Origin of the sequence: Streptomyces sp. NPDC056883 (assembly GCF_042788835.1) — a bacterium.
Classification (GTDB): domain Bacteria; phylum Actinomycetota; class Actinomycetes; order Streptomycetales; family Streptomycetaceae; genus Streptomyces; species Streptomyces stoeckheimensis.
The window spans coordinates 1-112,072 of the sequence record NZ_JBHUBS010000005.1; the positions used below are offsets into that span (position 1 = coordinate 1).

General features: G+C 72.4%; 103 protein-coding genes, 1 pseudogene and 1 riboswitch. Of the genes and pseudogenes, 45 read left to right on the plus strand and 59 right to left on the minus strand.

Translation table 11 applies throughout. The features are described 5' to 3' along the window. Positions 1-301: 301 nt before the first annotated feature. The 4 genes from ACFRU2_RS14600 to ACFRU2_RS14615 form a co-directional block, all read right to left on the minus strand. The gene (locus ACFRU2_RS14600) at positions 302-1,420 is read right to left on the minus strand and encodes a sensor domain-containing diguanylate cyclase (RefSeq protein WP_250746278.1); all 1,119 of its coding nucleotides are present in this window, start codon (positions 1,418-1,420) and stop codon (positions 302-304) included. Between the two features lie 122 nt (positions 1,421-1,542). Beyond that, a complete protein-coding gene (locus tag ACFRU2_RS14605) occupies positions 1,543-2,343 on the minus strand; it encodes an enoyl-CoA hydratase/isomerase family protein (protein ID WP_382971927.1) in 801 nt (266 codons plus the stop codon). Positions 2,344-2,593: 250 nt separating this feature from the next. Continuing rightward, a complete protein-coding gene (locus tag ACFRU2_RS14610) occupies positions 2,594-3,790 on the minus strand; it encodes an adenylate/guanylate cyclase domain-containing protein (RefSeq protein WP_382971928.1) in 1,197 nt (398 codons plus the stop codon). Positions 3,791-3,925: 135 nt separating this feature from the next. After that, on the minus strand, positions 3,926-4,804 hold the full coding sequence (locus ACFRU2_RS14615) for a biotin--[acetyl-CoA-carboxylase] ligase (RefSeq protein ID WP_382971930.1): 879 nt from the start codon (positions 4,802-4,804) through the stop codon (positions 3,926-3,928). A 131-nt stretch (positions 4,805-4,935) separates the two neighbouring features. Here ACFRU2_RS14615 and ACFRU2_RS14620 point away from each other — a divergent pair, with 131 nt between their 5' ends. The 4 genes from ACFRU2_RS14620 to ACFRU2_RS14635 all read left to right on the plus strand — a co-directional run bounded on the left by ACFRU2_RS14620 (position 4,936) and on the right by ACFRU2_RS14635 (position 7,637). Continuing rightward, positions 4,936-6,531, plus strand: a complete 1,596-nt coding sequence (locus ACFRU2_RS14620) for an acyl-CoA carboxylase subunit beta (protein ID WP_274549214.1) — start codon at positions 4,936-4,938, stop codon at positions 6,529-6,531. A 19-nt stretch (positions 6,532-6,550) separates the two neighbouring features. Further along, entirely contained in the window at positions 6,551-6,760 is a 210-nt protein-coding gene (locus tag ACFRU2_RS14625) for an acyl-CoA carboxylase epsilon subunit (RefSeq protein ID WP_382971932.1), read from the plus strand. Between the two features lie 94 nt (positions 6,761-6,854). Beyond that, positions 6,855-6,989, plus strand: a complete 135-nt coding sequence (mmpB, locus tag ACFRU2_RS14630; RefSeq protein WP_266880764.1) for a morphogenic membrane protein MmpB — start codon at positions 6,855-6,857, stop codon at positions 6,987-6,989. A gap of 39 nt (positions 6,990-7,028) precedes the next feature. Further along, a complete protein-coding gene (locus tag ACFRU2_RS14635; protein ID WP_382971934.1) occupies positions 7,029-7,637 on the plus strand; it encodes a Maf family protein in 609 nt (202 codons plus the stop codon). Here the strand turns inward: ACFRU2_RS14635 and ACFRU2_RS14640 are convergent. After that, positions 7,618-8,283, minus strand: coding sequence for a hypothetical protein (locus ACFRU2_RS14640; protein WP_382971936.1), 666 nt, complete (start codon positions 8,281-8,283; stop codon positions 7,618-7,620). The two genes, ACFRU2_RS14635 and ACFRU2_RS14640, sit on opposite strands and share 20 nt — an antisense overlap. 396 nt (positions 8,284-8,679) lie before the next feature. On the opposite strand from ACFRU2_RS14640, the gene ACFRU2_RS14645 reads away from it, so the two are divergent. Next, complete coding sequence (locus ACFRU2_RS14645) at positions 8,680-10,434, plus strand: acetyl/propionyl/methylcrotonyl-CoA carboxylase subunit alpha (protein ID WP_382971938.1); 1,755 nt, start codon at positions 8,680-8,682, stop codon at positions 10,432-10,434. Positions 10,435-10,670: 236 nt separating this feature from the next. Here ACFRU2_RS14645 and ACFRU2_RS14650 read toward each other — a convergent pair whose 3' ends face one another. Beyond that, positions 10,671-11,624, minus strand: a complete 954-nt coding sequence (locus ACFRU2_RS14650; protein WP_382971940.1) for a DeoR/GlpR family DNA-binding transcription regulator — start codon at positions 11,622-11,624, stop codon at positions 10,671-10,673. A gap of 175 nt (positions 11,625-11,799) precedes the next feature. Next, positions 11,800-13,239: an NAD(P)H-quinone dehydrogenase gene (locus ACFRU2_RS14655; protein ID WP_382971942.1), complete on the minus strand. Its 1,440-nt coding sequence runs from the start codon at positions 13,237-13,239 to the stop codon at positions 11,800-11,802. Positions 13,240-13,437: 198 nt separating this feature from the next. Here ACFRU2_RS14655 and ACFRU2_RS14660 point away from each other — a divergent pair, with 198 nt between their 5' ends. From ACFRU2_RS14660 to ACFRU2_RS14670, 3 genes are all read left to right on the plus strand, one after another. After that, on the plus strand, positions 13,438-13,875 hold the full coding sequence (locus tag ACFRU2_RS14660; protein WP_112449900.1) for a gamma-glutamylcyclotransferase: 438 nt from the start codon (positions 13,438-13,440) through the stop codon (positions 13,873-13,875). Between the two features lie 125 nt (positions 13,876-14,000). Beyond that, the gene (locus ACFRU2_RS14665; RefSeq protein WP_243333808.1) at positions 14,001-14,807 is read left to right on the plus strand and encodes a purine-nucleoside phosphorylase; all 807 of its coding nucleotides are present in this window, start codon (positions 14,001-14,003) and stop codon (positions 14,805-14,807) included. 39 nt (positions 14,808-14,846) lie between these two features. After that, positions 14,847-16,496, plus strand: a complete 1,650-nt coding sequence (locus ACFRU2_RS14670) for a phospho-sugar mutase (protein ID WP_382971945.1) — start codon at positions 14,847-14,849, stop codon at positions 16,494-16,496. A gap of 155 nt (positions 16,497-16,651) precedes the next feature. Here ACFRU2_RS14670 and ACFRU2_RS14675 read toward each other — a convergent pair whose 3' ends face one another. The 3 genes from ACFRU2_RS14675 to afsQ1 are packed head-to-tail and all read right to left on the minus strand — an operon-like array spanning position 16,652 to position 19,483. Further along, a complete protein-coding gene (locus ACFRU2_RS14675; RefSeq protein ID WP_382971946.1) occupies positions 16,652-17,341 on the minus strand; it encodes a hypothetical protein in 690 nt (229 codons plus the stop codon). Beyond that, the gene (locus tag ACFRU2_RS14680; RefSeq protein WP_382972539.1) at positions 17,325-18,908 is read right to left on the minus strand and encodes an ATP-binding protein; all 1,584 of its coding nucleotides are present in this window, start codon (positions 18,906-18,908) and stop codon (positions 17,325-17,327) included. Before ACFRU2_RS14680 ends, ACFRU2_RS14675 begins: the two co-directional genes overlap by 17 nt. Further along, positions 18,806-19,483 carry a two-component system response regulator AfsQ1 gene (gene afsQ1 / locus ACFRU2_RS14685; protein WP_250746240.1) on the minus strand — a complete coding sequence of 226 codons (678 nt, stop codon included), beginning with the start codon at positions 19,481-19,483 and terminating at the stop codon, positions 18,806-18,808. Before afsQ1 ends, ACFRU2_RS14680 begins: the two co-directional genes overlap by 103 nt. A 211-nt stretch (positions 19,484-19,694) precedes the next feature. On the opposite strand from afsQ1, the gene ACFRU2_RS14690 reads away from it, so the two are divergent. Continuing rightward, positions 19,695-20,414 (plus strand): SigE family RNA polymerase sigma factor, encoded by a 720-nt coding sequence (locus tag ACFRU2_RS14690; protein WP_382971948.1) that lies wholly within the window; start codon positions 19,695-19,697, stop codon positions 20,412-20,414. A gap of 290 nt (positions 20,415-20,704) precedes the next feature. Here the strand turns inward: ACFRU2_RS14690 and ACFRU2_RS14695 are convergent, their stop codons facing one another. Beyond that, a complete protein-coding gene (locus tag ACFRU2_RS14695; protein WP_382972541.1) occupies positions 20,705-21,403 on the minus strand; it encodes a uridine kinase in 699 nt (232 codons plus the stop codon). Positions 21,404-21,468: 65 nt separating this feature from the next. On the opposite strand from ACFRU2_RS14695, the gene ACFRU2_RS14700 reads away from it, so the two are divergent. Beyond that, positions 21,469-21,825 carry a hypothetical protein gene (locus tag ACFRU2_RS14700; protein WP_382971950.1) on the plus strand — a complete coding sequence of 119 codons (357 nt, stop codon included), beginning with the start codon at positions 21,469-21,471 and terminating at the stop codon, positions 21,823-21,825. Between the two features lie 117 nt (positions 21,826-21,942). On the opposite strand, the gene ACFRU2_RS14705 is transcribed toward ACFRU2_RS14700, so the two are convergent. The 3 genes from ACFRU2_RS14705 to deoC are packed head-to-tail and all read right to left on the minus strand — an operon-like array spanning position 21,943 to position 25,242. Beyond that, a complete protein-coding gene (locus ACFRU2_RS14705) occupies positions 21,943-22,845 on the minus strand; it encodes an aldehyde dehydrogenase family protein (RefSeq protein WP_382971952.1) in 903 nt (300 codons plus the stop codon). Further along, positions 22,838-24,274 (minus strand): aldehyde dehydrogenase family protein, encoded by a 1,437-nt coding sequence (locus tag ACFRU2_RS14710; RefSeq protein WP_250746198.1) that lies wholly within the window; start codon positions 24,272-24,274, stop codon positions 22,838-22,840. The genes ACFRU2_RS14705 and ACFRU2_RS14710 overlap by 8 nt, the downstream gene beginning before the upstream one ends. Before the next feature lie 5 nt (positions 24,275-24,279). Beyond that, complete coding sequence (gene deoC / locus ACFRU2_RS14715; protein WP_250746380.1) at positions 24,280-25,242, minus strand: deoxyribose-phosphate aldolase; 963 nt, start codon at positions 25,240-25,242, stop codon at positions 24,280-24,282. Positions 25,243-25,510: 268 nt separating this feature from the next. Here deoC and ACFRU2_RS14720 point away from each other — a divergent pair, with 268 nt between their 5' ends. From ACFRU2_RS14720 to ACFRU2_RS14745, 6 genes are all read left to right on the plus strand, one after another. Beyond that, on the plus strand, positions 25,511-26,188 hold the full coding sequence (locus ACFRU2_RS14720) for a hypothetical protein (RefSeq protein ID WP_382971954.1): 678 nt from the start codon (positions 25,511-25,513) through the stop codon (positions 26,186-26,188). A gap of 293 nt (positions 26,189-26,481) precedes the next feature. Beyond that, on the plus strand, positions 26,482-27,216 hold the full coding sequence (locus tag ACFRU2_RS14725) for a hypothetical protein (RefSeq protein ID WP_382971956.1): 735 nt from the start codon (positions 26,482-26,484) through the stop codon (positions 27,214-27,216). Between the two features lie 86 nt (positions 27,217-27,302). Further along, positions 27,303-27,953, plus strand: coding sequence for a class F sortase (locus ACFRU2_RS14730; RefSeq protein WP_382971958.1), 651 nt, complete (start codon positions 27,303-27,305; stop codon positions 27,951-27,953). 25 nt (positions 27,954-27,978) lie between these two features. Then, positions 27,979-28,596 (plus strand): PH domain-containing protein, encoded by a 618-nt coding sequence (locus ACFRU2_RS14735; protein ID WP_382971960.1) that lies wholly within the window; start codon positions 27,979-27,981, stop codon positions 28,594-28,596. A gap of 104 nt (positions 28,597-28,700) precedes the next feature. Then, on the plus strand, positions 28,701-29,216 hold the full coding sequence (locus ACFRU2_RS14740) for a VanZ family protein (protein ID WP_382972543.1): 516 nt from the start codon (positions 28,701-28,703) through the stop codon (positions 29,214-29,216). A gap of 51 nt (positions 29,217-29,267) precedes the next feature. Continuing rightward, positions 29,268-29,480 (plus strand): PspC domain-containing protein, encoded by a 213-nt coding sequence (locus ACFRU2_RS14745; protein WP_327304962.1) that lies wholly within the window; start codon positions 29,268-29,270, stop codon positions 29,478-29,480. 17 nt (positions 29,481-29,497) lie between these two features. Here ACFRU2_RS14745 and ACFRU2_RS14750 read toward each other — a convergent pair whose 3' ends face one another. From ACFRU2_RS14750 to ACFRU2_RS14760, 3 genes are all read right to left on the minus strand, one after another. Next, the gene (locus ACFRU2_RS14750; protein ID WP_382971962.1) at positions 29,498-30,316 is read right to left on the minus strand and encodes a sensor domain-containing protein; all 819 of its coding nucleotides are present in this window, start codon (positions 30,314-30,316) and stop codon (positions 29,498-29,500) included. Between the two features lie 166 nt (positions 30,317-30,482). Continuing rightward, positions 30,483-30,758: a hypothetical protein gene (locus ACFRU2_RS14755; protein WP_274549194.1), complete on the minus strand. Its 276-nt coding sequence runs from the start codon at positions 30,756-30,758 to the stop codon at positions 30,483-30,485. 139 nt (positions 30,759-30,897) lie between these two features. Beyond that, positions 30,898-32,046, minus strand: a complete 1,149-nt coding sequence (locus ACFRU2_RS14760; protein WP_250746172.1) for an adenosine deaminase — start codon at positions 32,044-32,046, stop codon at positions 30,898-30,900. Between the two features lie 114 nt (positions 32,047-32,160). Here ACFRU2_RS14760 and ACFRU2_RS14765 point away from each other — a divergent pair, with 114 nt between their 5' ends. Further along, positions 32,161-32,880 carry an alpha/beta hydrolase gene (locus ACFRU2_RS14765; protein WP_382971964.1) on the plus strand — a complete coding sequence of 240 codons (720 nt, stop codon included), beginning with the start codon at positions 32,161-32,163 and terminating at the stop codon, positions 32,878-32,880. Between the two features lie 386 nt (positions 32,881-33,266). Further along, a complete protein-coding gene (locus ACFRU2_RS14770) occupies positions 33,267-34,379 on the plus strand; it encodes a LuxR C-terminal-related transcriptional regulator (protein ID WP_382971966.1) in 1,113 nt (370 codons plus the stop codon). Here ACFRU2_RS14770 and ACFRU2_RS14775 read toward each other — a convergent pair. Next, entirely contained in the window at positions 34,315-35,256 is a 942-nt protein-coding gene (locus ACFRU2_RS14775; protein WP_382971967.1) for a LysR family transcriptional regulator, read from the minus strand. The genes ACFRU2_RS14770 and ACFRU2_RS14775 overlap by 65 nt on opposite strands. Positions 35,257-35,355: 99 nt before the next feature. On the opposite strand from ACFRU2_RS14775, the gene ACFRU2_RS14780 reads away from it, so the two are divergent. The 3 genes from ACFRU2_RS14780 to ACFRU2_RS14790 all read left to right on the plus strand — a co-directional run bounded on the left by ACFRU2_RS14780 (position 35,356) and on the right by ACFRU2_RS14790 (position 39,302). After that, positions 35,356-36,645 carry an MFS transporter gene (locus tag ACFRU2_RS14780; RefSeq protein ID WP_382971969.1) on the plus strand — a complete coding sequence of 430 codons (1,290 nt, stop codon included), beginning with the start codon at positions 35,356-35,358 and terminating at the stop codon, positions 36,643-36,645. Positions 36,646-36,695: 50 nt separating this feature from the next. Then, complete coding sequence (locus tag ACFRU2_RS14785) at positions 36,696-38,156, plus strand: DUF402 domain-containing protein (RefSeq protein ID WP_382971971.1); 1,461 nt, start codon at positions 36,696-36,698, stop codon at positions 38,154-38,156. Between the two features lie 135 nt (positions 38,157-38,291). Continuing rightward, on the plus strand, positions 38,292-39,302 hold the full coding sequence (locus ACFRU2_RS14790) for a sigma-70 family RNA polymerase sigma factor (protein WP_382971973.1): 1,011 nt from the start codon (positions 38,292-38,294) through the stop codon (positions 39,300-39,302). Here ACFRU2_RS14790 and ACFRU2_RS14795 read toward each other — a convergent pair. Further along, a complete protein-coding gene (locus tag ACFRU2_RS14795; RefSeq protein WP_382971975.1) occupies positions 39,189-39,524 on the minus strand; it encodes an STAS domain-containing protein in 336 nt (111 codons plus the stop codon). The genes ACFRU2_RS14790 and ACFRU2_RS14795 overlap by 114 nt on opposite strands. Before the next feature lie 56 nt (positions 39,525-39,580). On the opposite strand from ACFRU2_RS14795, the gene ACFRU2_RS14800 reads away from it, so the two are divergent. Beyond that, positions 39,581-40,156, plus strand: coding sequence for a ferredoxin (locus tag ACFRU2_RS14800; RefSeq protein WP_382971976.1), 576 nt, complete (start codon positions 39,581-39,583; stop codon positions 40,154-40,156). 118 nt (positions 40,157-40,274) lie between these two features. Here ACFRU2_RS14800 and ACFRU2_RS14805 read toward each other — a convergent pair whose 3' ends face one another. From ACFRU2_RS14805 to ACFRU2_RS14855, 11 genes and pseudogenes are all read right to left on the minus strand, one after another. Next, positions 40,275-41,552 carry a thymidine phosphorylase gene (locus ACFRU2_RS14805; protein ID WP_382971978.1) on the minus strand — a complete coding sequence of 426 codons (1,278 nt, stop codon included), beginning with the start codon at positions 41,550-41,552 and terminating at the stop codon, positions 40,275-40,277. Between the two features lie 101 nt (positions 41,553-41,653). Then, positions 41,654-42,046, minus strand: a complete 393-nt coding sequence (locus ACFRU2_RS14810) for a cytidine deaminase (RefSeq protein ID WP_243333749.1) — start codon at positions 42,044-42,046, stop codon at positions 41,654-41,656. Further along, positions 42,043-43,308, minus strand: a complete 1,266-nt coding sequence (locus ACFRU2_RS14815; protein ID WP_382971980.1) for an ABC transporter permease — start codon at positions 43,306-43,308, stop codon at positions 42,043-42,045. Before ACFRU2_RS14815 ends, ACFRU2_RS14810 begins: the two co-directional genes overlap by 4 nt. Next, the gene (locus tag ACFRU2_RS14820; protein WP_382971982.1) at positions 43,305-44,420 is read right to left on the minus strand and encodes an ABC transporter permease; all 1,116 of its coding nucleotides are present in this window, start codon (positions 44,418-44,420) and stop codon (positions 43,305-43,307) included. Before ACFRU2_RS14820 ends, ACFRU2_RS14815 begins: the two co-directional genes overlap by 4 nt. Next, positions 44,417-46,051 (minus strand): ABC transporter ATP-binding protein, encoded by a 1,635-nt coding sequence (locus ACFRU2_RS14825; protein ID WP_382972545.1) that lies wholly within the window; start codon positions 46,049-46,051, stop codon positions 44,417-44,419. Before ACFRU2_RS14825 ends, ACFRU2_RS14820 begins: the two co-directional genes overlap by 4 nt. A gap of 262 nt (positions 46,052-46,313) precedes the next feature. Continuing rightward, on the minus strand, positions 46,314-47,372 hold the full coding sequence (locus ACFRU2_RS14830) for a BMP family ABC transporter substrate-binding protein (RefSeq protein ID WP_351438277.1): 1,059 nt from the start codon (positions 47,370-47,372) through the stop codon (positions 46,314-46,316). A gap of 218 nt (positions 47,373-47,590) precedes the next feature. Beyond that, entirely contained in the window at positions 47,591-48,859 is a 1,269-nt protein-coding gene (locus ACFRU2_RS14835) for a M20 family metallopeptidase (protein ID WP_382972547.1), read from the minus strand. Positions 48,860-49,008: 149 nt separating this feature from the next. Then, positions 49,009-50,190 carry a hypothetical protein gene (locus ACFRU2_RS14840; RefSeq protein ID WP_382971984.1) on the minus strand — a complete coding sequence of 394 codons (1,182 nt, stop codon included), beginning with the start codon at positions 50,188-50,190 and terminating at the stop codon, positions 49,009-49,011. A 134-nt stretch (positions 50,191-50,324) separates the two neighbouring features. Beyond that, positions 50,325-51,233, minus strand: coding sequence for an N-acetylneuraminate synthase family protein (locus ACFRU2_RS14845; protein WP_382972549.1), 909 nt, complete (start codon positions 51,231-51,233; stop codon positions 50,325-50,327). Between the two features lie 450 nt (positions 51,234-51,683). Beyond that, a pseudogene (locus ACFRU2_RS14850) lies at positions 51,684-52,145 on the minus strand (cytidylyltransferase domain-containing protein); the annotation flags it as partial. A gap of 116 nt (positions 52,146-52,261) precedes the next feature. Further along, complete coding sequence (locus ACFRU2_RS14855) at positions 52,262-53,767, minus strand: DUF6716 putative glycosyltransferase (RefSeq protein WP_382971985.1); 1,506 nt, start codon at positions 53,765-53,767, stop codon at positions 52,262-52,264. Between the two features lie 176 nt (positions 53,768-53,943). Here ACFRU2_RS14855 and ACFRU2_RS14860 point away from each other — a divergent pair, with 176 nt between their 5' ends. Together ACFRU2_RS14860 and ACFRU2_RS14865 are read left to right on the plus strand one after the other, a co-directional pair. Then, entirely contained in the window at positions 53,944-54,918 is a 975-nt protein-coding gene (locus tag ACFRU2_RS14860; protein WP_382971987.1) for a glycosyltransferase family 2 protein, read from the plus strand. Then, positions 54,915-56,279, plus strand: a complete 1,365-nt coding sequence (locus ACFRU2_RS14865) for a polysialyltransferase family glycosyltransferase (protein ID WP_382971988.1) — start codon at positions 54,915-54,917, stop codon at positions 56,277-56,279. The genes ACFRU2_RS14860 and ACFRU2_RS14865 overlap by 4 nt, the downstream gene beginning before the upstream one ends. Positions 56,280-56,336: 57 nt before the next feature. Here ACFRU2_RS14865 and ACFRU2_RS14870 read toward each other — a convergent pair whose 3' ends face one another. The 3 genes from ACFRU2_RS14870 to ACFRU2_RS14880 all read right to left on the minus strand — a co-directional run bounded on the left by ACFRU2_RS14870 (position 56,337) and on the right by ACFRU2_RS14880 (position 60,207). Then, positions 56,337-57,770, minus strand: a complete 1,434-nt coding sequence (locus tag ACFRU2_RS14870) for a hypothetical protein (protein WP_382971990.1) — start codon at positions 57,768-57,770, stop codon at positions 56,337-56,339. Between the two features lie 112 nt (positions 57,771-57,882). Further along, entirely contained in the window at positions 57,883-58,554 is a 672-nt protein-coding gene (leuE, locus tag ACFRU2_RS14875; RefSeq protein ID WP_382971992.1) for a leucine efflux protein LeuE, read from the minus strand. Positions 58,555-58,623: 69 nt separating this feature from the next. Continuing rightward, complete coding sequence (locus tag ACFRU2_RS14880; RefSeq protein ID WP_382971994.1) at positions 58,624-60,207, minus strand: methylmalonyl-CoA mutase; 1,584 nt, start codon at positions 60,205-60,207, stop codon at positions 58,624-58,626. Between the two features lie 167 nt (positions 60,208-60,374). On the opposite strand from ACFRU2_RS14880, the gene ACFRU2_RS14885 reads away from it, so the two are divergent. Next, complete coding sequence (locus tag ACFRU2_RS14885; protein ID WP_382971996.1) at positions 60,375-61,253, plus strand: peptidoglycan-binding protein; 879 nt, start codon at positions 60,375-60,377, stop codon at positions 61,251-61,253. A 246-nt stretch (positions 61,254-61,499) separates the two neighbouring features. Here the strand turns inward: ACFRU2_RS14885 and ACFRU2_RS14890 are convergent, their stop codons facing one another. Together ACFRU2_RS14890 and ACFRU2_RS14895 are read right to left on the minus strand one after the other, a co-directional pair. After that, positions 61,500-62,555, minus strand: a complete 1,056-nt coding sequence (locus tag ACFRU2_RS14890) for a hypothetical protein (RefSeq protein ID WP_382971998.1) — start codon at positions 62,553-62,555, stop codon at positions 61,500-61,502. Further along, entirely contained in the window at positions 62,555-63,340 is a 786-nt protein-coding gene (locus ACFRU2_RS14895; RefSeq protein WP_382972551.1) for an RNA polymerase sigma factor, read from the minus strand. Before ACFRU2_RS14895 ends, ACFRU2_RS14890 begins: the two co-directional genes overlap by 1 nt. Positions 63,341-63,736: 396 nt before the next feature. On the opposite strand from ACFRU2_RS14895, the gene ACFRU2_RS14900 reads away from it, so the two are divergent. The 10 genes from ACFRU2_RS14900 to ACFRU2_RS14945 all read left to right on the plus strand — a co-directional run bounded on the left by ACFRU2_RS14900 (position 63,737) and on the right by ACFRU2_RS14945 (position 71,113). After that, positions 63,737-64,378, plus strand: a complete 642-nt coding sequence (locus ACFRU2_RS14900) for a 2-oxo-4-hydroxy-4-carboxy-5-ureidoimidazoline decarboxylase (protein ID WP_382972000.1) — start codon at positions 63,737-63,739, stop codon at positions 64,376-64,378. A 152-nt stretch (positions 64,379-64,530) separates the two neighbouring features. Then, complete coding sequence (gene sdhC / locus ACFRU2_RS14905; protein WP_266880720.1) at positions 64,531-64,911, plus strand: succinate dehydrogenase, cytochrome b556 subunit; 381 nt, start codon at positions 64,531-64,533, stop codon at positions 64,909-64,911. A 5-nt stretch (positions 64,912-64,916) separates the two neighbouring features. Then, positions 64,917-65,399: a succinate dehydrogenase hydrophobic membrane anchor subunit gene (locus ACFRU2_RS14910; RefSeq protein WP_254382517.1), complete on the plus strand. Its 483-nt coding sequence runs from the start codon at positions 64,917-64,919 to the stop codon at positions 65,397-65,399. A gap of 23 nt (positions 65,400-65,422) precedes the next feature. Next, positions 65,423-67,177, plus strand: a complete 1,755-nt coding sequence (sdhA, locus tag ACFRU2_RS14915; protein ID WP_266880719.1) for a succinate dehydrogenase flavoprotein subunit — start codon at positions 65,423-65,425, stop codon at positions 67,175-67,177. Continuing rightward, the gene (locus ACFRU2_RS14920; protein ID WP_250744036.1) at positions 67,177-67,944 is read left to right on the plus strand and encodes a succinate dehydrogenase iron-sulfur subunit; all 768 of its coding nucleotides are present in this window, start codon (positions 67,177-67,179) and stop codon (positions 67,942-67,944) included. Before sdhA ends, ACFRU2_RS14920 begins: the two co-directional genes overlap by 1 nt. A 109-nt stretch (positions 67,945-68,053) precedes the next feature. Continuing rightward, entirely contained in the window at positions 68,054-68,587 is a 534-nt protein-coding gene (locus ACFRU2_RS14925) for a hypothetical protein (RefSeq protein WP_382972003.1), read from the plus strand. Between the two features lie 58 nt (positions 68,588-68,645). Beyond that, positions 68,646-69,419: an alpha/beta fold hydrolase gene (locus ACFRU2_RS14930; RefSeq protein ID WP_382972005.1), complete on the plus strand. Its 774-nt coding sequence runs from the start codon at positions 68,646-68,648 to the stop codon at positions 69,417-69,419. 95 nt (positions 69,420-69,514) lie between these two features. Next, positions 69,515-69,919, plus strand: a complete 405-nt coding sequence (locus tag ACFRU2_RS14935; RefSeq protein ID WP_382972007.1) for a hypothetical protein — start codon at positions 69,515-69,517, stop codon at positions 69,917-69,919. Further along, a complete protein-coding gene (locus ACFRU2_RS14940; protein WP_382972009.1) occupies positions 69,895-70,344 on the plus strand; it encodes a thiol-disulfide oxidoreductase DCC family protein in 450 nt (149 codons plus the stop codon). Before ACFRU2_RS14935 ends, ACFRU2_RS14940 begins: the two co-directional genes overlap by 25 nt. Before the next feature lie 10 nt (positions 70,345-70,354). Further along, a complete protein-coding gene (locus ACFRU2_RS14945) occupies positions 70,355-71,113 on the plus strand; it encodes a TetR family transcriptional regulator (RefSeq protein WP_375956788.1) in 759 nt (252 codons plus the stop codon). Between the two features lie 84 nt (positions 71,114-71,197). Here the strand turns inward: ACFRU2_RS14945 and ACFRU2_RS14950 are convergent, their stop codons facing one another. The 3 genes from ACFRU2_RS14950 to ACFRU2_RS14960 all read right to left on the minus strand — a co-directional run bounded on the left by ACFRU2_RS14950 (position 71,198) and on the right by ACFRU2_RS14960 (position 74,647). Beyond that, entirely contained in the window at positions 71,198-72,754 is a 1,557-nt protein-coding gene (locus ACFRU2_RS14950) for an ABC transporter substrate-binding protein (RefSeq protein ID WP_382972553.1), read from the minus strand. Positions 72,755-72,887: 133 nt separating this feature from the next. Beyond that, the gene (locus tag ACFRU2_RS14955; protein ID WP_382972012.1) at positions 72,888-74,390 is read right to left on the minus strand and encodes a metallophosphoesterase; all 1,503 of its coding nucleotides are present in this window, start codon (positions 74,388-74,390) and stop codon (positions 72,888-72,890) included. After that, the gene (locus ACFRU2_RS14960) at positions 74,387-74,647 is read right to left on the minus strand and encodes an SCO4848 family membrane protein (protein ID WP_250744046.1); all 261 of its coding nucleotides are present in this window, start codon (positions 74,645-74,647) and stop codon (positions 74,387-74,389) included. Before ACFRU2_RS14960 ends, ACFRU2_RS14955 begins: the two co-directional genes overlap by 4 nt. Before the next feature lie 121 nt (positions 74,648-74,768). Here ACFRU2_RS14960 and ACFRU2_RS14965 point away from each other — a divergent pair, with 121 nt between their 5' ends. Continuing rightward, positions 74,769-76,019 (plus strand): D-alanyl-D-alanine carboxypeptidase family protein, encoded by a 1,251-nt coding sequence (locus ACFRU2_RS14965; protein WP_250744047.1) that lies wholly within the window; start codon positions 74,769-74,771, stop codon positions 76,017-76,019. Here the strand turns inward: ACFRU2_RS14965 and ACFRU2_RS14970 are convergent. The 4 genes from ACFRU2_RS14970 to glyA all read right to left on the minus strand — a co-directional run bounded on the left by ACFRU2_RS14970 (position 75,967) and on the right by glyA (position 80,674). Beyond that, on the minus strand, positions 75,967-76,911 hold the full coding sequence (locus ACFRU2_RS14970) for a YihY/virulence factor BrkB family protein (RefSeq protein ID WP_382972014.1): 945 nt from the start codon (positions 76,909-76,911) through the stop codon (positions 75,967-75,969). The two genes, ACFRU2_RS14965 and ACFRU2_RS14970, sit on opposite strands and share 53 nt — an antisense overlap. 145 nt (positions 76,912-77,056) lie before the next feature. Next, positions 77,057-77,680 (minus strand): 2'-5' RNA ligase family protein, encoded by a 624-nt coding sequence (locus ACFRU2_RS14975; RefSeq protein ID WP_382972016.1) that lies wholly within the window; start codon positions 77,678-77,680, stop codon positions 77,057-77,059. A gap of 128 nt (positions 77,681-77,808) precedes the next feature. Continuing rightward, on the minus strand, positions 77,809-78,822 hold the full coding sequence (gene trpS / locus ACFRU2_RS14980) for a tryptophan--tRNA ligase (RefSeq protein ID WP_382972018.1): 1,014 nt from the start codon (positions 78,820-78,822) through the stop codon (positions 77,809-77,811). 571 nt (positions 78,823-79,393) lie between these two features. Next, positions 79,394-80,674, minus strand: a complete 1,281-nt coding sequence (glyA, locus tag ACFRU2_RS14985) for a serine hydroxymethyltransferase (RefSeq protein WP_382972020.1) — start codon at positions 80,672-80,674, stop codon at positions 79,394-79,396. 35 nt (positions 80,675-80,709) lie between these two features. Beyond that, positions 80,710-80,800, minus strand: a riboswitch (ZMP/ZTP riboswitch). A gap of 109 nt (positions 80,801-80,909) precedes the next feature. On the opposite strand from glyA, the gene rocD reads away from it, so the two are divergent. Further along, positions 80,910-82,115, plus strand: a complete 1,206-nt coding sequence (gene rocD, locus ACFRU2_RS14990; protein ID WP_382972022.1) for an ornithine--oxo-acid transaminase — start codon at positions 80,910-80,912, stop codon at positions 82,113-82,115. A gap of 39 nt (positions 82,116-82,154) precedes the next feature. On the opposite strand, the gene ACFRU2_RS14995 is transcribed toward rocD, so the two are convergent. Together ACFRU2_RS14995 and ACFRU2_RS15000 are read right to left on the minus strand one after the other, a co-directional pair. After that, positions 82,155-83,342, minus strand: coding sequence for a glutathionylspermidine synthase family protein (locus ACFRU2_RS14995; protein WP_382972024.1), 1,188 nt, complete (start codon positions 83,340-83,342; stop codon positions 82,155-82,157). A gap of 6 nt (positions 83,343-83,348) precedes the next feature. Further along, the gene (locus ACFRU2_RS15000; RefSeq protein WP_382972026.1) at positions 83,349-83,684 is read right to left on the minus strand and encodes a hypothetical protein; all 336 of its coding nucleotides are present in this window, start codon (positions 83,682-83,684) and stop codon (positions 83,349-83,351) included. 116 nt (positions 83,685-83,800) lie between these two features. Between ACFRU2_RS15000 and ACFRU2_RS15005 the strand changes: the two genes are divergently transcribed. Further along, complete coding sequence (locus tag ACFRU2_RS15005; protein WP_382972555.1) at positions 83,801-84,640, plus strand: hypothetical protein; 840 nt, start codon at positions 83,801-83,803, stop codon at positions 84,638-84,640. Positions 84,641-84,877: 237 nt separating this feature from the next. Here the strand turns inward: ACFRU2_RS15005 and ACFRU2_RS15010 are convergent, their stop codons facing one another. After that, the gene (locus ACFRU2_RS15010; protein WP_382972028.1) at positions 84,878-86,296 is read right to left on the minus strand and encodes a PLP-dependent aminotransferase family protein; all 1,419 of its coding nucleotides are present in this window, start codon (positions 86,294-86,296) and stop codon (positions 84,878-84,880) included. 46 nt (positions 86,297-86,342) lie between these two features. Between ACFRU2_RS15010 and ACFRU2_RS15015 the strand changes: the two genes are divergently transcribed. After that, a complete protein-coding gene (locus ACFRU2_RS15015; protein ID WP_382972030.1) occupies positions 86,343-86,831 on the plus strand; it encodes a carboxymuconolactone decarboxylase family protein in 489 nt (162 codons plus the stop codon). A gap of 19 nt (positions 86,832-86,850) precedes the next feature. Here ACFRU2_RS15015 and ACFRU2_RS15020 read toward each other — a convergent pair whose 3' ends face one another. Then, complete coding sequence (locus ACFRU2_RS15020; protein ID WP_382972032.1) at positions 86,851-87,273, minus strand: hypothetical protein; 423 nt, start codon at positions 87,271-87,273, stop codon at positions 86,851-86,853. Between ACFRU2_RS15020 and ACFRU2_RS15025 the strand changes: the two genes are divergently transcribed. Continuing rightward, positions 87,260-87,610 carry a hypothetical protein gene (locus ACFRU2_RS15025; protein WP_382972034.1) on the plus strand — a complete coding sequence of 117 codons (351 nt, stop codon included), beginning with the start codon at positions 87,260-87,262 and terminating at the stop codon, positions 87,608-87,610. The genes ACFRU2_RS15020 and ACFRU2_RS15025 overlap by 14 nt on opposite strands. A gap of 416 nt (positions 87,611-88,026) precedes the next feature. Here the strand turns inward: ACFRU2_RS15025 and ACFRU2_RS15030 are convergent, their stop codons facing one another. From ACFRU2_RS15030 to ACFRU2_RS15050, 5 genes are all read right to left on the minus strand, one after another. Then, entirely contained in the window at positions 88,027-88,431 is a 405-nt protein-coding gene (locus ACFRU2_RS15030; RefSeq protein WP_382972036.1) for a hypothetical protein, read from the minus strand. Beyond that, the gene (locus tag ACFRU2_RS15035; RefSeq protein WP_382972038.1) at positions 88,421-90,130 is read right to left on the minus strand and encodes a hypothetical protein; all 1,710 of its coding nucleotides are present in this window, start codon (positions 90,128-90,130) and stop codon (positions 88,421-88,423) included. The genes ACFRU2_RS15030 and ACFRU2_RS15035 overlap by 11 nt, the downstream gene beginning before the upstream one ends. A gap of 136 nt (positions 90,131-90,266) precedes the next feature. Beyond that, positions 90,267-91,256 carry a malate dehydrogenase gene (locus ACFRU2_RS15040; protein WP_382972040.1) on the minus strand — a complete coding sequence of 330 codons (990 nt, stop codon included), beginning with the start codon at positions 91,254-91,256 and terminating at the stop codon, positions 90,267-90,269. 202 nt (positions 91,257-91,458) lie between these two features. Then, on the minus strand, positions 91,459-92,028 hold the full coding sequence (locus ACFRU2_RS15045) for a DUF3017 domain-containing protein (RefSeq protein WP_382972042.1): 570 nt from the start codon (positions 92,026-92,028) through the stop codon (positions 91,459-91,461). Then, positions 92,018-92,881, minus strand: coding sequence for a bifunctional methylenetetrahydrofolate dehydrogenase/methenyltetrahydrofolate cyclohydrolase (locus ACFRU2_RS15050; RefSeq protein WP_254382492.1), 864 nt, complete (start codon positions 92,879-92,881; stop codon positions 92,018-92,020). The genes ACFRU2_RS15045 and ACFRU2_RS15050 overlap by 11 nt, the downstream gene beginning before the upstream one ends. Before the next feature lie 324 nt (positions 92,882-93,205). Here ACFRU2_RS15050 and ACFRU2_RS15055 point away from each other — a divergent pair, with 324 nt between their 5' ends. Continuing rightward, positions 93,206-93,841 (plus strand): hypothetical protein, encoded by a 636-nt coding sequence (locus tag ACFRU2_RS15055; protein WP_382972045.1) that lies wholly within the window; start codon positions 93,206-93,208, stop codon positions 93,839-93,841. A gap of 134 nt (positions 93,842-93,975) precedes the next feature. Here ACFRU2_RS15055 and purH read toward each other — a convergent pair whose 3' ends face one another. Then, positions 93,976-95,556: a bifunctional phosphoribosylaminoimidazolecarboxamide formyltransferase/IMP cyclohydrolase gene (gene purH, locus ACFRU2_RS15060; RefSeq protein ID WP_382972047.1), complete on the minus strand. Its 1,581-nt coding sequence runs from the start codon at positions 95,554-95,556 to the stop codon at positions 93,976-93,978. Between the two features lie 32 nt (positions 95,557-95,588). Next, positions 95,589-96,212 carry a phosphoribosylglycinamide formyltransferase gene (gene purN, locus ACFRU2_RS15065; RefSeq protein WP_250744072.1) on the minus strand — a complete coding sequence of 208 codons (624 nt, stop codon included), beginning with the start codon at positions 96,210-96,212 and terminating at the stop codon, positions 95,589-95,591. Between the two features lie 262 nt (positions 96,213-96,474). On the opposite strand from purN, the gene ACFRU2_RS15070 reads away from it, so the two are divergent. Continuing rightward, positions 96,475-97,164: a hypothetical protein gene (locus ACFRU2_RS15070; RefSeq protein WP_382972050.1), complete on the plus strand. Its 690-nt coding sequence runs from the start codon at positions 96,475-96,477 to the stop codon at positions 97,162-97,164. A gap of 11 nt (positions 97,165-97,175) precedes the next feature. On the opposite strand, the gene ACFRU2_RS15075 is transcribed toward ACFRU2_RS15070, so the two are convergent. Further along, on the minus strand, positions 97,176-98,939 hold the full coding sequence (locus ACFRU2_RS15075; protein WP_382972052.1) for a DUF6350 family protein: 1,764 nt from the start codon (positions 98,937-98,939) through the stop codon (positions 97,176-97,178). Between the two features lie 119 nt (positions 98,940-99,058). On the opposite strand from ACFRU2_RS15075, the gene ACFRU2_RS15080 reads away from it, so the two are divergent. After that, complete coding sequence (locus ACFRU2_RS15080; RefSeq protein ID WP_382972054.1) at positions 99,059-101,089, plus strand: helix-turn-helix domain-containing protein; 2,031 nt, start codon at positions 99,059-99,061, stop codon at positions 101,087-101,089. 114 nt (positions 101,090-101,203) lie between these two features. Here the strand turns inward: ACFRU2_RS15080 and sucD are convergent, their stop codons facing one another. The 5 genes from sucD to ACFRU2_RS15105 all read right to left on the minus strand — a co-directional run bounded on the left by sucD (position 101,204) and on the right by ACFRU2_RS15105 (position 108,386). Continuing rightward, positions 101,204-102,094, minus strand: a complete 891-nt coding sequence (gene sucD, locus ACFRU2_RS15085) for a succinate--CoA ligase subunit alpha (RefSeq protein ID WP_274549144.1) — start codon at positions 102,092-102,094, stop codon at positions 101,204-101,206. 21 nt (positions 102,095-102,115) lie between these two features. Next, on the minus strand, positions 102,116-103,294 hold the full coding sequence (sucC, locus tag ACFRU2_RS15090; protein ID WP_250744077.1) for an ADP-forming succinate--CoA ligase subunit beta: 1,179 nt from the start codon (positions 103,292-103,294) through the stop codon (positions 102,116-102,118). Between the two features lie 307 nt (positions 103,295-103,601). Continuing rightward, a complete protein-coding gene (locus ACFRU2_RS15095) occupies positions 103,602-104,771 on the minus strand; it encodes a VWA domain-containing protein (RefSeq protein WP_382972056.1) in 1,170 nt (389 codons plus the stop codon). A 193-nt stretch (positions 104,772-104,964) separates the two neighbouring features. After that, positions 104,965-107,283, minus strand: coding sequence for a DUF5682 family protein (locus ACFRU2_RS15100; protein ID WP_382972058.1), 2,319 nt, complete (start codon positions 107,281-107,283; stop codon positions 104,965-104,967). After that, entirely contained in the window at positions 107,280-108,386 is a 1,107-nt protein-coding gene (locus ACFRU2_RS15105) for an AAA family ATPase (RefSeq protein ID WP_250744079.1), read from the minus strand. Before ACFRU2_RS15105 ends, ACFRU2_RS15100 begins: the two co-directional genes overlap by 4 nt. Positions 108,387-108,520: 134 nt before the next feature. Between ACFRU2_RS15105 and ACFRU2_RS15110 the strand changes: the two genes are divergently transcribed. Together ACFRU2_RS15110 and ACFRU2_RS15115 are read left to right on the plus strand one after the other, a co-directional pair. After that, positions 108,521-109,960, plus strand: coding sequence for an SWIM zinc finger family protein (locus tag ACFRU2_RS15110; RefSeq protein WP_382972060.1), 1,440 nt, complete (start codon positions 108,521-108,523; stop codon positions 109,958-109,960). Positions 109,961-110,177: 217 nt separating this feature from the next. Next, positions 110,178-111,812 (plus strand): DUF5691 domain-containing protein, encoded by a 1,635-nt coding sequence (locus tag ACFRU2_RS15115; protein ID WP_382972062.1) that lies wholly within the window; start codon positions 110,178-110,180, stop codon positions 111,810-111,812. Positions 111,813-112,072 lie beyond the last annotated feature (260 nt).

Consider the following 112,072-nt stretch of genomic DNA (forward strand, 5'->3'; position numbering starts at 1 on the left):
GGAGCCCCGAGGGGTCCGGGCGCAGCCCGGTACCCCTTCCCAGCCCGTCCGGCGCTTGAGGACCGGGGTCCGGGCAGCGCCCGGGGCACCCCATCCAGCCTCGCCGGCGTTTGAGGCGCGGGTCCGGGCAGCGCCCGGGGAACGGTGGAAGGGCGGGTAGGGGACTTCGCCCCGCAGGGCAACCCACCGCGGGCCGCAGCATCGGCCACCCCGCCCGGGGTCGGGACCGGACCCGCCAGGGGGTGGCAGGGCGCCAGCCGGGCGGGGCCGCACAGCGGGTCGGGGCGGCCCCGGGGCACCGCTACGCGCGCCCCCGGAAGCGGCGGCGTTCACCCGGCCCCCCGGGCTCCGCGTCGGCGAGGCGGACGACCGCAGTGTCCCGCCCCGCGACCACCGGCTTCGCCGACCGCGCCGCCTTCGCCTTGTACTGCGCCGCATCCGCCAGCCGGAACAACCGCCGGGAGGACTTCACCGGCCCGATCGGGTCCCCCGTGGAGGCGACGCCGCAGGCGACCCCCTCCCCCAGCTCGAGCTCCGCGGCCCGCAGGCACACCTCCTCGGTGACCCGCACCACCTCGTCCGCCGAAGGCCCCACGCTGACCAGGCAGAACTCATCCCCGCCCAGCCGCGCCACCAGCGCCCCCGGCAGCATCGCCCCGCACAGGCTGAGCACGGAGCCGAACCGTTCCAGCAGCCGGTCGCCCATCGCGTGGCCCAGGGTGTCGTTGACCTTCTTCAGGCCGTTCAGGTCGCAGACGACCAGACTCACCACCACCTCGGCACCACTGCGCCGGTGCTCCTCCAGCGCCTCGTCGAGCCGCATGTCCACGGCCCGCCGGTTGGCCAGCCCGGTCAGCGGGTCGGTGAAGGCGAGCCGGCGGGCCTCCTCCAGCCGGTCGCTCTGCGCCAGCCCGGCCGCGATCACCGCCGCGAGGACCTCTCCGAACTCCGCGTCGTCCTCGTCGAAGTCCGCCATGCCCTCGTCCCGGGCCACGTACAGCTCGCCCCAGGCCCGCCCGCTCAGCACGATCGGGGCCACCACGCACGTGCCGCGCCCGCGCCGCCGCAGGGCCTCGCCCCGGCGTCCCGGCCGGTCGCCGACCGCGCTGTCCACCCAGGCGTGGGGTCCGCCGCCGCCGACCCAGCGCTCGTGCAGGAACTCCGTGATCTCGGGGAAATCGTGCACGGGGTACGACTCGTCCTCGGGGAACTCCTCCTCCCCGTCCCTGCGCTCCCCCTCGTTCACGAGCACCCGCAGGCGCCCCCGCTCCCGCTCCCACGCGGAGATCGCGGCGAACGACCCGTCCATCGCCAGCCTCGCTCCGCGCGCGGCGGCCCGCACGCTGTCCCGCGGCGTGCACGCGGCAGCCATGGCCTGCGCGAGGCCCACAACGGCTCGAAGCCGCCCGTCAACACCCATCACCCCAGGTTAGGGAGTTTTGTCCGATTTAGTGACAATTGGCGCGACATTCGGTGGCACCAAGATCACACCGGGTCACCGCCCGGGGTCCGCCGGACCACCGGACACCCCGGTGGACGCCCTCACACCCCCGGCCACTCCGGCTTCCGCTTCTCGTTGAACGCCGCCACACCCTCGGCCCGGTCCCCCGAGAAGGCCACCGTCCGCCACGCCGCGTCCTCGATCTCCAGCCCGGCCGTCAGGTCCATGCCGTGCCCGAGCCGCAGCGCCCGCTTGGCGGCCCGCAGTCCGACCGGGGAGTTCGCCGCCATCGCCGCCGCCATCGCCAGGGCGGCCTCGCGGTCCGTCCCCGCCGGCACCACCGAGTCCACCAGGCCCAGGGTCAGGGCCTCCGCGGCCTCCACGCGCCGCGCGGTGAAGATCAGCTCCGCCGCCCGCGCCGCCCCCACGCGCCTCGGCAGCAGCTGCGTGCCGCCGCCGCCCGGGATCACCCCGACCGACACCTCGGGCAGCCCGACGACGGCCGTCCCGTCGGCCACGATGACATCGCACGCGAGGGCCAGCTCGAAGCCGCCGCCCAGCGCGAACCCGTGCACCGCCGCGATCACCGGCATCGGAAGCTCCAGGACTCCCCCGTACGCCCCCCGCGTGGTCGGCCGCTGCCGCAGCAGCTCCGCGTCCGAGAAGGAGTTCCGCTCCTTGAGGTCCGCGCCCACGCAGAACGCCCTCTCGGCGGTCGAGGAGAGCACGACGACCCGTACCGACGGGTCCGCACCCAGCGCCGCACACGCGGCGCCGATGCCCCGCGCCATCTCGGTCGACACGGCGTTCATCGCCTTGGGCCGGTCCAGGACCAGCTCGGCGACGTGCCCATCGCCCGCACGACGTACCGCGACGAACTCCCCGAAGCGCTGCTCGGACATCTCTGCGACCCCTCCACGTTAACGACCGTTATCAACGGACTCTAGCGCGCGGAGCAGCTCAGCAGGAGGCCTCCGGCCGACCAATCCCCGGCACCGGCCCGGCACGCCGGCACGCCGGAGCACGGAGCCGGAGTACGGAGCGGTAAGAGGCGGTCCGGCACGGCACAGGACGGCACGGCACGGCCGACCCTTCGGGGAAGAACCCGGCCGCCGGCCGCCGGCCACAGGCCGACGCCGGCCCGGGCGCACGTCAACCGGAGGTCTTGGGACTCCTGCGCGTCAGCGACCAGGGTTCCACCACGCCGAGGCCGCGGACCGGGCGCTGGAACATCGGCTGGAGCGCGAAGCGGTAGGTGCCGCCGCCCTCCTCGTTCTCGGCTTCCTTCTCCGAGACCGGCGCCGCTCCCGTGCGGCCCAGTTCCTCGGCCATCGCGCCGTCCACCAGGACCGCGTCCTTCGGCGCTATCGACGTCAGCCGCGAGGCCAGGTTCACCGTGGTCCCGAAGACGTCGCCCATCCGGGTGGTCACCGTCCCGAAGGCGATGCCCACGCGCAGCTCCGGCATCTGCGGATCGGCTTCCATGGTCTCGATCAGCCGCAGCGCGATTTCCGCCGCCGTGGCCGCGTCGTCGGCGCAGTACAGCACCTCGTCGCCCAGCGTCTTGATCAGCCGGCCGCCGTGCGCCGCCACCAGGTCCGCCGAGGTCGTCTCGAAGGACTCGACCAGCTCGCCGAGCTCCTCCTCCTCCAGCCGCCGCGTCAGGCGCGTGAAGCCCACCAGGTCGGCGAAGCCCACCGCGAGGCGCCGGTCGACCATCTCCTCGTCGTCCGCCACCTGCACGACCCGCCCGGTCGCGGCCGCGAGCTGGCGCCGCCACACGTAGACGAGGAACTCCTCCAGCTCCGGCAGCAACAGCTCGACCAGCGGGTACGTGACCTCCGTACGGGTCATCCCCGGCTCCGGCGGCTCCGTCAGCCCCTCCAGGAAGGAGTCGATCTGCCACTCCGCGAGCCGGGCCGTGGTCTGCCCGGTGGACCGCGCCACCTGGACCGCCATCGGCTCGCTCAGCAGCCCGGCCTCGACGAGGCCGGCGAGCCGGCGCAGCGCCAGTACGTCGGCCTCCGTCAGGGCCCTGGCCTGGCCGATGTCCGCGAAGCCCATGGCCCGCCAGAAGCGGGAGGCGAGCTCCATCGAGACCCCGGCACTGCGGGCCGCCTGGAAGGGCGTGTACCGGCGCTCGGCGCCCAGGATCAACTGCTCCAGGCGGATGGCCAGCGGGTCGGCCGTCGGCTGCGCCGTGTGGTCGACCTCGTGGTGGGGAGTGTGCTGCTCGCGCCCGATCGGGGTCGCGTGGACTCCGGAACCGCCCGAGCCGCCGGAGCCGCCCGCACCGCCCGTCGCCGTTGCGGGGGCGGGCGCGCTGGACTGAGGGTCGTCGACGGTCAAGGGCCGCCTCCTGTCCATTCCGTGCGCACTGCCGAACCGGGTGATCACCGCGAGGACCGGGATCGCCTAAACCATACGGCAGGTGTGCCGTAGCTCACTCCCCTACTCCGTCACCCGGGGCGGTCCCCCCGCGGGCTACCGCACGGAGCGCAGATGGACGACGTCCCCTGCCCCCACGGCCTCGTGCTTGTCCTCCGCCGTCCGTACGACGAGCCGTCCGTCGGCGTCCACCGCTTCGGCCGTCCCGGTGAGCGTGCGCCCGCCCGGCAGCTCGGCGCGCACGTGCTTGCCGAGGGTCGCGCAGCCCGCCGCGTACGTCTCCTGCAGACCGCTGGCCGCCGGGTCGCCGCCGGCCTCCCGCCAGTTCCCGTACCACTGCTCCAGGGAGCGCAGCACGGCCTTGAGCAGCGGGTCCCGGTCGGTGACGGTGGCCTTGGCCAGCGCCAGCGACCCCGCGGTGTCCACCGGCAGCTCGGCGTCGGTCAGCGTCACGTTGAGCCCGATCCCGAGGACGACCCCGTCGGCCACGCGCTCCGCGAGGATCCCGCCGGTCTTGCGCTCCTCCCCGTCCACGGTGACCAGCAGGTCGTTGGGCCACTTGAGGGAGGTGTCCACGCCCGCGGCGCGCGAGAGCCCGGTGGCGGTGGCCACCCCGGCCAGCAGCGTCAGCCAGCCCCACCGCTCCTGCGGCACCGCGGGCCCGGGCTTCAGGAGTACGGAGAAGAACAGTCCTGACCGCGCGGGCGCGACCCAGCTCCGGTCGAGCCGGCCCCGTCCGGCCGTCTGCTCCTCGGCGACGAGCACGGCCCCCTCGGGCAGCTTCGCGGCCCGTGCGGCGAGATCGCTGTTGGTGGACCCGGTGGACCCCACCACCTCCAGCGAGGTCCACAGCCCTTCGCCGGTCACGAGGGCCCGCTGCAGCGCGGCAACGTTCAAGGGCGGCCGGTCCAGACTCGACCAACGGCCCGCGGAAGCTCCGGTCGAAGCCCCGCCTGATGCATCTGATGGCGTCATGCAACCCAGATTAGGTGTGTCAAACGCCGCACCGCCGAGCGCCATGCCCGCCGATACGCTACGCACCAGTAGCTAGTAAAAACCAAGTAAGTCACCAGGCAGTTGACACCACGCAGGGAGCCGCGACCCCGATGTCACAACCGTCAGAGCCGATCGACATGCACACCACCGCGGGGAAGATCGCGGATCTGCAGCGCCGCGTCGAGGAAGCCACACACGCCGGGTCAGGGCGGGCGGTGGAAAAGCAGCACGCCAAGGGCAAGCTGACGGCGCGTGAGCGGGTGGCCCTGCTGCTGGACGAGGGGTCCTTCGTCGAGCTGGACGAGTTCGCCCGGCACCGGTCGACGAACTTCGGGCTGGAGAAGACCCGGCCGTACGGCGACGGCGTCGTCACCGGCTACGGGACCGTCGACGGGCGGCCCGTCGCCCTGTTCTCGCAGGACTTCACCGTCTTCGGCGGGGCCCTCGGCGAGGTCTACGGCCAGAAGATCATGAAGGTCATGGACTTCGCTCTGAAGACCGGCTGCCCGCTGATCGGCATCAACGACTCCGGCGGCGCCCGCATCCAGGAGGGCGTCAGCGCGCTGGGCATGTACGGCGAGATCTTCCGCCGCAACGTCCACGCCTCCGGCGTGATCCCGCAGATCAGCCTGGTCGTCGGCCCGTGCGCCGGCGGGGCCGTGTACTCCCCCGCCATCACCGACTTCACGGTCATGGTCGACCAGACCTCGCACATGTTCATCACCGGCCCGGACGTCATCAAGACCGTCACCGGCGAGGACGTCGGCTTCGAGGAGCTGGGCGGGGCGCGCACGCACAACAGCACGTCCGGCGTCGCGCACCACATGGCGGGTGACGAGAAGGACGCCATCGAGTACGTGAAGTCCCTGCTCTCCTACCTCCCGTCGAACAACCTCTCCGAGCCCCCGGCCTTCCCCGAGGAAGCCGACACCGAGGTCTCCGAGAGCGACCGCGAGCTCGACGTGCTGATCCCGGACAGCGCGAACCAGCCGTACGACATGCACAAGGTGATCGAGCACGTGCTCGACGACGCGGAGTTCCTGGAGACCCAGTCGCTCTTCGCGCCGAACATCCTCACCGGCTTCGGCCGCGTCGAGGGGCACCCGGTCGGGGTCGTCGCCAACCAGCCGATGCAGTTCGCCGGCTGCCTGGACATCGACGCCTCCGAGAAGGCGGCCCGGTTCGTCCGCACCTGCGACGCCTTCAACATCCCGGTGCTGACCTTCGTCGACGTTCCGGGCTTCCTGCCGGGCACCGACCAGGAGTACAACGGAATCATCCGGCGCGGCGCCAAGCTGATCTACGCCTACGCCGAGGCGACCGTCCCCCTGATCACCGTCATCACCCGCAAGGCCTTCGGCGGGGCCTACGACGTGATGGGCTCCAAGCACCTGGGCGCCGACCTCAACCTCGCGTGGCCGACGGCCCAGATCGCCGTCATGGGCGCGCAGGGCGCGGTCAACATCCTGCACCGGCGGGCGATCGCCGAAGCGGAGGAGGCCGGCACCGCCGAGGAGACCCGGGCGCGGCTCATCACCGAGTACGAGGACGCGCTGCTGAACCCGTACACGGCCGCCGAGCGCGGGTACATCGACGCGGTGACCATGCCGTCCGAGACCCGGGCGCACGTGGTGAAGGGGCTGCGGCAGCTGCGCACCAAGCGCGAGTCCCTGCCCCCGAAGAAGCACGGCAACATCCCGCTCTAGCCGTCACGAGGAGCTCACAGTGGTGATCAAGGTCGTCAAGGGGAACCCGACCCCGGAGGAGCTGGCCGCCGCACTGGCGGTGGTCCGAGCGCGCGCGGCGGCCCTCGCGTCGGAGCCGTCGGGCGCGGAGCGGGTGACCGACGCGTGGGCGGCGCCGGGCCGGGTGGCCCGGCGGACCCTGCCGCGCCCGGGGCCGGGCGCGTGGGGCCGTACGTACTGGCCCGCGTAAGCCGTAGGTGGAGATGAAGATGGCGTGAACTGCCCGTGGCGCCTGAGTACCCGTACTCAGGCGCCACAGGAGTGCTCGGGGCCAGGATCGGGGCATGCTCTGGTCAGACCCGAAGAACGAGCCGCCGAAGGACATGCGCGACGCCGAGGCGATGGTCCGGCGGATGACGGTCATCGTCGTCATCGCGATGGTCGTCGTGGTGTACGTACTGGGCGTGGGCGGTTTCTAGCACCGCGGCCACCCACGGGGCGCCCCTACGATGGCAGGCATGACTGCTGCCCCCGGCCACGCCCTCGTCCTCGCCTCCGCTTCGCCCGCCCGGCTGAACCTGCTGCGGCAGGCCGGGCTCTCCCCGCACGTGATCGTGAGCGGCTTCGACGAGGACGCCGTCACCGCGGACTCCCCCTCCGAGCTGGCGCTCGCGCTGGCCGAGGCGAAGGCGGCCGTCGTGGCGGCCCTGGACGAGGCCGCGGGCGCCCTGGTGATCGGCTGCGACTCCGTGCTGGAGCTGGACGGCGAGGCGCTGGGCAAGCCGGCGGACGCCGAGGAGGCCACGGCCCGCTGGAAGTCGATGCGCGGGCGCGCCGGGGTGCTGCGCACCGGGCACTGCGTGATCGACACGGCGAGCGGCCGTCAGGTTTCGGCCACGGCGTCGACGACGGTCCGCTTCGGCGAGCCGACGGACGCGGAGGTCGCGGCGTACGTGGCGAGCGGGGAACCGCTGCACGTGGCGGGGGCGTTCACCCTGGACGGGCTGTCGGCCCCGTTCATCGAGGGCATCGACGGGGATCACGGCAATGTGATCGGGATCTCCCTGCCGCTGCTGCGCTCGCTGCTGGCGGAACTGGGCGTGTCCATCACGGACTTGTGGGCTTGACGTCCCCGAGCTTCCCGAAGTCCCCGAAGTCCGCGAGCGGGTGGCCCGGCGGCGTGTCCCGGATCTCCGGTCCGTCGTCGAGGCCGTCGTCGAAGCCGCTGCCGGGCCTGCCGTCCGACCCGCCGCCGGGCCCGCCGAAGCCGTCCTCGGGCCCGCCGAAGCCGCCCAGGGGGCCGCTGGAGCCCCCCGCGGGGCCTCCGGCGCCCTCGGCGGCCCCGCCCGCGCCCTTGGCCGCGTAGAGCGTCAGGCTCAGCACCAGCAGGCAGAGGATCAGCATCATCACCGCGAAGGCGCCCCAGCCGACCAGGCCGACGACGAGGGCGCCGAGCAGTCCGTGGGTGACGGCGGCGCTGACGAGGAGCACGCGCGCGAAGGAGCCCGGGGCCCGGTCGCGGATCGCGGCGACGACGAGGAACACGGCGCAGGCGAGCAGGAACACGGCCATGCCGGCGCCGAGCGCATAGGTTGCCTTGGACATGACATCCGGATCGGCGCCCGCGATGGACATCGACTGGTTCTCGGTGGTCCGGCCCAGGACGAGGTGGACGAAGCCGAGCACCGCCGCCTCCACGACGAGTACGACCGCGGTCGCTCCGGCCACGGATCTCCGCAGCACCACGCCACCCACGCCACTCACACCAGCCACGACGCCCCCACCCCGCATGCACAAGCCCGTTCGACGCCTGGAGGCTACTAACGGGTAAACCTTCGGACAAGGGGCCGCGGCCGCTTCGTTACGGTCGGGCTGCCGTACGGCGACCCGCCGGTGCCGACGCCACGCCCGGGCAAGGAATGCATGGGCCGTTCGTAGGGATTCGACAAAGAATCACCCCGGGCCGCTGACCCGGGGAACAGAGACCCCGGACACACGGCAGGGTTACTGTGCAGTCGGGGATCCCCCTGACATGGGGCGCCACAAGGGTTTTATCGACTCGGAGTCGACTCGGATCACAGTCCGTGTGGGCAAGGTCACCACCGGAGAAGGGTCGAAAGGCCGTGTGGGCTGTCCCTAAACTCAGCTTGTTTCAAGGAGGGAGCCATCGTGCGCAAGGTGCTCATCGCCAACCGTGGCGAAATCGCTGTCCGCGTTGCTCGGGCCTGCCGGGATGCCGGGATCGCGAGCGTAGCCGTCTACGCCGATCCGGACCGGGACGCTCTGCATGTCCGCGCGGCCGACGAGGCTTTCGCGTTGGGCGGTGACACCCCGGCCGCGAGTTATCTGGACATTTCCAAGATCTTGCAGGCCGCAGCCGACTCCGGTGCGGACGCCATCCATCCCGGATACGGCTTCCTTTCCGAGAACGCGGAGTTCGCGCAGGCCGTCATCGACGCGGGGCTGATCTGGATCGGCCCGCCGCCGCAGGCCATCCGTGACCTGGGTGACAAGGTCGCCGCCCGGCACATCGCGCTGCGTGCCGGCGCGCCGCTGGTCGCCGGCACGCCGGACCCGGTCTCCGGGTCGGACGAGGTCGTGGCGTTCGCCAAGGAGCACGGCCTGCCCATCGCGATCAAGGCCGCTTTCGGTGGCGGCGGTCGTGGTCTGAAGGTCGCCCGGAACCTCGAAGAGGTCCCGGAGCTCTACGACTCCGCCGTGCGTGAGGCCGTCGCCGCCTTCGGCCGCGGCGAGTGCTTCGTGGAGCAGTACCTCGACAAGCCGCGGCACGTGGAGACCCAGTGCCTGGCCGACTCCCACGGCAACGTGGTCGTCGTCTCCACCCGTGACTGCTCGCTGCAGCGCCGCCACCAGAAGCTGGTGGAGGAGGCCCCGGCCCCGTTCCTGACGGAGGCCCAGAACGCCGAGCTGTATGCGGCGTCGAAGGCGATCTTGAAGGAAGCCGGCTACGTCGGCGCCGGCACGGTGGAGTTCCTGGTCTCCGCCGACGGCCTGATCTCCTTCCTGGAGGTCAACACCCGTCTGCAGGTCGAGCACCCGGTCACCGAAGAGGTCACCGGCATCGACCTGGTCCGCGAAATGTTCCGCATCGCGGACGGCGAGGAGCTCGGCTACGGGGACCCGGTCCTGCGCGGTCACTCCTTCGAGTTCCGCATCAACGGCGAGGACCCGGGCCGCGGCTTCCTGCCCGCCCCCGGCACCGTCACCAAGTTCGCCCCGCCGACCGGCCCCGGCGTCCGTCTCGACGCGGGCGTGGAGTCCGGCTCGGTCATCGGCCCGGCCTGGGACTCCCTCCTGGCCAAGCTCATCGTTACGGGTGCCACGCGCGAGCAGGCCCTGCAGCGGGCGGCGCGCGCGCTGGCCGAGTTCGAGGTCGAGGGCATGGCCACGGCCATCCCGTTCCACCGCGCGGTCGTCATCGACCCGGCCTTCACGGCCGACCCGTTCACGATCCACACCCGCTGGATCGAGACCGAGTTCGTCAACGAGATCCCGGCGTTCACGGTTCCCGCCGCGGAGGACTCCGAGGACGAGCCGGGCCGCGAGACCGTGGTCGTCGAGGTCGGCGGCAAGCGCCTGGAGGTCTCCCTCCCGTCCTCGCTGGGCATGACCCTGGCCCGCACCGCGGCCGCGGGCGGCGCGAAGCCCAAGCGCCGCGCGGCCAAGAAGTCCGGGCCCGCCGCTTCCGGCGACACCCTGGCCTCGCCCATGCAGGGCACCATCGTGAAGGTCGCGGTCGAGGAAGGCCAGCAGGTCAACGAAGGCGACCTGATCGTCGTCCTCGAAGCCATGAAGATGGAACAGCCGCTGAACGCGCACCGTTCGGGCACGATCGTGGGCCTGTCGGCAGAGGTCGGCGCGTCGCTCACCTCGGGCGCGGCGATCTGCGAAATCAAGGACTGACGTCCTGTACGGGTCCCGGGGCTCCCCCGGGACCCCGATCGCGGGGCGGTGCGCCGCTGCGCGGGGCAGGGTTCCCCTCCCCGCCCTTCGCCCGTTCCCTGGGGCTCCGCCCCGGACCCCGCTCCGCAAACGCCGGAGGGGCTGGATTTCGGCTGACGTCAGCCAATATCCAGCCCCTCCGGCGTTTGAGGAGCAGGGGTCCGGGGACTGGTCCCCGGCAACGACGCCGCAGGTACCTATCGGCGCCGCATGTCCGCGACCCGCGCCCGCTCACCCGCCTGCTGCTCGTGCAACGGCGGCCCCGCGCTGCGGAGCTGGGCCGTCGGCCCGCCCCGCCGCTGGACGGGGAGCGGGGACTCCCGGCGCGGACGCCTCCCGGCCATCGACTCGCCACCGCCGGAGGCGGAGCCGCCCCCGGCCACGGTGATCTGCACGCCCTGGTCCGCCAGCGCCTGCAGCTCCGTACCGGCCCGGTCGTCGTGCGCGGGCGGCTCGTCCGTCACCAGCCGGGTGATCACATCGGTCGGCACGGTCTGGAACATGGTGTCCGTCCCGAGCTTCGTGTGGTCGGCCAGGACCACCACCTCCGCCGCGGCCTGGACCAGCGCCCGGTCCACGCTCGCGGAGAGCATGTTGGAGGTGGACAGCCCGCGCTCGGCGGTGAGACCGCTGCCGGACAGGAAGGCCCGCGAGACCCGCAGCCCCTGGAGGGACTGCTCGGCACCGCTGCCGACCAGCGCGTAGTTGGACCCCCGCAGGGTTCCGCCCGTCATCACCACCTCCACCCGGTTCGCATGGGCCAGCGCCTGTGCGACGAGCAGCGAGTTGGTGACGACGGTGAGTCCGGGCACCCGGGCGAGCCGGCGGGCCAGCTCCTGGGTGGTGGTGCCGGCGCCGACGACCACGGCCTCGCCTTCTTCGACGAGTCCGGCCGCGACATCGGCGATGGCGGTCTTCTCCGCCGTCGCGAGATGGGACTTTTGCGGAAAGCCGGATTCCCGCGTGAAACCGCCCGGCAGTACCGCACCGCCGTGCCGGCGGTCGAGGAGTCCTTCTGCCTCCAGTGCCCGCACGTCCCGCCGTACGGTCACTTCGGAGGTCTGGACGACGCGGGCGAGCTCCCGGAGCGATACCGCTCCGTTGGCCCGCACCATTTCGAGGATCAATTGGCGACGTTCTGCAGCGAACACGAAACTGACAGTAACCCCAACGACCATCTGCTTTCAGCTCTTTGCGCCGGAATACCGAAGTTGTCCATACCGTAGGGCAACTAGTGGTATACGCGGTCGGCCCGCCGCGCACCTGCTCCGCGGCGGGCCGACCACCCACTCCAAAGCCCTTGCTCACAAGGGCCGTTATCGGTACTTACGCCTCGCCGGAGGACTTCCGCGTGTGCAGCTGGCGGGCGACCTCGGCGATCGAACCGGACAGCGAGGGGTACACGGTGAACGCGTTTGCGATCTGCTCGACCGTCAGGTTGTTGTCGACGGCGATCGAGATCGGGTGGATGAGTTCGCTCGCGCGCGGCGATACGACCACGCCGCCGACGACGATCCCGGTGCCGGGACGGCAGAACAGCTTCACGAAGCCGTCCCGGATGCCCTGCATCTTGGCGCGCGGGTTGCGCAGCAGCGGGAGCTTCACGACCCGGGCGTCGATCTTGCCGGCGTCCACGTCGGCCTGGGTGTAGCCGACGGTGGCGATCTCGGGGTCGGTGAAGACGTTCGAGGAGACCGTCTTCAGGTTGAGCGGGGCCACCGCGTCGCCGAGGAAGTGGTACATCGCGATGCGCCCCTGCATGGCGGCCACCGACGCGAGGGCGAAGATGCCGGTCACGTCGCCGGCCGCGTACACGCCGGGCGAGGAGGTGCGGGAGACCTTGTCGGTCCAGATGTGCCCCGACTCCTTGAGCTTGACCCCGGACTCCTCCAGGTTCATGTTGCTCGTGTTCGGGATCGCGCCGACCGCCATCAGGCAGTGCGTGCCGCTGATGACCCGGCCGTCGGAGAGGGTGACCTCGACCCGGTCGCCCACCCGCTTGGCGGACTCGGCGCGGGAGCGGCCGATGACGTTCATGCCGCGGCGCCGGAAGACGTCCTCCAGCACGGCGGCGGCGTCGGGGTCCTCGCCGGGGAGCACGCGGTCGCGGGAGGACACGAGGGTCACCCGGGAGCCGAGGGCCTGGTACGCACCGGCGAACTCGGCGCCGGTCACGCCGGAGCCGACCACGATGAGCTCCTCCGGGAGCTCTTCGAGGTCGTAGACCTGGGTCCAGTTCAGGATCCGCTCGCCGTCGGGCATCGCGTCGGGGATCTCGCGGGGGTGTCCGCCGGTCGCGATGAGCACGGCGTCGGCGGTGAGGATCGTCTCGGAGCCGTCGGCCGCGGTGACGATGACGTCCCGCGTGCCGTCGATGCCCTGCGGGCCGCCGAGCTTGGCGCGGCCCCGTACGACCCGGGCGCCGGCCCGGGTGACGGAGGCGGTGATGTCGTGGGACTGGGCGAGCGCCAGGCGCTTGACGCGCCGGTTCACCTTGCCGAGGTCCACGCCGACGACGCGCGCGGCCTGCTCGATGTGCGGGGTGTCGTCCGCGACGACGATGCCGAGCTCCTCGTACGACGAGTCGAAGGTCGTCATGACCTCGGCGGTCGCGATGAGAGTCTTGGAGGGCACGCAGTCGGTGAGCACCGACGCGCCGCCCAGACCGTCGCAGTCCACGACGGTCACCTCCGCGCCGAGCTGGGCCCCCACGAGGGCCGCCTCATACCCGCCGGGTCCGCCGCCGATGATCACGATCCGGGTCACGAAAACTCCGCCTCACGTCTACCCGGCCGGCTGCCGCCCCGGCCGGGGCTTCCGGGGGGTCTCCCCGGGGGATGCATTCCGTACGTCATTGTCCCGCACGCATCAAGGTGCTTCACGCCCGGTCCCACCATCCGGGACGCAGGCCCCGTACGCGGCCGGGAGCGCAGTCGGGGCCGCCCCTCCCGTACCCTCGACCTCATGTCGCTCTACGCCGCGTACGCCGGCAACCTCGACCCGCGGCTGATGACGCGCCGCGCTCCGCATTCGCCGCTGCGCGGCACGGGCTGGATCAACGACTGGCGGCTGACCTTCGGCGGCGAGCAGATGGGCTGGGAGGGCGCGCTGGCGACGATCGTCGAAGCGCCGCGCCACCAGGTCTTCGTCGCGCTGTACGACGTGGCCCCGCTGGACGAGGACTCCATGGACCGGTGGGAGGGCGTCGGGCTCGACATCTACCGCCGCATGCGGGTGCGCGTGCACACGCTGGACGGCGAGGAAGCGGCCTGGGTGTACGTGCTCAACGGCTACGAGGGCGGCCTGCCCTCGGCCCGCTACCTGGGCGAACTCGCCGACGCGGCCGAATCCGCGGGCGCCCCGCACGACTACGTGATGGAACTCCGCAAGCGCCCCTGCTGAACGGCGCCGCACGGGCCCCGTCCACCCCGCCCGGGACAATTGGTCGGAAACGACAAAGCAACGATCCGAATACCGTGAGCGGTGCCATCTACGCGCGTAGGCCGAGAGGGGCTACGCTCTTCCGCGTGAACGCATCTGTTACCGACCCCTTCGCCGCCGCCGACGCCGCCGCCGCCCGCCTGCGCGAGCTGACCGGCGCCGAGACCCACGACGTCGCCCTCGTGATGGGCTCCGGCTGGGCCCCCGCCGCGGAGGCGCTGGGCGCGCCCGAGGCCGAGTTCCCCGTCACCGAGCTGCCCGGCTTCCCGCCCCCCGCCGTCGAGGGCCACGGCGGCAAGATCCGCTCGTACAAGATCGGCGACAAGCGCGCGCTGCTCTTCCTCGGCCGGACCCACTACTACGAGGGCCGCGGCGTCGCCGCCGTCGCCCACGGCGTGCGCACGGCCGTCGCCGCCGGCTGCAAGACCATCGTCCTGACCAACGGCTGCGGTGGCCTGCGCGAGGGCATGAAGCCCGGCCAGCCGGTCCTGATCAGCGACCACCTCAACCTCACGGCCACCTCGCCGATCGTCGGCGCGAACTTCGTGGACCTCACCGACCTGTACTCGCCGCGCCTGCGCGCGATGTGCAAGGAGATCGACGAGACCCTCGAAGAGGGCGTCTACGTGCAGTTCCCCGGCCCGCACTACGAGACCCCGGCCGAGATCAACATGATCCGCGTCATGGGCGCCGACCTGGTCGGCATGTCCACCGTGCTGGAGGCCATCGCCGCCCGCGAGGCCGGCGCCGAGGTGCTCGGCATCTCGCTGGTCACCAACCTGGCGGCGGGCCTGTCCGGCGAGCCGCTGAACCACGAAGAGGTGCTCCAGGCCGGCCGCGACTCGGCCGCGCGCATGGGCAAGCTGCTGACGCAGGTCCTCGCCCGGATCTGAACGAGCGACCCGACCGACCGACGAGAGGTAGTGCAGGACGTGCAGGACGATCTGATCGCACGGGCGCAGGCCTGGCTGGCCGAGGACCCCGACCCGGAAACCGCCGACGAGCTCGCCAAGCTCATCGAAGCCGGTGACACCACGGAGCTCGCGGACCGCTTCTCCGGCATGCTGCAGTTCGGCACCGCCGGACTCCGCGGCGAGCTGGGCGCGGGCCCGATGCGGATGAACCGCAACGTGGTGATCCGGGCCGCGGCCGGCCTCGCGGCCTACCTCAAGGCCCAGGGCCACGCCGGCGGCCTGGTCGTCGTCGGCTACGACGCCCGCTACAAGTCGGCCGACTTCGCCCGCGACACCGCCGCGGTGATGACCGGTGCCGGGCTGCGCGCCGCCGTCCTGCCCCGTCCGCTGCCGACGCCCGTCCTCGCGTACGCCATAAGGCACCTGGGCGCCGTCGCCGGCGTCGAGGTGACCGCGAGCCACAACCCGCCCCGGGACAACGGCTACAAGGTCTACCTCGGCGACGGTTCGCAGATCGTCTCCCCGGCCGACGCCGAGATCGCCGCGCAGATCGACGCGATCGCCGCGCTGGCCGACGTACCGCGGGCCGACGGCGGCTGGCAGGACCTCGGCGACGAGGTCCTGGAGGCCTACCTGGCACGTACGGACGCCGTCCTGACCCCCGGCTCCCCCCGGGGCGTGCGGACCGTCTACACGGCCATGCACGGCGTCGGCAAGGACGTGGTCCTGGCCGCCTTCGCCCGCGCCGGCTTCCCCGCCCCGGTCCTGGTGGCCGAGCAGGCGGAGCCGGACCCGGCCTTTCCGACGGTCGCCTTCCCCAACCCGGAGGAGCCGGGCGCGATGGACCTGTCCTTCGCCAAGGCCGCCGAGGTCAACCCCGACATCGTCATCGCCAACGACCCGGACGCCGACCGCTGCGCCGTGGCCGTCCCGGACGCGGCCTCGGCCTCCGGCTGGCGGATGCTGCGCGGCGACGAGGTCGGCGCGCTGCTCGCCGCCCACCTGGTGCACAAGGGGGCGCAGGGCGTCTTCGCCGAGTCCATCGTCTCCTCCTCCCTCCTGGGGCGAATCGCGGAGGCCGCGGGCGTCGGCTACGAGGAGACCCTGACCGGCTTCAAGTGGATCTCCCGCGTCGAGGGCCTGCGCTACGGGTACGAGGAGGCGCTCGGCTACTGCGTGGACCCCGAGGGCGTCCGCGACAAGGACGGCGTCACGGCCGCCCTGCTCGTCGCGGAGCTGGCCTCGGAGCTCAAGGAGCAGGGCCGGACCCTGACCGACCTGCTGGACGACCTGGCCATGGAGCACGGCCTGCACGCCACCGACCAGCTGTCGGTCCGCGTGGAGGACCTGTCGGTCATCGCCTCGGCGATGGCGGCGCTGCGCGCGGAGCCCCCGGCCTCGCTGGCGGGCCTGCGGGTCACCTCGGCGGAGGACCTGAACCGGGGCACGGCGACGCTGCCGCCCACGGACGGGCTGCGCTACTACCTGGAGGGCGACTACAAGGCCCGGGTGATCGTCCGCCCGTCGGGTACGGAGCCCAAGCTGAAGTGCTACCTGGAGGTCGTGGTCCCGGTGGCGGAAGCCTCGGACCTGCTCCCGGCCCGCGCCCGCGGCCAGGAAGTCCTCGACGCGATCAAGAAGGACCTGGCGGCGGCGGCCGGAATCTGACCTTCGCGACGCGCACCTCGCACTATCCCCCAGACTCCGTCCGGGGGGACCCCCGGACGGGCTTCGGCCCGCTGCGCCGGACTCCGTCCGTCGACCCGGCAGGCAGCACGAAGGCCCCCCGAGCTCCGGCTCGGGGGGCCTTCGTCGTGACCGGGTCAGGAAGGGCGCGGCGCCGGGCTCGCCGACGGCAGCACCACGTCGCCCAGGGTCGGTACCGACTCCGGGCGGGAGCGGACGGCGTCCGTGCACTCCCAGGCCCTCGGCGGATCCGCGTCGGGACCGCCCAGGACCACCGGACCCGGCCCAGCCGACACCGCGTCGCTCTCCGCGAGCGTGCACACCAGCTGCGACAGGGCCACCGGAGGCAGGTCCTCGGGCTTGCGGCTCAGCCGTACCGTGCCCGCCGGGTCCCCCGGCCGCGGCGCCGAGGCCGTCAGCACGGCCGGCACCTCGGTCGTGAAACCGGCTTCCCGCTCCTCCGCCGACGGCTCCCGCTGGAGCGCCGCCAGCAGGGCCTGGGCGACGAACACGGCCGCGTCACGCGCGGGCTGCTTCTCCGGCACCGGCACCACTCGCTGGACGCCCACCAGCTGCGCCCCGCAGACCAGTTCCACCGTGGCCCGGATGCCCTGCACCCCGCCCGTTCCGGCGGCCGTGCCGGTCGGCGTCTTGCAGGAGACCCGCGAGGGCGCCGCGCCCACGTCCACCGGCACGGTGGTCGCCCGGATCCCGCAGCCCGACAGGACGCCCGCGGACAGCAGGCTCAGGGCCGCCACCACGGCGGTCGTCGCCGTACGCCTCGTACCGGCCTTGGTCCCGGCCCCCGTCCTACGCCTCGTCGTCACCGGCGATCACCTTCCCCACGTCCACCGGCAGCCGCAGCGTGAACAGCGCACCGCCCTCCGCCCCGTTCTCCGCGGTGATGTCGCCGCCGTGGATGTGCGCGTTCTCCATCGCGATGGACAGGCCGAGCCCGCTGCCGTCGGACTTCGGCCGCGACGCGCTCGCCTTGTAGAACCGGTCGAAGACGTGCGGCAGTACGGCCTCGGGGATGCCCGGCCCGTTGTCCCGTACGGCGATGACCAGCCAGTCGTCCTCCACCCGGATGGAGACCCGGACCGGCGAGCCGCCGTGCTTGAGCGCGTTGCCGATCAGGTTCGCCAGGATCACGTCGAGCCGCCGCGGGTCGAGCCGCGCCACGATCCCGCGCTCCGCGTCGAGTTCGACCGCGTCGAGCCACGCCCGCGTGTCGATGCACGCCGTCACCTGGTCGGCGACGTCCACGTCGTCCAGTACGAGGCGCGCCGTGCCCGCGTCGAAGCGGGTGACCTCCATGAGGTTCTCCACGAGGTCGTTCAGCCGCCTGGTCTCGCTCACGACCAGACCCACCGCCGGTGCGATCATCGGATCGAGGAACTCGACCTCGTCCTCCAGCACCTCGGCCACCGCCGTCAACGCCGTCAGCGGCGTGCGCAGTTCGTGGGACATGTCCGCGACGAAACGCCGGCTGGACTCCTCCCGCGCGCTCATGTCGGCGACCTTCTTCTCCAGCGCCTCCGCCGTCTTGTTGAAGGTGTGGGCCAGATCGGCGAGTTCGTCCGTCCCCGACACCTCCAGCCGGTGGTCCAGCTCCCCTTCGCCGAGCCGGCGCGCCGCGTCGCCGAGCCGCTGCACGGGCCGCAGCACCGTACGGGCCGCGGCCTGCGCGAGCAGCGCGGACCCGAGCAGCGCGAGTCCGGTGGCGATGGTCAGCGACCAGGCCAGGGCGTTGAGGTCGTCGCGCTCCTGGGCCAGGGACTTGTACATGTAGCCGGTCGGCCCGCCGCCCACGATCCGGGTGCCGCCGACCAGGTAGGGGTTCCCGTTCGGCTTCGTCCGCTGCCAGTACACGTGGTACGCGGCGTCGTTGGCCGAGGTGGTCTTCTGCCGGTCGTTCACGGCGTGCTGGAGCGACTTCGGTACGTCGGCCAGCGAGAAGGCGTCGGGACCGGCCGACCCGGCCACCTTGCGGCCGTCCTTCTCGTCCACCAGCAGCACGCTGTAGCCGGGGCTGCTGCCCGCCATCATCTCGGCGGTGTGCTGCAGCTCCTCCTGCGTCGGGTCGGCGGGCAGCGCCGCGGCCCGGTTCTGCATCTCCTGCCGGAAGTCGCCGAGGGCGGCGTCCTGGGTCCGGGTCAGGACGGCCTCGCGGTTGAGCCAGTACGCGATCCCGGACGCGGACACGGCGGCCGTCAGCGCGACCAGTGCGAACACGACGAGGAGCCGCAGCCGCAGGCTGGTCCAGCGCCGGCCCGCGAACAGGGCTCTGATCACTGCGGGGAGTCCAGTCGGTAGCCGACGCCCCGCACGGTACGGATCAGGGTGGGCGAGGAGGGCACTTCCTCGACCTTGGCGCGCAGCCGCTGCACGCAGGCGTCGACGAGGCGCGAGTCGCCGAGGTAGTCGTGCTCCCACACCAGCCTCAGCAGCTGCTGGCGGGAGAGCGCCTGGCCGGGGCGGCGGCTGAGCTCCAGGAGCAGCCGCAGCTCGGTCGGGGTGAGCTGGAGGTCCTCGCCGTTCTTGGTCACCGTCATGGCGTTGCGGTCGATGACCAGCGAGCCGAAGACGGCGGAGTCGGTGGCCTCGCGCTCGCCACGGCGCAGCACGGCCCGGATGCGGGCGTCGAGGACCCGCCCCTGGACGGGCTTGACGACGTAGTCGTCCGCTCCCGACTCCAGGCCGACGACCACGTCGATGTCGTCGTTGCGCGCGGTGAGCAGGATGATCGGCAGCTGGTCGGTGCGCCGGACACGCCGGCACACCTCGAAGCCGTCGATGCCGGGCAGCATGACGTCGAGCACGATCAGATCGGGCCGCTGCTCGCGCAGCAGTTTGAGGCCGTCCTCGCCCGTCGCCGCGGTGGCCACACGGTGGCCCTGGCGAGTCAGGGAGAGTTCGAGGGCCGTGCGGATGGCGTCGTCGTCCTCGATGAGCAACAGGAAAGGCACGGGCTCATTCTGTCCCATCGCCCCTCGGGACTTCGACCGCCCTGCACCTCGAATCCCCGGGAGGCTTCCGCGGTGCCTCCGCAGGGCTCCTGATCGGCTCCCACTCGGCTCCCTGTGACAGGCCTGTGACAGTCGAAGGACACCCCGGTTATGTCGGGCGGGCAGTCTTCTTGGCAACGGACCAGACAGACTCCACGACGGGGGGCGCGAGATGAACACGCTGCACAGCATCAACACCAGCGCGATTGTCACGCGGCTGCACGATGTGAACCGCCGCACGGCAATCCGTACGGCGACGGCCCCTTCCCGGCGGCCGGCGCACGTGGTGGCCATCGACGCGAAGACCTACGAGCGCCCCTCCGTCCCCGCCCAGCGCACGCCGGGCTCCACGGACGCCCCGGACTCCTCCAACGAGGCCGAGTTCACGGCGTACGTCCAGGAGCGGCGGGCCGCCCTCTACGCGACGGCCTTCCACCTGACCGGCGACCGCTACGAGGCCGAGGACCTGCTGCAGACCGCACTGTTCTCCACGTACCGCGCCTGGGACCGCATCAGCGACAAGGCCGCCGTCGGCGGATACCTGCGCCGCACGATGACGAACCTGCACATCAGCGCCTGGCGCCGGCGCAAGCTCAACGAGTACCCGACGGAAGAGCTGCCGGAGACGGCCTCGGACACGGACGCCATGGGCGGTACGGAGCTGCGCGCCGTGCTGTGGCAGGCGCTCACCCGCATCCCGGAGCCGCAGCGCACGATGCTGGTGCTCCGGTACTACGAGGGCCGCACGGACCCGGAGATCGCGGAGATCCTCGGCATCAGCGTCGGCACGGTGAAGTCGAGCATCTGGCGTTCGCTGCGCCGGATGCGCGAGGACGAGGCGCTGAGCTTCGGCCGCGACGAGGCGGAGTCCTTCGAGGACCTGGTCGCGTAGGACCGCGGCACACAAGACCAAAGGGCCAGGGGGCCCGTCCTGCGGGGGTGGGACGGGGGCCACGGGGGCAAAGGGCGGGATCGAGCGGACGGGGGTCCGCACGGTCCCGCCTTTTGGCGTCCGCACTCTCAGCCGGGCCCATCCAGCCGTCCGGCGTTTGAGGACCGGGGTCTGGGGCGGAGCCCCAGGATCTTTCCGGGTCCGGGCAGCGCCCGGGGAACGGCGGAAGGGCGGGTAGGGGACAAGCCCCGCAGGGCCCGGCGAGCACAGCCCTGCCAGGGCAGCGAAGGCTAGGCCCGGGCCACGGCCCGGTGCCGCCCCGCGGCAGCAGCGGCAAGCCGCCCGAGCGCCTCGTCACGACCACACGCATGCGCACCCAGCGCGGTATGCCGCGCCACGATTCCCCGCTCGGCCCGCATCAGCCGCCACCCACGCCGCAAAAGCATCGGCACCGACTTGCGCCCCTCGCGCAGGTCACGGGCCAGGCGCCGCCGGAAGGTGGTGCTGGGCCGCCCGCGCAGGCAGATCGCGTCCGCCAGCAGCCCCAGCTCCTGGCACCGCACGACGACGTCCGCCGCGAAGATCCCCTCGGCTATGAACAGCGGGGTCCGGGCGATGTCCAGCGCCTCCGTACCGGTCCGCGAGGAGGTGGCGATGTCGTAGACGGGGACCTCGGTCCGCCCGGCCGCACACAGCTCGGAGATCGCGGCCACGGCCGCCTCCGCGTCCCAGGACAGCGGCGAGTCCCAGTCGATGTCGGCGCTGCCCTCGACGAACGGGAGGGTCGGGTCGTCGCCGTCCTTGTAGAAGTCGTCCAGGCGCAGCACGGGCAGCCCGGACCGGGCCGCCAGCGAGGACTTGCCGGAACCCGAGGGCCCGGTCAGGAGGACGACACGCGTAGGCAAAGGAGAGGAACAGCTCACGGAACAACAGTGTGAACTATTAGCTCGCGCAGGGGACCCACCCAAAGGTCCGTTGGTATCCAGGATCACACCTCCACTACGCTGCGTGCGCACGCGATCACGACTCCGTACGAGCCCACAGGCGGGAACCCATGGCACGTCACGCAGCCCCCAAAGCCCCCCACTCCAAGGCGCTGCGCAGCGCAGGTCTGACCCTCTCGATGGCCGGCGCGGCCCTCGCGATGGCCGCCGGCGGCGCCCAGGCGGGCGAGCTCGATGTTCCGGCGGCCCTCGCAGGGGTCTCCGACCCGATCTCGAACCTCAAGGTCAATCCCCTGGCCCACACCGGCGTGGACCCGCTCGACAACGGCATCGCCACCCAGGTCGCGGATTTCCCCTCCGTCGGCACCGGCATGGTCACGGGCATCCTGACCCGGGGGCCGTCGGTCGGCGAGCTGCCCACGGCTGCGGCGTCGTCCCTCCTGGGCCCCCTGACGGGCGGCAAGTAGCTCCCGTACTGCACGTACGGCACGTACGGGCACGTGAAGAGGCCCCGGCAGCGCGGGGGACGCCGCCGGGGCCCGTCTTCGGGGGTGGGGCCGCCGGGCCCCTGGTGAGACGACCCGCTAGTACGAAGACCCGCCCGCGCCCAGCGACCCGGTCGGGTGCCAGACGGTCTTGGTCTCCAGGAACGCCGTCATGCGCGCCGTACCCGGGTCCGCGCTCCAGTCGTCCACAGGCTGTGGACGCAGGACGCGCTTGAGGTTGTCCGCGGCCGCGATCTCCAGCTCCTTGGCCAGCGCCTCGTCGGCTCCGGCCAGGTCGATCGCGTTGACGTCCTGGTGGGACGCCAGGTGCGGGCCCATCTCCGCGGCCTTGCCGGAGAGGATGTTGACCACGCCGCCGGGCAGGTCGGAGGTGGCCAGCACCTCACCGAGGGAGAGGGCGGGGAGCGGGGACTTCTCCGAGGCGATCACGACGACGGTGTTGCCCGTCGCGATCACCGGGGCGATCACGGAGACCAGGCCCAGGAAGGACGAGGCCTGCGGGGCGACGACGGTGACGACGCCCGTCGGCTCCGGGGTGGAGAGGTTGAAGAACGGGCCCGCGACCGGGTTGGCCCCGCCCACGATCTGGCCGATCTTGTCGGTCCAGCCCGCGTACCAGACCCAGCGGTCGATGGCCGCGTCGACGACGGCCGCGGCCTTCGTCTTGGACAGGCCCTCCGCCTCGCCCACCTCGCGGACGAACTGCTCGCGGCGGCCCTCCAGCATCTCGGCGACGCGGTAGAGGATCTGGCCGCGGTTGTACGCGGTCGCACCCGACCAGCCGCCGAAGGCCTTGCGGGCGGCGACGACCGCGTCCCGGGCGTCCTTGCGGGAGGACAGGGGGGCATTGGCCAGCCACTTGCCCTTGGAGTCGGACACCTCGTACACCCGGCCGCTCTCGGAGCGGGGGAACTTGCCCCCGACGTACAGCTTGTAGGTCTTGAAGACGCTCAGACGCGTCGCCGACGATGACTCAGACATCGAGGTAGCCCTCCAGGCCGTGACGGCCGCCTTCGCGCCCGAAGCCCGACTCCTTGTAGCCGCCGAAGGGCGAGGTCGGGTCGAACTTGTTGAACGTGTTGGCCCACACCACACCCGCGCGGAGCTTGTTGGCGACCGCGAGGATGCGGCTGCCCTTCTCCGTCCAGATGCCGGCGGACAGGCCGTACTGGCTGTTGTTGGCCTTGGCGACGGCCTCGTCGGGCGTACGGAAGGTCAGCACGGACAGCACCGGGCCGAAGATCTCGTCGCGGGCGACGGTGTGCGACTGGGAGACGTTCGTGAAGAGCGTCGGGGCGAACCAGTAGCCTGCGTTCGGCAGTTCGCACGGCGCCGACCAGCGCTCGGCGCCCTCCGCCTCGCCGGTGTCCGCGAGGGCGGTGATCCGGGCGAGCTGCTCGGCGGAGTTGATCGCGCCGATGTCGGTGTTCTTGTCGAGCGGGTCGCCCAGGCGCAGCGTGGTCAGCCGGCGCTTGAGCGAGTCGATCAGCTCGTCGTGGATCGACTCCTGGACCAGGAGGCGCGAGCCCGCGCAGCAGACCTGGCCCTGGTTGAAGAAGATGCCGCTGACGATGCCCTCGACGGCCTGGTCGATGGGGGCGTCGTCGAAGACGATGTTGGCGCCCTTGCCGCCCAGCTCCAGGGTGACCTTCTTGGAGGTGCCGGCGACCTGGCGCGCGATGGCCTTGCCGACGGCGGTGGAGCCGGTGAAGGCGACCTTGTTCACGTCCGGGTGCTCGACGAGGGCCGCGCCCGCGTCCCCGTACCCGGTGAGGATGTTGACGACGCCCTTGGGCAGGCCCGCCTGGCGGCAGATGTCCGCGAAGAAGAGCGCGGAGAGGGGGGTCGTCTGGGCCGGCTTGAGCACGACCGTGTTGCCCGTGGCGAGCGCCGGGGCGATCTTCCAGGCGAGCATCATCAGCGGGAAGTTCCACGGGATGACCTGGCCGGCCACGCCGAGGGGGCGCGGGTTCGCGCCGTAGCCCGCGTGGTCGAGCTTGTCGGCCCAGCCCGCGTAGTAGAAGAAGTGCGCGGCGACGAGCGGCAGGTCCGCGTCGCGGGTCTCCCGGATCGGCTTGCCGTTGTCGAGGGTCTCCAGGACGGCCAGCTCGCGGCTGCGCTCCTGGATGATCCGGGCGATGCGGAAGAGGTACTTGGCGCGCTCGGAGCCGGGCAGCGCGGACCACTTCTCGAAGGCCTTGCGGGCGGCCTTCACGGCGCGGTCGACGTCGGCGGCGCCGGCCTGGGCGATCTCGGCGAGGACCTCTTCGGAGGCCGGGGAGACGGTCTTGAAGACCTTGCCGTCCGCCGCGTCGGTGAACTCGCCGTCGATGAACAGCCCGTAGGAGGGTGCGATGTCGACGACGGAACGGGACTCGGGGGCGGGTGCGTACTCGAATGCGGATGCCATGGCGATCAGTCCACCGTCACGTAGTCGGGACCGGAGTACCGGCCGGTGCTCAGCTTCTGGCGCTGCATCAACAGGTCGTTGAGCAGGCTGGAGGCTCCGAAGCGGAACCAGTGGTTGGACAGCCAGTCCTCGCCCACGGTCTCGTTGACCAGGACCAGGAACTTGATCGCGTCCTTGGTGGTCCGGATCCCGCCGGCCGGCTTCACGCCGATCTGGATTCCAGTCTGCGCCTTGAAGTCGCGGACGGCTTCGAGCATGAGGAGCGTGTTCGCGGGCGTCGCGTTGACCCCGACCTTGCCGGTGGACGTCTTGATGAAGTCGGCCCCGGCCATCATGCCGATCCAGGAGGCGCGGCGGATGTTGTCGTACGTGGACAGCTCGCCGGTCTCGAAGATCACCTTGAGACGGGCCGCGCTGCCGTCGGGGCGGACGCAGGCCTCCTTCACGGAGCGGATCAGCTCGTAGGTGTCCAGGTAGCGGCCGGCGAGGAAGGCGCCACGGTCGATGACCATGTCGATCTCGTCGGCGCCGGCGGCCACGGCGTCGGCCGTGTCGGCGAGCTTGACGGGCAGCGCCGCGCGGCCGGCCGGGAAGGCGGTGGCGACGGAGGCGACCTTGACGTCGGCGCCGTTCAGGGCGGCCTTGGCGGTGGCCACCATGTCGGGGTACACGCAGACGGCGGCCGTCATGGGCGTGGTGCGGTCGGTCGGATCGGGGTTGGCTGCCTTGGCGGAGAGCGCCCGGACCTTGCCCGGGGTATCCGCGCCTTCCAGCGTCGTCAGGTCGATCATCGAGATGGCGAGGTCGATGGCGTACGCCTTGGCCGTCGTCTTGATCGAGCGGGTGCCGAGGGAGGCCGCGCGGGCCTCCAGGCCGACAGCGTCGACGCCGGGCAGCCCGTGCAGGAAGCGGCGCAGCGCACTGTCGGACGTCGTCACGTCAGCGAATGCGGTGAGGGTGGTGGGCATGGTCACCACATGAGCATATCTACGCGCGTAGCGACCTGTCACCCCCCTCTGTCGATTCGGGGGCATCCGCGAGGGAATCACCCCGTCCGTTCCGACACGCGTTCGGGTGTTACACGGCCGGGACGGGAGCCGGATCCTCCGGCCTCACAGGATTCGTAGTTTTGTCTTCAGCAGCCCGCCACACCTGACCCGGCCGAACCAGACCGAAACAGATTCGTCGCGGCATGCGGCTCTCCTCTGCCCACTTCCGACCACACACGGAGTCGTCATGCGTACCGCCCTCGCCCTCCGCACCTCGATCACCACCGCCGCCCTCGCGGGCGCGATGCTCTTGCCCGCCGGCAGCGCCTTCGCCGCCGCACCCACCACCGCACCGTCCGCCACCGCCTCCGGGGCCGGGACCTCGGAGGAGGTCACCGCCATCTGCGTCTCCGGGCCCAAGCGGGTGGTCCTCGGCGCGGGGACGACGGCCGAACTGTGGACGACGGTGGACGGCCCGAAGGTGGATCTGTACGCCTCCGGGGAAAAGGGCGTCTGGAAGGTCCTGGACCGCAAGAACCCCTCCTGGTTGAAGAACGTCCAGATCATCAACCCGAGCGGTGCCAAGCCGGTCCTGCGGTGGCAGATGCAGGGCGGCATCGAGGCCTCCACCACTTCCTTCCCCGCCCTCCAGCCCGGCTGCCTGCGCAACTACGAGCTCGTCGAGGACAAGGCCACCACGCCGAAGCCGAAGCCCACCACCAAGCCCACGGTGAAGCCGAAGCCCCAGACGGTCGTGGTCCCGAAGGGGCCGGTCGCCGCGGGTGCCGAGCTCGGTACGGGGAGCTCCGAAGCCGAGGGCGTGGGTGCCCCGGTCGCGGTCGCCGGCGCCGGGGTCCTCTCGGTGGGCCTCCTGCTCGGTGCGGCCTTCGCGGTCCGTTCCCGCAGGGCGCGCTCCCGCGGCTGATCGCGACCCCGGGAGTAGTTCCCGTTCCCGCCCCCTCCGGCGTGCCGCCCTCGTGGTGGCCCGCCGGAGGGTGTTTCGGCCCCGTCGCGCCCTCGTACGGATCGAAGGTGGGTGCGGCTGACGGACGACTGTTCGCTGTTACCCAGCCATGACAGGACGACCACGTTCCGGTCGATCAAGATCCGTAGATTTCTCATCAGCAGCCCCGCAGACCTGACCGGACGAAACCCCGACAGCGACACCGCGGCATGCGACTCTCCGCCCCTTCCCAGACAATGCTTCCAGGAGTCGTTATGCGTACCGCCCTCCGTACCTCGATCGTCACCGCCGCCCTCGCCGGAGCGCTCCTGGCGCCCGCCGCGTCGGCCATCGCCGCGCCCTCCGCGCAGGCCGTGACGGCCGTGACCTCGGCTTCGGTGCTGTCCGCGGACACTTCGGCGAACACGTCGCCGGACGACCGCTACGACGGCGACACCGTCCTGGTCGCCAAGGGCCGCATCGCCGTGCTCCGCAACGGAGCCGAGGGCCCCGAGGTCTGGATCCGCGCCGTCTCCCCCGACTGGAAGCCGGGCGACGGCTGGGCCGGCCGGGTGCTGGCCAAGCTCGACCCCACCCACAAGCGCGCCGTCATCGAAGGCATCGAGTACGACCTCCGGAAGGTCGAGGTCGGCCAGGACAAGAACCGCTACGGCCTCAACGTCCACGTGCTGGGCGAGGGCGCCTCCAACGGCTGGTACCTGCTGCCCAAGGCCACCCCCGCCACCAAGCCCACGGCGAAGCCCACCACCAAGCCCTCGGTGAAGCCCGCCGAGCAGCCCGCAGCGAAGCCGGCCGCCGTGCCCGCCGCCAAGCCGCAGACCGCCGTCGTCCCCAAGGGTCCCGTCGCCGCGGGTGCCGAATCCACCGAAGCCGTCGCGGACACCGACAACACCACCACCGCGGCCACCGGCGCCGCCCTCATCGCGATACTCGCCGGCCTCGGCACCACCTTCGCCGTCCGCGCCCGCAAGGCCCGCGCCCGCGGCTGAACCGCCCTGCCCCGAGCCATTCGTTCCCGCTTCCGGCGGGCCACCCCACGGTGGCCCGCCGCAGGCCGTTCCCCGGAGCCGTCCCCATGGATCACCGCCCGTCCCGCCGACGCCCGCTGCTCGCCGCCGCCCTGCTCGGCCCGCTGGCCCTGGCCGCCCTGACCGGGTGCGGCGGTGCCGCACCGGCCGCCACTCCGCCGCCGCACGTCGCCGAGACCTCCGCCGCTCCCGTGCCCGCCCCGGCCGCGCCGTCGGCTTCGGCCTCGGCGCCGCCCGCCGCGGCCCTGCCCGCCTCCGCGCCCGTCCGGGTACGGATCGCCTCGGCCGCCGTGGACGCCTCGCCCGTCCTGGAGCTCGGGCTGGCCTCCGACGGCTCGGTCCAGGTGCCCTCCGTAGCGGACGGGGACAAGATCGGCTGGTACACCAAGGGCGTCACCCCCGGTGAGACCGGCCCGGCGGTGCTGATCGGCCACTTCGACACCGCGCGCGGGCCGGCCGTCCTGCGCAACGTCTCGCGCGTCCACACCGGCGACGAGATCAGGGTGACCAGGGCGGACGGCACCGAAGCCGTCTTCCGGGTGCGCGAGCTGGAGCAGGTGGACAAGAAGAACTTCCCCACCGAGAAGGTCTACGGGGACACCGCGCGCCCCGAGCTGCGCGTGATCACCTGCGGCGGTGAAATCACCGACGGTCACCGGCCCGACAACATCATCCTGTACGCCGATCTCGTGGGGTGAGACGGCTTGAGGCAGAATCGGCCGCATGAGCAGCGATCAGCCCACCGAAGAGCCGGCGTACGACGACCGGGTCTACCGCTCCCCGATGGCCACCGTCACCGGGGTGGTGCTGCTCGCCCTGCTCGCGTGGCTCTGCGGCGACGCCGTGGTGCGGGGGCACGGGAACGTCCCGTGGATCGCGCTCGCCGTCGTCCTGTGCCTGGCTCCGCTCATCGTCGCGTTCACGGTCCGGCCGGCCGTCTTCGCCAACGCCGACCGGCTGCGCGTGCGCAACCCCTTCCGGATCATCGAGCTCCCCTGGGCCGCCGTCGACAGCGTGCGGGCCCGGTTCTCCGCCGAGGTGCTGGCGGAGGGGGCGACGTACCAGCTCTGGTCGATCCCGGTCTCCCTGCGGGAGCGCAACAAGGCCAACCGCCGCCAGACGCGCCGGCTCGGCCTGGGCAACGGGCAGAGCAAGACGCCGGACGAGGAAGTCCGCCGCGCCTCCGCCGACCAGACCATGGACGAACTGCGGTCGCTGCACGAGCGCGGCGCCTCGCGGACCGGCGCCCAGGGCTCGGTGAAGGTCTCCTGGTCGTACGAGATCATCGCGCCCGCCGTGATCGGCGCGCTCATCCTGATTGTGCTCCTCGCCACCGGCTGACCGGCGGTTTCACCGGAACCGCCGGGGACGGAACCCGCGTCTCCACTGGCGTGCACCGTCTCAAGGGCAAGCGTGTCAAGGGCAGCGGCAGCGCCGCCGTACATCTGTGGATCCGGCTTCTCGCCGGAGTCCTGCTGGGCGCCCACCTCCTCCTCGTCGGCTGGCTGATGCTGCGCCCGCTGGACGTGCCCTGGGCGGCTGCCGCCAATCTGACCCCGCTGGCCGGGATCAGGGCGGACCTCTCCTACGGGTCCCTGGAGGCCGCCCACCGGATCGGCGGCGGGCTGGCGCTGCTGGCCCCGCTCGGGGTGCTGCTGCCGCTGCTCAGCGGCCGGGTGGAGCTTGCGCCGCTGGCGACCTGGTCCTCGCTGGCCCGGACGGCCGCCGCGGGCGCGCTGGTCTCGGTCGGCATCGAGATGCTGCAGACGGCGGTCCCGGGGCAGGTGGTCGATGTGGATTCGGTGCTGCTGAACACCCTCGGCGTGGTGCTCGCGCACCTGGCCGTCGTTCCGGCCCTGAGGGCCCGGCTGCGGCGATCTCAGGGGGCGACCCCGAGAATTACCAGGGTCGGGCTCGGCCCTTGGACCGACGTTCTCTCCTCTGTTCAGCGGGAGTATTGAGGCATCGCGGGAAAACATCCCGCGGACCCGCACAACGACAGAGGAGAGACCATGAGCGCCCTTGCCCGCCCCCGTGACGGACGATGGATCGGCGGAGTCTGTGCCGGTCTGGCGCGTCGCTTCGGAATATCCGCGAACACGATGCGGATCATCTTCGTCGTCTCGTGCTTGCTGCCCGGCCCGCAGTTCCTCCTTTACCTGGCGCTGTGGGTGCTCCTGCCGAACGAGAAGTCGAGCACGACTTCCGCCGCCACCGGCTGGTAGCCGGCAGGACCCGGAATTCAGCGCGCGGCGCGGACCTTCTGAAGCTGCTTGTCAGCGACCTCGTGCGGGACCTGGGGGGTCTTGCTGCCGCCCGTGACGTTGAGTGCCATGAGGCGCACGACGGTGTCGCCCTGGCGTACGACGACCAGGTGGACCTGGGCGGTGACGCCTTCGGCGGCTGCGGTCGTCGTCCAGCTGACGCTCTCGTCGCCGCCCGTCTTGTAGTCGGCCGCCTTCACGTCGCGGTACGTGCCGCTCTGCTTCTCGACGGTGGCGGTGAAGCCGCCGGCGCAGGCGGCCACGGCGTCCTTCAGCCGGGCGATCAGCGTCTTGGCGTCGGACTCGGCGTAGGAGCTGACGGAGGCGGAGACGGCCAGGCCCAGCTGCTTCTGGGAGCCGATGCCCCGGTTGACGGTCTCGCGTGCCGCCGGGTCGGGCTTGTCGCCCATGATGTCGGCGAGCGGCTGGCAGGCCTTGCGGTCCGCCTGCGGCTGGCCGTCGGGGGCGTTCGGGTTCTTGCCGTTCGCGGAGATCTGGTACCCGGTCAGGTCGCCCTGTTGCAGGGCGGAGCGCTCCAGCCTGCTGGAGGCCGGCTTGGGGCCGGTCGTGCCGCCGGTGCCGCCCGTGTCACCGGATCCGCCGGTGCCCGCGGAGCCGGAGGACCCCTCCGGGCCGGACGCGCCGGCCGAGCCTGCCGACGCGGACTGCCCGGGCGCGCTCGCGGAGCCCTTCGGGTCCGGGCCCTTGCCGGAGGCGGGGGTGTTCGTACTACCGCAGCCCACCATCGCGGAGAGCAGGGCGGGGAGCAGCACGGCCGTGGCCGTTCGTGCCTTCATGCGCATGGTCGAAACCTCATACCCAGGGTTTTGGCGGGCAGTTGGCGGCGATCCTGGCACATGACGCGACGCGGCACACACCTGGTCGAAGAGGCGTGCGCCGCGTGGGCGTGCGTGCGAATCGCGTACGGGTCGCGTACGGATCCGGCAGGGGATCCGGAGTGGATCAGGCGCCGAGGCCGCTGGTCGGCAGACCGCCGAGCAGACCGGTCACCGTGCCGAGCGCGGCGGCCGGGTCGGTCGCCTCGGGGGCCTTCTGGCCCTCATCGGCGGTCACGTGCTGCTGGCTGGTCGCGCCCTGGACGGCGCCCGTGACGGTGCCCAGAGCGTCACCGAGACCGACGGCGGGGACGGCGGCGGCCGAGGCGGTACCGGCGGCGACGGCGGCAAAGGCGGCACCGAGAGCGGCAACACCGAGGGTCTTGGCAGCTGACTGCTTCATGAAGAATCGTCCTTGCGACGGGGAAATGAGCGGCTCCGCAAACTAGTCACTTCAAACCCCCTCCCGCAAACATCATTAAATACGAGAAAGCGCCCGGGAATTGCTCCTCCCGGGCGCTTTCAGTCCGTCACGCCATGGCCTAGGCCGAGACGGAACCGCTGGTGGAAGCGGTTTGACGGAACAGCCATTCCGACTTCAGCTCCGCATAACCGGGCTTGATCACGTCGTTGATCATGGCCAGGCGTTCATCGAAAGGAATGAACGCGGACTTCATCGCATTGACCGTGAACCACTGCATGTCGTCGAGCGAGTAGCCGAAGGTGTCGACCAGGTGCTCGAACTCGCGGCTCATGCTGGTACCGCTCATCAGCCGGTTGTCGGTATTGACGGTCAGCCTGAAGTGCAGTTTCCGCAGCAGGCCGATCGGGTGCTCGGCGTAGGAGACCGCCGCGCCCGTCTGCAGGTTCGACGTCGGGCACATCTCCAGCGGGATGCGCTTGTCCCGGACGTACGAGGCCAGGCGGCCCAGCGTCACGGAGCCGTCGGCGGCGACCTCGATGTCGTCGATGATCTTCACGCCGTGGCCGAGCCGGTCGGCGCCGCACCACTGCAGGGCCTGCCAGATCGACGGCAGGCCGAAGGCCTCGCCCGCGTGGATGGTGAAGTGGTTGTTCTCGCGCTTGAGGTACTCGAAGGCGTCGAGGTGGCGGGTGGGAGGGAACCCGGCCTCGGCGCCGGCGATGTCGAAGCCGACGACGCCCTTGTCGCGGTAGCGGTTGGCCAGTTCCGCGATCTCCAGCGCGCGGGCCGCGTGCCGCATGGCGGTCAGCAGCGCGCCGACGCGGATCCGGTGACCGTTGGCCTTCGCGCGGCGCTCGCCCTCGCGGAAGCCCTCGTTGACCGTCTCGACGACCTCTTCGAGGGTCAGGCCGGCTTCCAGGTGCTGCTCGGGCGCGTAGCGGATCTCCGCGTAGACGACGCCGTCCTCGGCGAGGTCCTCGGCACACTCGGCGGCCACCCGGAAGAGGGCCGCCTTCGTCTGCATGACCGCACAGGTGTGGGCGAACGTCTCCAGGTACCGCGGGAGGGAGCCGGAGTCGGCGGCTTCCCGGAACCAGATGCCGAGCTTGTCGGCGTCGCTCTCGGGAAGGTTCTCGTAGCCGACCTCGCGGGCCAGCTCGATGATGGTCCCGGGGCGCAGCCCACCGTCGAGGTGGTCGTGCAGGAGCACCTTCGGGGAGCGGCGGATCTGATCCGGGGTGGGCAGGTTGGGGGTCTCGCTCGTCATCTGGGCACTCTAGCTCCTACGCGCGTAGAGCGGTGAGGCGGTGGCCACCGCCGATATGTAACAGTGACCGCGCGGACGGGTGGCGTACACCTCTGCGTCTGAGACTGTTCCGTCATGGCACAGCATGCGCCGCCGGCGCGCGGGGCCCGCCTGAGGCGGGCGGCCGGCGCGACCGGCTCGGTCTCAACGGTCAGTGGTGTGGTGCTCCTTCTCCCCGGAGCGTCCAGATTCTCCCCCGGTCCGGTGCGTCCGCTGGCGCGGGCCCTGGCCCGTGCGGGCGCGGCGGACGGGCTGGTCACGCACCAGGTCATCCACGGCGCGGGAACCCGCGAAGGGGACGCCGAGTGGGCCGCGGACGAGGTGGTGCGGCTCTACGGGGACGTGCCGGTGTGCCTGGCCGGCTACGACGCGGGCGGCCGGGCGGCGCTCGCCGCGGCGGGCCACGAGGCCGTCAACTCCGTTCTGGCACTCGCCCCTTCGCTCCCCCACCCGTCGGACACGGACTCCCCCGAACCGGTGAAGCAGCTCTCGGGCCGCCGGGTCCTGATCGTGCACGGCACCAACGACGCCCGCAGCGACCCGGAGTTGTCCTACCGCCTGGCGACCCGGGCGAAGAAGGCGAACCGCACGACGTGCCGCTTCGAGGTGCACTCCGACGGGCACGGACTGCGCGAGCACCAGGACGAAGTCGTGGCGCTGTCCGTGGACTTCGTCCTGGGTTCCGTGTTCTCGGGGCCCTACTCGCGGCCCGTCACCGACGCGCTGGCGGCTCCCCCGCCGCTGGGCCTGCGGATGCCGCTGGCCTCCGGCTACGGGCGGTCCCTGCGCGGCTGAAGGCGGCCGTGTCTACAGGCCCGGAACGAGATCGACAGCCCGGCACGAGAGCGGCCGGAGCGCCGGGATGCGGTGGTGGTCGCGCGAGGCCGTCCGTGCCGGCCGCACCGTCCCCGCCCGGTCGGATGACACGGGCGGGCCCGGCGCGACCACCTTGAGGCACGCGCCCGCGCGAGGGCGCGGTGCCAGGACGGCGAAGCGCGGACTCAGGATGCCCGCGCCCTCCCCCGAGAACGCCGTGGTACCACTGTGCCGGTTAGGCCTATCCTCACGAAGATCGGAGGGCATCGTCTTGACGCCTTGCGGGAACACGAGGGGTTTACAAATCGGCACAGTCCGGGACGAATATGCATATGCCATCGGATGAAACGGACCAACTGAGTTCCGTGGCCCGGCGTCTTTACGCGTACGCGGCCGAACGGCACGCCTTCTCCGAGGCGGAGGCCGGCGAGGCGCTCGGTGAGTCCGTCGGCGCCGCCGTCACCGAACTCGCGGCGGCCCACCTGATCCAGCCCCGCTCCCGTCGGGTCGCCGCCACGGACGGCAGCTGCCCCGACGGGCCGGCGCGGACGTGCTGGAGCGCCGTGTCCCCGCAGGCCGCGGTGGCCCGGACGCTGGCCCCGCTGGCGGTGCGGGTGCGCCAGACCCACGACGAGATGGACCGGCTGCGCGGCCGGCTGGAAGAACTGCTCCCCGCGTACGAGGCGGGCACCGACCTGCGCGCCCGGGGCGGGGCGAACGCGCTGGAACTGGTCACCGACCCGGCCGCACTGCAGGACCTGATCGGGGAGCTCGTCGCCTCGGCCGAGTCCGAGGTGCTGACCTGCCACCCGGGCGGCGGCCGCAGCACGGCCACCCTGGAGGGGGCGGTGGTGCGGGACGAGGCGATGCTGGCCCGGGGCGTGCGGATGCGCACCCTCTACCAGCACACCGCCCGCTACTCCCGCCCGACGGCCGCCTACGTGGAACGGGTGACCGCGCTCGGCTCGCAGGTCCGTACCGTCGGCGACGGGCTGATGCGGATGATCCTCGTCGACCGGCACACCGGGCTGATGGAGGTGCAGGACGACATCAAGGCGGCGCTGGTGGTGCGCGAGCCCAACGTCGTCCAGTTCATGGCGCAGACCTTCGAGCGCACCTGGGCGGAGGCCGAGCCCTTCAACACCACCATCGGGCCGGACCAGGCCCGTTCCATCTCCGACGAGCTGCGCCAGACCATCGTGCGGCTGCTGGCGGAAGGGCTGGAGGACAAGGTCATCGCCCGGCGGCTGGGCATGTCGGAGCGGACCTGTCAGCGCCACATCGCCGAGATCATGCGGGCGGTGGGGGCCAAGTCCCGTTTCCAGGCCGGGTTCCTGCTGTCGGCGACGGCCGCGGCGACGGCCTCCGCGGCCACCACCGCCTCCGCGGAGGCCGCGGCCACCGGGACCCCGCTCACTCCCCGCCCGGCTGGAGCTCCGGAATCAGCCGCCCCCGACGGGACAGCAGAAACTTCTTGAACTCCGCCACCGGCGGCGTGTCCGGGTGCCCGTCGAGCCAGGCCACCCCGATCTCCCGGACGGCCCGCGGCGCGGTGACCGTCAGCTCGACGACCCCGGGCCGGGCCACCGCGGGCGGCGGCAGCAGCGCCACGCCGAGACCGGCGGCGACGAGCCCGCGCAGGGTCTCGGCCTCCTCCCCCTCGAAGGCGACCCGGGGCGTGAACCCGGCCTCCGCGCACAGGTCGTCGGTGATGCGGCGCAGCCCGTAGCCGGGCTCCAGGGTGACGAAGGTTTCCTCGGCGGCCTCCGCGAGGCGGATGCGCTTGCGCGTCGCGAGCCGGTGGTCGTCGGGGACCACCAGGCGCAGCCGCTGCTCGTCGAGCCGGCGGGCCACCAGGTCCGGGGCGTCGGGCAACGGCGAGGTCAGGCAGAGGTCGAGCTCGCCCGCGCGCAGCTTCTCCAGCATGGCCTCGCCGTAGTTCTGGACCAGGGAGAACCGTACGCCGGGGTGGTCGGCCCGGAAGGCCCGGATCAGGCCGGGCACGGTCTCGGGGCCCAGGGTGTGCAGGAAGCCGAAGGCGACCTTGCCGAAGGACGGGTCGGCGTCCTGCTGGACGGAGCCGGCGGCGCGGGCGATCTCGGCCAGCGAGCGTTCCGCCGAGGCGAGGAAGGTGCGGCCGGCGGTGGTGAGCGCGACCGTACGGCCCTTGCGCGCGAACAGCGTGACGCCCAGGTCCTGTTCGAGGCGGACCATGGCCCGCGACAGGGTGGACTGCGGGACGCCCAGCTCGTGCGCGGCACGGGTGACGTGCTCGTGCCGGGCGACGGCGACGAAGTACGCGAGGCGCGGGGCCAGCGCATGTGTCACGGCCATGTCTTCTTCGTAACGACTCATCGATAGACACCCATCTGACCTGCGCTGATGCATGGATGGATTGATTATCGCGAATCTGCGCATTGGACGCATGAAAAGGAGGAGCCTACGGTCGTACACATGCCTCCCGCTCATACCGGGGCACCCGTCATCCCGGGTGCCTCCACCGCACCATCCCCTTCGTCCGCCGCCTCCGCACCCGAGGCGCACGAGCCCGGCCGTCCCGGCTACCGCCGCCTCAGCCTGGCGCTCTTCGCCGCCGGCCTGGCCACCTTCGCCCTCCTCTACTCCACCCAGGCGCTGCTGCCCGCGATCTCCGACGGCTTCGGCGTGACGGCGGGTCAGGCCAGCTGGACGGTCTCCGCGGCCACCGGTGCGCTCGCCCTGTTCGTCCTGCCGCTCAGCGCGCTCTCGGAGCGGTTCGGCCGGACCCGGATGATGACCTGCTCGATGGTGATCGCGGTCGGCGTCGGCCTCCTCGTCCCCTTCGCGCCGAACCTGGAGTGGCTGATCGCGCTGCGCGCCGTCCAGGGCGCGGCGATCGCCGGCATCCCGGCCTCCGCGATGGCGTACCTGGCGGAAGAGGTGAAGCCGAAGGCGCTGGTCGCCGCGATCGGCCTGTTCGTGGCGGGCAACTCCATCGGCGGCATGAGCGGCCGCCTCGTCACGGGCTGGGCGGCCCAGGTCTGGGGCTGGCGCGGCGGGCTGCTGGCCGTCGGCCTGATGTCCCTGGCGTGCGCGGCGGCCTTCCTGGTGCTCCTCCCCCGGGCCCGGTTCTTCCGGCCGGCCTCGCTGAACCCGCGCGCGGTGGGACGTACCGTCTCCGGGCACCTGCGCGATCCGCTGCTGCTGCGGCTGTACGGGATCGGCGCGCTGTTCATGACCGTGTTCGGCGCCGTCTACACGGTCATCGGCTACCGCCTCGTCGACGAGCCGTTCTCGCTCGGCCAGGGCCTCATCGGCTCGATCTTCCTGATCTACCTGGTCGGTACGGTCTCCTCGGCGGCGGCCGGGCAGCTGGTGGCCCGGCTGGGCCGGCGCGGCGCGCTGTACCTGGCGGTGACCACGACGGCGGCGGGCCTGTTCCTGTCCCTCGCGGAATCGCTCACCGCGATCCTGCTCGGCCTGATCCTCATCACCGCGGGCTTCTTCGCGGGCCACGCGGTGGCCTCCGCGGCGGTGAGCCGCACGGCGAAGACGGGCCGCGCACAGGCCTCGGCGCTCTACCAGTCGGCGTACTACGTCGGCTCCAGCGCCGGCGGCACGCTGGGCGCCCTCGCCTACCACTCGGAGGGCTGGGCGGCCACGGTCACCCTCGCGCTGCTCGCGGTCGCCGGGGTCGTCACGATCACCCTGTACGGCTCCCACGCGGCCCGTACGGCCCGGATCGCGGCGCTGGCGGCACGCTGAGGGGCGGGCTCACCGGGGCCCTTCACCGACGGCTGGCATGATCGCCGATCATGTCCACAGTCATCAACGTTCACCTCATACTCGGCAGCACGGTCAGCATGATCATTCCGGCGCGCGTGGTGGAGTCGGGCGACGACGGCCTGCTGCTGTGGGTGGCCCCGCGCACCCCGCTCTGGCGCGCCACCATCCCGCCCGGCACCCACCTGCGGGACCTGCCGCCGGAGGGCTCCTACCCGCTGCGGGCCGACCGGTGGCGGCACGGGGGCGCACTGATCCTGCAGCCGGCCGGGGCGGGGCACGCGGTGTGGTGGAGCTTCACGCCGGAGCAGGAATTCCGCAGCTGGTACGTGAACCTCGAATCCCGGGTCCGCAGCATGGACGGCGCGGACGTCCACGTGACCGACCAGGAACTCGACATCACGGTGGCGCCGGACCGCGCGTGGGAGTGGAAGGACGAGGAGTCCTTCGCCGCGAAGACGGGCCACCCGGTGTACTGGACCGCGGCCGAGGCCGCCGCCATCCGCGCGGAGGGCGTCCGCGTCACCCACCTCATCGACACGGCCGCCTACCCCTTCGACGGCACCTGGTGCGACTTCCACCCCCCGACGTCGTGGCCCCTCCCGGAACGCCCGGAGCTGCCCCTCGGCACGGTCGACGCCCCCTCGGGGGTGCTCCTGCTGGGCAAGGGCGGCTGGATCGACCACCGGCCGGCCGGTGACCCGCCCCGCTCGGAGCGTGCCTCCGCGCTCGCGGCGACGGGCGGCGGCCACCTCCACGACGGCGGGGCCGCCGGGCCCGAGCCGTGGGGCTACGAGGCCGTGGCCGTCCCGGCCGCCGCCGACCGTCCGCTGCCGGTCCGGGCCCGCACCGCCCCCTCCCCCTTCGACGGCGAGCCGGTGATCTCGGTCCTGGAGATATCCCTCGGCCTCCCCTGGGACCACGCGGCGCACGGTCCCGGCCCGGTCCCCCTCGGCGACCTCCCGGTCGACCGCTGCGGCATGGTCCTGGGCGACGCCCTGGCGCTGGACCGCTTCGAGGGGCTGAGCGGCGAGTCCGTGGACGGGCTGGCCGACCTCATGTACTGGGGCCGGTACAAGGAGGAGGCCCGGGTGATGTTCGGCGGCGAGCCGGTCCACACGCATCCCGGAGGCTCCGGCCCCCACGGCTTCCTCGACCTCCCGCTGGCCGAGGCAGCGGCCCTGGCGGCGCGGATCGAGGACTGGGTCCGAACGGGGCCGGGCAACGGCCTGGTCGTGTCCGTGGACCCCCACACCGACTACCACCGCGCCCGGCGCGCAGGCTGGGGCCACCCGGTGCTGGCCGGGGACATCGAGGTCGGCGGCTGCCGGGTGCTCGGCCTCGGCTGGGACCCCGGGGACCACTCCGAGCGGCACCGGGGCGAGCGGGCGCACGGGCAGGTGTACCCGGTCACGTTGCAGGACCGGGCGGGCGAGGCCGTACTGCGGTGGACCGTCCCCGCGTACGAGGCTCCGCTCGAAGCCGAGCTCTGACATGCCGCAGCCCCCCGTGTACCGAGCGTAGGGAAACGGTCCGCCGCGCGGGTCCGGCCGCGTGCCGGGCTGCGGTTGTCAGAGGGCTCGGGTAGGTTCCGAAGGACCGGGAACTACCCAGGGGGATCAAGGGACATGACCGAAGCCACCGACCTCGCACCGGAGCTCGACGCGGCGCTCGACCGGTATCGGGTCGAGCTCACGGGGTACTGCTACCGCATGCTCGGGTCGGCCTTCGATGCCGAGGATGCGGTGCAGGACACGTACATCCGTGCCTGGCGGAGCTTCGAGAAGTTCGAGGGGCGGTCCTCCCTGCGGTCGTGGTTGTACCGGATCGCCACCAATGTGTGTCTGGACCTGCTGAACGCGGGGAACAAGCGGGCCCGGCCGATGGATCTCAGTGCTCCGCAGCACCAGGCGTCCGCCGTGCTCAACGAGCGGCCCGAGGTGACCTGGCTGGAGCCGGTGCCCGACGGGCGGGTGCTGCCGCAGACCGCGGACCCGGCGGAGATGGCGCTGGCCAAGGAGTCCGTACGGCTCGCGTTCGTCGCCGCGCTCCAGCACCTGCCGGCCAAGCAGCGGGCCGTGCTGATCCTGCGCGAGGTGCTGGCCTGGAAGGCCGACGAGGTGGCCACCCTGCTGGACACCACCGTCGCGTCGGTGAACAGCGCGCTGCAGCGGGCCCGCGCGACCCTCGCCGCGAGTCGGATCCGGGAGAGCGAGTCCGCGGACCCGCTGGACACCGACCAGGTCAAGCTGCTGGAGCAGTACCTCGCCGCCTTCGAGGCCTACGACATCTCCCGGCTGACCACCCTGCTCCACGAGGACGCCGTGCTGTCGATGCCGCCGTTCGACCTGTGGCTCCGGGGCCACGAGGACATCGCGGCCTGGCACCTCAACCAGGGCATCGGCTGCAAGGGCTCGCGGCTGCTCCCGACGACGGCCAACGGCATGCCGGCCTTCGGCCAGTACCGGCCGCGCGAGGACGGGCAGCCGGGCTGGACCCCGTGGGCGCTCCAGGTCCTGGAAGTCTCAGACGGGAAGATCGTCGGGCTCAACGCCTTCCTGGACACCGCCCGGTGGTTCCCGCTCTTCGGGCTCCCCGAGCAGCTCGACGAGTCCTACGAGGTGCAGCAGGGCGCGTAAGGCCGGTCCGGCCCCGGTGACCCGCAGGGGCCGGCCGGCGGCCGTCAGCCGGAGCCGGGCCAGGGCCTCGACGGCGGCGAGGCCCGGCGCGGTGACGGCCCCGGCCTCGCACACGACCGCGGTCGCCCCGCCGTCGTAGAGCCGGGCCAGCCGCGCGCACAGCAGTGCCGCGTCCTGTCGGTTCGGGGCGGGTCCGGGCAGTACGAGTCGTTCGCTCTTCACGAGGTGATGACCGTCGCGCCTTCCGGAACTCATCGGCGCCCGCGCAGAATGATCAGATGACCACTGGCTACTGGGATCCGGTGCCCACCGCCCGGCGCCTCGCCCCGCCCGAGGGCTCGCGCTTCGCCCATTTCGGATCGCCCATGTTCAAGGGGGTCTGGGCCGATCGGAACTGGCGCAACGTCCCCGGCCCGTTCTACGGCGCGGACACCGACAGCCTGATGCTGAGCCGGGACTGGGCACCGGCGCACATCGCCTACGACGGCGGCTACGAGTTCGTCTTCCGCCAGCCGGTGAACGAGGGGGAGACCGAGACCCTGCTCGACGGCGTCGGCTGGGAGCTCTACAACGGCTACGCCATGGACGGCGACGACCACTGGACGGTCGAGGGCGTACGCGACTGGTGGCGGGACCGGGGCCGGGTGCGCGAGTGGGCCGTGGAGACCGGCGCGGAGTGGGCCGCGTGGGACGAGACGGACGAGTACTCCGGCTTCTACCGCGCGCACGCGCAGGGACACCGGGACTTCGTCGCGCACATCGACGACGGCCTGGAGGCCTACCTGCGCGGCTACCTGTACTGGCTGGAGCACCGGCGCGAGCCGGAGCCCGGGGAGGCCCTGCCCGGGCTGTGACCCGTAGGTCCGCGAAAAGCCCGCGACAGGCCCGAGAGAAGGCCCGCGAAAAGCCCGAGAAAAGGCGCCGGCGCGGCTCCGGACGGGGAGCCGCGCCGACGGGATCGGGGGGTGTGGATCAGGCGATGCGGTCCAGCACGATCGGGGTCGCCGAGAAGGACGTGCCCGCCGCGGCGATGTCGAAGGAGCCGTCCAGCGCCGCCAGGGCGTAGTCGAACTTCTCCGGGGTGTCGGTGTGCAGGGTCATCAGCGGCTGGCCCGCCGTGACCGTGTCGCCCGGCTTCGCGTGCAGCTCGATGCCCGCGCCCGCCTGGACCGGGTCCTCCTTGCGCGCGCGGCCGGCGCCCAGGCGCCACGCGCCCACGCCCACCCCGTACGCGTCCAGCCGCGTCAGCACGCCCGAGGACGGGGCCGTGACCACGTGCTGGTCCCGCGCGACGGGCAGCGCCGCGTCCGGGTCGCCGCCCTGGGCCGCGATCATCCGGCGCCACACGTCCATCGCGGAGCCGTCGGCCAGGGCCTTCGCCGGGTCGGCGTCCTTGATGCCCGCGGCGTCCAGCATCTCCCGGGCCAGGGCGAGGGTCAGCTCGACCACGTCGGAGGGGCCGCCGCCCGCCAGGACCTCGACCGATTCGCGGATCTCCAGGGCGTTGCCGGCGGTGAGGCCGAGCGGGGTGGACATGTCGGTGAGCAGGGCGACCGTCTTGACCCCGCTGTCCGTGCCCAGGCCCACCATGGTGCGGGCCAGCTCGCGCGCGTCCTCGATGTTCTTCATGAAGGCGCCGGTGCCGACCTTCACGTCCAGGACGAGGGAGCCGGTGCCCTCGGCGATCTTCTTGGACATGATCGAGGAGGCGATCAGCGGGATCGCCTCGACGGTGCCGGTCACGTCGCGCAGCGCGTAGAGCTTCTTGTCGGCCGGGGCCAGGCCGTCGCCGGCGGCGCAGATGACGGCGCCGGTGGTGTCCAGGACGTGCAGCATCTCCTCGTTGGAGAGCAGGGCGCGCCATCCGGGGATGGATTCCAGCTTGTCCAGGGTGCCGCCGGTGTGGCCGAGGCCGCGGCCCGAGAGCTGCGGTACGGCCGCGCCGCAGGCGGCGACGAGCGGGGCCAGCGGCAGGGTGATCTTGTCGCCGACGCCGCCGGTGGAGTGCTTGTCCGCGGTCGGGCGGGAGAGGGAGTCGAAGTTCATCCGCTCACCGCTGGCGATCATCGCGGCGGTCCAGCGGGCGATCTCGGTGCGGTTCATGCCGTTGAGCAGGATGGCCATCGCCAGCGCCGACATCTGCTCGTCGGCGACCACTCCGCGCGTGTACGCGTCGATGACCCAGTCGATCTGCTCGGGGCTCAGTTCACCGCGGTCGCGCTTGGTGCGGATGACGGAGATGACGTCCATGGAAGTGCTTCCTTCTACGCGCATAGAGAGAGGAGAGGGGTTGGCGGGAGGGCCAAGGGAGACGGCCCCCCGCCCGGCAGGGCGGAGGGCCGTCGCCGCGGCTATCTCAGGTGGTCCGGCCCGAAGGCCTGCGGCAGCATCGCGGAGAGCGGCAGGACGCCTTCCGGCGTCTCCACCTGGAGCTCGGCGCCGCCGAACTCGAAGAGGAGCTGGCGGCAGCGACCGCAGGGGACGAGGATCTCGCCCTTGCCGTCCACGCACGTGAAGTGCGTGAGGCGGCCGCCGCCCGTGGCCTGGAGGGAGGAGACCAGCCCGCACTCGGCGCACAGGCCGAGCCCGTAGCTGGCGTTCTCCACGTTGCAGCCGACGACGGTGCGGCCGTCGTCGACCAGCGCCGCGACGCCGACCGGGAAGCCGGAGTACGGGGCGTACGCCCGGGACATGGCCTCCCGGGCGGCCTCGCGCAGGGCCTCCCAGTCGGGAGCGGCCGTCACTTGCCCTGGCCCTTGCGGTACGGCATGCCGTCCGCCTTCGGCATCCGCAGGCGCTGCGCGGACAGCGCGAGCACCAGCAGCGTGGTCAGGTACGGGGCGGCGTCCACGAACTGGCTGGGCACCTGGTCCGTCAGCGCGTACCAGAGGAACAGCAGCACGGCGAAGACCGCCGAGACGCCGGCCGGGACGTAGCGCTTCTTGTAGAGCTGCCAGGCGACGACCAGGACGAGCAGGATCGCGATCAGCAGCAGCATCGCGTGGACGTTCTCGGCGCCGCCGCGCAGCTTGAGGCTGTCGGTGAAGCCGAACAGGCCGGCGCCCAGCGCCATGCCGCCCGGCATCCAGTTGCCGAAGATCATCGCGGCGAGGCCGATGTAGCCGCGGCCGCCGGTCTGGCCCTCCTGGTAGATCGGGCTGGCCACGATCGACAGGAACGCGCCGCCCAGGCCCGCGAGGGCACCCGAGACGATCACGGCGATGTACTTGTACTTGTAGACGTTGACGCCGAGGGATTCGGCGGCGACGGGGTTCTCGCCGCAGGAGCGCAGGCGCAGGCCGAAGGTGGTGCGCCACAGTACCCACCAGGTGCCGGGGATCAGCAGCAGGGCGACGACGGTCAGCAGCGACAGGCCGGTGACCAGGCCGCCGACGAGGCCCGCGAGGTCCGAGATGAAGAACCAGTGCTTGCCCTGGAGGCTCGTCATCCAGTCCGACAGCCCCGGCACGGTGATCTCGTAGATGGGCTCGACGCGCGGGGACTGCTTGGAGGAGCCGCCCGGCGCCTCGGCGAACGTGAAGTTCGACAGGTACTGGGTGAAGCCCAGCGCCAGGATGTTGATGGCCACACCGGAGACGATGTGGTTCACGTTGAAGGTGACCGTGATGATCGCGTGCAGCAGGCCGCCGATGGCGCCGCCGATCAGGCCGGCGATCACGCCGGTCCAGGGGCCCCACTGGTAGCCGGCCCAGGCACCGAACCAGGTGCCGAGGATCATCATGCCTTCGAGGCCGATGTTGACGACGCCCGCGCGCTCGGCCCACAGGCCGCCGAGGCCGGCGAGGCCGATCGGCACGGCGAGGGAGAGCGCTCCGGAGACCTGGCCGATGGAGGTCAGGTCGTCCGCGCCGCTGATCACGCGGACCAGCGAGATCAGCGCGAGGCCGCCCGCGACGATCAGCATGATCCACGGGAGGGTGAGCTTGGTGCGTCCGCCCTGCTTCTTGGGTGCGGCGCTGGTCGCGGAAACGGTGCTGGTGCTCACGCCGAGACCTCCTTCTCGGTCGGAATGGCGTGGCCCGCGGCCAGCTCCTCGCCGACCTTCTGCTGCTGGCGTCGGATCCCGTAACGGCGGACGAGCTCGTAGGAGACGACGACCGCGATCACGATCAGGCCCTTCATGATCGTGCCGATCTCCTTCGCGTACCCGGCCGTGTCGAGCGAGGCCGAGGCCTTGTCGATGAAGGCCATCAGGAACGCGGCGAAGAAGATGCCGACGGGGCTGTTGCGGCCCAGCAGCGCGATGGTGATGCCGGTGAAGCCGACACCGACCGGGAAGGACAGGCTGTACGTGTGGCTCTCGCCCAGCAGCACCGGCATGCCGGCGAGACCGGCGACGGCGCCGGAGATGAGCATCGAGGTGATGATCATCTTCTTGGCGTCCACACCGGAGGCCTGCGCGGCGGACTCGCTGGCGCCGGTGGCGCGCAGGTCGAAGCCGAAGCGGGTGCGGTTCAGGACGAACCAGTAGACCGCGCCCAGTGCGAAGGCGATGAAGGTGAAGCCGTAGATCTCCAGGCCGTCACCGAGGGAGATCGCCGGGAACCAGCCCGACTTCGCGATCTCGCCGGTGGTCAGGTCGTTGGAGCCCGCCGGCTGGACGCCGAGGTTCTTCGGCAGGATCAGCCAGGCGATCAGGCTGGTGGCGATCGCGTTCAGCATGATCGTGGAGACGACCTCGCTGACTCCGCGCTTGGCCTTCAGGATGCCCGCGATGCCGGCCCAGAAGGCACCGACCAGCATGGCGACGATCACGATCAGCAGGATGTGCAGCGGGCCGGGCAGCGAGACCGCCGCGCCGACGACCGCCGACAGCATCGCCGCGAGCCGGTACTGGCCGTCGACGCCGATGTTGAAGAGGTTCATCCGGAAGCCGACGGCCACGGCCAGGGCCGCCAGGTAGTACGTACCGGCCTGGTTGACGATGAGGACCTGGACGTCCTCGTAGCCCGCGTTCTCCACCATGAGCCGCAGCGGTTCGATCGGGTCCACACCCGTCGCCGCCAGGACGATCATGGTCAGCAGGAAGGCGGTGACCAGCGCGAGCGCGGGCCCGGCGAAGCCGAGGAGCAGCCGGTCCTTGTCGAGTTTCTTCATCGGGCCTCGTCCTCCGGGGAGTCGGTACGGGCATCCGTGCCGGCGTCGGAGCGGTTGTCGGTGGCGTCCAGGTTCCCGGAAGCGGCGCCCGTCATGGCGGTGCCGAGCTCTTCCGGGGTCACGGTCGCGGGGTCTGCGTCCGCGACCAGGCGGCCGCGGTAGATGACGCGCAGGGTGTCGGACAGGCCGATGAGCTCGTCCAGGTCGGCGGAGATCAGCAGGACCGCCAGGCCTTCGCGGCGGGCCTCGCGGATCGCGTCCCAGATCTGCGCCTGCGCACCGACGTCCACACCGCGGGTGGGGTGGGCGGCGATGAGGAACTTCGGGTTGTGGCTCATCTCGCGGCCGACGATCAGCTTCTGCTGGTTGCCGCCGGAGAGCGAGGCCGCCGTGACCTCGATGCCGGGCGTGCGGACGTCGTACTCGCGCACGATCCGCTCGGTGTCCTTGCGGGCGGCCTTCGGGTCGATGATGCCGCGCTTGGAGTTGGGGGCTTCGGTGACGTGGCCGAGGATGCGGTTCTCCCAGAGGGGAGCTTCCAGCAGCAGACCGTGCCGGTGGCGGTCCTCGGGGATGTAGCCGATGCCGCCCTCGCGGCGCTTGCGCACCGGGGACTTGGTGATGTCCTTGCCGTCGAGGGTGATGACGCCCGCGTCGGGGGTCAGCATGCCCATCAGGGCCTCGATCAGCTCGGTCTGGCCGTTGCCCTCGACGCCCGCGATGCCGAGGATCTCGCCCTTGTGGATCGTGAGGCTGATCCCGTCGAGCAGCAGGCGTCCGGCGACCGGGGCCTCGCGCAGGTTGGCGTCCGGCAGGCCCGGCGTGCGCGCGGTGTCCTCCGTGACGACGGGCGCGCCGCCCTCGGCGACGGTCAGCCGCTCTACCCGGAGCATCGGGACGGTGGTCACCGTGGACTCGCGGGTCTCCGGGGAGGGCAGCTCGGAGCCGACCATCAGCTCGGCGAGCTGCTTGGTCGTGGCGGTCCGCGGGTCGGCGGTGCCGACCGTGGTGCCGCGCCGGATGACGGTGATGTCGTCGGCGACCTTCAGGACCTCGCCCAGCTTGTGCGAGATGAAGATGACGGTCAGGCCCTCGGACTTGAGCTCGCGCAGGTTGTCGAAGAGCGCGTCGACCTCCTGCGGCACCAGGACCGCGGTCGGCTCGTCGAGGATGAGGATCTTCGCGCCGCGGTAGAGGACCTTGAGGATCTCCACGCGCTGGCGGTCGGCGACGCCGAGGTCCTCGACCAGGGCGTCGGGACGCACGCCGAGGCCGTACGCGTCCGAGATCTCCTTGATCTTCTTACGGGCCTTCGCGCCGATGCCGTAGAGCTTCTCGCCGCCGAGGACCACGTTCTCCAGGACGGTGAGGTTGTCGGCCAGCATGAAGTGCTGGTGCACCATGCCGATACCGCGGGCGATGGCATCGCCGGGGCTGCTGAAGGAGACCTGCTCCCCGTCGATGGCGATGGTGCCCTCGTCCGGCTTCTGCATGCCGTAGAGGATCTTCATCAGCGTCGACTTGCCGGCGCCGTTCTCACCGATCAGGGCGTGGACCGTGCCCTTGCGGACGGTGATCGCGATGTCCTTGTTGGCGACGACGCCGGGGAAGCGCTTGGTGATGCCGTGCAGTTCTACGGCGGGGGGCGGGCTGGACGCGTTGATGACGCACTCTCCTTGGCGCGGAAGGAGCGAAGACAGGGAGGGGACAGGGCGGGGGGAGAAAGTATCGCGTCCACGATGCTTCTACGCGCGTAGCACTGTCGAAAGTGAAAACTTGCGGCCAACCGGCCACAAGATCACATCAAACCACGTGACACGGGCCGGGGCCCGGGAGCGATGAGACCGCTTCCCGGACCCCGGGTATCACGTGTACAGCGGGTCGGACCAGGCCTTACGGCGCGGTCTTGACCTCGATCTTCTTGGCGATGATGTCGGCCTTCGCCTTGTCGACCGCGGCGACGAGGTCGGTCATCTCCTTGTACTTCGGGTTGGAGTCGGCCAGGCCGACGCCGTCCTTATCCAGGCCGTAGCGGACCTCACCGGACTCCGGCTTGCCGTCCTGGACCGACTTGATCAGGTTGTAGACCGAGTCGGAGACGTCCTTGGTGACCGAGGTCAGGATGAAGTCCTTGTACTTCGCCAGACCGGCCTGGTTGTACTGGTCCGAGTCGACGCCGATGGACCACTTGCCCTTGGCGGACGCGGCCTCGATGGCACCGGAGCCGGCCAGACCGGCGGCCGAGTAGATCACGTCGGCGCCCTTGTCGAGCTGACCCTCGGCGGCGGCCTTGCCCAGGTCGGGCTTGGCGAAGCCGTCGAAGTTCGGCGGCTGCGTCAGGTACTGGACGAGCACCTTGGCGTTCGGGTTGGTGTCCTTGACGCCCTGCGCGAAGCCGGCCTCGAACTTCTTGATCAGCGGAACCTCGACACCGCCGATGAAGCCGACCGTGCCGGTCTTGGACGCCTTGGCGGCGGCGACGCCGGCCAGGTAGGAGCCCTGCTCCTCGTTGAAGACGAGGTTGGCGATGTTCTTCGCCTGCACCGAGGTGTCGTCGATGATGCCGAAGGTGGTGTCCGGGAACTTCTCGGCGACCTTCTTGATGGCCGGCGCGTAGGCGAAGCCGACGCCGATGACCGGGTTGTTGCCCTTGCGGGCCAGCTCGGTGAGGCGCTGGACCTTGTCGGCCTCGCCCTCGCCGTCGGTGGGCTCCGCCTGGGCGCCCTTGATCTTGAGGTCCGTCTCGGCCTTGTGCAGACCCTCGTAGGCGGCGTCGTTGAACGACTGGTCGCCGCGGCCACCGATGTCGTACGCGATGGCGGCGGACTTCTCCGAGGAGGAGGACGCGGAGGAAGACGAGTCGGAGGACTTCTTACCACCGCAGGCGGTGGCCGAGAGGGCCAGCGCGGCGGACGCGAGGCCCACGGTGGCGATCCTGGTGATCCGGCGCAAGGGGAGGCTCCTTCAAAACCTGACCGAAGCGCCACGACCGGCGCTGGTTTCGCCGAGATCGTAACGCGCGTAGATGTCAGTTAAAGGCCCGTTCATGAGTCGTTATCGGATCGTCGTGAACCAGACAGTGACCGATCAGTAACAGCCGACGCGCCCGACCCATGTGTACCAAGGGCTGGACGCGTCCGCCGGAACAACCGCCGATGTTGTAAGAACTTCTACCCGGCCGACCCCGCGAGCCTGGCGCGTCGCCCTTCGAGCGGCTTGCCGTCGAGCAGGGCGGCGGCCGTGAAGAACTCCACGCCGACCCCGATCGCGGTCTCGTCGACGTCGAAATCACCCCGGTGCAGATCCCGCTTCGCCGTGTCCCCCGGCGTACGGACGCCCAGGCGTGCCATGGCTCCGGGGACGTGCTCCAGGTACCAGGAGAAGTCCTCGCCGCCCAGGCTCTGCTCGGTGTCCTCGACCGAGTCGGCCCCGCGCCGGGCGCTCATCGCCTCGCGCAGCAGTTCGGTGATCACCGGATCGTTGACGACCGGAGGCACCCCGCGCACGTAGGTGATCTCCGACTTGGCCCGGTGCATCGAGGCGATCTCGTCGATGATCGCGTGGATCTGGTCGGGGGCCTCGTGCCAGGAGGCCAGGTCCAGGCACCGAACGGTTCCGGACAGTTCCGCGTGCATCGGGATGACGTTGCAGGCGTGCCCGGCCTCGATCCGGCCCCAGGTGACCGACATGCCCGAGCGGGCGTCCATCCGCTTGGTCAGCAGCGCCGGCAGGTCGAGGGCGAGCCGGGCGGCCGCGGTCACCAGGTCGGTGGTCAGGTGCGGACGGGCCGTGTGCCCGCCGGGGCCTTCGAGGGTGACCTCCAGCCGGTCGCAGGCCGAGGTGATGGGCCCGGTGCGCAGGCCGATGCGGCCGGCGTCGACCCGGGGGTCGCAGTGCAGGGCGATGATCTTGCCCACGCCGTCCAGCACCCCGGAGTCGATGGCCTCGGTGGCGCCGCCGGGCAGCACCTCCTCGGCGGGCTGGAAGAGCAGCCGCACCGGCCGGGGCAGCTCGCCCCGACGGTCGAGCTCGGCGAGGACCAGGCCCGCGCCGAGCACCACGGTGGTGTGCACGTCGTGTCCGCAGGCGTGGGCGCGGTCCGGGACGGTGGAGCGGTACGAGACGTGCGTCTTGGCATCCGGGATGGGCAGGGCGTCGATGTCCGCGCGCAGGGCCAGCATCGGACGTACGCCGTCCCAGGTGCCGACGTCACAGATGAGCCCGGTGCCCGACTTCAGCACCCTCGGGCGCAGGCCGGCTTTCTCCAGCCGGGCCTTGATCGCCGCCGTGGTGCGGAACTCCTGGTGTCCTAGCTCGGGATGCATGTGCAAGTCCCGGCGGAAGGCGATCAGTTCGGCACGCAGGTGGTCCGGAAGCTTGCCGGGCAGCTCGGGCCGGTCGGGCGTGCCGGGCAGGGCGGTCTGGGACTCGCGGGACATCAACTGGTTCACCCGTTTAAGGGTAGGCCCACCCATGGGTCAACTGGCTGGAGATCACCAAAAGTTCATGCCGTTAGGGGAAAGAAACCCGGCCTCTGGACGCATGACCGGATGAAGGCGCGGGTAAACTCGCGCGCTCACTCATGCACTCATCCGGCCGCCGGAGCCGTCTGAGCAGGAAGTCTGTGCACATCACGGGCGGTGTCGGTGACTCCGGCGAGGAAACCGCGGGCCCGCTCCGAGGCCGACGGGGTGAGCCAGCTCGGATCGACATCGCATACGGCCACGGTCACGCCGGTGCCGATCAGTGCGTAGGGCAGGGTGTGGACGACTGTGGACGGAAAGCTGACGATCGTCCGGCCGACCGGGCCCCGCCGGGCGATCAGCTCCAGCGGCAGGTCCGGACGTACGATCTCCAGCCCCGTCGCCTCGCTCAGGGCGCGCAGCTTCTCCGGGGATTCCCGGCGGTGGGCGAAGTAGCGGGTCGCGCCGTGTTCCAGGGTCAGGGCGCGCACCGCCTCCAGATAGCGGTCCGGGTCGACCACGCCGGTCTCCACCAGCGAGGTCCCGACCAGGTCGGTGCCCTTGGTCAGCCGGGGCGGGCCGAAACGGGCCCGGGTCCACGCGAAGTCGTTGAGCCGGACGGTCATCCCGCTGTGCGCGGTGACCGGCATCGAGCTGAACACCTCGACGCGGCGGCGGCCGTCCGGCCCCGGGGTGAACCGCCGCCGGGCCGTCGCCGAGACCGGCGCGTACGCCAGCTCGCGCAGCCGGCCCGGGAGGCCTCCGCCGCCGACCCGGTGCCAGCGCACGAGGCGCTCGCCGCGGGCCGTCTGGGCGACGAACTCCATGGTCGCGGTGCCGTCGTCGACCACGACGAGCTCCTCGGCCCGGACGAGCGTGAGCAGGAGCTGCACGTAGCGGGAGAACGGATCCCCTATCACGACCCGCTCGGCCGCCCGCACCTCCCGCGCGAGCGCGGCGAAGGCCTTGACCGGCGTGAACCGGCCGCCGCGGGCCTCCTGCCAGCGCACCTCGTGCCCCTCGTCCCGGGCCAGCCCCGCCATCCGGCGCAGCTGCCCCCGGGACATGGGGTCGGTGGGCGGGAGCACCACGATCCGCAGGTTCTGCGCGGCAGCCGGCGCGGCCGCCGCTGCCTCCGCGGCCTCCCCGGCCGGACCGGGACCGGTCCCGCCGCCGCGGGCCGGCTGGCTCGGGACGGCTCCGAGGAGCCGGCCGGCGCCCCGGGCGTGCGCCCACTCCAGGACGTTGAGGAGCTGGACCGGGCTTTCGACGAACGCCAGGGTCGGGGCGGGGGCTGAGCGGGTCACCAGGTGCTCCTCGTCGGAGGGTGGAGGGGAACGGTGCGGCTGCGGCCGATGGGACGCCGGACGGAGTCCGGCGCAGCGCCCCGAAGCCCGGGAGGCCCGCCAGGGCCGAGCGGTGCGAGGGGCGCGTCAAAAAATCAGACCGCGGCGAGCTCCCCCTGGACGCGGCGGAGCTTCTTCATCGGGCCGAGCTCGGACGCGTAGACGCGCTTGACTCCGTCGCCCAGCGCGGTCTCGATGGTGCGGATGTCGCGGACCAGGCGGGTCAGGCCGCCCGGCTCGACGGAGGCGGCCTGGTCGGAGCCCCACATCGCGCGGTCGAGGGTGATGTGGCGTTCCACGAAGGCGGCGCCGAGGGCCACGGCGGCCAGGGTGGTCTGCAGGCCCGTCTCGTGGCCGGAGTAGCCGATCGGGACGTTCGGGTACTCCTCCCGCAGGGTGTTGATGACCCGCAGGTTGAGCTCCTCGGCCTTGGCCGGGTACGTCGAAGTGGCGTGGCAGAGCAGGATGTTGTCGCTGCCGAGCACCTCCACCGCGTGCCGGATCTGCTTCGGGGTGGACATGCCGGTGGAGAGGACGACGGTGCGGCCGGTGGAGCGCAGCGCGCGCAGCAGCTCGTCGTCGGTCAGGGAGGCGGAGGCCACCTTGTGGGCGGGGACGTCGAACTTCTCCAGGAAGGCGACGGCCTCGGTGTCCCACGGGGAGGCGAACCAGTCGATGCCGCGCTTGGCGCAGTGCTCGTCGATGGCGCGGTACTCGCTCTCGCCGAACTCCACGCGGTGGCGGTAGTCGATGTAGGTCATCCGGCCCCAGGGGGTGTCGCGCTCGACGTCCCACTGGTCGCGGGGGGTGCAGATCTCGGGGGTGCGCTTCTGGAACTTCACGGCGTCGCAGCCGGCTTCGGCGGCGGCGTCGATGAGGGCGAGGGCGTTGCCGAGGTCGCCGTTGTGGTTGATGCCGATCTCGCCGACGACGTAGACGGGGTGGCCCGGTCCGGCGGTGCGGGAGCCGAAGGTACGGAGGCGGGGGGCGGGGGTGACCGTCATGGCAGGGCTGTCCTTCGGAGCGTGGGGTGTACGAGGGGGTGCGGGCACTGGGGTGGGGGTGGGGGCTGGGGTGTGGGACGGGGTGTGGACCGAGGGGGTGACCGGCGCCGGGCGGGGTGTGCGGGCCGGTGCGGCGAGGGGGGCGAGTACGGGGACGAGGGCGCGGGCGCGGGCCAGGTCGTGGGGGTCGTCGATCTCCAGCACCCGTGCCGGGTCGGTGGCGACCGGGACGGTCCGCCCGAAGAACCGGTGGCGGGCGGTCCGGAATCCGGCGGCGTCCATGGCGTAGGCGGCGCCGGTCTCCAGGAGGTCCTGGGGGCGGTCCTGGCGGCGGGGGCGGTACGAGGTGTCGTGGTTGACCCCGGTCCCGGAGCCGTCGGGCGCCGCCCGCCAGAGGAAGCCGTGGAAGGGGGCTGCGGTGAGCGCGGAGTCGGCGGCGCCGGACGCGACGGCGGCGGCGACGGACTCCACGTCGGAGGCGGTGACGAAGGGGCTGGTGCACTGGACGAGGAGGACCACGTCGACGGTGACGGAGTGCAGCTCCTCGAAGGCGTCGAGCGCGTGCAGCAGGGCGGCCTCGCTGGTGGCGGTGTCCCCGGAGATCCCGGCGGGCCGCCGCAGCACCACGGCCCCGGCCCCGCGGGCGGCGTCGCCGATGGCCTCGGAGTCGGTGGACACCAGGACGTCGGTGACGGTCGCGGCCCCCAGGCAGGCCCGGACGGCCCGGACCACGAGCGGCACCCCGCCGACGTCGGCCAGGTTCTTCCCGGGCACGCCCTTGGACCCCCCGCGCGCGGGAATCACGGCGAGCACCCTGGGCACGGAGCGGGCCACGCGGAGGGACCCCGCGGTGGCCGGGGCGGGAACGACGGCGTGCGGGGTCGCGGCACCGGCGGGCATGGCTGCGGGCATGGCTGCGGCACGTGTCGCGGCGGCGGGCGAAGCTGCGGCGCGGGTGGCGGCCGCGGCGCGTGTCGCGGCGGCGCGTGCGACGGCGGCGCGCGTGACGGCTCGGGCCGGGCGGGGGCTCACAGCTCCCCCAGGCGGCGGATCGCCGGCGCGACGCGCTGGACGCCGTGGCGGTAGGCGCCCCGGGCGGCTTCGCGCAGGTGGGCGCGGAGCCGGCGGCGCAGCCGGGACCCCTCGGCGCCGCTCCGGGCCGCGCCGGGCAACGGGTGCCCGTCGGGGCCGAGATGGTGCCTGGCCAGGATCCCGGGCAGGTATCCCGGCGCGGTGTCCAGGGTGTAGTAGGGCGCCACGGGCGGGAGCGGGCCCCCGCCCAGCAGCTCCGCGAGATGGGCCTGCGCGGCGGCGTACTGGTCGGCGAGGGCCGGGACGGAGGCCGAGGCAGACGCCGCGGCGGAGACCGGGGCACGCGCCGCGGCGGAGACCGGGGCACGCGCCGCGGCGGAGACCGGGGCACGCGCCGCGGCGGAGACCGGGGCAGGGGCCGGGGCCCGTCCGGGTAGGGTTCCCGGCGGGTTGCCCACGCCCTGGGACGCGAGCCAGGCCGGGTCGGCCTCGGGGAGCAGGCCCGCGTCGAGCTGGGTCCAGGAGGCCAGGCAGCCGGAGCCCAGGAAGTGGTGGTTGCCGAGGGTCTCGCGGACGCCGAGGTCGGTCAGGACGGCCGTCGGGATGCCCCGGTGGAGGGATTCCAGGGCCGCCGTGGAGGAGACGGTGACCAGCAGGTCCGTGGTGTCCAGGACCTCGCCCATGTTCCCGTACACCAGACGGCAGTTGGAGGGCAGGCCACCGGGGAGCTGCTCCGCGAGGCGCTGGTACGGGAGCTCCTCCAGGTGCGTGGTGTGCTCCCCCGGACGGCTGCGCAGTTTGATCAGCACCTCGCGCCCGGGGTGCAGCCGGGCGTGTTCCGCCGCGCGGCGCAGCAGGTACGCACGGTCCGCGCGGGCGTCCGGGACGGACGGCTGGACCGCGAAGACCACCCGGTGGGTCGTGCCCCCCACCGGTTCGTACCCGTGCGCGTCGGCCGGTGCGAGGAAGGGGAGGGCGGTTTCCACGACGGCCCCGGCGTCGGCGCCGACTCCCTCGTAGACCGCGCGGAACCGCCCGGCGTCGTGGCGGGAGTTGGCGAGGACCAGGTCGGCCCCGTGGCGCAGCAGCAGGCCGTCGGCGAGCTTCTCGTAGACGACTCCGACGTACCCGGTGACGAACGCCGGCCGTGCGGCCGGCTCCGGCCACAGGGCGCGCGCCCCGTGCAGGACGGCCTGGACGGCGCCGCCGACCAGCGCGAGGACGATGACGTCGTACGGCTCGCGCTCCGGCGCCGACAGTTCGGCGAGGAATCCCGCGCAGGTGACTTCGGTGAGCCGGTCCGCCCTGACCCCGACCTCGCCGAGCTGGCGCGCGGTGGGCGTGGCCCGGCCGCGGAGCAGGTATCCGGTCAGGTGGACGGAGTCCGGTTCCGGGGAAAGGCGGCGCGCGGTGAGCGCTCCCCATTTCCAGCGGGTGTCGGAATCGGCGAGTACGGCCACACGGAGGGCGGCCCGATGGGCCGCGCGGTTGCTTGCTGGCACCCGGCAGAAGTTATTCCGGCTTTTCGGTGATCGGCCCAACGAACGCACAACAGCGGGTTAACAACCCGCCGACTCCGTGCGAAAGCGTGCGGGTTAACGTGCCTGCCGTGCGTCGTTCACATGGAATCCGCGTCCGGGCCACAGTGAATGACGAACGGCGCTCTAATGTCTCGCGAGTGCTCAAGCTCTCTGTTGTCGTGCCGTTCTTCAACGTGCAGACGTATGCGCCGGATGCCCTGAAAAGCCTCGAAGTCAACGCTCGGGACGATTTCGAGTTCCTGCTCGTCGACGACCGCTCGACGGACGGGACGCCCGCGCTCCTGGAACGGGCGGCCCGCGAGCTGCCCGGCGCCGTGCACCTCAGACACGAGCGCAACGGCGGCCTGGCGACGGCGCGCAACACCGGTCTGGACGCGGCCCGCGGGGAGTACATCGCCTTCCTCGACGGGGACGACTGGCTGGCGCCGGGCCACCTGGCCCGCACTCTGGCCGCCATCGAGGCCCTGAACTGCGATTTCGTCCGCACCGACCACGTCCAGTGCACGGGCAGGACGCGCAGTGTCCAGCGCGTCCCCTACGGGCCGGAGTCGGTGGTGGCCGATCCGCGCTCCGCGATCCTGCCCGTCGCCCGGGCGACCTCGGTGGACTATCCGTACGCCTGGGCGGGGATGTACCACCGGCGGCTGCTGGACCGCGGGCTGCTGCACTTCACGGACGGTCTGCGGACGGCGGAGGACCGGCCGTGGATCTGGCGGCTGCACCGGGAGGCGGAGTCCTTCGCCCCGGTCGGTCTGCCCGGAATCTTCTACCGTCGCGGGGTTTCCACCTCGCTGACACAAATCGGAGACGAGCGTCAGCTCGATTTCATTCGGGCATTCGATCAAGTTCTGTCGGAAACGGCCGCCGACCGGGAATCCGATCTTCTCCTCCCGAAGGCCGTCCGAACATATTGTGCAATTATCGCGCACCATGTCGGGTCCATCGAAAGGTTCGAACCGCCCGTGGCCAGAAAACTCCGCTCGATGAGTACGGCCGCACTCGGCAGAATGCCGCAGCAGCTCCTGGACCAGACCCTGGACGCGATGGACGCCGACCGCGCGGCCCTGCTCCGCCGGCTGCGGAGCCGGCGCACGGCGGCGGTGGCGGCGTGAACGTCACCCAGATCTTCCTGGCCTCCACCCTCTACGGCACGGCCACCCTCGCCGCCGCCCTCGACGCGGACCTCTTCCCGCCCGCCGGCCGCCGGATCCTGCTGACCAGCAACCACTCCGTCACCGCCGAGATCACCCCCGGCCTGACCGCCGCGCCCGGCTTCGCCGCCCTGGGCACCCGCTTCGACGCGGTCCTCGACTGGAACGCCGTCATCGCCCCGCAGCACCCCAGCACCTGGAGCCCGCGCGCCGAGGACGTCCCGCTGTGGGAACGCCAGTTGCGCGCCTCCTGGGGCCTGGGCACCGACCGCGTCGAGCTGATCGTGGAATCGCTCCAGGTGCCGCCCGCCCAGAGCCTGTGCCGGCTCTTCCCCGGGGCGGCCATAGAGGTCTACGCCGACGGGCTGATGAGCTACGGCCCCACCCGCTTCCGCCTCGACCCCGCGCTCGGGATGCGCGTACGGCGGGTGCTGCACCTGGACCTCGTACCGGGCCTGGAGCCGCTGCTGCTGACCGAGTTCGGCGTACGGGCCGAGGCGATCCCGGCCGCCGCCTTCCTCAAGGTCATCGGCGAGCTCGACGCGGCGGTGCAGACGCCGGAGATCGAGATGCCGGCGCCGGCGGCCGGCCATGACTCCGCGGCCCCCGCGCTCCTGCTGGGCCAGTACCTCTCCGCCCTCGACCTGGTGCCCGCCGCCGAGGAGGAGGAACTGCACGTGGAGATGGTCCGGGGCGCCCACGCGCTGGGCCACCGCGAGCTGGTCTTCAAACCCCACCCCAGCGCCCCCGCCGCCTACTCCCGCCGGGCGGAGGAGGAGGCCGAGCGGCTCGGCGTCCGGCTCACCGTACTGAGCACCCCGGTGCTCGCCGAGACCCTCTACGAGCGGCTGCGCCCGGCCCTGGTCATCGGCTGCTTCTCCACGGGACTGCTCACCGCCGCCACCCTGTACGGGCTCCCGGTGGCCCGGACCGGCACGGGGGCCGTCCTCGCGCGCCTGTCCCCGTACCCGAACAGCAACCGGGTCCCGCTCGTGCTGGCCGACGCCCTGCTGCCCGACCTCGCGGACCCCGAGGCCGTGCGCTCCTGGACCCCGCCGGGACCCGAGCGGGTCGCGGCGGACCTGGCGGGCCTGCTCACGGCGGTGGGCTTCACCATGCAGCCCAGGATCCTGACGGAGCACCGCGCGGAGGCCGAGCGCTGGCTGACCGCGCACCTGACCCCGGACACCTGGCGCTACTTCACCCGCCGCCGGCTGACCACCCTGGGCCTGCCCGGCGGCATCCCGGCGCAGTTGTCCTTCCTGCCCCGCAGCCGCGCCGCCCGCCGGCTGGCCCGGCTGCTGCGCAGGGCGGTCGGCTAGGACCGCGCACCGCACCGCCCCACACAGCACCGCCCCGCGCCACCCCGGCGGCGCGCGCTACGGGGTGACCACGACCTCGGCCACGCGGCTCGCCGCCTGGAAGTGGGTCGCGTCCGCGGGTGCGTACCGGGCCGTCCAGAAGCCGGTCCGCTCGGCCGTGAACTCCCCGGCGAAGGCCCCGTCGGCGTCGGTCCGCGAGGAGCCCATGAGCGTCCAGGCCGTTTCGCCGGCCGGCCGGAAGTAGTAGTGGACGGTCTGGCTCGCGAAGGGCTCCCAGGCCTGCTCCCGGCGGGTCAGCTTCCCGGCGACCGCGATCGGCCCGCCCTTCCCGACCGGCCCGGGCGCGGCGTTGAAGACCGGAACGGCCGTCGGGGTCCGCACGGCCCGGACGGCGGGGGTCGCGGAGCCGTGGACGTCCGGGGTGCCCGCGTACTGCATCCGCACGAAGCCCGGACCCGGATAGTGCAGCGTCGTCTCCACCCGGGCCGGGGCGTTGGTCCCTGGCACGGTGGCGACGTCCACGCTCCGGCGGGTGGTCCAGCCGGTCTCGCCGTCGGGCGAGTACTGCACGTCGACCGTCAGCGAGGTGACGCCGGCGGGGATCTCACCGCGCTCGAACCGGGCCTTGACCTTGACGTTCTCGTCCGCGTCCGCCTCGGCCGTGAAGTCGGTGAAGGCGGTGCCGGCCGTGGTGTCCACGGTGACGTTCATGTTGGTGGTGCTCAGCCAGGGCGTGTTGTCCTGCGTCTTCCACGTGGTGTCCCCGCGGAACGGCTGGACCACGGTGAAGCGGCCGGCGTCGTCCGTGCGGGCGGTCGCCCCGCCCGCGCTGATGGCGGCTCCTGCGGGTACCGGCTGCCACGTGCCGTCGGCGGACTCCCAGGTGACGGTTCCGCCGACCCGGGCGTCCGTTCCGTAGGGGCCGGTCAGGGTCGGGGAGTCCAGGGCGATGCGTGCGGTCACGGCCCCCACGGGCACCGGTACGGACGTCTCGCCCCTGGCGCCGTCCGCCTCGGCCGCCAGGTGGAGGGACGTCTTGTAGGAGTCCTCCCCGTCGCCGTTCTCGGCACCGGAGACGGTGACCCTGGACTCGAAGCGCCCCCGCGCGTCGGTGGCGAGCTGCGTGATGACGGAGCCGGTCCTGGCCGTGAACGCGCCCGTGAACGGCTTGGTCGAGCCGGTGCGGGGGTCGTGGACCGTGATGTAGCCGGAGACCACCGTGTCCGGGTACGCGAGGGAGACCACGTTCGCGGCCGCCACGTGGTCGAAGGAGAGGAACGCCTTCTGGTTCTCCGTGGACGCCGTGGGCGCCGCGGACGCCGCGGGCCCCGTCTGCGCCCTGCTCGCCGTGGTCTCCGTCTGCGCCGTGGTCACCGTGCGCGCGCCGGACCCTTGTGTGAACGGTGCGACGGCCCGGGCGGCCGCCGGCACCGTCAGCACGGCCGCCGTGGCCGTCGCCGCGCAGAGCACCGCGCGGATGTGCTTCTTCATTGATCCCCCGAGATCGATTCTTTGATCAATCTAGGGACCGGTGAGCCCGCCCGATGGTTGTACGGCGAATCGGACGAAACGGGTCGGGTCGGATCGGAGGCCGGCTCGCGGGTCAGCTCACCGCGAGCTTCGCCGCGAAGCCCAGGAAGACCACGCCCGCCGCCGAGCTGGCCCCGGCGGCGAGCCGCTTGCGGCGCCGGAACGTGGCCGCCAGGCGGTCCCCGCCGAAGATCAGCGTGGTCAGGTAGAGGAAGCTGCCGATCTGCATCAGGCTGCCGAGCAGCAGGAAGGACAGCGCCGGGTAGGCGTAGGTGGTGTCCACGAACTGCACGAAGAAGGACATCAGGAAGAGGATGGCCTTCGGGTTGAACAGGCTGATCAGCAGCGCCCGCCGGTAGGGCCGCTCCATGTCCGCGGCCTTCGCCTCGGCGGCTTCGGGCCCGTCCGGGGCGGCCTCGCCGGCCCCGGCGCGCTCGCTGCGGGCGCGCCACATGGTCCACGCGCCCCGCAGCATGCCGAGGGCGAGCCAGCTCAGGTACCCGGCGCCGAGCACCTTGACGACGCCGAACACGATCGGGCTGGTCTGCAGCAGCGCCCCGGCGCCGACCGCGGCCAGGGTCATGAGCACGGCGTCTCCGGTGAACACGCCGGCGGCGGCCCGGTACCCGTGGCGGACCCCGCCGCGCGCGGCGACGGAGAGCACGTAGAGCGAGTTCGGCCCCGGCAGCAAAATGATCAGCACCAGGCCGGCGACGTACGTCGGAAGATCTGTGACACCCAGCATGTGCAGGAGTGTCCCATAAGGACACACCTGTCGCGCCAGTGGATTCCGAGGATCGGGACCACATCGCAATCAGCCACCGTCACCAGCCGGAACGTACGTCCCCCACACCTCACGCAGCGCACCGCACACCTCCCCCACCGTGGCCCTGGCCCGCAGCGCCTCCCGCATCGGATAGAGCACGTTCTCCGTGCCCGCCGCCGCCTCCCGGAGCGCCGCCAGCGCCTCGTCCACGGCCGGCCCGTCGCGGCCCGCCCGCAGGGCGGCGAGGGACGCCCGCTGCCGGTCCTCGATCGCCGGATCCACGCGCAGCGGCTCGTACGGCTCCTCCTCGTCCAGCGCGAAGCGGTTGACCCCGACCACCACGCGCTCGCCGCTCTCGGTCTCCCGGGCGATGCGGTACGCGTTCCGCTCGATCTCCTCCTTCTGGAAGCCCGCCTCGATCGCGGCCACCGCCCCGCCCATCGCCTCGACCCGCGCCATCAGGTCGAGCGCCGCCGCCTCCACCTCGTCCGTCATCCGCTCCACCGCGTAGGACCCCGCGAAGGGGTCGACGGTGTGCGGCACGTCCGTCTCGTACGCCAGCACCTGCTGGGTCCGCAGCGCGAGGCGGGCCGACTTCTCGGTGGGCAGCGCGATCGCCTCGTCGAAGGAGTTGGTGTGCAGCGACTGGGTGCCGCCCAGCACGGCGGCCAGGCCCTGCACGGCGACCCGTACGAGATTGAGCTCGGGCTGCTGCGCCGTCAGCTGCACCCCGGCGGTCTGGGTGTGGAAGCGCAGCATCAGCGACTTCGGGTCCCGGGCCCCGAACTCCTCGCGCATGACGCGGGCCCAGATCCGCCGGGCCGCACGGAACTTCGCGACCTCCTCCAGGAGGGTGGTGCGGGCGACGAAGAAGAACGACAGCCGGGGCGCGAAGTCGTCGACCTCCATCCCGGCGGCCAGCGCGGTGCGCACGTAGGCGATCGCGTCGGCCAGCGTGAAGGCGATCTCCTGCGCGGGCGAGGCCCCCGCCTCGGCCATGTGGTAGCCGGAGATGGAGATGGTGTTCCACTTGGGGAGCTCGGCCCGGCAGTAGCGGAAGACGTCGGCCGTCAACCTCAGGGAGGGGCCGGGCGGGAAGATGTAGGTCCCCCGTGCGACGTACTCCTTCAGCACGTCGTTCTGGACCGTGCCGGTCAGCAGACCGGGATCGATCCCCTGCTCCTCGGCGACCAGTTGGTAGAGCAGGAGCAGCAGCGCGGCCGGTGCGTTGATCGTCATCGACGTGGACACCCGGTCGAGCGGGATCCCGTCGAACAGCACCCGCATGTCCTCGACCGAGTCGATCGCGACGCCCACCTTGCCGACCTCGCCGTGCGCGAGCGGGGCGTCGGAGTCGTGCCCCATCTGGGTGGGCAGGTCGAAGGCCACGGACAGCCCGGCGGCGCCGCCCGCGATGAGCTGCCGGTAGCGGGCGTTGGACTCGGCGGCGGTACCGAACCCGGCGTACTGGCGCATGGTCCAGGGCCGTCCGGTGTACATGGTCGGGTAGACGCCCCGGGTGTACGGGTACTCCCCCGGCTCCCCCAGTTCGGTCCCGGGGTCCCAGCCGGCGAGGTCCTCCGGGCGGTAGACGGGCGCGATCGGGACCCCGCTCTCGGTGTGCCGCTCCATGTGACGCGCTCCTTCGTGGCTACGAGGTGCCCGGGGCTGATAAAACGTCCCCGCGGCGGCCGCGCGGCGGCCGCTGGTCACAATGGCGCAACATCGCGGCCGTCCCTGCAACTGACCACGCCCACGTGGCATCACCTAGATACACACGTAGAAATCGGGGGACTGCAATGCACCGCCAGAAAGTCATAATCCGCGCACTGGGCCTGGCCACCGCCGTCGCGCTCGCCGCGACCGCCTGCGGACCGCAGAAGACGGATGCCACGGGCTCCGGTTCTTCCGCGCCCGCATCGCCCACGGCGGTCGCCTCTCCCGACGCCTCGCCGTCCACGGACGCCAAGCCGGGCGACGCCTCGCCGTCGGCTTCCCCGTCCACGTCGTCCTCGCCTTCCGCCTCCGCCTCGCCCTCGCCGACCGTGAAGCAGGTCATGGCGAACGGCGACGACAGCGAGCTGGTCCGCGAACTGCAGGCCCGGCTGCGCCAGCTCAAGCTGATGACGGTCGCTCCGACCGGTTTCTACGGATCGAAGACGACCGCCGCGGTCAAGTCCTTCCAGTCGAAGAACGGACTGGCCGCCACCGGCGGCGTGGACGAGGCCACCTGGAAGAAGATCCAGAACTCCACGAAGAAGCCGACCGCCGACGAGCTGCGCCCGCCGACCGTCAACGAGCCCGACGCTCCGGACCCGCGCTGCATGACGGGCCGCGTGATGTGCATCAGCAAGGAGAGCCGCACCCTCGCCTGGATGATCGACGGCAAGACCCAGTACACCCTGGACGTGCGCTTCGGTTCGGAGAACACCCCGACCCGCGAGGGCGAGTTCAAGGTGGAGTGGAAGGCGAAGGACTGGACGTCGACGATCTACCACACGCCGATGCCGTACTCGATGTTCTTCAGCCGGGGCCAGGCCGTGCACTACTCGGCGGACTTCGCCGCCCGCGGCTACGCCGGCGCTTCGCACGGCTGTGTGAACGTCCGGGACAAGGCCAAACTGGCGACGCTGTTCGACGCGGTGCAGGTGGGCGACAAGGTCGTCGTCTACTGGTGACGCACAGGCGGCCGGGCGGAGGGGGGAAAACCCGTCCGGGCGTCGGAGGTGGGAAGTTGAGGGCGCGGGCGGGATCGGGGGAACGAATCCCGCCCGCGCCAGTTGCGCAGAGCCCAGGGGTACGGGGGGAACCCCGGCTCATGCGCGGCCGATGACCAGTCGGCTCGTTATGTACTGCGCCACCGGTTCGAAAAGTGTTACAGGCGGGGCGTGAACCGTTTCAGGCCAGTGTCCGGTACCCGGTCCTCAGCGGCTCCGGCCCGAGTCCGGGGCCTTCCGCGAAGCCGTCCCGGCCGGGTCCAGCCCCAGCGAGCGCGACGGGGATCCCGGGACCGTGGGGGAACCCGGCACCTCTCCGCTCGATCCCCCGCCGGTGGCCACGTCGAGCACTCCCTGGCAGTAGCGCGGGACCCGCATCAGCCCCTTGGCCAGGCGCACGAGCTTCTCCCGGCGGGCTTCGTCGATCCGCCCCGACCGGTAGTCCTTGCACAGCTCCACCGCTCCGGTGCGGCTCCCCTTGTCCCGGTCCGAACCGTCGGGCGGGTCCGTCTTCATGCCGTCGACGCCGCCCGGCCGGGACCGGTCCCGGCCGTCCTTGCCTCCGGTCGGGCCGCTCGCGGGCGCTTCCGTGCCGGTACCGGCGGTCGTCCCGGCGGCGTCGCCGGGTCCCGTCGTCGTACGTCCCCCCGTGCTCGGGGTGGTTCCCGGACTCGCACTGCCGCTCTGGCCCTCGCCGTCGTGCGGCGCGGTGGTGAGGGGCGGCGCGAGGGGTGCCGCGAAGCGGCCGTGCACCGAGGCAGTCGAGGAGGGTCCGGCCGTCACCGAGGCGGCCGGCAGCCCACCGGCGGCGTCCCGGGAGTCCCGGTCCAGCAGTCCGGTGCCCGCGGCGGCCGCCAGACCGCCCACGGCGACGCTTGCCACCGCGGCGGCGAGGACGAAGCGGACCGGCCGCCCGCGCCGGCGTCCCGGTGCGGCCGGGCCGGCGGGAGCACCGAGCTCGACCACCGTGTCCGCGGAGCCGAACAGCGCGGCGTCCGGAGCCCTCGTCTGCAGTTCCGCCCGGAGCACGGAGCCGCGCGCGCGGAACGCGGCCACCGCGGCGGCCTCTCCTCGCAGTTCCCCGGGCAGCCCGTCGGCGTCGGCGCCGGGCGGGGGCGGCGTCTCGACGAGTGCGTCGAGGGCGGCGCGCAGCCGCTCGGCCCGGGCGTGGACGTAGTGCTCGGCGCCAGGTGCGGCCGGTTCTCCGCGCAGCAGTCTGTCCGCCGCGGCTTTGTCCAGCCACCTGTCGCGCTCGTCGGCCATCACATGTCCTTCTGCGTCCGCCAACGTGAATCCGTCACACCGGTTTGTTCTACGAGGCCCGCGGCGCGGGCGCGCTGCGCCGGTACGGCGTCGAGGTCCCGCCCGCCCCCGGCGCCCCGTGCGCTCCTCCCGTCATTATCGCCGAGGCGGCGCCCCCGCCCGGCGCCGACGGCCGAGCCGATGCCGGAGCCGATGCCCGCGTCGGGGTCGGCCTCGGGGTCGAAGGCCCCGTCGACGGCCTCGTCGAGCAGCTCGGCCAGCTTCTTCAGGCCCCGGTGCGCGGCGGTGCGCACCGCGCCGGGGCGCTTGCCCAGGGTCTCGGCCGCGCTCTTGGCGTCCAGCCCGACGACCACCCGCAGGACGACGGCCTCGGCCTGGTCCTGCGGGAGCTGGGCTATGAGTTCCATCGTGCGGCAGGTGGAGAGGGACTCCATGGCCTCGCCGGCGGTGTCGGACTCGGCGGCGTGGCCCGTCAGCTCGGTCTCGTCCCCGCCGACGGCGGGCCTGCGCCCGCGCATGCGGATGTGGTCGAGGGCCCGGTTGCGGGCGATGCGGGCGGCCCAGCCGCGGAAGCGGTCGGCGTCGCCGGTGAAGGAGTCGAGGTCGCGGGCGATCTGCAGCCAGGCCTCGGAGGTGACGTCCTCGGCGTCGCCGTCCCCGACGAGCGTGCGGACGTATCCGAGCAGGCGCGGGTGCACGGCGCGGTACACAGAACGGAACGCGATCTCGTCGCCGTCTTGTGCCGCGAGCACCGCGGTGGTCAGCTCCGCGTCGTCCCCCAGCAAAATCCCCAACCCGTTCACAGTCCCGTTTGTGTGGCGCAAATCAGCACGTTACGGCTTTCAAGCACCTTCGTCCACGAGTTGTACAACGCGCAACCATCCCTGCGCGGAGCGAGGTGTGACACAAAACGCACCGAAGACGCTGACAGGGGTGCGGGCTTGTCGCACGAGTCCGCGACGGATGGCGGCCGGGGCCTCTCCTGTGGGGGGTGGCGGCCTCGGTCGCCCTCCCCCTTTCCCGGTGTCCTCCGCCGTCCTCACGGCCATGATGCCCCGGCCCCCCGAGGGGTCCCCGAGCGGCCCCGCACCTGGTCCGACACGCGCTCCCGTCATCCTTTCGGCTCACTTCCGGGTGAAAACCCGGAATGGGTACGACACACCCGGCTCCGCGTCGATAGCGTGGCGGGACACCCGCGCCACGCCACGAGGAGCCCCCCGCTGTCCAGCCACCTTCCGGCACAGGCCCGCGGAGGCTCCGACCCTTCCCACGGCTCCCCCTCCCTCCACGACGCCGACCCCTTTCACGACACCGGGCTCGCGCGGTTCAACGCCCTGTCCCCCGAGGCAGCCCATTCCGCCCTGCTGCACTGCTGCGGCAGCCGGCGCTGGGCCCACCGGGTGGCCGCCCACCGCCCTTACCCCGACTTCGGCGCGCTACTCGCCGCCGCGGACGAGGCCTCGTACGACCTCTCCCAGCCGGACCTCTCCGAGGCACTGGCCTGCGAGTTCCCGCCGGAGCTGGAGCACGGGGCCGCGTACGCCGCGGTCCTCGCGCTCGACGCGGCGCACGGGGAGTACGAGCGGTCCTTCGGCCACGCCTTCGTGATCTGCCTCGACGGGACCACCCCGGCGGAGCAGGCGGACCAGCTGCTGGCCGCGATCCGGCGGCGGATGGAGCTGGACGTGGACGAAGAGCGCGCGATCTCCGCGGACGAGCTCCGTCGCGTCGCGCAGGTCCGGCTCGCCGACCTGACACACTGGCTGACCTCGGCGGATGGGGTATCTGCTGCCGAATTCGGGCTATTCGCCCCTGTGGGATAGTCCGTCCGTGCCTGTTTGATCACACCGATGGCCCCCGCGCGAGGGAACCGACAAAGCGTCGCTACGATGTCCGGGGCCGGAGGACCGTACCCGGCCGGGCCCGACCGACAAAGAAGCCGGCTGGCCCCCGCCCCGCTTCCGGAGGGTTTTCCGTGCCGGCTGGAACGTTGTACCGCGGCCGGGAAGGAATGTGGTCCTGGGTGGCTCATCGAGTCACCGGCGTCCTCATCTTCTTCTTCCTGTTCGTACACGTCCTCGACACCGCTCTCGTCCGCGTCTCACCTGAGGCGTACGACGATGTCGTGGCTACCTACAAGACTCCGATCGTCGCGCTGCTGGAGTACGGCCTCGTCGCCGCAATCCTGTTCCACGCGCTCAACGGTCTCCGTGTCATCGCCGTGGACTTCTGGTCCAAGGGCCCCCGCTACCAGAAGCAGATGCTCTGGACCGTGGTGGGCATCTGGGTCGTGCTGATGGTCGGGGCCCTGTACCCCGTCCTCGGACACGCGTACCTCGAACTGTTCGGGAAGTGACACGCATGTCTTCTGACACTTCTTCCGCCCAGGCCATCGGCGACGTGGAGGGCGTTTCCCTCTACGACGTCGACAACCCGGCGCCGTACATCGAAGCCCCGCGCAAGCGCACCAGCAAGACGCCGCGCTCGACCCGCGGCAACTTCGAGATGGTCGCGTGGCTCTTCATGCGCCTCTCGGGCATCGTGCTCGTCGTCCTGGTCCTCGGCCACCTGCTGATCCAGCTCGTGCTGGACGGCGGGGTCTCCAAGATCGGCTTCGCCTTCGTGGCCGGCCGCTGGGCCTCCCCGTTCTGGCAGGGCTGGGACCTGCTGATGCTGTGGCTCGCGATGCTGCACGGCGCGAACGGTCTGCGTACCGTCATCAACGACTACGCGGAGCGCGCCAACACGCGTCTGTGGCTCAAGGGCCTGCTCTACACCGCCACGGTGTTCACCATTCTTCTGGGCACGCTGGTGATCTTCACCTTCGACCCGAACATCCGCTAGGCAACGGGGCTGAGGCGAAACCAATGAAGATCCACAAGTACGACACCGTCATCGTCGGGGCGGGCGGCGCAGGCATGCGCGCCGCCATCGAGTCGACGAAGCGCAGCCGCACCGCCGTGCTGACCAAGCTCTACCCCACCCGCTCCCACACGGGCGCGGCGCAGGGCGGCATGGCCGCCGCGCTCGCCAACGTGGAGGACGACAACTGGGAGTGGCACACCTTCGACACGGTCAAGGGCGGTGACTACCTGGTCGACCAGGACGCCGCCGAGATCCTGGCGAAGGAGGCCATCGACGCGGTCCTCGACCTCGAGAAGATGGGCCTGCCGTTCAACCGCACCCCGGACGGCACCATCGACCAGCGCCGCTTCGGCGGGCACTCCCGCAACCACGGCGAGGCGCCGGTCCGCCGGTCCTGCTACGCCGCGGACCGCACCGGCCACATGATCCTCCAGACGCTCTACCAGAACTGCGTCAAGGAGGGCGTGGAGTTCTTCAACGAGTTCTACGTCCTGGACCAGCTCCTGGTCGAGGAGGACGGCGTCAAGAAGTCGGCCGGCGTGGTCGCGTACGAGCTCGCCACCGGCGAGATCCACGTGTTCCAGGCGAAGTCCGTCATCTACGCCTCGGGCGGCACCGGCAAGTTCTTCAAGGTGACCTCCAACGCGCACACCCTCACGGGTGACGGCCAGGCGGCCTGCTACCGCCGCGGCCTGCCGCTGGAGGACATGGAGTTCTTCCAGTTCCACCCGACGGGCATCTGGCGCATGGGCATCCTGCTGACGGAGGGCGCCCGCGGTGAGGGCGGCATCCTCCGCAACAAGGACGGCGAGCGCTTCATGGAGAAGTACGCGCCGGTCATGAAGGACCTCGCGTCCCGTGACGTCGTCTCGCGCTCCATCTACACCGAGATCCGTGAGGGCCGCGGCTGCGGTCCCGCCGGTGACCACGTGTACCTGGACCTGACGCACCTGCCGCCGGAGCAGCTCGACGCGAAGCTCCCGGACATCACCGAGTTCGCGCGCACCTACCTGGGCATCGAGCCGTACACGGACCCGATCCCGATCCAGCCCACCGCGCACTACGCCATGGGCGGCATCCCGACGAACGTCGAGGGTGAGGTCCTCATGGACAACACCACCGTCGTCCCGGGCCTGTACGCGGCCGGCGAGGTCGCGTGCGTGTCGGTGCACGGCGCGAACCGCCTGGGCACCAACTCGCTGCTGGACATCAACGTCTTCGGCAAGCGCTCGGGCATCGCGGCCGCCGCGTACGCCCACGCCCACGACTACGTCGAGCTGCCCGAGAACCCGGCGCAGCAGGTCATCGACCAGGTCGAGCGGCTGCGCAACTCCACGGGCAACGAGCGGGTCGCGGACCTGCGCCTGGAGCTCCAGGAGACGATGGACGCCTGCGTGATGGTGTTCCGCACCGAGCAGACGATCAAGACCGCGGTCGAGAAGATCGCGGAGCTGCGCGAGCGCTACCTGAACGTGTCCGTCCAGGACAAGGGCAAGCGCTTCAACACGGACCTGCTGGAAGCCATCGAGCTGGGCAACCTGCTCGACCTGGCCGAGGTCATGGCCGTGTCCGCGCTGGCGCGCAAGGAGTCCCGCGGCGGTCACTACCGCGAGGACTACCCGAACCGCGACGACGTCAACTTCATGCGCCACACCATGGCGTACCGCGAGGTCGGCGACGACGGCAAGGACTCCGTCCGCCTGGACTACAAGCCGGTCGTCGTCACCCGCTACCAGCCGATGGAGCGTAAGTACTGATGGCCACCCCGACCCTGAGCAAGACGGACCAGATGGAGGCGGCGGCCGCCGCCTCGCCGTTCATCACGGTCACGTTCCGGATCCGCCGGTTCAACCCGGAGATCTCGGACGAGTCGACCTGGCAGGACTTCCAGATCGAGATCGACCCGAAGGAGCGCGTGCTCGACGGTCTCCACAAGATCAAGTGGGACCTCGACGGCACGCTCACCTTCCGTCGCTCGTGCGCGCACGGCATCTGCGGCTCCGACGCGATGCGGATCAACGGCAAGAACAGGCTCGCCTGCAAGACGCTGATCAAGGACATCAACCCGGAGAAGCCGATCACGGTCGAGGCCATCAAGGGCCTCACGGTGATGAAGGACCTCGTCGTCGACATGGAGCCCTTCTTCCAGGCGTACCGGGACGTCATGCCGTTCCTGGTCACCAAGGGCAACGAGCCGACGCGCGAGCGCCTGCAGTCCGCCGAGGACCGCGAGCGCTTCGACGACACCACCAAGTGCATCCTGTGCGCCGCGTGCACGTCCTCGTGCCCGGTGTTCTGGAACGACGGCCAGTACTTCGGCCCGGCGGCGATCGTCAACGCGCACCGCTTCATCTTCGACTCGCGCGACGAGGCGGGTGAGCAGCGCCTCGAGATCCTGAACGACAAGGACGGCGTGTGGCGTTGCCGCACGACCTTCAACTGCACCGACGCGTGCCCGCGCGGCATCGAGGTCACGAAGGCGATCCAGGAAGTGAAGCGCGCCCTCATCACGCGCCGCTTCTAGTTCTTGACGTACGAGGGCCCCGTCCCCGGTGTTCGCACCGGGGGCGGGGCCCTCTGCGTACCGGCAATCGCCCTACTGGCCCGCCGAAGCCTGTGGAATCATCGGGCACATGAGTGAGCAGCAGCCGAACCCTTACGCGAGCGACCCGGGCCAAGGCGACGAATACAAGTGGGGTCCCGGGACTCCGAGTTACGGCTACCCGCAGCCCTACCCCCAGCCCCCGGCCTACCAGCCCACCATCGGCGGAGCGGGCATTCCGGCCCAGATGCCGCCGACGGCGGGCGCGCCCATGGGGTACCCGGCCGCCGGACTCTCCCTGGGCGACATCACCATCGCCGGCGACCAGATCATCACCCCGTCGGGCGCCATGCCCCTCAGGGGCGCGGTCTGGAACGCCACGGACTTCTCCCGGACGGAGGAGAAGATCCCGGCGCACGCGATCGTGCTGGCCATCATCTTCTTCATCTTCTGCCTGCTCGGCCTGCTCTTCCTCCTGATGAAGGAGCGCCGCACCACGGGCTACATCCAGATCACGGTCAACAGCGCCGGCCGCCACCACTCCACGATGATCCCCGCGGTCGACCCGGGCACCTACATGTGGGTCATGAGCCAGCTCAACCAGGCGCGCGCGCTGAGCATGTGAGTCCGGCCGGGCGGCAATCCGGTGGCGGGGAGGGGCCCGGTCTGACGAAGATCACCGGATGACTCTTTCTCATGATGTGGACGGTCCCGCCGACGCCCCGGCCGTCGTTCTGCTGCATTCCTCCGTGTGCGACCGGCGGATGTGGGAGCCGCAGTGGCAGCCGCTGCTCGCCGCCGGGTTCCGGGTGGTCCGGCCGGACTTCCGGACCTGTGGCGGCTCCCCCGCCGCCGAAGCCCCGTACAGCGACCACGAGGACGTACGGGAGCTGCTGGACCACCTCGGCATCCGGCGGGCCGCCTTCGTCGGGTCCTCCTACGGCGGGCGGGTCGCGCTGACGCTGGCCGCACTGCACCCCGACCGCGTGGGCGCGCTGGCGCTGCTGTGCCCGGGCCGGCCCGGGCACGTACCGGGCGCGGAGCTGCGGGAGTTCGGGGCCGCCGAGGACGCCCTGCTCGACGCCGGGGACCTGGTGGGCGCGGCCGAGTTCAACGCCCGGTACTGGCTCGGCCCGGAGGCCGGCCCCGACACCCACCGCTTCGTACGGGACATGCAGCTGGCCAACTTCCGGTCGGAGCCGTCCCCCACCGGGGACCACGAGCTCCCCGAGCCCGCCGTCGACCTGGCCGCCGTCACCGCGCCCGTGCTGGCCGTCGGTGGCGCCCACGACGTCGCGGACTTCCGCCGGATCCCCGCCGAGCTGCCCTCCCTCGTCCGCGGCGCCGCACATCTCGAACTCCCCTGGGCCGGCCACCTCCCCTCGCTCGAACGCCCGGAGGAGATCACCCGGTTGCTGCTGCCCTTCCTCCTCGAAACGGTCCTCCCGGAACACTGACCGAGGCGGGCGCGGGCATTCGCTTGAACCTGTTCAAAAATGGGTCTACAGTCAGTGCTGTCAGCAGTTGAACACGTTCAAGGGGGCTGAGGGCAATGGACCTCACCGTGGTCGCGTACGTCATCTACCTGCTCATCAGCATCGGACTCACCGTCTGGGTGGCCCGCACGCTCAGCCGCAACGGCCGCGTCTTCATCGGCGACGTCCTCCAGGGGAACGAGAAGCTCGCCGACGCCGTCAACCAGCTCCTGGTGGTCGGCTTCTACCTCGTCAACATCGGCTTCGTGACCCTGTACCTGCGGTCGGCCGACGAGATCATCGCCGCCCGCGGACTCTTCGAGGCACTGTCGGTCAAGCTCGGAGTCGTGCTCCTGGTCCTCGGCGTCATGCACCTCGGCAACGTCTGGGTGCTGAACAAGATGCGCCGCCGGGGCATCATGGAGCGTCAGCAGACCCCGCCGGTCGGCCCCCAGGGGTGGACCATGCCCGCCGGGGCCTGATCACCGTGGCCAGGACCGCGATCCGGCACCTGACGGTGCTCTACGACGCGAACTGCCCGCTCTGCGTGCACATCCGGCACTGGCTGCTCGGCCAGCGCTGGCTGGTACCGCTGCGGCTCATCCCCGCCGCCTCCTTCGAGGCACGGCGGCTGTACCCGCGGCTCGACCACGCCTCCACGCTGAAGGAGATCACCGTCATCGGCGACTCCGGACAGGTGTGGACCGGCACGGACGCCTTCATCGTCTGTCTGTGGGCGCTGGCCGAGCACCGGCCGAAGGCGAACTGGCTGGCCACTCCGGCCGGCCGGCCCTTCGCCAGGGCGGCCATGTACACCGCCTCCACCTGGCGCGAGGCGGTACGGGACGGCTCCTCGGCGAACGACGGGGAACCGGCCTGTGACGACCAGTGTTCCGCGCCCCGATAGGCTCGGGGCCGTGACTGATCAGAAGGCTCCCAAGAGCGAGCAGACCCGCACGCTCATCCTCGAAACCGCGCTCCGCCTCTTCCAGGAGCGCGGCTTCGACAAGACGACGATGCGCGGTATCGCCAAGGAGGCCGGAGTATCGGTCGGCAACGCCTACTACTACTTCGAGTCCAAGGAACACTTGGTCCAGGGGTTCTACGACCGGATCGGCGCCGCCCACCTGGCGGCGGTCCGGCCGATCCTGGACCACGAGACCGATCTGCAGAAGCGGCTCGCGGGCGTCCTGACCAGCTGGCTGGACATCGCGGCGCCGTACCACGAGTTCGCCTCGCAGTTCTTCAAGAACGCCGCGGACCCGGAGAGCCCGCTCAGCCCGTTCTCCCCGGAGTCGGAGGCGGCCCGCAAGACGGCGATCGACATGCACCGCGAGGTGCTGGCGGGGGCCAAGACCAAGGTGCCCGACGAACTGGCCGACGTACTGCCGGAGCTGATGTGGCTCTCGCAGATGGGCCTGGTCCTCTACTGGGTCTTCGACCGCTCCCCGGACAGCGAGAAGACCCGCAAGCTCGCACAGCGCGGCGCGCAGCTCACGACCCGGGGCATCATCCTGGCCCGGTTCCGCGTGCTGCGGCCGCTGGTGCGGGAAGTGCACGAGCTGTTCACGGACTTCCTGCCGGGCATGGCCCAGACGGCCGTGTCCCGTCCGGGCCGCAAGCGGGCCTCCGACCCGGACGCGGGCCCGGAAGAGGGCCCGGAGGTGGGTCCGTAGGGGTCCGTGGGGGTCCGCAGGGGTCCGTAGGAGGACCCGGCCGTGGGCCCGGCGCGGGCCCTCGGGAGGGCCCGGCTGCGGGTCCTACAGCCAGCTGAGCTCCCACAGCCGCCACACGCCGGTGCCGTCCGAGAGGTACTGGGCGCCCGCGACGGCCTCGCGCGACATCACGTAGTCCTTCTTCTGCCAGATCGGCAGCATCGGGACCTGCTGCGCGACCAGCTTCTGCAGGTCGCGGAAGTCGTTGGCGGCGGCGCCGCGGTCCGAGAAGGACTGGGTGCGGGTGATGAGGTCGTCGACGGCCTTGTCGGAGTAGCCGCTGTTCATGGAGTTGTCGGCTCCGACGAGCGGGGCGAGGAAGTTGTCCGCGTCCGGGAAGTCGGCGATCCAGCCGATGGTGTAGGCGTCGAACTTGCCCGCCGCGTAGGCCTTCTGGAAGTCGCTCCACTTCTCGACCGGCTCGATGGTCAGCTGGAAGAGGCCGGTGGACTCCAGCTGCGCCTTCAGCTCCTCGGCCTCCGCGACGCTCGCGCCGCGCACGTTGACCCCGAGGGTGATCGCGACCGGGGTGGTGACTCCGGCGTCCTTGAGCAGCTTCTTCGCGGTGAGCCCGTTCGGCGAGGGCCAGGCGTCGAAGAACGGCGTGCTGTGGGCGGCGATGCCCGCCGGGACGAGCGAGTAGAGCGGGGTGACGGTGCCCTTGTAGACCTCGGTCGCGACCTTGGCCCGGTCCACGACCGCGGCGACGGCCTGGCGGACGGCGGGCTGGGCCACCGGGGAGCCGGGGCGGAGGTTGAAGACCATGCTGCGGATCTCCGTACCGCCCGAGGCCTGGTAGCGGGTGTCCTCCAGGCCCGGGTTCAGGTCCGCCAGGACCGCCGGGGGCATGTCGCGGTGGGCGACCTCGATCCCGTGGCCGGTCCAGGCCTGCTCCAGCTGCGCGGAGTCCTTGAAGTACTTCACGGTGACCGGGCTCTTGGAGACCTTGCCCTGGCCCTTGTACGAGGTGTTGGGCTTGAGCTCGGCGCTCGCGCCGGCCGTGTAACCGTCGAGGGTGAAGGGGCCGGAGCCGTCGACCTCGTCCCCCTCGCGCAGGGCCTTGGCCGGGTACTTGTCCTTGTCCACGATCGAGGCGGCGCCCGTCGCGATCTTGAACGGGAAGGTGGCGTCCCCGGCGGAGAGGCTGAAGGTGACGGTGCGGCCCTCGGCCTTGACCGACTCCAGGGTGTTGAACAGCGGCGCCGGTCCCTGGTCGGAGTTGATCGCCTTGATCCGGTCGAAGGAGAACTTGACGTCCTCGGCGGTGATCGCGCGGCCGGAGGAGAACTTCACGTCGGGGCGCAGCTCGCACTGGTACGTGGTGAGCTTGTCGCCGACGAAGTTGCAGGCGGAGGCCGCGTCGGGCACCGGGGTGTCGGCACCGGGCTTGATGGTCAGCAGCGACTGGTAGACGTTGCTGAACAGGGCCCAGGAGCCCGCGTCGTACGCCCCTGCGGGGTCGAGGGAGGAGACCACGTCGCTCGTGCCGACGCGGATCGGCTCCCCGCCGCCGGCGGCCTGCGGCAGCAGCTGCCAGGTGGCGACGCCGGCCACGCCGAGGACCAGCCCGGCCGCGATGACTTTCGAGCGGACAGACCGCAACATCCTTGACTCCACCCCACGTGGACGCGCACCGCAGCGAGCGACCAGTTATCCGATTATCGGTCACATCCCATCACGGAATTTCAGCCTCGGGAAGGCCGATTTGCGGCGTGGCGTTGAAGGTTCGGGTGGTTCAGGCCTGATATGAGGCGAGTTCGACGACTGTGATGTCCGACGGCGCGCCGACCCGGACCGGCGGCCCCCAGGCGCCCGCGCCGCGCGAGACGTACAGCTGGGTGTCGCCGTAGCGCTCCAGCCCGGCGACGGTGGGGTTGGCGAGCTCGGCGACGTACTCGCCGGGCCAGAGCTGCCCTCCGTGGGTGTGGCCGGAGAGCTGGAGGTCCGCCCCGTACCGGACGGCGTCGTCGATGACCACCGGCTGGTGGGCGAGGAGCACGGCGGTGCGGGCGCGGTCCCGGTCGCCCAGGGCCGCCTGGAAGTCCGGGCCGTGGCCCTCGCTCTCGCCCGCGATGTCGTTGACCCCGGCGAGGTCGAAGTACGGGAGCTCGCGGCGGGCGTTCTCCAGCGGGGTGAGGCCGAGCTCGCGGACGTGGTCGACCCACTGCTGGGCCCCGGAGAAGTACTCGTGGTTGCCGGTGACGAAGTACGAGCCGTGGCGCGAGCGGAGGCCGCGGAGCGGCTCGGCGGCGGGGCCGAGGTCGTGGACGCTGCCGTCGACGAGGTCGCCGACGACGGCGATGAGGTCGGGCTGCGTGCGGTTGATCGTGTCGACGATGCGGGTGGTGTGGGCGCGGCCCAGGATCGGGCCGAGGTGGATGTCGCTGACGACGGCGATGCGGAAGCCGTGGGCCGCGCGGGGGAGCTTCGCCAGGGGGACCTGGACCCGCTTCACGCGGGGGCCGCGGAGGACTCCGTACGTGCCGTATCCGACGGTGCCGGCTGCTGCGGCGGCGGCCGTGCCGGCCACGATCCGCGCGAAGCGCCTGCGGCTCAGGCTGGACGGGGTGGGGGTGGCCTCCGCCGGGGTGGGCTGCGCGGAGTCGGCCGCCGCCGGGCCGACCGCCGTGGCGTGCTGCCCGGCGGGGGCCGCGAGTCCGGCGGTGGCCGTGGGCTCGGCGGTGGCCGTGGGCTCGGCGGTGGCTGCGAGCGTGGCCTGCGGCGCAGTTCCCCTCCCCGCCCCTTCCCGAAACTGGGGCTCCGCCCCAGACCCCGAAGTGGCCGCGGCCGCATGGCGGGGCTGCGCCCCGGCCCCCGTGGGGTCCGCGCCTGCGGCGGCGGGGATGTCCTGGGGCTGCGCCCCGGGCACCGGCGCGTCGTCACCCGCGGGGACGCGCGGGTCTGCCGGCTCGGTGGCTGCGTTCGACCGGCGGAGCCACACCGCGCGGACGGGCTCGGCCACCAGCATGGCCAGGGAGAGGTACATGAGGACGGCCAGCCACATGTAGCCCGGCCAGGCGACCGTGCGCTCCAGCCAGAAGGGGGCTCCCGCGCGGCCCCCGACGAGGGCGGCCACGGACAGGAGCGGGAGCGCGAAGGCCAGGACGGTGCCCGTGCGGCGGATCGCGCCGCCGGGGGCGGTGGTGTCGCGGACCAGGCGGATCCAGAGCCAGCGGTGCACCAGCACCAGGAGGGCCAGGACCAGCAGGGCCACGGCCGCGACGAGGACGATCGTCATGCGCCCGCCTCCGTACGTGATTCACGCCGCAGAGCCCGCACCCCGCGCAACCCGATCACTCCGACGGCCGTCCCCAGGAGAAAGGACGCCACCGCCAGGAGAAGGTGGACCCAGAAGTACGCGGTCGGGTCCCCCGCGGCGTCGAAGGCCAGACCGCTGCCGTCCTTCCACAGGTTCCGGACGAAAGACACCCAGATGAACCAGCTCCACACCCCGAAGGCGAGCAGGAACCAGGAAGCGGCGCGGCTGAGTCTCATGAACTCAGTATCGGTTTCGTCCCCAGGACGGACGCGCCGGGGTGGGCTGTCCCGGCGGTGGTTGCGGCGGGTTGGCCGATCCATGACGCTAAGCACAGCATCGGGATGTACTTTCACCTGCGTGTCTGCCAAGAAGACCGCGTTGACGGTCCTTTCCGCCGCACTTCCCGCCCTGCTGGTCCCGGCACTGCTGGCTCCGGCCGCCTTCGCCGCGCCCACGCCGACGCCGCCGGCGGACGGGAAGGGGCAGCCCCCCAAGGCGCCCGCGCCACCCGCCTCGATGTCCACGGTCGGCGGCGCGTCCCTCGGGCAGCCCGGTACGCAGGTCAACCTGCTGCCCGGCGCGCCCGCGCTGCCGGCGAACCTGACGGGGCGTTCGTGGATCGTGGCCGACGCCGAGACCGGCGAGGTCCTCGCCGCGCACAACGCGCACTGGCGGCTCCCCCCGGCCTCGACGATGAAGATGCTCTTCGCCGACACCGTGCTGCCGGGTCTGCCCAAGGACCAGGTCCACAAGGTGACCGACCAGGAACTGGACGGGGTCGGTTCCGGCTCCAGCCTCGTGGGCATCAAGGAGGACGCCGAATACAGCGTCCACGACCTGTGGCTCGGGGTGTTCCTGCGCTCCGGGAACGACGCCGTGCACGTACTTTCGGCCATGAACGGCGGCGTCGAGAAGACCGTCAAGGACATGCAGGCGCACGCCGAGGAGCTCCAGGCCCTGGACACGCACGTGGTGTCCCCCGACGGCTACGACGCTCCGGGCCAGGTCTCCAGCGCCTACGACCTCACCCTCATCGCCCGTTCCGGTCTGCAGAAGCAGGACTTCCGGGAGTACTGCGGCACGGCCAGCGCGAAGTTCCCCGGCCGGCAGGAGCCGGGCAAGCCGCGCGAGACCTTCGAGATCCAGAACACCAACCGGCTGATGACCGGGGCCGGCGGCCTCTCCCCCTACAAGGGGATCGCCGGGGTGAAGAACGGCAACACCACGATGGCCGGCTCCACCTTCACCGGCGCCGCCCAGCGCGGCGACAAGAAGCTGCTGGTCACGGTGATGAACCCGGGCACCGGGGGCGCGAACTCCGTGTACGAGGAGACCGCCGACCTGCTCGACTGGGGGTTCGCGGCGAGCGGGAAGGTCAAGCCGGTGGGCGAGCTGGTACCGCCGAAGAGCGCGGACACCACCTCCCACGGCTCCCCGGCCCAGTCCCACGAGAACAACCCGTCGGCGTCCGGTGCGGGCTCCGGCGGCGGGATCGGTACGGCCTTCGGCGTGGCGGGCGGGGTACTGGCCGTGGTGGCCGGCGGGGCCTACGCGGTCAACCGGCGCTGGCCGCGGGGGCGCGGCCGCCGGGCTCGCGGCCAGGTGTAGCGGCCGGGGCCGGCTCCGGGTCCTCCACGCCGTCCCCGTCGGCATCGTCGCGGCTCGCGGTCCAGGCCGCGCAGAAGAGCAGCAGCTTCGCCGTGAGGTTGATCCAGATCAGCAGCGCGATCGGCACGCCGAAGGCCCCGTACATGCTCTTCGTGGCGACCTCCCGCATGTAGCCGCTGAGCAGCAGCTTCAGCAGCTCGAAGCCGGCCGCGCCGAGGAGGGCCGCCTCGATCAGGCGGCGGCGGGGCGGTTCGACGCCCGGGAGCAGGGTCAGGACGTAGAGCAGGAGCAGGAAGGCGGCCAGCACCCCGACGAGGAAGGCCCCGCCCCGCAGCAGGCCGCCGCCCGCGCCGTCGCGCGGGACGTGCAGCCAGTCCCCGGCCTTGCCGACCGCGCTGGAGCCGAAGATCGAGGCGGCGGCCGAGGCCAGGCCGACGCCGCCGAGGCCGATGAGGACGAGCGCGTCCTTGCCCTTGCGGACGAAGGGGTTCCCCTGGTCCTCGTCGTCCTTCTCCCACACCGCACGCAGGCAGTCCCGCATCGAGCCGACCCAGCCGATGCCGGTGAAGAGCAGGACGGCCGCGGCGATCAGGCCGACCGTGCTGGCGTTCGCGACGAGGGCGTTGATGTCGAGCTGCTCGGAGATGCCGGGGACCTGCTCGGCGAGGTTCTTCTGGAGCTTGTCGAGCTGGTCCTGGGTGAGCAGTCCGGCGCCGATCGCGGCGGCCACGGTGATCAGCGGGAAGAGGGCCAGGAAGCTGATGAAGGTGATGGCGGCGGCGAGCCGGCTCCAGTGCACGCGGTCGAGCCGCTGGTACGAACGCCACAGGTGGGTCCGCATCAGGGCGGACACCAGGGGCCCGATCAGCGGGAGTTTCGTCAGCCAGTCCATACGGTCACCGTAAATGAGCTGTCGTAAATAGCCGGGATTGCCGCTTTTGGGGACTACGGTCGTCGATTGTGACTTTTCGCCCGACGGCTCGGCCGTTCCATGCCCTGGTCCTGCGAAGGATCGGTTTCCGGTTCCGGTTCCTGCGTCAGGAACGGCGTACGGTCGCCTCGCCCGCGGCAGCCGCCGCACTGTTGTCCGTCGCCGAGCCGAGCTGCGCCGGCACACCGCTCGCTCCACCGCTTGCCCCGTTGCCGAACGGGTATTCCCGCAGCTTGCGCCAGACCCCGTCCGAGCCCTGCTCGTAGAGGGCGAACCCGGAGCAGACCCACTCCGCCGCGTAGTCGGCGAGGGTGCCGAACGCCAGGTCCATCGCCTCCTCGGAGATCCCGTGGGCGACCGTGACGTGCGGGTGGTACGGGAACGAGAGCTCCCGGCTGAGCGGCCCGTCCGGGTCGCGGACCTGGCCCTGGAGCCGGGTGCAGCCGGTGCCGCCCTCGACGACCTTGACGAAGACCACCGGGGAGAGCGGCCGGAAGGTCCCGGTCCCCTCCAGCCGCATCACGAAGGGGCGGCCGGCGGCCGCGACCTCGGCCAGGTGGGCGCGGATCTCGGCGAGCCGGTCCGCGGCCACCTCCGTCGGCGGTACGAGGGTGACGTGCGTGGGAATGCCGTGCGCGGCAGCGTCCCCGAAGCCGGCTCGCAGCTCCTGAAGGCTGCTGCCGTACGGCTCCGGGACCGCGATCGAAACGCCGAGCGTTACGGTCCCCACGTAGCTCTCCTCCGCCTGTAGTCCTGTGCGTGGTCTGTGCGCCGCGTGTGCGTCGCACGAGTGCTGCCGCCCCAGTGTGGCGGCAGCACCCCCCAGATCGCCAGGGCCCTCTTTCTCTTGCGTGCCCGTCAGTGCTTCGCGGGCAGGAAACCGAGGTGGTCGTAGGCCTGCGCCAGGGTCTCGGCGGCGACCGCCCTGGCCTTCTCCGCGCCCTTGGCCAGCAGGGAATCCAGGGTTTCCGGGTCGTCCAGGTACGCCTGGGTGCGCTGCTTGAAGGGTGTGACGAAATCGACCATCACGCCGGCGAGGTCGGTCTTGAGCGCACCGTAGCCCTTGCCCTCGTACGCGGCCTCCAGGGCGGGGATCGACTCCCCCGTGAGAGTGGAGTAGATCGTGAGCAGGTTGCTGACGCCGGGCTTGTTCTCGGCGTCGAACCGGACCACGGCCTCGGTGTCGGTGACCGCGCTCTTGATCTTCTTCTCGGTGGCCTTGGGCTCGTCGAGGAGGTTGATCAGGCCCTTGGGGGAAGACGCCGACTTCGACATCTTGATCGCCGGGTCCTGGAGGTCGTAGATCTTCGCGACCTCCTTGACGATGTGCGCGGCGGGGAGGGTGAAGGTCTGCCCGAAGCGCTGGTTGAAGCGCTCGGCCAGGTCCCGGGTCAGCTCGATGTGCTGACGCTGGTCCTCGCCGACGGGGACGGAGTTCGCCTGGTAGAGCAGGATGTCGGCGACCTGGAGGATCGGGTACGTGAACAGGCCGACGGTGGCGTTGTTGGCGCCGCTCTTCGCGGACTTGTCCTTGAACTGGGTCATCCGGCTGGCCTCGCCGAAACCGGTGATGCAGTTCATGACCCAGCCGAGCTGCGCGTGCTCGGGCACGTGGCTCTGGATGAAGAGCGTGCAGCGCTCGGGGTCGAGACCGGCGGCGAGGAGCTGTGCGGCGGACAGCCGGGTATTGGCGCGCAGATCCTTCGGATCCTGCGGCATGGTGATCGCGTGCAGGTCGACGACCATGTAGAAGGCGTCGTGCGTCTCCTGGAGGGCGACGTACTGCCGGATGGCTCCGAGGTAGTTCCCGAGGTGGAACGAACCGGAGGTGGGCTGGATGCCGGAGAGCGCGCGAGGACGATCAGAAGCCATGGCTCCATTCTCTCAGGTGTGACACCGGGCTCGGCCCCGCCACTGGCCGGAACCCGGCGGGTCCCCCGGGCCCTGCCCGCCCCCCGCCCGGGTACCCGGCGGTAGCGCCCCGTCCGGATCTTGCCTCGGCCGAGCGACCGCTTTTAGCCGAGGTCAGGGCGTGTGCCGCTGCGCGAGCCTCCGTGGGCGCCGCCCACCCCCGCGCCTCAAACGCCGGCGGGGCTGGATGTGCCCGACGCGGGCGTGCCGGCGCGGAGCCGTTCCCGGGGGCCAGCCCCCGGACCCCCGCTCCTCAAACGCCGGAGGGGCTGGATTTCCGCCGGAGGGGCGGGATGTGCCCGGCGGGACCGGATCTGCCCGACCGGGGCTGGATTGCCCCGAGGGCAATTCCAGCCCCGCCGGCGTTTGAGGCGCGGGGTCTGGGGCGGAGCCCCAGGAGGGGTCCGGGCGCAGCCCGGGGATGCACCCAGCCCCGCCGGCGTTTGAGGCGCGGGTCCGGGCAGCGCCCGGGGAACGGTGGAAGGGCGGGTAGGGGACAGCCCCGCAGGGACCAGACCCCACCCGGGACGGGTCAGGCCAGCGGGAGGCCCGGGGCCGGGAAGGCGGCCATGAGGGCGGCGACCTCGGCGCGGATCGCACCGAGGGCGGCCTCGTCACCCTTGGCGGCGGCGGAGACGGCCCCCTCGATCCAGCCGGCGACCACCGGCATGTGCTCGACCCCAAGCCCCCGCGAGGTCAGCGACGGCGTACCGATCCGGATCCCCGACGGGTCGAACGGCTTGCGCGGGTCGAACGGCACCGTGTTGTAGTTCACGACGATCCCGGCCCGGTCCAGCGCCTTCGCCGCGATCTTGCCGGACACCGACTTCCCCGTCAGGTCGATCAGGATCAGGTGGTTGTCCGTACCGCCCGAGACCAGGTCGAAGCCCCGCTCCAGCAGAGCCGCCGCCAGCGCCTTCGCATTGGCCACGACCGCGTGCGCGTACGACACGAACGAGGGCTGCGCCGCCTCGTGGAGCGCCACCGCGATACCGGCCGTGGTCTGGTTGTGCGGGCCGCCCTGGAGGCCCGGGAAGACCGCCTTGTCGATGGCCTTCGCGTGCTCCTCGCGGCACATCAGCATCGCCCCGCGCGGACCGCGCAGGGTCTTGTGGGTGGTCGTCGAGATCACGTCCACGTGACCCGCCGGGGACGGGTGGGCCCCGCCCGCGATCAGGCCGGCGATGTGCGCCACGTCGGCGACGAGCACCGAGCCCGCCTCCTTCGCGATCGACGCGAACGCCTCGAAGTCGATCGTGCGCGGGAGCGCCGTACCGCCGCAGAAGATCAGCTTGGGCCGCTCCGCCAGCGCGAGGTCCCGTACGGCGTCGTAGTCGATGAGACCGGTGTCGGCCTGGACCCCGTACTGCACGCCCCGGAACCAGGAGCCCGTCGCCGAGACCCCCCACCCGTGCGTCAGGTGCCCGCCCATCGGCAGGGCCATGCCCATCACCGTGTCGCCGGGCTTCGCGAAGGCCAGGTACACGGCCAGGTTCGCCGGGGAGCCGGAGTACGGCTGCACGTTGGCGTGGTCGACTCCGAAGAGGCCCTTCGCCCGCTCCACGGCCAGCGCCTCGATGCGGTCGATGTTCTGCTGGCCCTCGTAGTACCGGCGGCCCGGGTAGCCCTCGCTGTACTTGTTCTGCAGCACCGTGCCGGAGGCCTCCAGCACGGCCGAGGAGACGTAGTTCTCGCTCGGGATGAGGCGGAGGGTCTCCGCCTGGAGGGTTTCCTCGGCGGCGACGAAGGACGCCAGCTCGGGGTCGGTCGCGAGCAGGGCGGGGTGACGGTACGGGGGGTGGTTCGCGCTCATGGCGGTTCCTCCGGGGTCGATGTCGGATCTCGTCCCCGCGAGGCCCAGGCGAGCGGCCCTGTATGCGGTCGTGCGCGCACGGCTCCCCCGGAGTTGGTTCTCCGTGCGCCAGTCGCCGTGCGTGTCCGACACCTTAGCGGGCGCGCCGCAAGAAAGGTTTCTCCGTCCGTCATTCGAGCGAGGATGGAGGGTGACGCCACCCTCGTCACCGGCTTGACGGACGATCGGAGACCCCGTGTCGACAACTGCTGATGCCATCCGCTCCGCCGACGCGCACAGCGCGCACAACTACCACCCCCTGCCCGTCGTCGTCGCCACGGCGGAGGGCGCGTGGATGACCGACGTGGAGGGCCGCCGCTACCTCGACATGCTCGCGGGGTACTCCGCCCTGAACTTCGGCCACGGCAACCGCCGCCTGCTCGACGCCGCCCGCGCCCAGCTGGAGCGGGTCACCCTGACCTCCCGCGCCTTCCACCACGACCGCTTCGCGGACTTCTGTACCGAGCTCTCGGCGCTGTGCGGCAAGGAAGCCGTCCTGCCCATGAACACCGGCGCGGAGGCCGTGGAGACGGCGGTGAAGACCGCCCGCAAGTGGGGGTACGAAGTCAAGGGCGTACCGGACGGCCACGCCAAGATCGTGGTGGCGGCCGACAACTTCCACGGCCGCACGACGACCATCGTGTCGTTCTCCACCGACCACGACGCCCGCGACCACTTCGGCCCGTACACCCCCGGCTTCGAGATCGTCCCGTACGGGGACCTCACCGCGCTCGCCCACGCCGTCACCTCCAACACCGTCGCCGTGCTGCTGGAGCCGATCCAGGGCGAGGCCGGCGTGCTCGTGCCGCCCGCCGGATACCTGCAGGGCGTACGGGAACTGACGCGCGCGCGGAACGTCCTGTTCATGGCCGACGAGATCCAGTCGGGCCTGGGCCGCACCGGCAAGACCTTCGCGTGCGAGCACGAGGGGGTCGTACCCGACGTGTACATCCTCGGCAAGGCGCTGGGCGGCGGGGTCGTGCCCGTGTCGGCGGTGGTGGCCGACCTCGACGTGCTCGGCGTGTTCAAGCCGGGCGAGCACGGCTCCACCTTCGGCGGCAACCCGCTGGCCTGCGCCGTCGCCCTGGAGGTCATCGCGATGCTGCGCACCGGCGAGTACCAGCAGCGTGCCACCGAGCTCGGCGACCACCTGCACCGGGAGCTGAACCTGATGGTCGGCGGCGGCGCCGTGACCGCCGTACGGGGCCGCGGGCTGTGGGCGGGCGTCGACATCGACCCGGCGCGCGGCACCGGCCGGGAGATCTCCGAGAAGCTGATGGGGCTCGGAGTCCTGGTCAAGGACACCCACGGGTCGACGATCCGGATCGCGCCGCCGCTGGTGATCTCCAAGGAGGACCTGGACTGGGGGCTGGACCAGCTCAGGTCGGTCCTCGGCGCATAGCCGGGAGGGGGTGCCGCCCGGCTGGAGGATGCTGTGCCGTCAGAGAATGACGTGGGGCAGGAAGCGGGCGTACTCGTCCGTGACCGGCCCCGCCGATTCGCGGATGCCCAGGCCCGCCGCCTCGTCCTCGACCACCCACGCGCCGAGCACCACCCGGTTGCCGTCGAAGTCGGGCAGCGGGGCGAGGCCCTGGAAGACGTACGTCTCGTCCTGCTCCGGTGCGAACGGCTCGCCGCCCACCGGGTGCAGGGTGACGCCCGCGCCCTCGCGGCCCAGCAGCGGCTTCGCCGCGTAGCCGGTGGTCGTGGCGAGTTCGCGCGGGCCGTCCAGGTAGGCGGGCAGCAGGTTCGGGTGCTCCGGGAAGAGCTCCCACAGGACCGCCAGCAGCGCCTTGTTGGAGAGCAGCATCTTCCACAGGGGCTCGATCCAGGCGGTGGTGCCGGAGCCGCCGCCGTGGTCGTACGTGCCGAGGACCTGCGGGGCGAACTCGTCGGTGGCCAGCCACTCCCACGGGTAGAGCTTGAAGATCGCGCGGATGAAGCCGAGCTTCTCGTCCACGAACCGGCCGGACAGGGAGTCCCAGCCGATCCGCTCCACCGACAGCTCCCGCGTGTCGATGCCGGCCTGCTCGGCGGTCTCCTGGAGGTAGGCGACCGTCATCAGGTCCTCGCCGAGCTCGTCGGTCTCGGAGTGCGCGAAGTGCACCGGGCCGGCCGGCAGCAGCTCCGCCTGACGGCGCCAGGCGTCGACGAGCCGCTCGTGGAGGGAATTCCACTGGTCGGCGCCGGGGAAGCGCTCCTCCATCCAGAACCACTGCGGGCTGGCCGCCTCCACGAGGGAGGTGGGGGTGTCGGCGTTGTACTCCAGCATCTTGGCGGGGCCGGTGCCGTCGTAGCGCAGGTCGAAGCGGCCGTAGAGCGAGGGCTGTTCGGCGCGGCGCCGCCAGGACTCGGCGATCAGCGCGGCGAGCTTCGGGTCGGTGATGCCGAGGTCGGCGAAGCGGTCGTGGTCGACGATGTGCTGGGCCGCGGCCAGGCACATGGCGTGCAGCTCCTCGACGACGTTCTCCAGCGCCTCGACCTCGGGGAGCGTGAAGGAGTAGTACGCGCTCTCGTCCCAGTAGGGACGCAGGGAGTCGTCGGGGTAGCGGGTGAGGGGGTAGATCAGCCCCTGCTCCTCGACGGTCTTCTGCCAGTCGGGGCGGGGCTCGATGGTGTGGCGCTTCACCCTGGATCAGCCGCCCGAGGAGCTCTTGTGGCTGCCGCCGATGCCGCCGCGGGTGACGGCGGACTTGTCGAAGCTGCCGCCGCTGACCTTGTTCTTCGCGACGCTGCCGCCGTAGTAGTACGCGCCGCGGCCGCCGCTCTTGCACTCCTTGGAGTTCAGCTTCTCCAGCGTGGCGCGGTCCGCGCAGCGCTTGTCGGGCTCGTTGCTGCTGCCACAGGCCACCAGGGCCGCGGCGAGCAGGCCCATGCCGCCGAGGGCGACCGTGCCGGAGCGCATGCGGCGCACGGTGCGCGCGGTGTCGCTGCTGCTACCGCTACTACTGCTGCTACTGCTGCTGTCCATGGACTGTTCGCTCCCCCTGGGGTGGCCGGCTGCGCACAGACTAGAACGGCCGCCCCGGCCGACGGAATCCGGCCGACGCGGGATCCGTGACCTAGAGTCGGTTCGTGCTCATTGGGATGATTTGCGCGCTCGGTGCGGCGGTCTGCTTCGGCACGGCGTCGGTCCTGCAGGCGGTGGCGGCGCGGGCCGCGGAGCCGGGAACGGGCTCCGGGGTCGACACCGCCCTCCTCCTGCGGGCGCTGCGTCAGTGGCGCTATCTCGCCGGACTCGGGCTGGACGCGGTCGGCTTCGTCCTCCAGATCATCGCCCTGCGGCACATCCCGATCTACGCGGTGGGCGCGGCCCTCGCCGCCAGCCTCGCGGTGACCGCGGTGGTCGCGGCGCGGCTGCTGAAGGTGCGGCTGAGCGGGACGGAGTGGGGCGCGGTCGCGGTGGTGTGCGCGGGGCTGGTGATGCTCGGGCTGGCGTCCGGGGAAGAGGGCTCGGGCCAGGGCACGCTCGCGCTGAAGCTGGGGCTGCTGGCGGTGGCCGGGCTGGTGCTGGTGGTCGGGGCGGTCGCGGGCGGACTGCCGGACCGCAGCCGGGCGCTGACGCTGGGTCTGGCCGCCGGGACGGGCTTCGGGGTGGTGGAGGTGGCGGTCCGGCTCATCGACGACGTCTCGCTCTCCGCCCTCTCCAACCCGGCGTTCTACGCCCTCCTCCTCGGCGGCGGCGCCGCGTTCCTCCTCCTCACCTCCGCGCTGGCGCGGGGCTCGGTGACGGCGGCGACGGCCGGTCTGGTGCTGGGCGAAACGATCGGCCCGGCGGCGGTGGGCGTGGCCTGGCTGGGCGACCGCACCCGCGAGGGCCTGACCTGGCTGGCGATCGCAGGCTTCGTGGTCGCCGTGGCCGGCTCCCTGGCCCTGGCCCGCTTCGGCGAACCACCGGCGGAGCCATCTCAGCCGTCCGGCGCTTGAGGAAGGAGCCCGGGCGCAGCCCGGTGCTCCTGGGGCTCCGCCCCAGACCCCGCTCCTCAAACGCCGGAGGGGCTGGATTTTGGCCGGCCTCCGATGGCCCGCAGGGCAATTTCAGCCCGCCCGGCGTTTGAGGGCGCGGGCGCGCAGCGCACGCATGGGGTCCGGGGCGGAGCCCCGGGGAACGGAAGGGCGGGTAGGGGACAGCCCCCGCAGGGCCCCGTCCCGGCGGGGGCTGCGTCACGGCAGGGCTGCGACCAGCGCCGCCAAGGTGGGCGCCCACGCGCTCTGGGACGGCGTCCCGAAGCCGACGACCAGCGCCTCCCGGGGAGGCATCGTCGCAGCCGGATGCCGGAAGAAGGACAGCGGCAGCAACCCCAGGTCCTGCCAGGCGGCAGACCGCAGCGCCGCCCGCTCACCCCCCGGCGGAAGGTCCAGCACCGCGTGCAACCCCGCCGCGATGCCGGAGACCGCCGCACGGTCCCCCACCGCCGCCACCAGCTCATCGCGCCGCCGCCGGTACCGCAGCCGCATCCCCCGCACGTGCCGGTCGTACGCCCCCGACCGGATGAACTCCGCGAGCGTCAGCTGGTCCAGCGCGCTGGAGCTCCAGTCGGTCCGGCCCTTCACCGCGAGCACCTCGTCCATCAGCGGCCCGGGCACCACCATCCAGCCCATCCGCAGCCCCGGCGCCAGGGACTTGCTCGCCGTACCCAGGTACACCACCCGGTCCGGGTCCAGTCCCTGGAGCGCGCCGACCGGCTGGCGGTCGTAGCGGAACTCCCCGTCGTAGTCGTCCTCCAGGATCAGCCCGCCCGTGGACCGGGCCCAGTCCACCGCCGCCGCCCGCCGCCCGGGCGTCAGCGCGGCGCCCGTCGGGAACTGGTGCGCCGGCGTCAGCAGCACCGCCCCCGCGCCCGAACCGGCCAGCTCGGTGGTGCGGGCCCCCGCCCCGTCCACGGCCAGCGGCCGCGTCCGCAGCCCGGCGCCGGTGAGCAGCTCCCGGTGCACGTCCAGCCCGTACCCCTCCACCGCCATCTCCCGGACCCGCCGCGCCCGCAGCAGCCGCGCGAGCAGCAGCAGGCCCTGGCCGAAGCCCGCGCACAGCACGATGCGTTCGGGGTCGGCGTACACCCCGCGGGCCCGCGCCAGGTACCCGGCGAGGGCCTCGCGCAGTTCCACCCGGCCGCGCGGGTCGGCGTACCCGAAGGCCTCGTTCGGGGCCGCGGTCAGCGCCCGCCGGGCCGCCGCCAGCCAGGCGGCGCGCGGGAAGCCGCCCAGGTCCGGGGAACCGGGCTTCAGGCTGTACGAGGTCTGCGCGCGCACGGGGCGCCGTACGGGCACGGCCGCCGCGGAACGCCGTACTCCGGCCCCCGTCCCCGCCCCCACCCGGGCCCGCTCCGCGACCCGGGTCCCGGAGCCCCGCCGCGCGGTCAGCCAGCCTTCGGCGACGAGCTCGGCGTAGGCCTCGGCGACGGTGTTCCGGGCGATCCCGAGGTCCGCCGCGAGCGACCGCGAGGAGGGCAGCCGGGTCCCCGGGGCCAGCCGCCCGCTGCGCGCGGCCTCGCGCAGCGCCTCGGTCAGCCCGGCCCGGACGCCGCGCCCGGGGACCGGCTCCAGATGCAGGTCGGCACCGAAAGTGGCCCACGATTCCGTCATGGATATGGACCATATAGGCGGGCCGCCCGGCTCCTAGGCTGATGCCATGACCGACACCGAGAAGGCATCCGAACACACCCCCCGCATGCAGCTCGCGAAGCTCGCCCCGGAGTTCTACAAGGCCGCCGTGGCCCTGGACGCGGCCGCGGCCAAGGGGCTGGACCCGGCCCTGGTCGAGCTCGTGAAACTCCGCGCCTCGCAGATCAACCACTGCGCCTTCTGCATCGACATGCACTCCAAGGACGCCCTCGCGGCGGGCGAGGACGTGGAGCGGCTGCTGCTGCTCGGCGCCTGGGAGGAGTCGCGGCACTTCTACACGGAGAAGGAGCTCGCCGCGATCGAGCTGACCGAGGCCGTGACCGTCCTGACCGACGGCTTCGTCCCCGACGACGTCTACGAGCGGGCCGCGAAGCACTTCGAGGAGAAGGAACTGGCCCAGGTGATCGCCCTGATCGCCGCGATCAACGTCTGGAACCGCATCGGCGTCACCACCCGCCTGACCCCGGGGCACTACACCCCGGGGATGTACAAGTAACCCCTCGCGCGCCCGGCCGTCAGCCGCCCGTGGGGCGGAAGGCGGCCAGGGCGGCTTTGTGGTGGGACTGGGTGAGCGTCCAGTCGGGTGCCGGGCCGGCCGTCAGGACGGCCCACTTCTTGCCGTCCTCGGCTACGAAGACCCGTTCCACGCCGCGGCGCCGGCCGTGTGACTCCGCGCTGTCGTACTCGTAGACCAGCTCCCCGCCCTCGGGGGCGCCCGGGGCCGGGCCCACGCGGATCTCCTCGTAGCCGGTGGTCTGGGCGCGCAGGTAGGTGGAGGCGCCCTGGACGGCCGCCAGCGGGGTCAGTTCGGGCTCGCTCACCTGGAAGATCTGGACCAGGGCGGTGCGGTCGGGAGAGCGGTAGAAGACCCCCGCGGCGGCCTCCTCCCGGAGCCAGCCTGCGGGAACGGCAACGGTGAACCCCTTGGCGTCGCGCACGGTCTCGTGCGCGGAGTCGCTCGCGCTCGGGCTGGGCGTGGGGCTGCCGCTGCCGCTGGCCGTCGGCGACGGGGAGCGGGTGGCCGTGGCCGAGGGGGTCGGCGTCCCGTCCCCGCTCGGCGTGGCGCTGGAAACCGTCGGCCCCGCCTGCGGCGGCTGCTCGCCGGTGTCCCGCGCCACGAACCACACGGTGGCCGCACCGATCGCGAGGGCGGCCACGGCGACGGCCGCCGTGGTCGGCGTCAGCCACCGCCCGCCGGCCCGTGGTGGGGGTGGCGGCTGTGCGGGGTACACCGGCTGTCCGGGCTGCGGATGCGGATACGCCGGGTACGGGTAGGGGTACGGGTCCTGCGCCGCCCCCGGGCCGTAGCCCGGAGCGGTGGTCGGGCCCGGGGTAGGGCTGTAGCCCGGAGCGGTGGTCGGGCCCGGAGCTGCGCCCGAGGCCGGGGCGCTGCCCGGAGCGGGCGCGGGTGCCGGGCCGGGAGCAGGTGCCGGGGCGGACGCCGGGCCGGGGGTGGGCGCAGGGCCCTGAGCCGGCGCCGGGGCGGACGCCGGGCCCGGGGCGGGCGCAGGGCCCTGAGCCGGTGCCGGTGCCGGTGCCGGCGTCGGGACGGGGCCCGGGGCGTAGCCCGGGGGTGGGGTGGGGGGCGGTGTAGGGGTCGGCGGCTGGTCCGGGGGTTGGGGGGCGTCGGGGTCCGTGACCCAGCGTTGGGTCGTGGGGTCCCAGCGGGGGGCGTTCTGCGGGGGCACGGGTCAGCCTCCCAGGGTGGTCAGGAGCCCGGCCAGGGCGGTCGCGGCGCTGACCGAGTCCACCAGCGGGGCCCAGCGTTCCAGGGCTCCGCGGAGCCGGGGCACCAGGCCGGGGCGGATCTCGTCGGCCCCCTCCAGTCCCTCCGCGACCCCGTCGAGCTCGGCGTCGAGCGCCGCCCTGTCCTCACCGCGAGGCAGCCTCACGAGGGCCGCGCGCAGCTCCAGTACGGCGTCGAGGAGGGCCTGCGGCCCGACGGTGTCCGTCCCCGCTCCCCCGTGGTGCACGGTGGTGGTGTTGGTGTTGTTGCTGCCGCCGATGCTGAACGCGCTGCCCGTGACATCGCCGATGCGGACCGCGGGCTCCTGCCCGGCAGCGCCCGTCCCCGTCACGCCGTCTTCAGTTGCCACCGGTACTCCTCCTGACCTTGGTGCTGTTGGTGTTGTTGCTGCCGCCGACGCTGAAGGCGCTGTGGTTCACCGACTGGATGAACACCCCGCCCTCGGCGACGTTGACCGCGCGCTGCGCGAACTCCTCGGTGTGCCAGCCCGCTTCGTGCAGCGCGAGGACGACGCCCCCGACGACCCGGTCCTGGATCGTCTTCAGGAAACGGTCGAGGTCCATCAGGTGGAACAGCGAGCCGTTGTCCTCGGAGGCCAGCTCGCGCACCGACACCCGCGGCCCCTCCGGCCGGGCCCCGCCGTGGCCGCCGGTGACGATCCGCCACCAGCTCGCCAGGCCGCGGCCCAGCGTGGCCGCGGAGGCCGCGAGGGAGCCGGGGGTGTTGCGCAGGGCCCAGACGGCCTTGCCGAAGCCGCTGTTGTTGCGGTAGCGCTGGGCGTCGGCGTCCGCGTTGTGGAAGTCGGTCCGGACGGGCAGCAGCAGGTGCGGGGCCACCTCCAGCATCATCATCCCGCCCTGCGTGTGGACCCGTACGAAGACGGTGACGACGAGGTTCTCGTCCCAGCCGCCCACCCGCACGCGCAGGAAGTGCCGGCGGCGCTCGCCGCCCTCCTCGATGGCGGCGGCCCGCTGCTCGCCGAACTGCCCGTGCACCACCTGCGCGGTGTCCCGGTGCGGCAGCCCGCCCGCGGGCAGGAACACGCACTCGTCCAGGACCAGTTCGCGCATCCGGTCGCCCACGGCGGCGGCCTGCTCCGGGGAGCCGTGCGGGGAGGGCACCCGCAGGCGTTCCAGCAGCGGCACGATCCGCGCCAGGATGTGGGCGTTGGTGACCGCGACCGGCTTGCGGCCGGGGCCGAGGTCCTCGCGCGGACGCAGTTCCACGGACAGCTGCCAGGGCCGGAAGGGATCACCCGCCCCGCAGAACGGGTCGTTGACGTCGTACATGATCATCGGCGCGTGCTGCTCGGCCCGGATGCGCTGGCGGACCCGCTGGAACCGGGCCCCGTCGGCGGCTTCGGCCTGGTCGTTCGCGTGGTCGGCGTAGCGGGGCTCGGAGAGGTCGGTGGCGATCGTCCGGAAGACGTGTCCGCGCTGGAGGCCGACGACGGTCACCACGGCGGCGAAGACCACCGGCAGCCACCACAGGGCGGCGGCTCCGCCGGCTTCCGCGCCGCTCGGAGCGAACGGACTGATGCCCGAACCGCCCATCTCGTCCAGGAAGCCCAGCAGTTGGAAGCCGCCTCCGAAGCCGAGCACCGCGAGGACGGCGATCAGCATCCACCACACGTAGATCCGCACGACCACGGAGAGCACCCGCAGCACCGGGACGTTCCGGGCGCGCAGCCAGTCGGCCAGGCTCAGCGCCAGGAAGGGCAGGATGAGCGCGGCGAGGGCGCCGCCCGTGAGCAGGGCGCCGACGAACCAGGCCCCGAGGACCCCGGCGGCCCAGCCCAGTTCGGCGCGCCGGGCGCGCAGCGCGTGGGCGAGGACCCGGGAGGCGTCGTAGCCGTAGGAGGGGGCGACGATCCGTTCCTCGTGGACGTACAGCTCGTCGATGACCCGGTCGCGGTACCCGGCGTCGAGGTACGTCCCCGCACACAGGAAGCGGCCGGCCTCGCTGAGGGAGGGGTGCACCGGGGGGCGGCCCGCGGAGGGACCGGCCCAACTGCCGCCTGGCTGCTGGGGAATCGCATTCTCGGTCACCGACCGACCCTAGGGTCCCCCTCCATGCGGCGACAGAACGATTCACGCCAAAGCGCCCCGGCCAGGTTTGGCCGGGGCGCTTTGGTGTTCGTACCGCTCGTACGGGGGCCTGCGCGGCCCGGCCGTACGAAAACGATCAGATCAGGCCGAGCTCGCGCACCGCGTCGCGCTCCTCGACGAGCTCCGCCACGGACGCGTCGATGCGCGCACGGGAGAACTCGTTGATGTCCAGGCCCTGGACGATCTCGTAGCGGCCGTCCTTCGTGGTGACCGGGAAGGAGGAGATGATGCCCTCCGGGACGCCGTAGGAGCCGTCCGACGGGATGCCCATGGAGGTCCAGTCGCCCGCCGCGGTGCCGTTGACCCACGTGTGCACGTGGTCGATGGCGGCGTTGGCGGCCGAGGCGGCCGAGGACGCGCCGCGGGCCTCGATGATCGCCGCGCCGCGCTTGGCGACGGTCGGGATGAACTCGTCCGACAGCCAGGTCTGGTCGTTGACCAGCTCGGCGGCGTTCTTGCCGGCGATCTCCGCGTGGAAGATGTCCGGGTACTGGGTCGCCGAGTGGTTGCCCCAGATGGTCAGGCGCTTGATGTCGGAGACGGCGGCGCCGGTCTTGGCGGCCAGCTGCGAGATCGCGCGGTTGTGGTCCAGGCGGGTCATCGCGGTGAAGCGCTCGGCCGGTACGTCCGGGGCGGCGGCCTGCGCGATGAGCGCGTTGGTGTTGGCCGGGTTGCCCACGACCAGGACCTTGATGTCGTCCGCGGCGTGCGCGTTGATCGCGGCGCCCTGCGGCTTGAAGATGCCGCCGTTGGCGGAGAGCAGGTCACCGCGCTCCATGCCCGCGGTGCGCGGACGGGCGCCGACCAGCAGCGCGACGTTGGCACCCTCGAAGCCCTTGTTCGGGTCGTCGAAGATGTCGATGCCGGCGAGCAGCGGGAAGGCGCAGTCGTCGAGCTCCATGGCGGTGCCCTGGGCGGCCTTCATGCCCTGGGGGATCTCCAGGAGGCGGAGCTTGACCGGCACGTCCGCGCCGAGCAGGTGGCCGGAGGCGATGCGGAAGAGCAGCGCGTAGCCGATCTGGCCGGCGGCGCCGGTGACGGTGACATTCACGGGAGTGCGGGTCATGGCCTTCTCCGTTAGACAGCTGGGGGTGGGGCGTCCTTGCCCCATGTGCTGGGAGGACGCCGCTCCGTGGCCCGGAAAATCTTGACGTGAAGAGACATCCGCGGTCAGGCTATCCGACCCTGGAACACCCCAATCCCCCGCCCCGTGTGGCGCGGGGCACACGGGGCGTCCTCCCGGGGGTACCGCGGGGGCCCCGGGAGGCTCAGCGGACCGTGAAACGGACCGCGGTCTCCAGGAAGGGGACGTTCAGCCACGGCTTGGGTTCCATGACCAGTGCGAGCAGCGTGATCGCCACGCCCAGCAGGCCGTACGTGACCATGTCCGTGAAGCGGGAGCGCACCGCGAGCATGCCCACGGAGGGCAGCAGCCGGCGCATCAGCGAACCCGCGATCATCGCGATCCCGATCAGCAGGCAGCCGCCGCGCGCATGGCCCACCGCAGTGAGCAGCAGTCCGGCCGCCGTCGCGGCCAGGACGGCCAGCATCGGCCACTGCCGGGCCGGAGCCGGGGCGTCACCGGGCGCGGCCCGGCCGCCGCCCTCGGGACGCGCGGTGTCCCGGGTGACGGAGGGGAAACGGCGCGACTTGGCCCCGTCCGCCCCGTCCGCCTCGTCGGCGTCCGCGGCCCCGGGGGTCGGCCCGCCGTCCCCGTCGCCCTTCCTGGCCCAGCTCGGCACCGGGCGCGGGGCCGCCGGGGCGGCGGCCCTGGTGGGAGCGGGGGCCCGGGCGGGTTCGGGGACGGTGCCGGGCTCCGGCTCGTGCTCAGCCGGCACGGGGAACCGCCCGCTCGGCGGCCTCTACGACGTTGACGAGCAGCTGCGCCCGGGTCATCGGGCCGACGCCGCCCGGGTTCGGGGAGATCCAGCCGGCCACGTCCGCGACCCCGGGGTGCACGTCCCCGACGATCTTGCCGTTCTCGTCGCGGCTGACGCCGACGTCGAGCACGGCCGCGCCCGGCTTCACGTCCTCCGGCTTGACCAGGTGCGGCACGCCGGCCGCCGCGACGACGATGTCCGCCTGGCGCAGCAGTCCGGACAGGTCGCGGGTACCGGTGTGGCACAGGGTCACGGTCGCGTTCTCGGACTTGCGGGTGAGCAGCAGGCCGATGGACCGGCCGACGGTGATCCCGCGGCCGAGGACGACCACGTGCGCGCCGTTGATCTCGACGCCGTGGTGGCGCAGCAGCTGGACGATCCCGTACGGGGTGCACGGCAGCGGGCCCGGCTCGTTCAGGACCAGCCTGCCGAGTGACATCGGGTGCAGGCCGTCGGCGTCCTTCGCCGGGTCCATGAGCTCCAGGACGCGGTTGGTGTCGATGCCCTTGGGAAGCGGGAGTTGCACGATGTAGCCGGTGCATTCCGGGTTGGCGTTCAGCTCCCGCACGACCTCCTCGATGTCCTCCTGGGAGGCCGTCGCGGGGAGTTCGCGCTGGAGGGAGGCGATGCCGACCTCGGCGCAGTCCTTGTGCTTGCCGTTGACGTACCAGCGGCTGCCTGGGTCGTCGCCGACCAGCAGGGTGCCGAGGCCGGGGGTGATGCCCCGGGCCTTGAGCGCCGCCACGCGGGCGGTCAGTTCGGACTTGATCGCGGCTGCGGTGGCCTTGCCGTCGAGAATCTGGGCAGTCATGACCCCATCCTCCCGGATGGGGCGGCCGCGGATCCAGTCGCGGCCCCCCGCACGACCCGACCGGCTCCGTTCCCGCCGCGCCGCGGCGGCGCCGCCACCGTGCTGCCGCCGCGCTGCCGCTTCGTTCCCGGTCCGTTCCCACTTCGTTGCACTTGCACAACAAGTCCCGGGCTGACGGCATCCCGGCTGGACAAGCCCGGTCCGGCCCGACGACGATGCGGGGAAAGAGTGCCGCGGGCAGTGCCGGGGGGCGGGCCGCACGATTTGCAGTGACTCCTCCGCGCGTGCCGTGCGTCCCCGCACTTCCACGGAGGAACACCCCAGATGAGCTACGGCGACCCGAACAACCCCTACGCGCAGCAGCCGCAGGGCGGCCAGCCCGCCTACGGATACCCCCAGCAGGCCCCCCAGGGCATCCCGGCCCAGGGCGGCTACGCCTACCCGCAGCAGGCCTACCCGGGCGGCCCCGGCTTCCCGGGCGCGCAGGTGCCGATGCCGGGCGGGGTCAAGGGGGCGCGGGTCGTCCTCTGGATCCTCGGGATCCTCTCGGCCCTCGGCGGCGTGGCCGTCGCCGTCATCGGCGCCCTGTTCGCCTCCGAGTTCGACTCCGGCAGCTCTTCGTCGAGCGACGCGGCCGCCGCCCTGAGCGTCTTCTTCGTCATCATCGGCATCGCCGTCGTCGCCTACTCCCTGTGGCCGATCCTGACCGCGGCCAAGCTGGGCAAGGGCCGCGGCGGCGTACGGGTGTCCGGGATCATCTACGGCTCGCTGCAGACCCTCTTCGCCGTCATCGGCCTGATCGGCAACGTGATCACGCTCAGCAGCGAGCACGGCTCCGTGGCCGGCGCCGCCGCGTTCTCGCTGGTCCTCACGCTGATCTCGCTCGGCCTGGGCCTGTGGATCCTCATCGGCCTGGCCAACTCCGCCGCCGGCGCGTACTTCAGCCGCCCGCGGTACTGACCCTCCGGCGCACCGCCCGCCCCCGTTCACGGCGAAGGCCGCCCCCCGCACTGCTGCGGTGGGCGGCCTTCGCCGTCTGCGGTGAGCTCCGGACTCGGCGCCCCGGTGACTCGGTGGCTCGGTGGCTCGGTGACTCAGTGGAAGAAGTGACGGGTCCCGGTGAGGTACATCGTCACGCCCGCCGCCTTCGCGGCCTCGATGACCAGCTCGTCGCGCATCGAACCGCCCGGCTGGACCACGGCCTTGACGCCGGCGGCCGTCAGGATCTCCAGCCCGTCCGGGAAGGGGAAGAAGGCGTCGGAGGCGGCGTACGAGCCCTGCGCGCGCTCGGCGCCCGCCCGCTCGACGGCCAGCTTCGCGGAGTCGACGCGGTTGACCTGGCCCATGCCGACGCCGACCGAGGCGCCGTCCTTGGCGAGCAGGATCGCGTTGGACTTGACGGCGCGGCAGGCCTTCCACGCGAAGGCGAGGTCGGCGAGCTCGTCGGCGGAGAGGGCCTCGCCGGTGGCGAGCGTCCAGGTCGCCGGGTCGTCGCCCTCGGCCTGGACGAGGTCGCTCTGCTGAAGCAGCACGCCGCCCGAGATCGGCTTGAGCTCGGCCGCCTGGTGCGGGGCGCCCTCGACCTTCAGGACGCGGATGTTCTTCTTCTTCGCCAGGACCTCGACGGCGCCCGGCTCGAAGTCGGGGGCGACGATGACCTCGGTGAAGATCTCCGCGACCTGCTCGGCGAGCTCGACGGTCACCGGGCGGTTGACGGCGATGACCCCGCCGAAGGCGGAGGCCGTGTCGCAGGCGTGCGCCTTGCGGTGGGCCTCGGCGACGTCCTTGCCCACGGCGATGCCGCACGGGTTGGCGTGCTTGATGATCGCGACGCAGGGCTCTTCGTGGTCGTAGGCGGCGCGGCGGGCCGCGTCGGTGTCCACGTAGTTGTTGTAGGACATCTCCTTGCCGTGCAGCTGCTCGGCGTTGGCGAGCCCGCCCGGCCGGCCGTCCGTGTACAGCGCGGCCGCCTGGTGCGGGTTCTCGCCGTAGCGGAGGGTGGACTTGCGCTCCCAGGCGCCGGCCAGGAACTCGGGGAGCACGGCCTCCGGCTCGGGGGCGTACGCGTTCGTGAACCAGGAGGCCACGGCCACGTCGTACGCGGCGGTGTGCTGGAAGGCCTCGGCCGCGAGCCGCTTGCGGGCGGTGAGGTCGAAGCCGCCGCCCTGGGCCGCGGCGATCACGGCGTCGTAGCGCGCCGGGCTGGTGACCACGGCCACCGAGGGGTGGTTCTTGGCGGCGGCGCGGACCATCGAGGGGCCGCCGATGTCGATCTGCTCCACGCACTCGTCCTCGGTGGCGCCCGACTGGACGGTCGCGAGGAAGGGGTAGAGGTTGACGATCACCAGGTCGAAGGGCTCGACGCCCAGCTCGGCGAGCTGGTTGCGGTGGTCCTCCAGGCGCAGGTCGGCCAGGATGCCGGCGTGCACGCGCGGGTGCAGGGTCTTGACCCGGCCGTCCAGGCACTCGGGGAAGCCGGTCAGCTCCTCGACCTTGGTGACGGGCACCCCGGCGGCGGCGATCTTCGAGGCGGTGGAGCCGGTCGAGACGAGCGCGACACCCGCCTCGTGCAGACCGCGGGCCAGCTCTTCCAGTCCCGTCTTGTCGTACACGCTGATGAGCGCGCGCCGGATCGGGCGCTTCGACACGGCGAGGTCCTCGCCCTCTGCGGTCACGGTCTCTACGGTCCCTGCGGCCTCTGCGGCGGTCACTGGATTGTTACCTTTCGTCCCTCGATGCGGTAGCCGTGCCGGGCCAGGCGCCCCACGACGTCGACGAGCAGCTCGCGCTCGACTTCCTTGATCCGCTCATGGAGAGCGGCTTCGTCCTCTTCGTCCCGGACCTCGACCACACCCTGGGCGATGATCGGACCGGTGTCCACGCCCGCGTCCACGAAGTGGACGGTGCAGCCGGTGACCTTCGCGCCGTAGGCGAGGGCGTCCCGTACGCCGTGGGCACCCGGGAAGGCCGGGAGGAGGGCGGGGTGGGTGTTGACGAACCGGCCGCCGAAGCGGCCGATGAACTCGGGCCCGACGATCTTCATGAACCCCGCCGAGATCACGAGGTCCGGCGCGTGCGCGTCCGTGGCCTCCGTCAGGGCGGCGTCCCACTCCGCACGGCTCGCGTACGCCTTGACCGGGCACACGAAGGTGGGGATCCCTGCCTTCTCGGCGCGCTCCAGGCCGGCGATGTTCTCGCGGTCGGCTCCCACGGCGACGACTTCGGCGCCGAAGCCCTCGGATCCGCCGGGATGGGCGTCGATGGCGTCGAGCAGGGCCTGGAGGTTGGTGCCGGATCCGGAGACCAGCACGACCAGGCGGGAGGCGGCCATGGGAGGCCCTTTCTCGTCGAGCGGGGGCGCCTCCCGGCGTGAACCGGGGGCGCGTCGTTCGTCTTGTGTGATCGCATGAAAATTCGGGTCCCCGATATACGGGGGACCATACGAAGCCACCGACCGCCTGCAACGATACCGGCACACCGGACGGCCCCCGAGGGACGGGGGGACGGGTGGGCGGTAGCGTCTGGCGTACACGCCGTAAACAGGCCTCGGACGTCCCAGCGGCGTCCACGACACAGGGGATGAAACACACCCGATGCCGGACCGCCCCCAGCCCGACCGCCCGACCGACGACAACCCCTTCGCGGCGCCCCCGGAAGGCCGGCCCGATCAGCTCTGGGAGCCGCGCGCCGGCGGTGACGGCGGCGACCCGCAGAACCCCGGGTCGGGACCGGGCGCGGACCCCGGGTCGGGACCGGCTCGCTGGGACCCCACGGACCCGATCCAGCGGCGGGCGCGGTACGCGCTGCTGGCGGGCATGTGGGGCTTCTTCTTCGGGGTCTTCGGCATCCCCTCGATGGGGCTGCTGCTGGGCGCGCTCGCCCTGTACTGGGGGATCAGCGCGCTCCGCGGGGTCCCGGCGAAGCCGTCCGGGGAGGGTGCGGAAAGCACCTCGGGCCGCCCGGGCGCCTCGGCGGCGGACGTCGGTACGGGTACGGGCAGGGCTGCCGCCCCGGCCGCGGACACCGGCGCCGCTCCCGATACGGCCCGGGGCGGACTGGCGGCGCTGGGCGCCGCCGCCCGGCCGCAGCGGACGGCGGCCGCGAGCGGCCTGGTGACCGCTTCGCTGGCGATCCTGCTGGCGCTGTCCTCGTACGCGGTGCAGCTCACGTACAAGGACTTCTACGTCTGCAAGCAGGACGCCCTCACCAAGCCGGCCGAGCTGCAGTGCAACGACCTGCTGCCGGACAACTTCATCGGCAAGATGCTCGAGGTCCAGCGGTAGCCGAGCGGTGGCTAGTCGATCCGGGCGGCTTCTTCGGGCTGCCCCGGGTCGGCGTCCGCCCCCGCTTCCGGTCCCGGTCCCGGTCCCGTTTCCGCTTCCAGTCCCGGTCCCGGTCCCGGTCCCGTCTCCGGCTTCCGGCGGGTCAGTACGCGTGCTCCGGTCACCGGCGGGACGAGCGGGGACGCGCTCGGGGGCGCCGGAAGGGGCGCTCCGGCCGCCACGAGCGCCCCGGGCCCGGGTGCGGGCGCGAGCGTCGTCGCCGGCGGCGGCTCCGCGGGCAGGGCGGGGAGCGGGATCGGGGTCAGGTCCAGTTTGAGGCCGGGCATGACCAGCACGGGACGCTTCGGCGGTGCGGACACCGGCCGGGCCCCTTCCTCCGGGACCCGGTCCGCGGGCGGCCCGGCGCCCTCCTCCGGCGTGCCGGAGAAGTCCGGGATCAGGGTGCCCGCCGCACGGCGCAGGGCCGCCCAGCGGACCTCCCGTACGCCGCTGTCGTGCCAGCCGTCCTCCGCGCCCTCGCCGGCCAGGCCCTTCGCGGGCCGGTTCCGCCAGGCGTGCACGGTGACGGCCAGCGGCACCGCGAGGGCCAGGGTCCAGCCCAGGGCCGCCCCGCCCGCCTGCCACCACACGGGGCCGAAGGCGGCCAGCTCCCGGGATCCGAGGGGCCCCGCCGAAGCCGCCGAGAGGGCGGCCGTCGCCAGGGCGCACACCAGGGCTCCGAGCGCCGCCGTGAGCGCGGTCTCCCCGTACGAGACATCGCGTGCCCGGCGTACCGCGAACCAGCCCACCGCCAGCCCGGCCGCCACCGGCACCGCGCCGACGGCCCAGGTCAGCGGCGTTCCGGGACCCTCCGCGGGCAGCCCCGCGAGCAGCGGGAAGCCCGGCAGCGCGGCCGAGCCGTCGAAGCCGAGCGGGGTCGCGGCGGCTCCGGTGCCCAGCGCGAAGCCGGGACCGAGGGCGTAGGAGGCGCCCCAGACGACGGCGTTCGGGATCAGCGCCAGGGCCAGCAACAGCACCGCGAAGCGGCCCGACCAGACCCCGGTCAGCGCCGCGAACGAGCCCTGCACCTCCGACCCGTGCCAGGCCAGCGAGGCGCCGACCAGCAGGGCTCCGCCGCCGAGGAGCACCAGCACCCCGCCGGCGCCGGCCCGCAGCGCGAGGGCGTAGCGGGGCCGGGTGAGCCGGCCGGGCAGCGGACCGGTCAGCTGGCCGAGCGGCCTCCCCCGGTACTCCCAGACCCCGCCCGCGGCGGCGAGGGCGGCGACGAGCGGGAGGTGCCGGGCCGCACTGAGCGGGTCGGCGGGCATCGGCCCGGAGGCTGCGTAGACGACGGCCAGGGCGCCGACCGCGAGGTAGCCGCAGAGCACGGCGGAGAACACCACGCCGGCGGGCAGCGGCTCCGCGCCCCGGTCCTCCTGCGCGGCGCTGCCCAGCCGGGCGGCACGCCGGATGAGCAGGGCGGGCAGGGCCACCAGCAGCAACGGGGTCAGACCGACGGGGGCGGGCACCCCGGAGAGGGTCTCGTAGCGGACGAGTTCGGTTCCGTGGGCGAGCAGCCAGAGGCCCGCGGCGAGGTGCAGGGCGCCGCCGGGGCCGCTGTCGGGGTAGGGGGAGCTGATCCACAGCACGATGACGAGCACGGCGAGGAAACCGAGCCCCAGCACTGCGGCGACGGCGCCACCCACGACACACGCGGCGGCCGCCGGTGAACGGCGCCGTACGGGGGCCCTTGGGGGCGTGGGCAACGAGGTCCCGCGTTCGGTCACTTGGGTCACCCGCTCATGGTGCCAACGACACGCGCTATGGGCGGGTAACAGGCGAATGACCGTGGTGTCGCTCAATATACGTTTATGTACTTTTTCGGTCAGAGCGTCCGGGTCGCGGGGAGTCTGGCATGACACAAAGCGTCACGGAGCTGGGCCTCCCCACCCCGAAGGAACGCCGACGCCTGCGCGAAGCAGCCGATCTGACGCACGAAGAGGTCGCGGCGGCGGTGGGCGTCACCTCGAATACCGTCCGCTCCTGGGAGACCGGCCGCACCCACCCCCGGGGCCGCAAGCTGGAGGCCTACTCCAAGCTCCTGACCAGGCTGTCCGCGGACGACTCCCCCGGCTCCGCCCCCTCGGGCCCCACGGCCCGGGCCGACGGCTCGGCGGCCCCGGAGGGCCCTGACCGGAGCAAGGGCAAGGGCGCGGGCTCCGCCTCGGGTTCCGCCGGCCCCGCGCAGGGCCGGGGCGAGGGCACCGGGGCGGCACCGGTCGCCGACGGTACGCCCGCCCGGCCCCTGCGGCCCGCCTGGGCCAACGGCACCGCCACCCCCGGGGCCGACGCTCCCCCCGCCGGAGCGTCGGCGCCCGCCGCAACCGGAGCCGCCGGGGCGGCCGCGGACGCGGCGTCAGCCCCGGGCACCGCGCCCGGCAGCCGGGTCGACAGCGCCGCGGGGGACGACGCGGAGGGCACCTCCGAGGACGCGGCACAGGTCGCCGGGGCGGCAACCGGCGCCGCTCCCGCGGATGCGGACACCGCGTCAGCCGCCGACGCCCCCGAGGGCAGGTTCGGGCTGCGCATGATGCGCGGACTCACCCGGCCCGTCGGCGCGCAGACCCGGCCCAAGCCCGCCGCCAAGCGGGCCGCGAAGCCGCCCGTCGGGATGCCCCGGCACGAGGCCAAGTCCCCGGTCAAGGCCGGGGCCGCCGCGGGCGGCCACGGCGGAGGCGGCCGCGCAGCCCTCCGCCCCGGCAGCCCCCTGCCTCCTGGCACCGGCACGGACACCGCCACGGACGCCGGTACGGGCACGGCCCCTGACACCGGCTCGGACGCCGGAGCGGGCTCCGGGACGCACTCCGATCCCCGCTCCGGGAAGGCCTCCGCGCCGGACACCGGGGCGGGCCCGGCGCACCCCGCCGGAGCGGGCTCCGGGACGGGCTCCGGCTCGGACGCCGCGTCAGCGGCCGCACAGGCCGCCGGAGCTGACCCGACATCGGACCCCGCACCGGCCCGCAAGGCCACCGGACCGGCCGAACCCGAAGGAGACCCCGGTACGCCGGGCAGCCCGGCGGCGCAGGCCCGTACCGCCCCCCAGGACGCCCCGGGCGAGGACGCCGCCCCGACGGCGTCGGCGATCGACGCCTTCGAGGCCCTCTACGACCGCATCGCCCCCGCCCTGACCCGCCAGGCCTACCTCCTCACCGGCCGCCACACCCTCTCCTGCGAGGCCGTCGAGCGCGCCTTCCAGCAGGCGTGGGAGCGCTGGCCCGAGGTCGCCACCGACCCCGATCCGGTCGGGTGGGTGCGCGCGGCCACGTACGAGCACGCGCTCTCCCCGTGGCACCGGTTCCGCCGGGCCCACCGGCACCCCGACGAGCCCCCGGCCGATCCCGCGGACCGCATCCTCCTGGACGCGATGCTCGCGCTGCCCCCGGCCCACCGCCGCACCGTGCTGCTCTACGACGGCGTCGGGCTGGACCTCCCCGACACCGCCGCCGAGACCGAGGCCTCCACGCCGACGGCCGGCAACCGGCTCGTCAACGCGCACGCCGACCTCGCCGACCAGCTCCCCGAACTGGACGGCGTACCGCCCGCGAAGCAGTCCGCGGTGCTGCGCGAGCGGCTCGGCACACTGCGGCCCGCGGTCCCGCTGGAGCCGCGCGCGGCAGCCGTCGTACGGGTGGCCGGCGAGCACCGCAACCGGCTGTGGACGCGTGCGGTGATCGGGGTGACGGCCGTCATCACCGCGGCGACGGCCTACACCTGGGTGACCGCTCCGACCGAGTACGAGCCTCCGCGCGCCCCCGGCGCGAGCGTGTCGGGCGTGCCCCCGCACAGCGGCCCGCAGCAGCTCACGGACGAGGGCCGGCAGCTCCACGACAAGCTGCTGTCCGATCCGTCGGCCGGACCCTCCCGGATCTCGCCGAGCCTCGAATAGCGGCACGCCGGGCATCCCCCGCGTACGGAAACGGGCGTGGCCCGCACCCCTCACAGGGTGCGGGCCACGCCCGTCTGCACGTACAGCCGAAGGCTGCTGCTTACTGGTTGCTGCTTACTGCGCGGCGTTCAGGATCTCGCGCGCCAGCTTCGCGGTCTCGGTCGGCGTCTTGCCGACCTTCACGCCCGCGGCCTCCAGGGCTTCCTTCTTGGCCTGTGCGGTGCCAGAAGAACCGGAGACGATCGCACCGGCGTGACCCATGGTCTTGCCCTCGGGGGCGGTGAAGCCCGCGACGTAGCCGACGACCGGCTTGGTGACGTTCTTCGCGATGAAGTCCGCCGCACGCTCCTCGGCGTCGCCGCCGATCTCGCCGATCATGACGATCAGGTCGGTGTCGGGGTCCGCCTCGAACGCCTCGAGGGCGTCGATGTGCGTGGTGCCGATGACCGGGTCGCCACCGATGCCGACGGCGGAGGAGAAGCCGATGTCACGGAGCTCGTACATCATCTGGTAGGTCAGCGTGCCCGACTTGGACACGAGACCGATGCGGCCGGGCTTGGTGATGTCGCCCGGGATGATGCCGGCGTTGGACTGGCCGGGGGTGATCAGACCCGGGCAGTTCGGGCCGATGATCCGCGTCTTGTTGCCCTTGGCGGACGCGTACGACCAGAAGGCGGCGGAGTCGTGCACCGCGATGCCCTCGGTGATGACGACGGCCAGCGGGATCTCGGCGTCGATCGCCTCGACCACGGCGGACTTGGCGAACGCCGGCGGGACGAAGAGGACGGAGACGTTGGCGCCCGTCTTCTCCATCGCCTCGGCGACGGAGCCGAAGACCGGGACCTCGGTGCCGTCGAAGTCGACGGTGGTGCCGGCCTTGCGCGGGTTCACGCCGCCGACGATGTTGGTGCCGTCAGCCAGCATCAGCTTGGTGTGCTTCATGCCCGTGGCACCGGTCATGCCCTGGACGATGACCTTGCTGTCCTTGTTGAGGAAGATAGCCATGTGAGTCTGTGACCTCTGCCCTTACTTCGCAGCCGCGAGCTCGGCGGCCTTGTCGGCCGCGCCGTCCATGGTGTCCACGCGCTGAACCAGCGGGTGGTTGGCGTCCGAGAGGATCTTGCGACCCAGCTCGGCGTTGTTGCCGTCGAGGCGGACGACCAGCGGCTTGGTGACCGCCTCGCCCTTGTCCTCGAGCAGCTGCAGCGCCTGGACGATGCCGTTGGCGACCTCGTCACACGCGGTGATGCCACCGAAGACGTTGACGAAGACGGACTTGACGTCCGGGTCGCCGAGGATGATCTCGAGACCGTTGGCCATGACGGCGGCGGAGGCGCCACCGCCGATGTCCAGGAAGTTGGCGGGCTTGACCCCGCCGTGGTTCTCGCCGGCGTACGCGACGACGTCGAGGGTGCTCATGACGAGACCCGCGCCGTTGCCGATGATGCCGACCTCGCCGTCGAGCTTCACGTAGTTGAGGTTCTTCGCCTTGGCGGCGGCCTCGAGCGGGTTCGCGGCAGCGTGGTCCACGAACTCCTCGTGGCCCGGCTGGCGGAACTCGGCGTTCTCGTCGAGCGAGACCTTGCCGTCGAGCGCGATGACGTCGCCGTTGGCGACCTTCGCGAGCGGGTTGACCTCGACGAGGAGCGCGTCCTCGGCGATGAAGGTCGCCCACAGGGTCACGAGGACCTCGGCGACCTTCTCGGCAACCTCGGCCGGGAACTGCGCCAGCGCGACGATCTCGCGGGCCTTCTCGATGGTCACGCCCTCGTTGGCGTTCACCGGGACCTTGGCGAGCTTCTCCGGGGTCTCCTCGGCGACCTGCTCGATGTCCATGCCGCCCGCGACCGAGGCCATCGCCAGGAAGGTGCGGTTGGTGCGGTCGAGGAGGTACGAGACGTAGTACTCCTCCAGGATCTCCGGAGCGGTCTCGGCGATCATCACCTTGTGGACCGTGTGGCCCTTGATGTCCATCCCGAGGATGTCCGTCGCACGGGCGACGGCCTCGTCCGGGGTGGCGGCCAGCTTCACGCCGCCGGCCTTGCCGCGGCCGCCGACCTTCACCTGCGCCTTGACGACCGACTTGCCGCCCAGCCGCTCCGTGGCCTCGCGCGCCGCCTCAGGCGTGTCGATCACTTCACCGGCCAGCACCGGTACACCGTGCTTGGCGAAGAGGTCCCTCGCCTGGTACTCGAACAGGTCCACGCGCGTCCGTCCCTTGTCTTCAAAGATTCGCAGTGATTCGCGGTTGTCTGCTATCTGCGTGGGCGTGCCGCGGAGGGCAACGTGACGGCGCTGTCACAAGGAAGGCGCACACGGTGACCGTGGACGCGGCATGTCCGTCCCGCAGGTTATCCCCGTGGGACGTAGGTCCCTAAATCGCAGATCACACCTGAGCGGTGATACCTGTCACAGATCGCCTCACGGTTGAACTGCATCTTCGTGCGATCCGCCGATGTACGGCCGCCGCGAGGGCTCTCCTACGGGGCTGCGCGCGGCCGTGCCCGCCGGGTCACGGGACGGGCAGGGGACGCTTCTCCAGCGCCGCGGCCATCACCTCCGGGAACAGGTCGGGCGTGCAGGCGAAGGCCGGGGCGCCGAGTGCGGCGAGGGCGGCGGCGTGGTCCCGGTCGTAGGCGGGCGCACCCTCGTCGGACAGCGCGAGCAGCGCCACGAACTCCACCCCCGCCGCCTTCATGGCCGCGACCCGCTTCAGCATCTCGTCGCGTATGCCGCCCTCATAGAGATCACTGATGAGGACGACGACGGTGTCGGCGGGACGGGTGATCTTCGACTGGCAGTAGGCGAGCGCCCGGTTGATGTCGGTGCCGCCCCCCAGCTGGGTGCCGAAGAGCACGTCGACGGGATCGTCGAGCTGGTCGGTCAGATCCACGACAGCGGTGTCGAAGACAACCAGCCGGGTCGCGATCGAACGCATCGAGGCCAGCACCGCCCCGAAGACGGAGGCGTAGACGACGGAGGCCGCCATCGAACCCGACTGGTCGATGCACAGCACGACCTCCTTCTTCACCGCCCGCGAGGCGCGGCCGTACCCGACCAGCCGCTCGGGAACGACGGTCCGGTACTCGGGCAGGTAGTTCTTCAGGTTCGCCCGGATGGTCCGGTCCCAGTCGATGTCCGCGTGCCGCGGCCGGCTGATCCGGGCGGACCGGTCGAGCGCGCCCGTCAGCGTGGCCCGCGTCCGGCTCGCGAGCCGCTTCTCCACCTGCTCGACCACCTTGCGGACGACGGCGCGGGCGGTCTCCCTCGTCGTCTCGGGCATGGCCTTGTTGAGGGAGAGCAGGGTGCCGACGAGGTGCACGTCCGGCTCCACCGCCTCCAGCATCTCGGGCTCCAGCAGCAACGCGGACAGGCCGAGCCGCTGGATCGCGTCCCGCTGCATGACCTGCACCACGGAGGTGGGGAAGTACGTCCGGATGTCCCCGAGCCAGCGCGCCACGTGCGGCGCGGACCCGCCGAGCCCGGCCGACCGCTCCCCCGCCCGCTTGCGTCCCCCGCCGCCGTCGCCCCCGTAAAGCGCCCCGAGCGCGGCGTCCATCCCCGCGTCCACCCCGCCCAACGCGACCCCGGTCCCCTCCCCGTCTCCCCCGCCCAACACCATCCGCCACCGCCGCAACCGCTCCGCGCCGTCCATCTGCCTACCTCCCACTCTCGAAGCCATCCCGACACCACCGCTGCCGCTGCGCGGCGCAAAGTCCCCTACCGGCTGGTTCATCCAGCCCCTCCGGCGTTTGAGGAGCGGGGGTCCGGGGGCTGGCCCCCGGCAACGGCGCCGCACCCGGGGACGGGTCCGGGCAGAGCCCGGGGAACGGTGGAAGGGCGGGTAGGGGACCCAGCCCCGCGCAGCGGCCCGGTCACCCCCGCGCGCCCGCCAGCAACAGGTGGACCAGGTCCACCACCGCATCCGCCCGGACAGGGTCCAGCTCCAAACCGAAGCCGACCGGCGCCGCCCCGGCTCCCGCCCCCGCCAAGCCACCGCCCGGCCCCCGCCGCACCAACTCCCCCAGCGTCCGCCGAACCCCCGCCTCGTACCCACCGAAGGTCCTCCGCAGGAGCGGCAGCACATCGACGAACGCCCGCTCCGGCACCGAGACCAGCCACGCGTCGATCAGCCCCAGCAGCCGCTCGTCGTGCACCAGCAGCGTGCCGCCGCCGGAGGCCCCGCCCGCGAACCCCTCGATCCAGCCCGCCGCGTCGGCCGGCGCGCACGCCGGGGACAGCGAGAGCCCCATCAGCCGCGCGGTCTCCTCGGGCGGCAGCCGCCCGTCGTCGAGCAGCAGCCGCGCCGCCCGCCCGCGGATCAGCCCGGGGACGGTGTCCCGCCCGGCCAGCGTCCGCAGCACCGCCGCCCAGCGCTCCCGCAGCCCCTCCGCGTCGAGCAGCCCGATCGCGCCGTGCACGCCGTCCACGTGCCCGCGCAGCTGCTCCGCCGCCTCCGCGTCCAGCCCCGCCGCGCAGGCGGGCGGCAGCGCCACGCATATCCGCTCCGCGAGCCCGGCCGCCACCGTCGCCAGCGCCGCCGCGTCGGTGCCCCGTACGTCCCCGTAGCGCAGCGAACGGGCCAGCGCGGGCAGTGCCTTGGCCAGGCCCGCCACATCGGTGTCCAGCGCCGCCCGGTCGGCGAGGGCCCGCAGGACGGCGGGCAGCGCCCCGGAGAGCCCGGCCAGCAGGCACCGCTCCGCCAGGGCGGTGACCTCGCCCAGCTCGGCTGCTCCCGCCGCGTCGGCCTCGGCCCTGGCGGTGGCCGCCCCGACGACGGTGGTCCCCCAGATGCCGGCTTCGGCCACCCGTACCGCGAGCTCCGGCTCCCAGCAGAGCCGCCAGGTCTCGCGGAAGGTGCCCGTGCTCCCCCGGGAGGCCGTCGGCACGCCCCAGTCGATGCCGAGCAGCCGCAGCCGGTGCAGCAGCAGGGACTTGGCCGCGTCGGTGTCCTTGCGCAGGTCGAGCTCCAGCTCCCGGTCCTGCGCCTCGGGCTTGAGGCGCAGCGTGCGCTGCTGCCGGGTCAGGTCGCGCTGGAGCGGTACGACGGGCGCCGCGTCGGGGACTTCGCCGAGGACATCCCCGACGACGAGCCGGTCCTCGATCAGCGCGAGCGGTATGTCGGAGCCGTCGCACATCACCGCCCGGACCGCTTCCAGGGTTTCCGTCAGCCCCGGCTCCGGCCGGCCCCGCATCGCGGCCAGGGTGTCGGCGAGCCGGACGGCTTCGATGACGTGGGCCGGGGACACCTGCCGGTCCTCCTCGCGGAGCAGGCCAGCGACCTTGGTCAGCCAGCGCTCGACGGGCCGGTCCCGGGCCGCGAAGAGATGTGCGTACCAGCCGGGCGAGGTGATGCCCGCGCCGTACCCTCCGGCCCGGGCGAGGCGCCGGTGGGTCCAGGGCACCCAGGTGGTCTCCACCTTGACCTTGGGCAGCCCGGTGAGGAGCGCCTTGTCGGCGGCCGCGGTGGTCTTCGCCCGCAGGGCCGGGACGTGCCAGGCCCCGCAGACGACGGCGTAGGCGTCGCCGAACTCCCGGCGCGCGGCCCGCATCCGCTGCCGCATGTGGGCCTCGCGCACCAGGTCCCGGTGGTGGCCGCCCGCCCCGTAGGCCTCGCGGAGGGCCCCCATGGCCTCTCCGAGCGCCTCGAACACGGCCAGCGGGTCGGCGTCGGCCGCCGGTCCGGACCCTCCGCGGTGCTCGACCACGTCCTCCCACCACCGCTCGGGGTCCTCGTACCCGGCGGTCTCGGCCAGTACGGCCAGCGGGTCCAGCCGTACGGACCCGGGCGCCGGCGCTCCGTCCCCCTCCCCGCTGTCCTCCCCGCCGTCCTCCCCGCTGTCCGGTACGGCCAGCGAGTGCGCCGCCGGGAGGTCGATGAACCGGACCGGCAGGTCCCGCTCCTGCGCCCACCGGATGGCGGTCCATTCCGGGGAGAAGTCGGCCAGCGGCCAGAACGCGGCCCGGCCGGGGTCGTCGGCCGCGTGGGCGAGCAGGGCGACGGGCGGCCGCATCCCCGGGTCCGCGGCCAGCGGGAGCAGGGCGTCCCCCTCGGGCGGTCCTTCGATCAGCACCGCCACGGGCATGGCCGCGTCCAGGGCGGCCCGCACCGCACGGGCCGAGCCGGGCCCGTGGTGCCGTACGCCCAGCAGCAGCGGGCCGGTGGCGTCCTGGCCGGCCTTCCCCGGGCTCATGCCGTCACCTCCCGGCAGGCCCGGTAGAAGTCCTTCCAGCCGTCGCGCTCGCGGACCACGGCCTCCAGGTACTCCTGCCAGACGACCTGGTCGGCGGCCGGGTCCCGGACGACGGCCCCGAGGATCCCCGCCGCCACGTCGGAGGGGCGCAGGACGCCGTCCCCGAAGTGCGCGGCCAGGGCGAGGCCGCCCGTGACCACCGAGATGGCCTCGGCGGTGGACAGGGTGCCGCTGGGCGACTTGACCTTCGTGCGCCCGTCGTCGGTGACTCCGCCGCGCAGCTCGCGGAAGACGGTGACCACGCGGCGGATCTCCTCCAGGCCCTCCGGGGCGGCGGGCAGGTCCAGGGCGCGGCCCATCTGGTCGACGCGACGGGCGACGATGTCGACCTCTGCATCGGCGGTGGCGGGCAGCGGCAGGACGACGGTGTTGAAGCGCCGGCGCAGTGCGCTGGAGAGCTCGTTGACCCCGCGGTCGCGGTCGTTGGCGGTGGCGATGAGGTTGAAGCCGCGCACGGCCTGCACCTCCTGGCCCAGTTCCGGTATCGGGAGCGTCTTCTCGGACAGGACGGTGATGAGGGTGTCCTGCACGTCGGCGGGGATGCGGGTGAGCTCCTCGACGCGGGCGGTCATGCCCTCGGCCATGGCCCGCATGACCGGGCTGGGTACGAGCGCTTCGCGGCTCGGGCCGTGGGCGAGGAGGCGGGCGTAGTTCCAGCCGTAGCGGATGGCCTCCTCCGGGGTGCCCGCGGTGCCCTGGACGAGGAGGGTGGAGTCTCCGCTGACGGCGGCGGCGAGGTGCTCGGACACCCAGGTCTTGGCGGTGCCGGGCACTCCGAGGAGCAGCAGCGCGCGGTCGGTGGCGAGGGTGGTGACGGCGACTTCGACGATCCGGCGCGGGCCGACGTACTTGGGTGTGATGACGGTGCCGTCTTCGAGCGTGCCGCCCTGCAGGTACGTGGCCACGGCCCACGGGGAGAGCTTCCAGCGGGCCGGGCGGGGCCGGTCGTCGACGGCGGCCAGGGCTTTCAGTTCGTGCGCGAAGGCGTCTTCGGCGTGCGGTCGCAGCGCCTCTGCGGTGGTCTCGTTCCCGGTCGTGGCCATGGTCCCCCTCCAATGCTCCGCAGCCGCTTCCGACTGCTGCAACCACGATGCACCCGACCACTGACAACGCCCCACGGGAGATGCGTTGTTGCAGGTCAGAGCGATTGTCAGTGGGGGTCTCTACGGTGGAACACATGACTGAGCAGGGGGTCCGCTGGACAGCGGAACAGGTACTGGCTCTGGCTCCTGACGACGCCTCACGCAAGGCGGGGGCCAAGCTCGGCGCGGCGGGGCCGTGGTCACAGACCGGAGGTTCCGCTTCCGGTGCGGTGTGGGGGTTGTGCAAGGGCAGCGGCAGCACGCCGTACCGGACGGTCGTCGACCTGTCCGGGCCGGCGTACAAGTGCTCCTGCCCGAGCCGGAAGTTCCCGTGCAAGCACGCGCTGGGCCTGTTGCTGCTCTGGGCCGCGGAGGGACTCGGCACCCCATCCGAGGCTCCGGACTGGGCGGACGCATGGCTCGTGGAGCGGGCGGCGAAGGCCGCGCGACCCGCGGCCGACGGCTCCGGCCGGGCCGGGCCGGCGGACGAGGAAGGAGCGCGCAAGCGGGCCGAGCGGCGGGCGGCCCGGATCGGCGCCGGCGTCACCGAGCTGGAACAGCGGCTCGCCGACCTGGTGCGCGGCGGCCTCGCCGGTCAGGAGCGGGCGGGATATGCGGCCTGGGAGGAGACCGCCGCCCGGATGGTCGACGCCCAGGCACCCGGACTTGCGGCACGGGTGCGGGAGTTGGGGACGATACCCAGTTGCGGCGCCGGCTGGCCCGCCCGGATGCTGGAGGAGGCGGCGCTGCTGCACCTGCTGGACCGGGCCTGGCTGGGGGTTTCGGGACTGCCGGAGCCGCTGGCCGCGACGGTCCGCAGCCGTCTGGGACTGCAGCCCCGGACGGAGGGCGAGGCCGTACGGGACCACTGGCTCGTGCTGGCCCAGTACGACACGGCGTCACCGGACGGCCGTCTCACCACCCGCCGGATATGGCTGCGCGGGCTGGCGAGCGGGCGGCCGGCCCTGGTCCTGGACTTCGGCCCGCCCGGGCGACCGCCGGGGCTGGCACTGCCCGTCGGCTTGGTGCTGGAGGCGGAAGCCCGCTTCCGGCCCGGCTCCGCAGGACTGCGGGCGGACCTCGGGGAGAGGTTCGCGCCGGCCGAACCGTGCCGGACCGCGCCGACCGGCGTGAGCACGGGCGCGGCACTGGAGGCCTACGGCGCGGCCCTGCGCGAGGACCTCTGGCTGGAGTCCTGGCCGGTGGTGCTCGGCCCGGTGGTGCCGATACCGGGAGGACGACAAGGACAACAAGGAGGACAAGGGGGACCGGGGGGACGACAGGAAGGAGCGCAGGGGGAAGGCCAGGGCCCGCAACAGGGCGCAGTGTCCTGGCAATTGGCGGACGCGGAGGGGACGTCCGCCCTGCCCGTGCCCCTGACCGGGGCCGGGAGCCGGCCCGGGACCGGGTTGTGGCAGCTGGCCGCGCTCTCGGGGGGCGGCCCGTTGACGGTGTTCGGCGAATGCGGACACCGCGGATTCACCCCGCTGACGGCCTGGCAGCCGGGCTCCTCGGAGCCGGTGGTGCTGGGCTGAGCGGGCGGCAGGGGAAGGCGGCGGCGCGGGGGCGCCGACGCAATCGAGACGAGTGAGCCGGGGGGCTTTCGTGGACGACAACCACGCCAGTTGATGCCGTAGGTGCGGCCGTGTGTGCCACAGGGAGATCGAGCTGCTCCGGTCCCGCGGAGGGGGCGGGACCGGAGCAGCCGCCTGCACACGGCACGGCACGCGAAGGAAAGAGGGAGGGGATCCGGTGAACACGACCACGGACACGACCACGAACGCGACGACGGACGCGACGACGGACGCGACCACGGGCAGAACGACGGGCGGATCGACGGACCCGGCCTACGGGGACGCGGGCTGGGACGAGCTGGTGGCCGCCGCGCTGCTGGGCACCGAGCGGCGCCGGGGCAGTCCCGGGGCACTGCTCGGGGCCGCGGCCGTGCAGACGGTACGGCGCCGGGCCGGGCTGAGACCCGCCGAGGCGGGCCCCCGGCCCGAGCCCGCGCCGCACGACCCGCGTCCCGAGCCTCCGGAGCCGGCCCGGCGGCGGCTCGCGCAGCTGTTGGCGGGCCGCGCCGGTGCGGGCAGCGGCAGCGGGCGGCGGGGGGCCGCCCCGGACCTGACGGAGCTGCTGCCGCAGTGGCTGGCCGCCGCCGGACAGCACGGGTACCGGGCTCCGGCTTCGCTCGTGCCCGCGCTGCTGGACGTCGCCCGGGCCCGTAGCGACCTCAGGCCGCCGGCCCTGGCCCTGGCCGGGACGCGCGGGCTGTGGCTGGCCCGGCTCAATCCGGACTGGCGGTTCGCGCTGCGCGGGGGATACGGAGGCGCCGGCGAACTGCCCGACGCGGAGGACTCGGCGGGGGTGGAGCGGCTGTGGCAGGAGGGGCTGTTCGCGGAGCGGGTCGCACTGCTCGGCCTCGTACGGGCCCACGAGGCGGCCGCCGGGCCGCGGCTGCTGGAGACCACGTGGAGCACCGAGCGGGCCGAGGACCGGCTGATGTTCCTCGACTCCTTGCGGGTGGGGCTGTCGGCGGACGACGAGCCCTTCCTGGAGGCGGCGCTGGGCGACCGCAGCCGCAATGTCCGGGCGACCGCGGCCGAGCTGCTGTCCGCGCTGCCGACCTCGGCGCTGGCCGGGCGGATGGCGGAGCGGGCGCTGGCCTGCGTCGGCCCGGAGGGGGTGACGCCGCCCGCCGCATGCGATGCGGGGATGCTGCGCGACGGCGTGGTCAAGCGGCCGCCGGCCGGTCGCGGGGAGCGGGCCTGGTGGCTGGGGCAGTTGGTGGAGTCCGCGCCGCTGTCGTGCTGGCGGGAGCGGTTCGGGGGGCTCGGCCCGGCGGAGATCGTGGCGCTGCCGGTGGCCGAGGGCTGGGCGGAGGAACTGCACGCGGCCTGGTGCCGGGCCGCGGTGCGGCAGGGCGACCCCGCGTGGTCGCAGGCCCTGCTCGGCTCGGCCTCAGCACCGCCCGCGGCGGGCCCGGCGACGGCGTCGCTGGCGGAGCGGGCGAAGCTCCTGTCGACCCTCGGGGATGAGGAACGGGCGGCGTGGGTCGCGGAGTTCATACGTGCGCACGGACTGTCGGAGGCGTTCCAGCTGCTCGGGGTGTGCGTGGTGCCGTGGGCGGGGGCGCTGGGGAGGGCGGTGATCGAGGCGCTGGACTCCGCGCGGGAGGCGGGGGGCTACCCGTGGAGCTTCAGCGGGGTGATGGGGCTGGCGGAGCGGTGCCTTGATCCTGCGGAGGCGGGGCGGCTCGATGCGCTGGCGGCGGAGCCGGTGGAGGAGGGGGGTGCGGCGGCCTACTGGTCGGAGGCCTTCCAGCGACTGGTCGCCACCCTGCGGCTACGGGCCGCGCTGCACGCGGAACTGGCCCCGCCAAGCTGACCGCCACCCCCGGCCGGGGCGCCTCCCCCGCCCGGGGGTGTCGCCGTCGGCGGGGTGCGGGGAGGAGCCCTGCGGGGCAAAGTCCCCTACCCGCCCTTCCACCGTTCCCCGGGCGCTGCCCGGACCCGCGCCTCAAACGCCGGCGGGGCTGGGAATGCCACCCAGCCCGCCAAGGCGTGCACATGCAGGCCTATGCCGGCCGAAATCCAGCCCCTCCGGCTTTTGAGGAGCGGGGGTCCGGGGGCTGGCCCCCGGCAACG

What these genes read in the sequence shown, in the direction of transcription:
- ACFRU2_RS14910 (WP_254382517.1), top strand. Translation starts at nt 64,917, where the DNA reads ATGTCTTCTGACACTTCTTCCGCCCAGGCCATCGGCGACGTGGAGGGC.
- ACFRU2_RS14790 (WP_382971973.1), top strand. Translation starts at nt 38,292, where the DNA reads ATGACCGAAGCCACCGACCTCGCACCGGAGCTCGACGCGGCGCTCGAC.
- ACFRU2_RS14710 (WP_250746198.1), bottom strand. Translation starts at nt 24,274, where the DNA reads ATGGCATCCGCATTCGAGTACGCACCCGCCCCCGAGTCCCGTTCCGTC.
- ACFRU2_RS14615 (WP_382971930.1), bottom strand. Translation starts at nt 4,804, where the DNA reads ATGACGCCATCAGATGCATCAGGCGGGGCTTCGACCGGAGCTTCCGCG.
- ACFRU2_RS14660 (WP_112449900.1), top strand. Translation starts at nt 13,438, where the DNA reads ATGTCGCTCTACGCCGCGTACGCCGGCAACCTCGACCCGCGGCTGATG.
- ACFRU2_RS14620 (WP_274549214.1), top strand. Translation starts at nt 4,936, where the DNA reads ATGTCACAACCGTCAGAGCCGATCGACATGCACACCACCGCGGGGAAG.
- ACFRU2_RS14880 (WP_382971994.1), bottom strand. Translation starts at nt 60,207, where the DNA reads ATGGAGCGGCACACCGAGAGCGGGGTCCCGATCGCGCCCGTCTACCGC.
- ACFRU2_RS15050 (WP_254382492.1), bottom strand. Translation starts at nt 92,881, where the DNA reads ATGACTGCCCAGATTCTCGACGGCAAGGCCACCGCAGCCGCGATCAAG.
- trpS (WP_382972018.1), bottom strand. Translation starts at nt 78,822, where the DNA reads ATGGCTTCTGATCGTCCTCGCGCGCTCTCCGGCATCCAGCCCACCTCC.
- ACFRU2_RS14700 (WP_382971950.1), top strand. Translation starts at nt 21,469, where the DNA reads ATGGCACGTCACGCAGCCCCCAAAGCCCCCCACTCCAAGGCGCTGCGC.
- glyA (WP_382972020.1), bottom strand. Translation starts at nt 80,674, where the DNA reads ATGAGCGCGAACCACCCCCCGTACCGTCACCCCGCCCTGCTCGCGACC.
- ACFRU2_RS14955 (WP_382972012.1), bottom strand. Translation starts at nt 74,390, where the DNA reads ATGACGATCGTCCTCGTCGCGGCCGTGGCCCTGCTGGTCCTGGCCCTC.
- ACFRU2_RS15110 (WP_382972060.1), top strand. Translation starts at nt 108,521, where the DNA reads ATGACTGAGCAGGGGGTCCGCTGGACAGCGGAACAGGTACTGGCTCTG.
- ACFRU2_RS14970 (WP_382972014.1), bottom strand. Translation starts at nt 76,911, where the DNA reads ATGGACTGGCTGACGAAACTCCCGCTGATCGGGCCCCTGGTGTCCGCC.
- ACFRU2_RS14690 (WP_382971948.1), top strand. Translation starts at nt 19,695, where the DNA reads ATGAACACGCTGCACAGCATCAACACCAGCGCGATTGTCACGCGGCTG.
- ACFRU2_RS14800 (WP_382971976.1), top strand. Translation starts at nt 39,581, where the DNA reads ATGACCACTGGCTACTGGGATCCGGTGCCCACCGCCCGGCGCCTCGCC.
- ACFRU2_RS14935 (WP_382972007.1), top strand. Translation starts at nt 69,515, where the DNA reads ATGGACCTCACCGTGGTCGCGTACGTCATCTACCTGCTCATCAGCATC.
- sucD (WP_274549144.1), bottom strand. Translation starts at nt 102,094, where the DNA reads ATGGCTATCTTCCTCAACAAGGACAGCAAGGTCATCGTCCAGGGCATG.
- ACFRU2_RS14775 (WP_382971967.1), bottom strand. Translation starts at nt 35,256, where the DNA reads ATGAGTCGTTACGAAGAAGACATGGCCGTGACACATGCGCTGGCCCCG.
- ACFRU2_RS15070 (WP_382972050.1), top strand. Translation starts at nt 96,475, where the DNA reads ATGCCGGACCGCCCCCAGCCCGACCGCCCGACCGACGACAACCCCTTC.
- ACFRU2_RS14605 (WP_382971927.1), bottom strand. Translation starts at nt 2,343, where the DNA reads ATGTCCGAGCAGCGCTTCGGGGAGTTCGTCGCGGTACGTCGTGCGGGC.
- ACFRU2_RS14960 (WP_250744046.1), bottom strand. Translation starts at nt 74,647, where the DNA reads ATGAGACTCAGCCGCGCCGCTTCCTGGTTCCTGCTCGCCTTCGGGGTG.
- ACFRU2_RS14780 (WP_382971969.1), top strand. Translation starts at nt 35,356, where the DNA reads ATGCCTCCCGCTCATACCGGGGCACCCGTCATCCCGGGTGCCTCCACC.
- ACFRU2_RS14785 (WP_382971971.1), top strand. Translation starts at nt 36,696, where the DNA reads ATGTCCACAGTCATCAACGTTCACCTCATACTCGGCAGCACGGTCAGC.
- ACFRU2_RS15040 (WP_382972040.1), bottom strand. Translation starts at nt 91,256, where the DNA reads ATGACCCGCACTCCCGTGAATGTCACCGTCACCGGCGCCGCCGGCCAG.
- ACFRU2_RS14600 (WP_250746278.1), bottom strand. Translation starts at nt 1,420, where the DNA reads ATGGGTGTTGACGGGCGGCTTCGAGCCGTTGTGGGCCTCGCGCAGGCC.
- ACFRU2_RS14760 (WP_250746172.1), bottom strand. Translation starts at nt 32,046, where the DNA reads ATGACGAGCGAGACCCCCAACCTGCCCACCCCGGATCAGATCCGCCGC.
- ACFRU2_RS14885 (WP_382971996.1), top strand. Translation starts at nt 60,375, where the DNA reads ATGCACCGCCAGAAAGTCATAATCCGCGCACTGGGCCTGGCCACCGCC.
- leuE (WP_382971992.1), bottom strand. Translation starts at nt 58,554, where the DNA reads ATGCTGGGTGTCACAGATCTTCCGACGTACGTCGCCGGCCTGGTGCTG.
- ACFRU2_RS14705 (WP_382971952.1), bottom strand. Translation starts at nt 22,845, where the DNA reads ATGTCTGAGTCATCGTCGGCGACGCGTCTGAGCGTCTTCAAGACCTAC.
- ACFRU2_RS14730 (WP_382971958.1), top strand. Translation starts at nt 27,303, where the DNA reads ATGGATCACCGCCCGTCCCGCCGACGCCCGCTGCTCGCCGCCGCCCTG.
- ACFRU2_RS14750 (WP_382971962.1), bottom strand. Translation starts at nt 30,316, where the DNA reads ATGAAGGCACGAACGGCCACGGCCGTGCTGCTCCCCGCCCTGCTCTCC.
- ACFRU2_RS15015 (WP_382972030.1), top strand. Translation starts at nt 86,343, where the DNA reads ATGACCGACACCGAGAAGGCATCCGAACACACCCCCCGCATGCAGCTC.
- ACFRU2_RS14755 (WP_274549194.1), bottom strand. Translation starts at nt 30,758, where the DNA reads ATGAAGCAGTCAGCTGCCAAGACCCTCGGTGTTGCCGCTCTCGGTGCC.
- purN (WP_250744072.1), bottom strand. Translation starts at nt 96,212, where the DNA reads ATGGCCGCCTCCCGCCTGGTCGTGCTGGTCTCCGGATCCGGCACCAAC.
- ACFRU2_RS15010 (WP_382972028.1), bottom strand. Translation starts at nt 86,296, where the DNA reads ATGACGGAATCGTGGGCCACTTTCGGTGCCGACCTGCATCTGGAGCCG.
- ACFRU2_RS15105 (WP_250744079.1), bottom strand. Translation starts at nt 108,386, where the DNA reads ATGGCCACGACCGGGAACGAGACCACCGCAGAGGCGCTGCGACCGCAC.
- ACFRU2_RS14835 (WP_382972547.1), bottom strand. Translation starts at nt 48,859, where the DNA reads ATGTCCCGCGAGTCCCAGACCGCCCTGCCCGGCACGCCCGACCGGCCC.
- ACFRU2_RS14920 (WP_250744036.1), top strand. Translation starts at nt 67,177, where the DNA reads ATGGCCACCCCGACCCTGAGCAAGACGGACCAGATGGAGGCGGCGGCC.
- sdhA (WP_266880719.1), top strand. Translation starts at nt 65,423, where the DNA reads ATGAAGATCCACAAGTACGACACCGTCATCGTCGGGGCGGGCGGCGCA.
- ACFRU2_RS14735 (WP_382971960.1), top strand. Translation starts at nt 27,979, where the DNA reads ATGAGCAGCGATCAGCCCACCGAAGAGCCGGCGTACGACGACCGGGTC.
- ACFRU2_RS14635 (WP_382971934.1), top strand. Translation starts at nt 7,029, where the DNA reads ATGACTGCTGCCCCCGGCCACGCCCTCGTCCTCGCCTCCGCTTCGCCC.
- ACFRU2_RS14930 (WP_382972005.1), top strand. Translation starts at nt 68,646, where the DNA reads ATGACTCTTTCTCATGATGTGGACGGTCCCGCCGACGCCCCGGCCGTC.
- ACFRU2_RS14805 (WP_382971978.1), bottom strand. Translation starts at nt 41,552, where the DNA reads ATGGACGTCATCTCCGTCATCCGCACCAAGCGCGACCGCGGTGAACTG.
- ACFRU2_RS14870 (WP_382971990.1), bottom strand. Translation starts at nt 57,770, where the DNA reads ATGAAGAAGCACATCCGCGCGGTGCTCTGCGCGGCGACGGCCACGGCG.
- mmpB (WP_266880764.1), top strand. Translation starts at nt 6,855, where the DNA reads ATGCTCTGGTCAGACCCGAAGAACGAGCCGCCGAAGGACATGCGCGAC.
- ACFRU2_RS14725 (WP_382971956.1), top strand. Translation starts at nt 26,482, where the DNA reads ATGCGTACCGCCCTCCGTACCTCGATCGTCACCGCCGCCCTCGCCGGA.
- ACFRU2_RS15100 (WP_382972058.1), bottom strand. Translation starts at nt 107,283, where the DNA reads ATGAGCCCGGGGAAGGCCGGCCAGGACGCCACCGGCCCGCTGCTGCTG.
- ACFRU2_RS14890 (WP_382971998.1), bottom strand. Translation starts at nt 62,555, where the DNA reads ATGGCCGACGAGCGCGACAGGTGGCTGGACAAAGCCGCGGCGGACAGA.
- ACFRU2_RS14745 (WP_327304962.1), top strand. Translation starts at nt 29,268, where the DNA reads ATGAGCGCCCTTGCCCGCCCCCGTGACGGACGATGGATCGGCGGAGTC.
- ACFRU2_RS14720 (WP_382971954.1), top strand. Translation starts at nt 25,511, where the DNA reads ATGCGTACCGCCCTCGCCCTCCGCACCTCGATCACCACCGCCGCCCTC.
- ACFRU2_RS15095 (WP_382972056.1), bottom strand. Translation starts at nt 104,771, where the DNA reads ATGGCTTCGAGAGTGGGAGGTAGGCAGATGGACGGCGCGGAGCGGTTG.
- ACFRU2_RS15080 (WP_382972054.1), top strand. Translation starts at nt 99,059, where the DNA reads ATGACACAAAGCGTCACGGAGCTGGGCCTCCCCACCCCGAAGGAACGC.
- deoC (WP_250746380.1), bottom strand. Translation starts at nt 25,242, where the DNA reads ATGCCCACCACCCTCACCGCATTCGCTGACGTGACGACGTCCGACAGT.
- ACFRU2_RS15055 (WP_382972045.1), top strand. Translation starts at nt 93,206, where the DNA reads ATGAGCTACGGCGACCCGAACAACCCCTACGCGCAGCAGCCGCAGGGC.
- ACFRU2_RS15005 (WP_382972555.1), top strand. Translation starts at nt 83,801, where the DNA reads ATGATTTGCGCGCTCGGTGCGGCGGTCTGCTTCGGCACGGCGTCGGTC.
- ACFRU2_RS14925 (WP_382972003.1), top strand. Translation starts at nt 68,054, where the DNA reads ATGAGTGAGCAGCAGCCGAACCCTTACGCGAGCGACCCGGGCCAAGGC.
- ACFRU2_RS14845 (WP_382972549.1), bottom strand. Translation starts at nt 51,233, where the DNA reads ATGACGGTCACCCCCGCCCCCCGCCTCCGTACCTTCGGCTCCCGCACC.
- ACFRU2_RS14820 (WP_382971982.1), bottom strand. Translation starts at nt 44,420, where the DNA reads ATGAAGAAACTCGACAAGGACCGGCTGCTCCTCGGCTTCGCCGGGCCC.
- ACFRU2_RS15000 (WP_382972026.1), bottom strand. Translation starts at nt 83,684, where the DNA reads ATGGACAGCAGCAGTAGCAGCAGTAGTAGCGGTAGCAGCAGCGACACC.
- ACFRU2_RS14765 (WP_382971964.1), top strand. Translation starts at nt 32,161, where the DNA reads ATGGCACAGCATGCGCCGCCGGCGCGCGGGGCCCGCCTGAGGCGGGCG.